Genomic DNA, 115,343 nt, shown 5'->3' with positions numbered 1-115,343 from the left:
GCCAGCCCCACTGCACCATGCCGTCGTCGCCGAGGACGGCCGTCAGGACGGTGACGATGCCGGAGCCGAGCGAGTAGCCGACAAAGGTGCCGAAGTCGAGCCAGCTGCCGAGGAACCCACGGCGTTTGTCGGGGGCGTACTCGGCGATGTAGGTGGTGGCGCCCGCGTACTCACCGCCGGTGGAGAAGCCCTGGACCAGGCGGCAGGCGAGCAGCAGGAGGGGCGCGGCCAGGCCGAGCGTGGCGTATCCGGGCAGCAGCCCCACGGCGAAGGTACTGATCGCCATTATGATCATGGTGGCGGCGAGCACCCGTTTGCGGCCGATGCGGTCGCCGAGCGGGCCGAACACCAGCCCGCCCAGTGGGCGCACGAGGAAGGCCGCGGCGAAGGTGGCGAAGGTGGAGACCACCTGGGTGGCGGGCGAACTCGACGGGAAGAAGACCTTGCCGAGCGTGCCCGCCAGGTAGGCGTACACACCGAAGTCGAACCACTCCATGGTGTTGCCGAGTGCCGCCGCGGACACGGCCCTGCGCACTTCGGGACGGTCGGTGACCGTCACGTCCTCGGCGCTCAGCGGCTGTTTGCCCCGGCGCAGCAGGATACGGAGCAGTCGGTCGGTGGCGGCGCTACCGGCCCCGCCCGGCCGCCCGCCCCGCCGGGGCCGCGGCGTCTTGCGGTGTCCAGTCCTCATTCCATCCCGTCCGCAGGGCACGTTCGTGGTGACGCATTATTCCCCCGCCGGTCCCTGCCTGCGGAAACGACGGCGGGGACCGCGTGTCCCACGCGGTCCGTCCCGCGTCTACCCGAAGGGAAATCCCCTATGCCCCGGGGCACCGGGCTGCGGGGCCGGACGGGCGGTGTGCGGGGTCAGGACGTGGAACGGGGCCACAGTCCGGCGACCCTCTCCCCGAGCCGTACGCCGTCCCGGGCGGTCCAGTGGCGGCGCAGGACGCGTACGCCGACACAGGTGTTGACCGTGGTGACGGCGGGGAAGGCGCCGAGGTCGGTGGTGATGAAACGGGCCAGGTCCTCCTCGTCGCGGAAGACGCCGTAGTGGATGACCGACGAGGACCCCGCCACCATCGACACCTGGCGGGCGGAGGGGTGGGCGCCGAGGGCGTCGAGCAGGCCGGGAATGGCCTGCGGCAGCACGGTGAGGGAGAGCAGGGCGTTGAGGGGGAAGCCCAGCAGGGTGGGCTCGATCTCCACCCGGGGTACCAGGGCGCCGCATTCGAGGAGCGACTGCGCGGTGCGGTAGGCGGTCGAGCGGCTGACGCCCAGTTCGCGGGCGATGTCGGCGGCAGGGATCCGGCCGTTGGCGACCATCAGTTCCAGGGTGCGGCGCTCCAGCTCCGAGAGCCGGTCAGGGGAGGTCAGCCGCTCGCGGGTGACCTGGACCGCGTGCTCGCGCAGCTGTGCCGTCCGGTCCTCGGAGAGCCGGTGCAGCCGCCAGGTCTGGCCGAGCGTGTGGGCGCGCAGCACGAGCTGGGACTCGGTGGAGACGATGCCCTCGGTCGCGGGCAGGCGGTGGGTGAGCAGGTCGAAGATGTCGGTGCCGAGCAGGGGATAGACACTGCAGTAGATGTCGGCACTGCCCGTCGTCAGCAACAGGGTCTGTACCTCGGCGAGTTCGAGGAGCCGGCGGGCCACCTCCTCGGAGCGGCCGGGGGCGCAGGTGATCCAGACCTGGCGCGGGTTCTCCGTGGTGATCAGCGGCCAGTCCAGTCGGCCGACCACCCGCAGCAACCGGTCCGCACGCAGTCGGGAGAGCCGGCGGGCGATGGTGCTCGGGGAGCTGTCCAGCACGTCGGCGAGGGCGTTGACCGGGGTCCGGGGCGCTATCTGGAGCGCGGCGACCAGGTCGAGGTCGACGTCATCGAGCAGCCGTTCTTCCGGGCGCGCCGATGTCCGCCGGGTGGTGACGGTGGGCGAGGGCATGGACCGATCCTAGACCCTCCCATCACCAAGAAGTTACACGGATGAAATAGGCGCACATCACTTCTCCATTGACACAATCAACCACGCTGGCGTCTCATTGCCGATCAATACGCCGCGCTGGCGGCCACCCGGCTGGTGAGGAAGGGAAACGATGTGGTGACCAAGACGACGGTGGAGACGACGGTGGAGAAGCCCACCGCGTCCGTGGCGCTGACCCTGCGGGTACTCGGGGTCGTCGAGCGCGTGGGCAACCGGCTGCCGCACCCGTTCTGGCTCTTCGTGATCCTCAGCGGCGTGCTGCTGGTGCTCAGTTGGGCGCTGCACGCCCTGGGCGTCTCCGCGGCCTCTCCCGCGGACGGCGGACGAGTCGTGGTCCGGAGCCTGGTCTCCGACGCGGGTGTGACGATGATGCTCGACGGCCTCATCGACAACTACGCGACCTTCCCACCGCTCGGTGTGGTGCTGGTCGTGATGCTCGGCGTGTCGGTCGCGGACCGGGCGGGACTGCTGACCGCGATGCTGCGGGCCGCGCTGGCGAAGGTCCCGGTCCGGGCGGTGACGTTCGTCGTCGCGTTCACCGGGATGGTGGCGCACATCGCGTCCGACGCCGCTTTCGTGGTGATGATCCCGCTGGGCGCCATCGCCTACCGCTCCGTCGGCCGCAACCCGGTACTGGGCGCGGTGGTCGCCTTCGTGTCCGTCTCGAGCGGCCACGCGGCCAGCCCGCTGGTCACACCGTCGGACGCCACGCTGGCCGCGCTGACGACGGCGGCCGCACACACCATCGATCCCGCCTACACGGTCACCCCGGTGGCCAACTACTTCTTCTCGCTGGTCTCCTCGGTGGTCCTGGCCCTGGTGGTCACCGTGGTCGCCGAGACCCTGCTGACCCGGCGCGTGGCGATGACCGCGGGCCCCGAGGAGTTGGCGGCGGCCGGCTCCGGCCCGGCCACGCCCGCCGGGGGCGGGGACCGGGCCACGGGGCGGGCCGACGGCGCGGACCTGCCCGACCTCTCGCTCACGGGGGACGAGCGGCGCGGGCTGCGGAGCGCCGCCGCCACCGCGCTCGTGCTGCTCGCGGTCATCGCCGCCGCCGCGCTGCCCGCCGCTTCCCCGCTGCGCGGCGAGCACGGCGCCGTCATCGACTCACCCCTCGTCCACAACGTCGCCGTGTTCCTCGCGCTGCTCTTCTTCGCCACGGGCGTCGTCTACGGCCGGGCGGTGGGAGCGGTACGGCGCGCCCGGGACATCCCCGACATGATGGCCCGCGGGCTGCACGACCTCACCCCGGTTCTGGTGCTGTTCTTCGCGATCTCGCAGTTCCTCGCCTACTTCAAGTGGACGAAGATCGGTGAGGTCATGGCGATCAGCGGCGCGCGGCTGCTGGACTCCTCCGGGGTGCCGCTCACCTTGGTCTTCGTCGGTGTGATCGTCGTCGTCAGCGTGATGAACCTGTGTCTGACCAGCGGGTCCGCGATGTGGGCGCTGATCGGGCCCGTCTTCGTGCCCATGCTGATGCTGCTGCATGTCGCGCCCGAGACCACGTGGGCGCTCTACCGCATCGCGGACTCCTGTACCAACGCCATCACACCGATGAGCCCGTACTTCGTCCTCTGTCTCGGCTTCGTCCGCCGCTACCGGCCCACCGCCGGCATCGGCACCCTGATGTCGCTGACGCTGCCCGTGTCCCTGGCCATGCTCCTCGTGTGGACCCTGCTCTTCCTGGCCTGGTACACGGCCGGGCTGCCCTTCGGGCCGGGGGCGCCCGTGCACTGACCCCCGCGCGTCGCACGGCGCCCGCCCCGCCCGGCGGCCCCGGGAGCCCTCGATCCGGCTCCCGGGCCCGTCGCCCCATGTCCCCCGCACCCGTCACCGCGAGAAGTCACCGCGAGAACCGGAGAGTCACCGCGTCATGTCCGTACCCGCATCCGCCTTCCCTTCCCCGTCCGACGCCTCCGACGGCGTGTCCCGCATCGCCGACCGGTGCCGTACGGCGGAGTACCGCCAGGGCTTCCTGACGGATCTGCGCCGGCTCGTCGAACAGGAGTCGCCGAGCGACGACAAGGCCCTGCTCGACGCGACCGCCGGCCTCCTGGTGAACCTGCTCACCGAGCGGCTGGGAGAGCCGGACCGCCTCGTGCGCCACCGCGACGCGGCGTGCGGTGATGTCGTCGAGGCCGAGTACACCGGCTCGGTGAGCGGCGGTCCGACGGTCACGGTCGTCGGCCACTACGACACGGTGTGGCCCGCCGGTACCCTCGCCGGATGGCCGTTCACGGTGACGGAGGAGACCGTCACCGGACCCGGCGTCTTCGACATGAAGGCGGGCCTGGCGCAAGGGGTGTGGGCCCTGCGCGCCCTGCGGGAGCTCGGCCTGGCCCGGCCGACCGTACGCTTCGTCCTCAACGGGGACGAGGAGACGGGGAGCGTCATGTCGCGCCCGGTCATCGAGCGGGCCACCGAGGACGCGGTGGCGACCCTCGTCCTGGAGCCCGGCGGCTCCTGGGGTGTCAAGGCCGGCCGCAAGGGGGTGGGCATCTTCACCCTGAGCACGACGGGCATCGAGGCCCATGCCGGGCTGGACCCGGCCAAGGGCGCCAGCGCCGTGCACGCCCTCGCCGACGCCGTGCGGCAACTGGCCGACGCGGCGGACCTGGAGCGGGGCACCAGTGTCAACGTCGGGCGGATCAGCGGCGGTACAGCCCGCAACGTGATCGCGGGCGAGGCACACGGGCTGGTGGACATCCGGGTCGTCGGCCAGGAGGAGATCCGGCGCATGGACGAGGTCCTGGCGAGCCTGGCCCCCACCGATCCGCGGGTCACCCTGACCGTCGGCGGCGGCTGGAACCGGCCTCCCATGGAGCCCGGTCCGGCCGGCCGCGAACTCTTCGCCGTGGCGGACTCCGTGGCCGCCCAGCTGCGCGCCCCGCTCGCGGAGCTGTTCGTGGGCGGCGGCAGCGACGCCAACTTCGTCGCCGCCCTCGGCCGCCCCGTACTGTGCGGCATGGGCGCGACCGGCGACGGCGCGCACGCACGCCACGAGCACGTTCTCACCGCCGACCTGCCCGACCGTACGGCACTCACCGCGGGGACCCTGCACGCGCTCGCCCTGGGCAGCGGCGGCGCCGCGGAGTGAGACCGCGCCGGTGGGCGTCCGGCGACGGGCGCCCACCGGCCGGGGACGGCATGGGCGGCGGCCGGCCCGTCGTCGCCGGGCGCCGGATGCCGACGCGGGCGCGGGCGCGGCGGTGCCCCGGTACGGATCGGGACGCGGGGGTGCCGGTACGTGGCTCAGCGGGCGCCGGCCGAGGTGAAGTCCCCGGTGACCTCGGCCGCTCCTCCCACGGCCGAGGCCCGCGCCGTGTACCGGTCGCCGGTGGCGTCCCGGCCGCCCTCGGCGTGGTCGTACTGGGCGGCGAACATGTGCGTACCGGCCGGCACCGTCGCGCCGTCCCTGAGTGTCCAGCGGAAGACCAGCGCACCGCCCCCCGCGTGGACCGAGACGGAGAAGTCCGCCATGGGCAGCGACCGCCAGGAGCCGGTGTCCCGCACCCCGCCGGTCTGCGCGATCCGCAGTTCCACCGTCAGCGCGGTGAGCGGCCGTTCGGTCGTGAGAGTGAGATTGTTCTGGGCCCAGTAGGCGTTGCTGCGCGGATCGACCGCGCCGGCCGACCGGAGATAGCGGGAGCGGGTGCCCGCCCGAGCGGACGCGTCGCTCCCGCCCGCGGACGGTCGCCCGGCGGCCGGCGACCGCTCGGCGTCGGCGGACGCGGCGGAGTCGGATCCGTCGGTGCCGGACGCGGCGGAGCCGGCACCGCCGGTCGTGGCCCGCGGGCTCCGCGAGGCCGTCCCGGAGTGCTCTGGGGCGTCCGCCGGGCCGCTCGGCCCCGCGACGGCCGGCCGCTCCGTGGCGGCCACGGTCCGGGAGGGTTCGTGGGCACCGTCGACGACGGGGCCGAGGGCGAACAGGCTCAGGCCCAGGACACCGACGGCCCCGCCCGCCACGGCGGCCACCCGCGGCCAGGGCGCGGGCCGGTGACCGGGTCCGGCCGCGGGCGCCGGGTCCGGCCCCGCCATGCCCCGCTCCATCCTCGCGAGCATCCGTTCCCGGTCCGGGCGGTGGGCGCGCGCCTCCCGCCGAAGCCGCCTGCCGAGGTCGTCCATCAGCACCTCTTCTCCATGCGTCCCACGGCCACCTTCGCATGGATGCCGGCTTCCGCGGCACCGGTGCCCAACAGGCGTTGCAGCTCCGCCATCCCGCGTGACGACTGGCTCTTGACCGTGCCCACCGAGATGCCGAGGGCGAGAGCGGTGTCACGCTCGGAGAGGTCCATCGCGTACCGCAGGACGACACACGCGCGCCTGCGGAACGGCAGCCGGCCCAGCGCGGCCCGGACGTCCAGCACCACCGGCACGTCCGGGCCGTCGAACCCCTCGGGGCGCTGGGACCAGAACAGCGAGATCCTGCGGCGCTCGCGCACGGCGCTCCGGATCCGTGAACGGACCAGGTTGGCGACCACTCCCCGGGCGTACGCGACGGGGTGGTCGGCTGCCCTGACCCGGTCCCAGTGCCGCCACATGGCGAGCAGCGCGTCGGAGGCCAGATCGTCCGCCGTGTCCGCCTCGCCCGTCAACAGGTAGGCGAGAGTGGACAGTTCCGCGTAATGCCGCTCGAAGAACGCGTGGAATTCGGCGGCTGCGGTGTCGTCCAGGACAGTGCTCACGACAAAACCGCCCCTTCTCTGCGGTGGTGTCCCCGCGGTCGACCGGCCCCCGTCGTACGCGTGTCCGGCCCGCCCTCGCCGGACCGGGCACGGTACGACGGCTCGGTCCGGCGGGCGCGGGCGCCCTGGCTCAGCCGTGGAAGGAGTGCTCCGTGGCCGAGCGGTAGGTCTGCCCGGGGCGCAGGACGGTCGAGGGGAACGACGGCTGGTTCGGGGAGTCGGGGAAGTGCTGGGTCTCCAGGCACAGCCCGTCGCCCTGCCGGTAGACCCGGCCCGAGGTGCCGGCCAGGGTGCCGACGAGGAAGTTGCCCGAGTAGAACTGCACGCCGGGCTCCGTGGTGGCGATCCGCAGGATGCGGCCCGAGCCCGGGTCGCGGAGGGTGATGGCGTGCCGGGGCTCGGCCGTGATGCCCTTGTCGAGTACGAAGTTGTGGTCGAATCCCTGGCCGCGCAGCAGCTGCGGGTGGCCGGTGCGGATGTCGCGGCCGATGGGCTTCCCGGCCCGGAAGTCGAACGGTGTGCCCACCACCTTCGCCAGTTCGCCGGTGGGTATGAGGGTCGTGTCCACCGGTGTGTAGCGGGTGGCCGCGAGCGTCAGCTCGTGCCCGTACACATCGCCGCTGCCCTCCCCCGCCAGGTTGAAGTAGGTGTGGTTGGTCAGGTTGACGACCGTCGGGCGGTCGGTTGTCGCCGCGTAGTCGATGCGCCAGCTGCCGCGCGGGGTCAGGGTGTAGGTGACCGCCGCCCGGAGGGTGCCGGGGTAGCCCATCTCGCCGTCGGGGCTGGTCCGGCGCAGGACGATCCCGACGTCCGAGCCCCGGGTGAACGGCTCCACGTCCCAGACGCGTTTGTCGAAGCCTTCCGTGCCGCCGTGCAGGGTGTTCTCCCCGTCGTTCAGCGGGAGCTGGTAGGTGCGGCCGTCCAGGGTGAAGCGGCCCTTGGCGATCCGGTTGCCGTACCGGCCGATGAGCGCGCCGAAGAAGGTGCCGGCCCCGAGGTAGTCGTCGAGATTGTCGAATCCGAGGGAGACGTTGGCGTACCGGCCGCGACGGTCGGGGATCTCCAGCGACTGGACGATGCCGCCGTAGCTGAGCACGCGCAGCCGGGTGCCGCCGTTCTCCAGGGTCCAGCGGTGGACCCTGGAGCCGTCCGGGAGCCGGCCGAACGGCTCGCGGACCGGTGCTCTGCCGCCGGCCTGTCCGGTCGGTTCTGACTCCGCTCGCGCGGTGGTCGCCGTGGCGGCCGCCAGGCCCGCGGCGGCGGCTCCCGCCAGGACGGTACGCCGGGTGGCGGGGCCCGTGGTGGTACGCGGGCGGGATGTTTCGTTGGTCATCAGCGCGGCTCCTGCCGGGGGTGTGTCGGGGTGTGCTCGTCCCGGCCCCGGTCCGCGCGAGGCGGCGGGCCGGGGGCCGGTGGTGTGTCACGGTGGTCCGGGCGGTCACGGACGGCGCCCGGTGGTGCCGGGGAGACGGGGTCAGCCGGCCTTGAGCCGCAGAAACGTGACCGAGTGCGGCGGAAAGGTGTGGGTGAAGGTGGCGCCGACACCGTCCCGTGTCGAGGTCACCGGCCTGATGGGCTGGTCGTCGGCGGTGTTCACGGCCTCGGGGGAGCCGCTGAGTGTGGTCAGCCGGGCCGTCGGGGCGACGTTGCGCACCCCGGCCAGGCGGACGGTCGTACGGGCCGCGTCGCCCTGCGCGTTGACGACCTTGACGATGAGGTCGTCCCCGTCACGGGTGACGACCTGGCGGAAGGGTTCGGCCGCCTTGTCGTCGGTGAAGCGCCCCCATTCCGCGCCGTCGAGGTAGAGGGTGACCTGACGGCCCCGGACCGCGACGCGTACGTCGTAGGTCCGGCCGGTCTCGATCTTCGTGTCCGTGGAGACGAGCGTCTGCTTGGCCCCGCCGACGGCCTTCTCCACGGCGGACTGCGTGTTGTTCCAGCCGCCCAGGTTCCACCAGTAGTAGTTCCCGGTGTCCCGGACGCCGAAGGCGATCAGGAAGCCCTCCTTGCCGGCCTGTTTGGTCGCCTTGACCCGCAGGTCGTAGTTCTGCCAGGCGGGGTCACCCGCGGTGACGAGGGTGTTCTCGGCCGCCGTGTCCGTCTGGACGTAGGCGCCGTCCCGCACCGCCCAGCTTCCGGTGCCCGCCGCCTTCGTCCAGCGGCCGTCACCCGCCGAGAAGTCGTCGGCGAACAGCGTCTTCCCGTCGGCGCCGGTGACCGTGACGTCGTCGTAGGCGGCGCTCGTCGCCCAGGTGGACAGGCCGACGGCGCCCGTGATGGGAGCGGTCCCGGCCGGGGTGGCGCTCGCCGTGCTGGGAACGACCCGGTCCCCGGTGTTCGTCATGAACAGCTTCTGCGTCTCGTAGTTCGCCGAGCCCCAGGAGCGGGTGGTGTCGAACCAGATCATGTCGGGCCGCCACTGCACGGAGTCGGTGTTGGCGAGCAGCGGGGCGTACGAGGCGAGCTTGACGACGTCCGCGTTGCGTTCGAGGCCCGTCATGAAGGCCGCCTCGGCGAGGGCGTTGCCGAAGGTGTTGCCCTGGGAGGCGTACTCACCGAGGAACACCTTCGGTCCGGAGCGGTCGTAGGTGTCGTAGCGGTCGTTGTTCTCCAGGAACCACCGCGGGCTGTTGTAGTAGTGCTCGTCGACCATCGCCACCTTGGCGTCGCGGTTGAGCTGCCAGGCCCGGTCGAAGGTGGCACCGGCGTCGTCGGGGCCGGAGTTGGAGATCACCGTGATGTCCGGGTGCGCGGCCTCGACGGCCTTGCGGAACTCGGTGAAGCGGGCGAAGAACGCGTCCGGGAGGTTCTCCTCGTTGCCCACCTCGATGTGGGTGAGGCCGAAGGGCGCGGGATGGCCCATCGCGGCGCGCTTGGCACCCCAGACGGAGGTGGCGGGGCCGTTCGCGAACTCGATGAGGTCGAGCGTGTCCTGGATGTGGCGGCGCAGCAGGGCCGGGTCGTCAGTCGCCGTGTTCTGACCGCAACCGGTGACGAGGGCGGGGACGACCGGCAGGGCGGTCGCGCCGATGTCCTCGGCGAACTGGAAGTACTCGAAGTAGCCGAGTCCGTAACTCTGGTTGTATCCCCAGAAGTTGGCGTTGGTGGCGCGCTGCTCGACCGGGCCGACGGTGTCCTTCCACTGGTAGGAGCGCTTGCGCTGCCAGCCGGAGGCCGCGTCGTACCCCTCGTGGCTGCCGGTGTTGACCAGGCAGCCGCCGGGGAACCGGACGAACCCGGGGCGCAGCGCGGCGATCTTCTCGGCGAGGTCCTTGCGCAGTCCGCCGGGGCGGCCCTTGTAGGTGTCCCGGGGGAAGAGGGAGACCATGTCGAGCCGGACGGTGCCGCGGCCGGTCGCGGTCACGGCGAGGCGGCCCGCGGTGTGCGTGGCCGTGGCGGTCAGGGTCGCGGTGTACTTGGTCCAGCGGTCGCCGCGGGCGGTGAGCCGCAGCGGCCGGGAGAGCGCGGTGCCGTCGGCCGCGCGTAACTCCACGGTCAGGGGGGTGCCTGCGGCCTGGTCGGTGCGCGCCCACAGGGAGACGTCGTAGGTCTTGCCCCGCCCCACCGCGATGCCCGTGGTGAAGCCGGAGTTGACGACACCGGTGCCGGCCTCGCTCCCGTCGAGCCCGAGCCGCAGGTAGGTGCGGTTGCGTTCGTTCAGCCGGGCGGAGTCGTTCACCGCGGTCGCCGTGCCCGTCCCGGTGGGGGTCCACGCGGTCATCGGGGTGTACGAGGCGTTGTCCGCGGTGCTGTACTCGAACGACCGGTTCTGGACGAGTTCGGCGTAGAGCCCGCCGTCCGCCGCGCGGTTGATGTCCTCGTAGAAGACGCCGTACATCGTGTCGTCGATCGCCGGTCCCGGGCGGCTCGCGTCGATGTCGATCGTGTAGTCGGTGGTGTCCTCGGCCGCCTGCGCGGGCGCCTGGAGCACGCCTGCCGTCACCAGGAGCGCGGCGGCCGCGAGAGCTGGTCTCCAGCGTGTGCGTGGCGTGGGCATCCCGTCGCTCCTCGTTCGATATCCCGGACAATGGCCAGAACTTCGAACGCACCATAGGAAGAGGCGCCGTGAGCGTCAATGGTCCGCGCAGCATGTCCTTGATCCGGGCCGGTCAGGCCGGTGCGGGGGGCTCGCCGCCCCCGTACCGCCGCGACCCGGACCGCTCCCGTGGGACAGGCCCGCTCCCGTGGGACAGGTCCGGGCCGCTTCCGTACGGGGGCGCGGTCAGATCTCCAGCAGGTCCCCGGCGCGCACCGGGCGGCCCGTGGCGAAGGACTCGTTGGCGGCCAGTCCGGTGACCAGGGAGCGCGCTCCGTCGGCCGCGTCCGCCGCGCGTCCGAGCGCGTCCGGCGCGGCGGGGTCACGGTCCCCGAAGAGGTCGGCGAGCATCCGGACGTCCCCGCCGCCGTGCCCGCCCTCGCCGGTCGCCGGCGTCAGCGCCCGCGGCTCCTCCCAGAACCGGCGCAGCAGCAGTTCGGTCCGGCCGGCCTCGTCGCCGGCCGCGGCACCGTGCATCACCGCGCTCACGCCGTCGGTCCGGGGCCGGGGGCGGGCCCAGGTGGACTCCTCGACGAGCAGTTCCAGGCGGCCCTCGCTGCCGTTGAAGGCGATCCGGTAGCCCTCCCAGGGGGCGTACGCGGTGAGGTGGTAGGTGAGCGTCGCGCCGGTGGCGTAACGCACCAGGACCGCCATGTCGTCCTCGATGCTCACGCCGGGGCCGAACACGTTCCGGTCGCGGTGGTAGCCGTCCTCCGCTTCGGCGTCCAGGTAGAGGGAGCGCAGGACGGAGGAGTCGGCGAGGTGGACGGCGAAGGGGTCGTCGTCGGCGGCGGGCGAGCCGTGCGCGCGGGTGTAGTCACGGGCCAGGCCCCGGCGCCGGCCGGCCTCGTCGCCGTAGAAGAACAGCCCGCCGTGCGCGTACACCGTCTCCGGCCGCGTGCCCAGCCACCAGTTGACCAGGTCGAAGTGGTGGGTGGCCTTGTGCACCATCAGGCCGCCGGAGTTGGCCTTGTCGCGGTGCCAGCGGCGGAAGTAGTCGGCGCCGTGGCGCACGTCCAGCAGCCACTCGAAGTGCACCGAGCCGACCTCGCCGATCCGGCCGGCGGCGAGGGTCTCGCGGACGGCCGCGTGCACGGGGTTGTACCGGTAGTTGAAGGCCACCCGTACCTCGCGGCCCGAGCGCCGCCGGGCGTCCAGGATGCGCCGGGCCCGCTCGGCGTCCGTGGTCATGGGCTTCTCGGTGACCACGTCACAGCCCGCGTCGAGGGCGCGAACGATGTAGTCGTCATGGGTGCGGTCCACACTGCACACGACGACGAGGTCGACCCGCTCGCGGCGGAGCATCTCCTCGAAGTCGTCGGGGCCGTACGCGGGTACCGGAGGCCGACCGGGATGCGCGGCCGCGATCCAGTCGTTGTGGACCGCCATGCGGTGGGCGTTGACGTCGACGAAGCCGACCAGGTCGATCCGGTCCGCGTACGGTCCGGTGAGCGCCTCGGTGAAGAGCTGGGCTCGGGCGCCCAGGCCCACCACGGCGCAGCGGCGGCGTGCGGTGTCGGGGGACATCGGGATCTCCGTTCGACGGGTCCGTGGGGAGGGTGGTGGAGGCGGCGGCAACGATTGCACGCCGCTTCGCCGTGGGACAAGGGGGGCCGAAGAGCCATGCGTTCACGGCTGATTCGGGAGTTTTCATTGACTGCCCGGTTGTCACAGGCGTAACTTCCCGGCCAGTTGGAAACCGGTTGGCAACGTTTGCAGCAGCACCCTCCCTCACCGCTCCCTCCCGCGTCGTTCCTCCGCCGCCCCCGCGTTTGTCTCCCCGTCGCCGCCCGCCCGCACCCCCGTAAAGCCCGCATCCGTCGAAGGGCCCGATGTGCACAGGTCAGCCGCGTTCGTAAGCGGCCGTCGACCCCCGTACCACCAGATGGGTCGGCAGCACCCGCCGCAGGGGTTCCGCTCCGTCGACGGCGGGTGTGACCAGCATGCGGAACATCAGGTCGACGGCTGCTCGCGCCCCGTGTGCCTTGGGTACGGAGACGGTGGTCAGTGGTGGGGCGGCCATGCCGGAGAGGGCGATGTCGTCACAGCCCACCACGCTCATGTCGTCGGGGACCCGGACGCCGCGCGCGGTGAACCGGCTGATCAGCCCGAAGGCGACGATGTCGTTGAAGGCCACCACCGCGCTGGCGCCGCTGGCGAGCACCACATCGGCGGCGCCGGTGATCCCGCCGTCGAAGTGGGGGGCCACACTGCCGACGCGGACGATCTCCACCGTGCCGGTCCTGGCCATCTCCTCGATCCCCGCCGCCCGTTCACCGGCCGCCCAGGTGGAGCGCGGGCCGCCGACATAGGCGATCCTGCGGTGGCCGAGTGCGTGCAGATGCGTCAGCGCGTCCGTCATCCCCTCCAGCAGATCAGCCGTCACACTCGCGAATCCCGGCTCCGATCTATGGAGCAGCACGATGGGCTTGTCGGTGAGGTCGCGCAAGCCCCGCAACTCCTCCCCACTGAGCTGGGGCGAGCACAGAAGGACGCCATCCACCTGCGGTGCGAGAGTGCGCACCGCATCCAGCTCCAGCCCCTCGTCGCGCTCGGAGTCGCTCACGAACACGGCGTGCCCCAGGCCTCTGGCGCGGGCCTGCACCCCTTTGCAGATGTCGGCGAAGAAGGGGTTCAGCAAATCCGGGACGATCAGCCCGAGATGGCCCGTGCGGCCGGTGATCAGGCCCCGCGCCGACGGGTTCGGCCGGTAGCCCAGCCGCTCGGCCGCGGCCCGTACCCGCTCGCGCGTCCGCTGGCTCGCCGTTCCCCCGGGCGCGAGCGCGCGGGACACCGTGGACGGGGAGACCCCCGCCGCCTTCGCGACCTCTCGAATCGTCACCTGCACGCCCCGAGGTTGGCACCACCACCGACGGGCGTCAATGAAGATCGGTGGCCGCCGTCCGCCCGCCGGCCGGCCGGAGCATCGCGCGTCGTACGACCGAATCCTGGAGAAGAGAGGTGAGTTCATCCATGCCCGCAGACAGGACGACGAGGCCCTGGGCACTCCTCGTGACCCTCGCGCTCACTGCCCTGCTCACCGCCTGCGGCGGTCCCGACGACAGCGGTGGCGGGGGCCGGGTCACCCTGCGCTACACCTGGTGGGGCAACCCGGACCGGGCGGCCAGGACCGAGCGGGCCGTCGCGCTGTTCGAGAAGCGGCACCCCGGGGTCGAGGTGCAGACGTCCTTCGCCGGCTACGACGCGTACAAGCAGAAGCTCGCCACCCAGGCTGCGGGCGGCGACGCACCGGACGTGATGCAGCTCGACTACCGGATGATCGACCAGTACGCGACCGGCGGGGTCCTGCTCGATCTCCGCGAGCAGTCCGCGGTGCTGCGCACCGACGACATCGACCCGGGGCTGCTGGCCACCGGGGAGGTGGACGGCGCGCTGGCGGGGCTCGTGCAGGCGCGGGGCACCGAGACCTTCGTGTACGACGCGGCGCAGTGGAAGGCCACCGGGGTGGCCCCGCCACGCGCGGGCTGGACCTGGCAGGAGTGGGCGGACACCATGCGCGAGCTGACGCGGAAGTCCGGCAAGCCCGGCGCCACCGATCCCGGCCAGAGCGAGGACTGCTTCGAGGTGTGGCTGCGCGGTCTGGGCAAGTCCCTCTACCGCGAGGGCGGCGGGCTCGGTTTCACCGTCGACGACCTCACCCGGTGGTGGACCTTCACCGACGGGCTGCGGCGCGAGGGCGTGGTCTCCACCGCCCGGCAGACGACCCAGCTGGACGGCACGGTGGAGAACACCGCGCTCGGGCGCGGGACGGCCATCGGGGACTTCAACTGGGACGCGCCCGCCAGCGGGTATCTGGGAATCGTCGGGGACGGACTGACGCTCGCGCCGATGCCGTCGGGTGAGGACGGCAGGCCCGGCCAGTACTTCAAGCCCTCGATGTTCGTCGGCGCGGCGGCCAACACCGCGCACCCGAGGGAGGCGGCGCAGCTGATCGACTTCCTGATCAACGACCCGGAGGCGGCCGGTGTGCTCGGGGCGAGCCGCGGCATACCGGTCAACGAGTCGATCCGTGCGGACCTCGTGCCGAAGCTCGAAGGCTTCGACCGGACCGTGGCGGACTACCAGGACTCCGTCGACGGCAGCCTCGAGGCGCCACCGCAGGCACCGCCCTCGGGTGACAGCGCCTTGCAGACCACCTTCAGCCGCGACTACGACCAGGTGTCGTTCGAGCGGATGTCGCCCCGCGAGGCGGCCGAGAACTACGTCACCGAGGCGAAGGCGGAGCTGAGGTAAATGACCACCACCGACATACCCGCGGCCACCGCGCGCCGCACGCCGCCACCGGCCGCGGGCAAGGGCGCCGGCCGCCGGCGCGAGGGCGCGGCCTGGGTGTTCCTCTCCCCCTGGGTGCTCGGCGCGAGCGTGCTGACCCTGCTGCCGATGGCGGTGTCCCTGTACCTGTCGTTCACCGACTACGACATGTTCAACCCGCCGCGCTGGGTGGGGCTGCGGAACTACACGCAGATGTTCACCGAGGACCCCCGCTACTGGCGGTCGGTCGGCACGACCCTGCTCTACGTGGTGCTCGCCGTGCCCCTCCAGCTGGCGGTGGCGCTGGCGGTCGCGCTCGCGCTGAAGTCCGTGCGGCGTGCCAAGGGCTTCTACCGTTCGGCGTTCTACGCTCCCTCACTGCTGGGCGCGTCCATGTCCATCGCCCTGGTCTGGCGGGCGATCTTCAACGACGGCGGCACGGTCGACAACCTGCTGGGCACCGGGGGCTGGGTGACGCAGCCCGGCTGGGCGCTGCTCGCCGTGGCCCTGCTGACGGTGTGGCAGTTCGGCGCGCCGATGGTGATCTTCCTGGCCGGTCTCCAGCAGATCCCCGCCGAGCTGTACGAGGCCGCGGCGGTGGACGGGGCGAGCAGGGCCCGGCAGTTCGTGTCGATCACGCTGCCGATGCTGTCGCCGGTCCTCTTCTTCAATCTGGTGCTCCAGACCATCCAGGCGTTCCAGGTCTTCACCCCCGCCTTCGCGGTGAGCGCGGGCAAGGGCGGACCCGCCGACTCCACCCTCTTCTACACGCTCTACCTCTACGACCGCGGCTTCGTCGCCTCGCACATGGGTTACGCGTCCGCCATGGCCTGGGTGCTGCTGATCGCGATCGGCGCGGTCACCGCGGTGCTGTTCCGCACCTCGCGCGCCTGGGTCTTCTACGCCGGTGAGGAGACCCGATGACCACGAACGTGCCGACCGCCGCGCCCGGCTCCCAGGCCGCGCCGCGCCGGCCGCTGCCCTGGCGGCGGGTCGCCCTGCACACCGGCCTGCTGGCCGCGCTGCTGGTGATGCTGTACCCGCTCGGCTGGCTGCTGGCGACCTCGCTCAAGCCCGCCGACGAGGTGATCGCCAGCCTGAACCTGCTGCCCAGCCGGCTGGAGTGGGGCAACTTCACGACCGCCCTGGACGGTGTGAACGACGTCTCGATCCCGCGGCTGCTGACCAACTCGCTGCTGATCGCGGGCGGCGCGGTCCTCGGCAATGTGCTGAGCTGCTCGCTGGCCGCCTACGCCTTCGCGCGGCTGCGGTTCCGGATGCGCGGCCCGCTCTTCGCGTTCATGATCGCCACCATCATGCTGCCGCACCACGCCGTGCTGATCCCGCAGTACGTCATCTTCAACCAACTGGGCATGGTGAACACCTACTGGCCGTTGATCCTGCCCAAGTTCCTGGCCACCGAGGCGTTCTTCGTCTTCCTGATCGTGCAGTTCATGCGCGGTCTGCCGCGCGAGCTGGAGGAGGCCGCGCGGATCGACGGCTGCGGTCCCTTCCGCAGCTTCGCGCTGGTGATCCTGCCGCTGATCCGGCCCGCGCTGATCACCACGGCGATCTTCACCTTCATCTGGACCTGGAACGACTTCTTCACCCAGCTGATCTATCTCTTCTCGCCCGAGAAGTTCACCCTGACGCTGGCACTGCGCTCGTTCGTGGACGCCTCCAGCCAGTCGGCGTTCGGGCCGATGTTCGCGATGTCGGTGATCGCCCTGCTGCCGATCGTGCTGTTCTTCCTGGCCTTCCAGCGGTTCCTGGTGGAGGGCATGGCCAGTTCCGGGGTGAAGGGATGAGCGCGGCGCGGGCCCGGGAGCCGGGCGAGCTGTTCGGGCCGCGCACGGCCCTGTTCGCGGACATGCTGAGCGTCGGCCTCGCGACGGCCGTGACATGCCTGCCACTGGTGACCGTGCCGGCGGCGCTGTCCACCGCGTGCGCGGTGCTGCGCGGATCCGTCCGGGACCGGCCCGTGACGGCGGGGCGGTACGTGGCGCTGCTCCGGCGGCGTGCCTGGGCCGCGGATCTCGCCGCGGGTGCGCTCCTCCTGGCCGGGGCGCTGCTGTTCGCGGCGGATCTCGCCCTGGCCGAAGCGGGGCTGCCGGGCGCGCGGCTCTTCGCGGTGACGGCCGCCGTGATCGGCGCGTGTGCCGCGGTGGTGGGGCTGCGGGCGTGCGCGCGCCCGGAGTCGGGGGCCGCGGGCTGGCGGGCCGCGCTGCGCGGCGCGGCCCGTGACGCGGTGTCGGACGTGGGCGGAAGCCTGCTGGTGCTGCTCGCCCTGGCCACGGCCGCGCTGTGCGCGTGGATGATGCCGCCGCTGGCCTTCCTCGCGCCGGGGCCGCTGGCGTTGGCGCTGACCGCCGTCGACGTACGGCGGGGCGGGCCCGCCGCCTCGCGCGCCCGTGTGAAGACCTCCACTACCTGTGAGACCTCCGATTCCTCCCGGGAGCGTGTGTGATTGCCCGCCGAACCCTCCTCGCCACGACCGCCGGCACCGTCACGGCGGCCGGTCTGGCCGGCGCGGGCGCGGGCCCGGCCGCGGCCGCTTCCCCCTCGGGGACCGCCGGGCAGGTGGACGAGGACTTCGTCGCCTTCGTCACCACGGCCGCCGGCCACCGGGCGGCTGCGGGCCACGGTCGGGCGCATGCTGCGCGGAGCGGGGCCCGGTCTCGCGCACGACGGGGGCGCGGAATGCGGGTCGGGGCCGTCCGGCTCGCGGGAACCCGGTACGGCGATGCCGCCGTACCGGGTCCGTCCCCCTCGCGCGCCCGCCCTCAGCCGCAGAAGTCCAGGCGCGCCAGCCGGATCCGGCCGCGCAGCGTGACCCGCAGGTCATGGACGCCGGTCAGCGACACCTCGGCGTGCACCGAGGTGTGGTCGTACGGTCCGCCGGTGGCCGGAACGGCCAGGGACGCCACCGCCTCGCCCCCGGGCAGGGACAGTTCGACCGAGCCGGGGCCGCCCGAGACCTCGGCGGCGACCCGGGCCACGCCGCCGCCGAAGTCGCAGTCCCGGAAGAGGAGTTCGCCGTCCTCCCCCACCGGTGCCACCGCGTCGCCCCGGGTCTTGGCGCGGTCCACGATCTCGGTACCGCGCTGCTCGTCGTAGTCCGCCGCGGACAGACCGTTCGCCCGTACGGCGCGGGCGCGCGGGGCCTCGCCCGGCAGCGTGACGCGGGCGGTGGCGCGGATGTCCGCGCTGGAGGCGCCGGCCTCGATCACGTACACCCCGCCCGGTACGGTCCAGCGGCCGTGCGCGACGTCGTGGTGGCCGAGTTCGGTGAGGCGTACGGCCGTCTCGACGGTACGGGACTCCCCCGGACCGAGCGGCACGCGCGCGTAGCCGACGAGCTGGCGGTGCGGGCGCGGGACGCGCGGTGCCTCCTCGCGCGCGTAGAACTGCACCACCTCGTCGGCCGCGCGCGCTCCGGTGTTGGTGACGGTGACCCGGACCGGCAGGGTGTCCTCGCCGTCGGCGGGCGCGGCCGCCTCCAGGCCGTCGTAGCCGAAGGTGCTGTAGGACAGCCCGTGGCCGAAGGGGAACAGCGGTGTGCCGTCGAAGTAGAGGTAGGTCTGGCGCGAGCCGATGATGTCGTAGTCGAACAGGCCGGGCAGGTCGGTGTCGTCCGCGTACCAGGTCTGGGGCAGCCGCCCGGCCGGTGAGACGTCGCCGGCCAGGATCCGGGCCAGCGCGGCGCCCGCCGCCTGGCCGCCGTGCGCCGTCCACAGCAGCGCCGGGAGCGCGGCGCGCGCGTCCGGTACGGCGTAGGGGTAGGCGGAGACCAGTACCAGCACCGTGTCCGTGCCCGTGGCGTGGGCCGCGCGCCAGAGCCGGTCCATCCGCGCGGGCAGCGCGAGGGTGGTCCGGTCCTCGGTCTCCCGGCCGTTGATGTGCGGGTCGTTGCCCGCCACGACGATCACCACGTCGGCGTCCGACGCCACGCGGGTCACGGCCTCCTCGCCGCGTTCGACGGTCTCGATCTCGAACCGGTCGCCCTGGTCGGCAACCTTCACGCCGTCGGCGGCGACCGCCACGTGACGGCCGGTCCCGAGGTGGGCGAGGAGGTGTCCCCCGTCGTCATGTGGCACCAGCCGGAAGGTCTCCTGGACGACCCAGCCGCCGGGCTGGTCGGCGGAGGCGCGCACGTACCCGTCCTCGGCGACCGAGAGATAGCGGCCGTCGGGCGCGCGCAGCGTGATCACCCCGTCGCCCCAGTCGGTCAGGGCGAAGGTGGTGGGCTCTTCGCCGCAGGTCAGCGGCGGCAGGTCGGTGCGGCCCGCGAGCAGCGCCGGGTCGAGCGCGCCGTCGGCGCCGCGCTGCTCGTCGGCGGCCTCGGAGGCGGGCACCTGGAGTCCGCCGCCGGCCGCCGCCCTGAACCTGACCCGGTCGGCGCCCTCGGCGAAGGTGACCCGGTCCGCGCCGAACCGGCTCCGCAGTCCGTCGAGCGGGGTGGAGCGGTGGATGAGGGTGCCGCTGTACCAGTCGAGTTTGCACTCGTCGGCCAGCGGGCCGACCACGGCGATCCGGCGGCCGGGCGTCAGGGGCAGCGATCCGTCGTTCTTCAGCAGGACGACGGCCTCCTCGGCGGCCCGGCGGGCCAGCTCGCGGTGGCGGGGCGAGTCGATGTCCTTGACGTCCCGGTACGGGTCGAGTTCCGGGTCGAACTCGCCGAGCGTGAACCGCACGGTCAGCTGGCGCCGTACGGCCGTGTCGATGTCGTCCTCGCCGATCAGCCCCCGCGCCAGGGCGCCCCGGATACGTCCGATGACGACCGAGGGGTCGGTGCCGTGGTCGGTGAAGCTGTCGACGCCGGCGCGCAGGGCCGCCGCGGTCGCCTCCTCGTGCGTGTCGAAGTAGTGCTCGGAGTCCACCAGGTTGGAGGGCGCGCCCGCGTCGGAACAGACCAGCAGTTCCCGCTCGGTCCAGGTGCGCAGTTCCTCGCGCAGGTACGGGGAGAGGTGGTTGGGCCGGCCGTTGACCAGGTTGTAGGCGGGCATCACGCCGGCCACCGCGCCGGCCTCGACGGGCTCTCGGAAGGCCCGCAGGTCGTACTCGTGCAGGACGCGGGGGCGGACGGAGGAGGAGCGGGTGGCCCGGTCGGTCTCGTTGTTGTGCGCGAGCCAGTGCTTGAGCACGGGCGCGGTGCGCCAGTAGGCGGGGTGGTCGCCGCGCAGGCCACGGGTGTAGGCGACGGCGGTGGCGGCGGTGAGCTTGGGGTCCTCCGCGTACCCCTCCTCGTTCCGGCCCCACCAGGGGTGGCGCAGCAGGTTGACGGTGGGGGCCCAGACGTTGAGTCCGACCCGGTCGTCGTCGGCGCGCATGGCCCGGACCTCGGTGGAGACAGCAGCGCCGATCCGGCGCACCAGCTCCGCGTTCCAGGTGGCTCCGAGCCCCACCGCCTGGGGGAAGACCGTGGCGGGTCCCATCCAGGCCACGCCGTGCAACGCCTCCTGACCGGTACGGAACGGCCCGACGCCCAGGCGTGCCACCCCGGGCGTGAACTGGTGCAGCAGAGCGGTCTTCTCCTCGAGCGTCAGCCGCCCGAGCAGATCGTCGACGCGCCTTTCGAGGGAGAGCCGAGGGTCGCGGAAGGGCGGCTGCTGGTCTGCGGTCACGGGCGATTCCCCCTGAACAGGTACGGGACGGAGCGGGTGGACCAGTATCGAAGCGCTTCGATGCTCTGGGTCCTATCGACAGGTGTCAAGACGTGCCGTCGTCAACGGCGTGCCGTGGCCGCACCCGTAACGCGACGTGTATTTACCGCCGTTGAGGGTTCCGACTCGCGGTTGAGGAATCTTGGAACCGGCCCTTGTGCCTCTGGAGACGTTCACTTAACCTCGCAGCAACATCGAAGCGCTTCGACGCAGCATGGGCGAATCGCGGCTCTGTGGCCGCTGACGCCCGGTCCGGACGGGACAGGACGGCCGTCGGTCACCGCCTGTCTCACCGCTTGTCGCACCTCCTGCCCTCACCTTCCGTCTTCACCTCCTGACACCGCCCCCGGTCGACGGTCCCCGCCAGGTGTCCTGGCGCCCACGAAGGGTTGACGCAATGACGCAGAACGCCTCTTCCGCCCCGAGCCGGAGAAGTTTTCTGGCTTCCACGGCGGTCGCCGCCGTCGCGGTGGCGGGCGGTGCTCCGCTGCTGGCCGCCTGCGGCGGCGGTGGGCAGAGCGGCAGGAAGGAGGGCACCACCTCCGGGAAGGACGCGCGGAAGATCCTCCCGGCCTTCGTGGCACAGACCGTCGTCTCCCCCGACATCCCCGCGAAGAACGGCTCGTCCGCCGGGTTCCTCAAGGCGATTCCCGAGGCGCGGCTCAAGGCGTCGGTGCCCGAGAAGCTGGGCAGGGGCAGCACGATCAGGATCATGTCGCCGTTCTGGGGCACGCCTCCCGACGGTGCCAACCCGTACTACCGGGCCGTGAACGAGGCGATCGGTGTGCGAACCGTCTGGCAGAACCAGGACGGGAACACCTACGACGAGAAGCTGGGCGCCGTGCTCGCCTCCAGTGAGATCCCCGATGTGGTGGTCGTACCCGGCTGGAACCTGGGCGGCAAGATCCCGGGGGCCATCAACGCCAAGTTCGCCGACCTCGGGCCGTACCTCTCCGGCGACAAGGTGAAGGACTTTCCCAATCTGGCCGCCGTGCCCACCGACGCGTGGCAGCGGTCGATCTTCGGAGGCGCGCTGCGCGGCATCCCGATGCCCGCGTCGTACGTCGTCAACATCGCGCCCTTCTACCGCGCGGACGTCTTCGACGCGAAGGGGTACGAAGTCCCCACGTCGGCGGACGAGTTCCTCGCTTTGGCCAAGGAGGCCACCAGCGCCAGGGCGAAGGTATGGGCCTGTGACGACCTGAAGTGGACCGCCTTCAACATGTTCGGGGTACTGCCGGGCGACGACAAGGCGCTGGCCTGGGACCTGGTGGACGGCAAGCTGGTGCACCGTATCGAGACGCAGGAATATCTCGAGGCCCTGGAGTGGACGCGCAAGCTGTTCGCCTCCGGCGCGGTCCACCCCGACGCGCGCGCCGGTACGGCCACGGACGCCGGCATCCGCTTCACCGCCGGCCAGGTCCTCGTCTACAACCAGGACCTCTCCAGCTGGTACGCCAAGACCGCCGAGCAGGGCGGCAGGAAAGGCTTCCGCATGGGGGCCATGGACATTCCGGGACACGCGGGCGGCGACCCGGTGCTGCACGCCGTCCAGCCGGCGAACATCTGGGCCTTCGTCAGGAAGGACGCACCGGAGAAGCTCGTCCGGGACGTCCTGGCCGTCTCCAACTTCACCGCCGCGCCGTACGGCACGAAGGAGCGCATGCTCACCGACTACGGCGTCACGGGCACCCACTACACCTGGAAGGGCGGCCTGCCGGTCAAGAACGACCGCGGCAACTCGGAGATCATCGGGGCGTTCGACTACACCGGCGACCCGGCCGCGTACATCGCCCACCCCGACCTGCCGGATATCACCAGGTCGCAGGTGGAGTGGCAGCAGCGGATGGGCGCGTTCACCGTCAAGACCCCGTTCTACGGGCTGACCATCACCGAGCCCACGCGCTGGACCAACCTCGCCAACGACTTCGAACAGTTGGAGGACGACATCGTCCGCGGCCGGAAGAGGATCGGCGACATGCGGCAGGCGGTGGCGGACTGGAAGAGCAAGGGCGGCGACGGGCTGCGCGACTGGTACAAGAAGATCCTCGACGACTCCGGCCCGGCCGCGAACTGACCGGGCGAGGCGAGGAGTCGACGTGTCGCACAGTGCGGTACCGGTACCGGAGGCGCACCCCGCGCGGGAGAGCGGCGGGAGCGGCGGGAGCGGTTCGGGCGGCGAGGCCGGTTCGAGTGGCGGAAGCGGTTCGGCCGTCGGGGGTGGTACGGGCGCAGAGGGGGGACCGGGCGGGGCACTCCCGCCGAAGACCGTCCGCGGCGGCAGGCGCCGTGGCCGGCGGAAGGCGACACCCCGGGCGGACGGTGGCGGCGCGCGGAGGAGGAGGCCGGGCCTGCGCGACCGGCTGCGCCGGGACCGGACGCTTCTCCTGCTGACCCTGCCGGCGCTCGCGCTGGTCCTGGTCTTCAACTACGTGCCGATCCTGGGCAACGTGGTGGCCTTCCAGGACTACGACCCGTATCTCGGCGAGAACGGTTTCGTGGCGATGCTGCGGAGCCCGTGGACCGGGTTCGAGCAGTTCGAGCGGATCTTCGCGGACTCCGCGTTCTGGGACGCCGTACGGAACACCCTGGTCCTGTTCGTCCTGCAACTGGCGCTGTACTTCCCCGTCCCGATCCTGCTGGCCCTGCTGATCAACAGTGTGATCCGGCCCCGGGTGCGGGCGGTGGCCCAGGCCGTGATGTATCTGCCGCACTTCTTCTCCTGGGTACTGGTCGTCACGGTCTTCCAGCAGATCTTCGGCGGCGCGGGCATCATCGCGCAGGAACTGCGCCGGCACGGCGTCGAGGGCTTCGACCTGATGACCGACCCGGGGATCTTCAAGTTCCTGGTGACGGCGGAGGGCGTCTGGAAGGACGCGGGCTGGGGCATCATCGTCTTCCTCGCCGCGCTCGCCTCCGTCGACCACCAGCTGTACGAGGCCGCCGCCATGGACGGCGCGGGCCGCTGGCGCCGGATGTGGCACGTCACACTGCCCGCGCTGCGCCCGGTGATCGCCCTGCTGCTGGTGCTGCGGGTGGGCGACGCGCTCACCGTCGGTTTCGAGCAGATCCTGCTCCAGCGCGACGCGGTGGGGCCGGGGGCCGCGGAAGTGCTGGACACGTTCGTGTGGTGGAACGGCATCCGGAACCAGGACTTCAGCTATGCGGCCGCCGCCGGACTGATCAAGGGCGTCTTCGGGCTGGCCCTGGTGCTCACGGCCAACAAGGTCGCCCATCTCATGGGCGAGCAGGGGGTGTACAAGAAGTGAGTGCCACCGGCACGGCCACGAAGGACACGGCGCGGAGCGGGACCCGACGGGCGGCGGCGAAGCGCTCGCGCTGGTCGGCCCCGCCCCGCCCGGTGTGGGAGGAGGCGCCCACCCGTCCGGGCCTGGCGGGCAAGGGCATCGTGCTGGCCGCCGCCTGTCTGGCGATCCTCTTCCCGCTGTGGATCGTCGTCGTCACTTCCGTGTCCTCACGGGAGACCATCGAGGCGGCCGGCGGACTGGTGATCGTCCCGAAGGACCTCACCCTCGTGGCGTACCGGGAACTGCTCAGCGGTGGCCAGGTGCAGCGCGCCGCCCTGGTGAGCCTGGGGGTGACGCTGGTGGGCACGGTGTTCAGCATGGTGGTGTCCATCGGCTGCGCGTACGGGCTGTCCCGGCCGGGCTCGGTCGGTCACCGCTGGATCCTGATGACGCTGCTGGCCACGATGTTCTTCGGGGCCGGCCTGATCCCCACCTATCTGCTGGTGCAGGCGCTGGGGCTGACCGACACCTATCTGGCGCTGATCCTGCCGAGCGCGGTGAGTGTCTTCAACATCCTGGTCCTGCGCTCCTTCTTCATGAACATCTCGCCCGAACTCCTCGACAGCGCGCGGATCGACGGCGCGGGCGACCTGCGCGTCCTGTGGCGGATCGTCATGCCGCTGTCCCGGGCGGTGATCGCGGTCATCGCGCTGTTCTACGCGGTCGGTTACTGGAGCGCCTGGTTCAACGCGTCGATCTACCTGACCGACCAGAGCATGATGCCGCTGCAGAACGTCATGATCCAGCTGGTGCAGAAGCAGGAGCCGCCGACCGGCCTCGGCCAGCAGATCAAGACCGGGGCGCTCTCCCCGCTCGCGGTGCAGATGGCGGTGATGGTGATGGCGCTGCTGCCCGTCGCCGTCGCCTCGCCGTTCGTCCAGAAGCACTTCAGGAAAGGCATGCTCACCGGCGCGGTCAAGGGCTGATGGGGCCCCGGCCGCGCGTGTCACCCGCTCGCACCCCCACCGACGGAAGGTGACGTCATGGCAGACGACGACCGGAACCACAGCAGACGTACGCTGCTCGCCACGGCCTCGGGGGCGGCGGCCGCCCTCGCCCTGACCGGCCCGGCCGCCGCCGCGACCGGCTCGCCCGCCGGCGCCGGTATCTCGGCCGGGGCCCGGCCCGCCACCGGGCGCGGGGCCGCGGCACAGGCGTACACCTGGCGCACCGCCGCCATCGGCGGTACCGGCTTCGTCACCGGAGTGCTCTTCCACTCGAAGGTCAAGGGGCTCGCCTACGCCCGTACCGACATCGGCGGCGCCTACCGCTGGGACGAGGCTGCCCAGCGCTGGACGCCGCTGACCGATCACATCGGCTGGGACGACTACCACCTGCTCGGGGTCGAGGCCATCGCCGTGGACCCGGCGAACCCGGACCGGGTGTACCTCGCGCTCGGCGCGTACACCCAGTCCTGGGCGGGCAACGGCGCGGTGCTACGGTCCACGGACCGGGGCGCCACGTTCAGCCGGACGGACCTGACGGTGAAGCTCGGCGGCAACGAGGACGGGCGGGGCACGGGCGAACGCCTGCTCGTGGACCCCCGCGACAGCGACGTGCTGTACCTGGGGACCCGGCACGACGGGCTGCTCCGCTCCGCCGACCGGGGCGCCACCTGGGCCGCCGCGTCCTTCCCCGCCGCGCCGAGCGGGAGCGGCCAGGGCATCACCTTCCTGGTGGCCGCCGAGCGGACCGTGTACGCGGGGTGGGGCGACGGTGGCGGCGCCCTGTACCGCACGAGCGACGGGGTGACCTGGCAGGCCGTGCCGGGCCGGCCGGCCACCGCGGCCACCCGGGTGCCGGTCCGGGCGGCGTACGACGCGGGCGCGCGCGGTCTGTACGTCACCTACGCCAACACTCCCGGCCCCAACAACCAGACCGACGGGGCCGTGTTCCGGCTGGACACCGCCACCGGGGCGTGGACCGAGGTGACCCCCCTCAAGCCGTCGGGCGGCGACGCCTTCGGCTACGGCGGCGTGGCGGTCGACGCCCGGGTCCCCGGCACGGTCGTGGTCTCCACCAACAACCGCTGGGGACCGGTCGACACGCTGTACCGCTCCACCGACGGCGGCAGGACCTGGACGTCCCTGAAGGAGACCGCGGTCCTCGACGTCCGCGAGACGCCCTACCTCACCTGGGGCGGCTCCGCGCCGAAGTTCGGCTGGTGGATCCAGGCGGTCGCGATCGACCCGTTCGATTCGCGGCACCTCGTGTACGGCACGGGCGCCACGCTCTACGCGACGCGCGACCTGGTGCGCTGGGCACCGTGGGTCAGGGGCCTGGAGGAATCGGCCGTACGCCAGCTCGTCGCACCGCCCGCCGGGGGCGCGGCGCTGCTGAGCGGGCTCGGTGATGTCGGTGTGATGTACCACGACACACTGACGGCCTCACCCTCGCGCGGCATGGCCACGAATCCGGTCTTCGGCACGGCCACGGGTCTGGCGCTGGCGCCGCTGAAGCCCGCGTACGTCGTCCGGGCCGGCTGGGGGGACCAGGGCAACGGGGCATACTCCACGGACGGCGGCAGGAGCTGGCGGCCCTTCGCCGCGCAGCCCGCCATCGCGTCCACGGCCCCCGGACCGATCGCGGTGAGCGCCGACGGCACCACCCTGCTCTGGTCGTTCGTCCACTGGGACGGCACGAAACACCCCGGCTTCCGCTCCACCGACAACGGGGCGTCCTGGGCCGAGGTGACCACGTTCCCCAGGGGCGCGGTGCCGGTCGCGGACCCGGTGGACCGCACCCGTTTCTACGTGTACGACACGGACGCGGGCGCGGTGTACCGCTCCACGGACTCGGGTGCCACGTTCACGCGCGGCGCGAGCGGACTGCCGTCGGGGGACGTCCAGTTCCGTATCGCCGCGGCCCCCGGCCGGTCGGGCGACCTGTGGCTCTCGGCGAAGTGGAACGGCCTGTACCGGTCCACCGACGGCGGTGCGTCCTTCACCAAGGTGACCAGTTGCTGGGGCAGTTACGCGCTGGGCTTCGGCAAGGCCGCGCCGGGCGCCGCCTACCCGGCGATCTTCCAGACCGGCGCGACGGAGAACTTCGTCGGTGTGTACCGCTCCGACGACACGGGCGCCAGCTGGATCCGCGTCAACGACGACACCCACCAGTGGGGGTGGACCGGCGAGACCATCACCGGCGATCCCCGCGTCCACGGCCGGGTGTACCTCGGCACCAACGGCCGTGGCATCCAGTACGGAGACCCCGCCTGATGCCCTCCCTCTCCGACGCCACCCGTGGCCGCGTGCTGTTCGGCGGTGACTACAACCCCGAGCAGTGGCCGGAGGAGATCTGGCCGGAGGACGCGCGGCTGATGAAGGAGGCCGGTGTCACCTCCGTCACCGTCGGGGTCTTCTCCTGGGCCAGGATCGAACCCCGGCCCGGGGTGCGGGACTTCGGCTGGCTGGACCGGCTGATGGACCTGCTGCACGGATCCGGCATCGGGGTCGTGCTGGCCACGCCGACGGCGTCCCCGCCGCCCTGGATGGGATCCCTCCATCCCGAGACGCTGCCACGCGACGAGGACGGCAGGACGGTGTGGTGGGGCTCGCGGCAGCACTTCTGCCCCAGCTCCCCGGTCTACCGCCGGTACGCCGCCGCCCTCGCCGAAGACCTCGCCGGACGCTACGGCGGCCATCCGGCCCTGGCCATGTGGCACATCAACAACGAGTACTGCACGCACTGCTGGTGCGACGAGACGGCCCGGCACTTCCGGCGCTGGCTGCGCGCGCGGCACGGCACACTCGACGCGCTCAACGAGTCCTGGGGCACCTCGTTCTGGAGCCAGCGCTACGACTCCTGGGAGGAGATCATCCCCCCGCGCCGGGCCCAGTACACGAAGAACCCGGGGCAGGTGCTGGACTTCAAGCGCTTCACGTCCGACGCTCTGCTGGAGTGTTACGAGGCCGAACGCGACATCGTCGCCCGGCACAGCCCCCGGGTCCCGGTCACGACGAACTTCATGCCGCTGTGGTCCGGGCAGGACGCCTGGAAGTGGGCCGAGCGGGAGGACGTCGTCTCGGTCGACGTCTACCCGGACCCGAAGGACCCGTACCGCGGGCAGTACAACGCGATGCTCGGGGACATGACCCGCTCCCAGGCGCGCGGGCCGTGGGCCCTGATGGAGCAGGCCGCGGGCGCGGTGAACTGGCGGGGCGTCAACCACCCCAAGCCCCGCGGTCTGAACCGGCTGCTGTCGCTGCAGTCCGTGGCCCACGGGGCGGACGTGATCTGCTACTTCCAGTGGCGCCAGTCCCGGCAGGGCGCGGAGAAGTTCCACTCGGGGATGCTCTCCCACGCGGGCGAGCGGGGGCGCGCCTTCCAGGAGGTCAAGCGGATCGGCGCCGAGCTGGCCGCGCTGGGACCCCACGTGGCGGGGACCGCGCTCACGGCCGAGGTCGTCGTCCTGCACGACTGGGACTCCTGGTGGGCGGACCAGCAGGACGGCAGGCCGTCGGAACTGGTGGAGTACACCGAGCTCGTACGCGCCTGGCACCGCGCGCTGTGGGAGTCGAACATCCCCGTCGACTTCGCCCGGCCCGATCACGACCTGAGCGGTTACCGGCTGATCCTCGTACCACACCTGTATCTCCTGGGTGACCGGGCGATCGAGAACCTGGTGCGGTACGTACGCGACGGGTCCACCCTCGTCTGCGGTTTCCTGACCGGGGTGGCGGACGAGGACGACCGGGTGCGGCCGGGCGGCATGGACGCGCGCCTGCGGGAGTTGTTCGGCATCGGAACCGTCCACGAATGGTGGCCGCGGGCCGCCGGGGAGCAGGTACGGTGCGACGGCTTCCTGGCCGGCCTGTGGTCCGAGGAGCTGGAGCTCTCGACCGGCGAGCCCGTCGCCCGCTACCGCGACGGCGAACTCGCCGGGCTGCCCGCGGTCGTACGCAACGGGCGCGCGTGGTACGTCTCGACCCTGCCCGAGCCGGCCGCGCTACGGGCGCTGCTGGCCGAGGCGGCGGACGGCGCCGGGGTACGGCCGGTGCTGGCCGGGCTGCCGGCGGGCGTGGAGGCGGTACGCCGCGGGGAGCTCCTGTTCCTGCTCAACCACGCCCCGACGGCGGTCACCGCCCCGGTGGCGGGCCGCCACCGGGAGTTGCTGGGCGGCCGGACGGTGGACGGGGCGGTGGAGCTGGAGCGGTACGGCGTGGCGGTGCTGCGCGAACTGCCGTCCGATCCGGCGGCGCCCCGCGCGGGCGGCGGGTGAGCCGCGCGCTCGTGAACCACCGGCACGGGGCCGCCGCACGGCCCGCCTCCGATCTCCGCCGGCTCCCCCACGGTCCGTGTGGCCCCGGCCGGCGGGCCCGGTCTCTCCCGAGGCCGTGGCACCACCCCCACCCATGGAAGGACACCATGGCGCATCGCATCCTGAACACGAGCCTGCTCGCCCCCGCCGCCGCGTTCGCCGCACTGGTCGGGTTCGCCGCCGCCCCCGCCCAGGCGGCCGTCTGGTCCTCCTCGGAGCAGTGGGGCAACTACACCACCTCCGACGGCTACATCCTGTACAACAACATCTGGGGCTCCGGCGCCGGTGCCCAGACGATCTGGGCCAACTCCTCCTCGGACTGGGGCGTGTGGGCCAACCACCCGAACACCGGCGGCATCAAGTCCTACCCCAACGCGAAGAAGGTGATCGGGAAGGCGATCAACTCCCTCTCCTCGCTCAGGAGCGGCTACAACGTCACGGTACCGGCGGCGGGCGCGTACAACTCGTCGTACGACATCTGGGACAAGGACTACAAGTACGAGGTCATGCTCTGGGTGAACTACAACGGAGCCGTCGGCCCGCTGGGCAGCTCTCAGGGCACGGCGACCCTCGGCGGTCACACCTGGAACGTGTACAAGGGGAACAACGGCAACAACGAGGTCTTCTCGTTCCTGCGCACCTCGGACTCCACCGCCGGTACGGTCGACATCCTGCCCATCCTGAAGTGGATCAAGGACACCAAGGGCTGGTGGGGAAACGTGACCATCGGTGACGTCCAGTTCGGCTACGAGATCACCTCGTCCGCCGGCGGCCTGGACTTCCGCACCAACAGCTTCTCGGTGAACGGAAGCTGACAGACCGTCAAGACGTCAAGACCTCATGGACCGGCTGTCACGGGAGCGGGTCTCCGGCCACGGCCCGGGGGCCCGCGCTCTCCCGTACGGTCAGCTCCGGCTTCAGCAGGACGACCTCGTCGCCGCCCCGTCCGGCGAGTTTCGCGACGACCTGCTCGACCGCGTGCCGGCCCATCTCCTGGGCCGGCAGGGCGACCGAGGTCAGCGGCACCGACGCCTGTACGGCCACCTGGTCCGGGCAGATGGCGACGACCGAGACGTCTTCGGGCACCGCCCGGCGCTGCTGGCGCAGCAGGGCCAGCAGCGGGTCGGTGGCGGCCTCGTTCTGGACGACGAAGGCGGTGGTGCCGGGCCGTTCGTCGAAGATCCGTCCCACGGTGGCGGAGACCGAGGCGTAACTGCCCTCGCACGGGCGGTGGAGCAGCCGCAGGCCGAGTTCGCCACAGCGTTCCCGCAGTCCGCTCAGGGTGCGTTCGGCGAAGCCGGTGAGCCGTTCGTAGACGCCCGGGGCCTCACCGATCACGGCGATCTCCCGGTGTCCGAGCCCGGCCAGGTGCTCGGCGCACAGGGCGCCGGCCGCGGCGAAGTCGAGGTCGACGCAGCTGAGGCCGTCGGTTTCGGCGGGCAGGCCGATCAGCACCCCCGGCCGCCGCGCGGCACGCAGCGGCGGCAGCCGGTCGTCGTGCAGCTCCACGTCCATCAGGATCATCGCGTCCGCCAGGGCGCTGCCCTCGATGCGCCGGACGGCGTCCGCGCCCTCCTCGCCGGTGAGCAGCAGGACGTCGTAGCCGTAGGTGCGGGCGGTGGTGGCGACGGCGATGGCGATCTCCATCATCACCGGCACGTACATGTCGGTGCGCAGCGGCACCATGAGGGCGATGATGTTCGACCGGTTGCTGGCCAGCGCGCGGGCACCGGCGTTGGGGTGGTAGCCGAGCTGCTCGATGCTGCGCTCGACCCGGGCGCGGGTGGAGGCGGAGATGGACCGCTTGCCGCTGAGGACATAGCTCACGGTGCTGGCGGAGACTCCGGCGTGCTGAGCGACATCGGCGAGGGTGACCATTCAGCTCTCCAAGGCAGACCGGGGTGAAGCGCTTCGACGCGATTGTCTACGACATTAGGTCGCACCCCTATGACCTGTCCATAGAAGGGTCGAAGCGCTTCGACTACGGCCTGAAAACCAGTCATATACACAGCCGGGTACGGACGTTGCCCGACGGTGCTGTGTCCGGGGGCAACGGTACGCGCTCGGTGTGCCGGGCCGGCTCGTCGCGGGTGGGCGGGCCGGCCCGGGCGGCGCCGTCAGGAGCCGGCCAGCGCCGTGAGGATCACGGCCGCGAGCGCGGCACGGTCGACCAGGCCGGTGGCCGTGGTGTGTTCGGAGCGGGCGTGGGCGCCGGCGCCCAGGGCGCCGAGGCCGTCCAGGACCGGAATCCCCGCGGCGACGACGAAGTTGCCGTCGCTCGCGCCGCCCACCGCCGCCTCGCGGAGGTCCTCGCCCAGCAGGGCAGCGCAGTCGCGCGCCAGGCCGGCCAATCGCGCGACGCCTTCGGTCCGTTCGAACACGGGCCGGTTCCAGCCACCGGTGACCTCGAGGGACGTACGGGGGTCGACCGGCCGCAGGGCGGCCAGCGCCGCGCCGATCCGCTCCTGCTCGGCGGCGGTGGCGACGCGTACGTCCAGGTGGGCGACCGCCCGGCCCGCCGTGACATTGGAGCGGGTGCCGCCCCCGATCACACCGACGTTCAGGGAGGTGCCCGCCGCGCTGTCGCGCAGCGCGCCCAGCCGCAGGATCTGGTGGGCGAGTTCCTCCACCGCGCTGGCGCCGGCCGTGGGGTCGAGGCCGGCGTGCGCCTCCCGCCCGGTGACGGTGAGGGTGAACAGCCCGACACCCTTGCGCGCCGTCTTGAGGGCCCCGTCGGCGGCGGCTTCGAAGACCAGCGCGGCACGGCTCGCGCGCGCCTCCGCGACGATGGTTTCGCTGGAGTGGAGGCTGCCGGTCTCCTCGTCGCCGTTGAGCAGCAGCGTGCACGCCGGACGGGGCAGCCCGGCCGCCTCCAGGGCGCGCAGCGCCCACACCGCCTGCACCAGCCCCGCCTTCATGTCGAACACGCCGGGACCGGTGATCCGGTCGCCCTCGCGGTGGAAGGGCCAGGTCGCCAGGGTGCCGGTGGGCCACACCGTGTCGTAGTGGGCGAGCAGCAGCACCGGCCGCTCGCCCGTACCGGGGTAGCGGCGGATCACGACGTCGGCCGCGCCCGGGCTCCGGCGCACCTCTTCGGTGTATTCGGTGCCGAGGGCCGTGTCGAGCCAGTGGCGCAGCCAGGCCAGGCACTCCGCCAGCGCCTCCGGGTCGTCGCTCGCGCTCTCCCGGGAGGTGTACGCGGCGAGATCGGCGACCATCTCGTCCTGGTGGGCGGCGAGGTGGGCCCGGATCTTCTCGGCCGCCCTCGCGTCGGGGCCCGCGAGCGCGGGTCCGGACGCGGCGACGGGCGTGGCCGCGGTGGCCAGCCGGTCCAGCGCGTCCAGCCGTGACTCGGCCATCAGGCCGGGGTCCCGTTCCAGTTCGCGCAGGCCCGCGATGACGGCGCGCAGCACCGGTGTCGCCATGCCGTGCCGCTCGGCCTGCTCGAAGACGTCCGCGTAGTGCGTGGTCACCTCGACCGGCCGACGGCGTACGGCGAGGTCGCGCCAGATGCCGCTGCGGTCCTTGGGCTGGGTGCGCAGCCACGCGGTCAGCCGGCCGGTGGCCGCGCGCCGCAGGGCCGGGTCGGAGCCGCGCCGGAACGCCTCGGGCTCGAAGGCGTCGAACGCCTCCAGTGTGACGCCGAGCGCGTCGGCCACCTGGAAGACCTCGGCGGCGAGCGCGTGCATGGCGGGTGCGTGGCGGTCGATCAGTTCGGCCATCGGCGCGTCGGCCAGCGCCGTCGCGGCCAGCATGGCGCCGAAGCCCGCCTTGGCCCAGAGATAGCCCTCGACGTTGTCGCCGGCCTCGGCCGGGCCCCAGCTGGTGAGGTCGGCGACGAGGCCGCGTACCCGGGCGGAGACCGGGGCGCCGCCGGGTTCGCCGATGACCAGCGCGCCGGCCCCGCCGTCGCGGATCACCCCGGGTTCGATCACATCGGCGAAGATGTTGACGAAGGCCGCGACGGTGCGCTCCGCGCCGATCCGCCGGGCTATCAGGTCCTCGTTGAAACCGTTCTGCAGGGAGACGACCCAGCCGTCCGGGGCGAGCCGGGGCTCGATCCAGTCCAGCGCGGCGTTTGTGGCCTGGGCCTTGACCGCGAGCAGCACCCGGTGGAGGGGGCCGTCGAACGCGTCGGGGGTGGCCGCCTCGACGGCGACGCTGCTGCGTTCCCCGCCCCGGTCGAGCGTCAGCCCGTGCGCCTGGACGGCGGCCACGTGCGCGGTGTCGGTGTCGATGACACGGACCGGGTGTCCGGCCCTGGCCAGGCTGTGGGCGAGGGTGCCGCCGATGGCTCCCGCCCCCACCACCGTGTAGGCGTCGCGGGTGCTCTGGCGCGTAGCGGAACTCATCCGTGGTGTCCTTCCCCGGCCTCGGCCGGTGGGTGGGCGGTGGCGGCGGTGCCGCCCGTCTCGTCGTGGTCGTCCGGCGGCCAGATCCGGGGCAGGTGGAGCGCCCCGGTGCTCGATCCCCCGTCCACCCGCAGGATCTCGCCGGTGATCCAGGAGGCGTCGGGGCCCGCGATCCAGCGGACGGCGCGGGCGATGTCCCGCGGGGTGCCGGGCCGGCCGAGGGGGTTGGCCCCGATCGCCGCGGCGTACCGCGCGGAGACCGGATTGCGGTCGCTGGCGACCGGGACGAAGCCGGGGCTGACGGCGTTGACCCGGATGCCCCGGGCACCCAGTTCCAGCGCGGCGGCGCGGGTGGCCATCTCGAGCGCGGCCTTGGAGGAGGCGTAGGGGCCGCCGCCGGGCCGGGCTCGCAGTGCGGAGCCGGAGGAGATGTTGACGACCGCCCCGCCCGTGCCGTGCTCGGCGGCCAGCCGGGCGAAAGCGGCGGTGGCCAGCACGGGTGCGCGCACGTTGACGGCGAAGAGGCGGTCCCATGCCTCGGCCCGCACCTCGTCCATGTCCAGCGACGGGTACACGCCCGCCGCGTTGACCAACACGTCAACACCACAGACACCACCGGCGGCACCGACGGCGCCGGTCGCCTGCCAGGCGCGTTCGACCAGCCGCGCGGGGGCGTCGGGGTCCGTCAGGTCCACGGTGACCGCCACGGCCGGGGTGGTGGCCGCGAGCCGGTCCGCGGTCCGCTCCAGTTCGTCCCGGTCCTGGTCGGCGAGGGTGAGCGCGTAGCCGTCGGCGGCGAACTCCTCGGCGACGGCCCGGCCGATGCCCCGGGCGGCTCCCGTGATCAGGACGTGCCGCGGTGGCGTCGTCCCGCCGGGCGCCCGGAGCTCGCGGAACTCGTTCTCCGTCACCGGAACTCCTTGTCCTTGGTCTCGGGCATGGTCACGTACACGAGGAAGGAGATCAGCGACGCGGCACTGACGTACACCCACAGCAGGTCGCTGTGCCCGTTCTCGTGCAGCCAGGTGGTCAGGTACGGCGCGGTGCCGCCGAAGAGGGCGACGGCCAGCGCGTACGGCAGCGCGATCCCGGTGGCGCGGACCTCGGGCGGGAACTGCTCGGCCATGATCACCGCACAGTTGGCGGAGTAGCCGAGCACCAGCAGCATGCCGGCCAGCTGCACGAGGAACACGCTCAGGAAGCTGTTGTCCAGCAGCCGCAGCAGCGGCCAGGAGAACACCACGAATCCGCCGGCGAACGCCGCCATCGTCGGTTTGCGTCCGAGCCGGTCGGACAGCAGCCCGGCGAACGGCAGCGACACGACGAAGACGATCAGGCAGAGCGTCTGCGAGAGCAGCGCGGTCTTCAGGGGGATACCGGTGGTGAGGTTGGCGTACGTGGGCAGGTAGTTGACCCAGATGTAGTACGTCAGTGTGCCCGCGATGGTGATGCCCGCGACGCGCAGCGCGGCGCCCGGGTGCTCCACGAACATCGCCTTGAGCGGGTTGGCCCGGGTACGGCCCGTGCCCCGCGCCTCGGTGAAGGAGGCGGTGTCCTCCACCGAGACCCGCAGCCACAGGCCGACCAGGCCGAGGAGCCCGCCGAGGACGAAGGCGGCCCGCCAGCCCCAGGAGTGCAGGGCGGCGTCGCTGAGCAGGGAGGTGGCGACGGTGCCCAGCAACGAGGCGATCAGCACGCCGCCCGCCACCGACACCTGTTGCCAGGACCCGGCGAAGGCGCGCCGGCCGCGGGCGGCCGACTCCACCAGGAAGGCCGAGGAGGAGCCGAACTCGCCGCCGGCGGAGAAGCCCTGCACCAGCCGGGCCACCAGCAGCACGAGGGGGGAGAGCACACCGATGCTGTCGTAGCCGGGGGTGAGCGCGATGACGAAGGCCGCGCCCGCCATCAGGCCGACGGTCAGTGTCATGCCCTTCTTGCGGCCGTGCCGGTCGGCGTAGACACCGAGCACGGCGGCGCCGACGGGCCGCATGACGAAGCCGACGGCGAAGACGGCCAGGGTGGACAGCAGGGCGACGGCTCCGTCCCCGGCCGGGAAGAACTCATCGGCGATGATCTTGACGAAGATCGAGTACAGGGCCCAGTCGACCCATTCGACGGTGTTGCCGATGGTGCCGGCCACGATGGCCTTGCGCTGGGCGGGGGGCATCCGGTGGGACGTGACCGGGGCCGCGGCGGCGGCCTCGGCGGGCTCGGTGCTCATGGCGTGTGCTCCGGGGATTCGGGGCGAAGCGCGGTGCGGGCGGCCTCGGCCAGTTCGGCGTGGGTGGCGTACCAGACGCCCGGGTGGGCGGCGATGTGGTCCAGCAGTTCGCGCAGCACGGCCATGCGCGAGCGGTGCCCGATGACATGCGGGTGCAGGGTGAGCTGGAAGACCCCGCCCTCGCGGTAGGCGGCGTCGAACTCGTCGGTCCAGATCTCCAGCACGTCGCGCGGGCGGCTGTGCGGGCGGACCGAGCCGTAGCGGTCCATGGTGAAGTACGGCGCGTCGTCGCGGATCCAGTCGACGGGGATCTCGACCAGTCCGGTGGGCCGCCCCTCGGCGAGGATCTCGTACGGCTCGTCGTCGGCCATGAGCGAGGAGTCGTAGGCGAAGCCGAGTTCGAGGATGGTGTGCAGGGTGGAGTCGGAGAAGTCCCAGGAGGGCGTGCGGATGCCGACCGGGCGTCGGCCCGTGAGGTCGGTGAGTGTCCGCAGCGCGCGGCTCACCAGTTCCTTCTCGTCCCGGCGGCCGAGCAGGGTGTTGCGTTCGTGGATCCAGCCGTGGACGGCGAGTTCATGGCCGTCGCGGGTGTAGGCGCGGGCCTCCTCGGGGTGCAGGAGCGCGGAGACGGCCGGCATGAAGAAGGTCGCGGGCACGCCGTGCCGGGCGAGGAGTTCCAGGATCCGGGGGGCGCCGGCCCTGGCTCCGTACTCGCCCTGCGCGAGCCGGCCCGGGCTGGTCTCACCGTCGCGCAGGGGGATGGTCTCGTGGTCGGGGTCGAAGGACAGCGCGACCGCGACCCGGGCCCCGCCGGGCCACCGGTCGGGCAGCAGCCGCCGCCCGGCGCGGACCGCGTCGACGTGGCGGCGCCACTCGCTCTCGGGCCAGCGCCAGCTCTCGGCGGACGGGTTCGGGTCGGTGCGGGACATGCCGGTTCGGGACATGGGTGCTCCCTGGGAGGTTCGAGTGTGCCGTGCCGCACGGCATGGGCGGGGCCGGGCGCGGGCGGTCGGGTACGGCGTGGGCGGCCGCCCGGTGCTCCGAGGAGGACGTGCGGCAGGCGGGCGAGGAGGTGGTGCGGGCAGGGGTGAGAAGGGCGGGCCGAGTGCCGGACGGTCAGCCGAACTGGTCCATCCGGGTCCAGCCGTACTTGACGGTGGACAGGTGCAGGGTGACGTCGGAGGCGTTCAGCCCGGGCAGGGCACCGACGACCTCGCCCGTGTAACGGAAGAGATCGGTGCGGCGGGGCAGGACCACATGGCCGACCAGGTTGAACCGGCCGGTGGCCGCCGCCAGGAACTTGGTGCCCGGATGGCGGGCGAGCTGCCTGCCCGCCGCGTCGAGCCGGTCCGGCTCGATGGACAGCCACACCATGAACTCGGCGTCGTAGCCCAGCAGCGCCGGCTCCACGAGGGTGCGGAAGTGCAGGACGCCCCGGCCGACCAGCCGGTCGAGGGCGCGCGCGACGCTGGACTCGCTGCGGCCCAGCCGGCGCGCGAGGGTGCTCACGGGGAGCCGGCCGTCCGGGGCGAGTGCGTCGGCGACGGCGTGTTCGAGGTCGGAGAGCGCTTGTGGCGCCTGGTCCCAGTCCTCCCGGTCGCACGGTGTGGCCAGCGCGGCGGGGCGCAGATCGGCGGCGGCCTCGGCCGGCAGCAGACCGGTGTCCCACAGTGCCGCGGAGGTGAAGGTACGGATGACGGCCACGCATTCGGTGCCCGCGATGAGGTGGGCGCCGGGCAGGTCGGTGAACAGCAGCCGCATCAGCTGCTCGTTGTCCTGGGCGACGAAGTCGACGATCAGGTCGGCGGTGCCGGTGACCACGGCCAGGAACCGCACCTCGCGGCAGTCCGCGAGCACTTCCGCCAGCTCCAGGCCCTTGCCCGGCAGGGCCTGGACGCGTACCAGCATGGAGGAGCCGGCCGTGGTGCGGTCCAGCTCCAGCGCGGCGACGACATGCAGCAGCCGGCGCTCGCGCAGCGCCTGGTAGCGGCGCTGCGCGGTGGTCTCGCTGGCGCCCGCCCAGCGGGCGACCGCGCTCCACGGGGCACGGCCGTTGAGCTGGAGCGCGGCGATGACGCGGCGGTCCAGCTCATCGATCATGTCGGCGCGAGCGCGGGTGGTCATGGGGCGGGACGCTAATCACCACTCCGGCACCCGTCAACGAAGGAATCCTGCGTCCGCCCGGGCCCGGGACGCGCTCTCCGGCCGCGCGAGTGTTACGGGCGAGGAAAATCCGCAGATCGACGGGGTGGACGGGCGGGGTGCCGGTTCGCGCCGGATCACACCACCCGCCCGCCGAATTTTTCCGTCGCGCACCGGCCCGGACAGGCGCCGTGCGCCACGTGCGGCGCCTGCCGTACGCCGCGTGTGCGCGAAGAGGGACACACCGCACGCCGGGAGCGCGACATCCCCGGACACCCGAGGCGACGGGCAAGGGGCCGGGCCGTTGGCCCCGTGACCGTCACGGGGCCAACGGCCCCGTCGGACCCCGTGTCAGGGGCGCGGGCCGATCTCCCGGGCCCCGTCGAAGACCGCGATCGCCATCGCCGGGCAGGAGTCGGCGGCGTCGAGCACCAGCTCGTCGGGGGCGGTGCTGCCGGCGACCGGGCGGGAGGTGTCGTCGTCGAGCACGAAGTGGTCGGGTGCCACGCCCGCGCAGATCCCCGACCCCATGCAGCGCTGTGCGTCCACGGCCAGCCGCCAGCTCATCGGCTCACCACCCCACCGGCATGGTGCGCGGGCCCCGGACGAGCATCTGGTCCTTCCAGACGACGTCGCCGGCCAGACGCAGCCCCGGCAGCCGGGTGAGCAGCGCGCGCAGCGCCTCCTGGAGCTCGACCCGGGCCAGGGGCGCGCCGAGACAGTGGTGCACACCGTGGCCGAAACCGAGGTGCTGGACCTGCCGGCGCTCGACGTCCAGGACGCCCGGCGCGCTGAAGCGGATCGCGTCCCGGTTGGCCGCGCCGGTCGCGACCAGCACCGGCTCCCCCGCCCTGACGAGCGTGCCGCCGACCTCGATGTCCTCCGTGGCGTACCGGGGGAAGGCGGCTCCGGCGCCGAGCGGTACGAACCGCATCAGCTCCTCCACCGCGCCCGCGATCAGCTCGGGCCGTTCGCCGAGCAGCCGCATCTGGTCCGGGTGGTCCAGCAGGACGTGGACGAAGTTGGGGATCTGGCTCGCCGTGGTCTCGTGACCGGCCACCAGCAGGCCGACGCACATGTCGATCAGCTCGGTCTCGGAGAGCCGGTCACCGACGTCGCGCGCCTCGATGAGGGCGGACATCAGGTCGTCGGCGGGCTTCGCGCGGTGCTGGGCCACCAGTCCCGCCATGTAGTCGGTCAGCTCCTGCCGTTTGGCCAGGAACTCCTCGGCGGTCAGCCGGCTGGTGGACAGCGCGGCGTCGCTCCACTCCCGGAACAGCGGCCGGTCCGCCACCGGGACACCGAGCATCTGACAGATCACGGCGACCGGGATCGGCAGCGCGTAGTCCTCGACCAGGTCGGCCGGCGGGCCGGTCTCGATCAGTCCGTCGACGAGGTCGTCGGCGAGCCGGGCGATGTCGGGCCGCATCTTCTCCATGCGGTGCACCGTGAACGCCTTGGTCACGAGCGTGCGCAGCCGCGTGTGGTCGGGCGGGTCCATGGAGAGGATCCCGCCGGTGCGCTTCGCGGGCATCGGCCGGGGCGGGTCGTCGTGGTCCCGCTCCGCGGCCCGGCTGAAGCGGCGGTCGCCCAGCACGAAACGGGCGTCGGCGTAGCGGGTGGCCAGCCAGGCCGGCTCGCCGTAGGGGAGCTGGACCCTGAGCAGTCCGGGCTGCTCACGGGCCCGTTCGTACGCGTCCGACAGGCCGATCCCCTCGGAGGTGTTGAACGGATAGCTGACGGGTTCGGCGGGTGCGTGCTGTACCTCGGTCATCGATGGGCCCCGATCGCGAGTCGTGTGGGCACTGGACAGGGACGTACGTGCACGCGCCATGGCCACCGCACGCCGCACAAACGCGTGCAGCCACCATGTAAGCGCACGATTACAAACGTAGGAGGGCCCTACTCCCGCGTCAACGGGGCCCCGTCCGCCCGCTCCTGGGCCGTTCGGCGGAGTCGCTGAACAGCCCCTGCGGAGCGATCGCCCGGACGCGTTGGGCCCGGCGCGGTACTACGGTGTCCGCAGTCCGGTGTACGGGAGGTACGGCATGGCCCAGCGGGGGGCGGGAGCGCGGCGCGACGCCGCCGCGACCAGGCAGGCACTGCTCGACGCCGCGGCGGCGCTGTTCGCCGAGCGCGGTTTCGAGGGCACGACGGTCCGGGACATCGCGCGCCGCGCCGAGGTGAACCAGGCCCTGGTCTTCCGCTACTTCGGCTCCAAGGAGGGGCTGTTCGAGCAGGTGATGGCCGGGGTGGGCCGGGAGTTGCTGGCCGGTACGCCCGCCGGGGGGATCCTGGCGGCGGTCCTGGAGGGCCTGCTCGCGCCCGCGGCCGAGCGTGACGCGTCCCTGGAGGCGTTCCTCCGGTCGAGCGGGGACACCGGGGCGGTGTCGTCCGTGCGCCGCGAGCTCGGCGAGGAGTACGCACGGGCTCTGATCACACTGACCGACGCACCGAACGCGGCGCTGCGCGCCGATCTGGTGCTTGCCTGGGTGGTGGGCATCGGGCTGCTGCGGGTGGTGGCGCCCAAGGAGCCACTGTCCACGGCGGACCCGGCCGAGGTGAGTTCCCTGGTCCTGGAGGCCGTGGGAACGCTGTTGGAACGGGTGGACCGCCGCCCGGCGCCCGACCGGGCACGCGGGGAGCGGCCCGTCGGGGAGCTGCCTCGCGGCGGGCCGGAGGACCGGCGGGCACGCGGCGCGCACCAGGCGGACGGTGACGCGCCGCGGGCCCCCCGGACGCCGCGGGCACGTCCCGAGGCGGTGCCCCAGCCGCAGGACGGCTGAGTGGTCAGATGCGCCAGCCGCGCAGGTGCTCGGCCACCTGGTAGACGGAGACCTTGCCGCCCTGGACGGACCGCACGAGTTCGACCAGCGCGCCGTAGGGCGGGTCGATGCCCTCCCCCGAGGCGTGCATGTACGCGGCGGCCACCTGGCAGGCGTACAGGCTGTTGCGGTACGGCAGGGGTTCCAGCCGTACGAGGGTGTGCAGGAGGGCCGCCGCCCGCCAGGCCACGTCCGGGTCGCTGGTGGCCGGGCGCGGGATCCGGGTCCTGTGCCGGGCGACGGCAGCGACCAGTGCCGAGTAGTCGGCCACCGAGACGTCTTCCGGCACGGCCTGTTCCTGGACGTCCAGGAGCCAGGCCACGTCGATGAACAGGTCTGCCATCAGGCGGCTTCCACCCGCCCGTCCGCCCGGGCGGGTGGCACCTCGTTGGCGAACGCCTCGTCGAACTCGCCCCTGTGCCGCTCGCCCCAGCCCACGGCGTAGCGGACGAACTGCAGCCGCTGCTGCTCCCGCAGCGGCAGGTCGTGGACGTACTGCTTGAGCGACTTGCCCTCGGCGGCCGCCGCCGCGCGGACCGCGTCCAGCTCGTCCTCGGTGAAGCTGATGTTGAGTGATGGCATGCATCCACGGTACCTAACAGGTACCGGAAAGGAAAAGCGGGCCTTGGGGACCGTTCGGTACCCGGTGTCCGGTTTCGCCCCCGGACACCGGGATCACGGTGGCCGGGGCGCGTGCCCGGTCCCCGCGCTCTCAGCCGGACGACGTTCCCAGCCGGATCACGTTCCAGGACAGCGGCTCCAGGGTGGCGCGCAGGACACCGCCTTCCAGGGCCGTGCCCCGGGCCGGGTGCGGGACGACCCGCTCCGGTTCGGCCAGGGTGTTGCGGGCTTCCGGGTCGGCGTCGGCCAGCACGGAGTGCTCCACGAGGGCGGTGACGCCGGCCGCGCGCAGGTCGATCTCCAGGGGCAGCCCCTCGCGCTGGTGGCGGTTGACGGCGAAGACCGTGACCGCGCCCGTGGTCTCGTCCTGGACGGCGGTGGTGTGCAGGAGCGGTACCTCGCCGTACGCCGCCGTCTCGTGCGCCGGGGACTCGACCGCGGTCCGCAGCACCCGGCCCCGGCCGTACGCGGAGGCCTGGGCGAACGGGTAGAACGTCGTCTGCCGCCAGGCGGGGCCGCCGGGCTCGGTCATGATGGGGGCGATCACATTGACCAACTGCGCGAGGCAGGCGACGGTGACCCGGTCGGCGTGGCGCAGGAGGGCGATGAGCAGCGACCCGAAGACGACCGCGTCTGTGACGGAGTAGACGTCCTCCAGCAGCCGCGGGGCCTCCTGCCAGTCCGTGACCGGATGCGGGTTGGGCCGGTTCATGTACCAGACGTTCCACTCGTCGAACGACAGGTTGATCTTCTTCTTGGACTTCAGCCGCGCGCCGATGTGGTCGCAGGTGGCCACGACGTTCTCGATGAAGGACTCCATGTCGACGGCGGAGGCCAGGAAGGAGTCACGGTCGCCGTCGCGCTCCTCGTAGTACGAGTGCAGGGAGATGTAGTCGACGAGGTCGTAGGTCTCCTCCAGGACCTTGGCCTCCCACGCCGCGAACGTGGGCATGCCCTGGTTGGAACTGCCGCAGGCGACGAGTTCGACGCCCGGGTCGAACTGCCGCATGGCGCGCGCGGTCTCGGCGGCGAGCCGGCCGTACTCCTCCGCGGTCTTGTGACCGGTCTGCCAGGGTCCGTCCATCTCGTTGCCCAGGCACCACAGCTTGATGCCGTACGGGTCCTTGTCGCCGTGGGCGATCCGCCGGTCGGACAGGGCGGTGCCCCCCGGGTGGTTGGCGTACTCCTGGAGTTCGAGGGCCTCGGCGACGCCGCGGGTGCCGAGGTTCACCGCCATCATGGGCTCGGCCTGGGGGCCCACCTCGCGCAGGAACGCGATGTACTCCCCGAGCCCGAACCGGTTGGTCTCGGTGGACCGCCAGGCGAGGTCCAGCCGGCGGGGGCGCTCCTCGACCGGGCCGGTGCCGTCCTCCCACCGGTAGCCGGAGACGAAGTTGCCGCCGGGGTAGCGGATCGTGGTGACGCCGAGTTCCCGGACCAGGGCCAGAACGTCCGTCCGCAGGCCCGACTCGTCCGCGCGGGGGTGGTCCGGTTCGAAGATGCCGGTGTAGACGCAGCGGCCGAGGTGTTCGACGAAGGAGCCGAAGAGGCGGGGATCGACGGTGCCCACGGTGAAGGCGGGGTCGAGGACGAGCTTCGCGGACTGGTTCATGAGGCCCTTCTCGGGGTCGGTTCATCGGCGCCACGGCAGGGAGAAAGCGTTTTCTCCGCCGGCCCACCGCATTTCATCCCGGGCGTCGTCCACGGTCAAGCCCACCTGCGCGGCCTCGCGCCCGCCGCGGCCGGGCGGAAACCGCCGGGGCGGTGAGGGGCTCGTCCCCCCACCGCCCCGGCGGTGGTCGTGGCGCCGCTCGCCGAAGGCCGGCGGGCGCGGGGCGCGGCCCCGGCGCGGTGTCGCGCGATGCGGCGCGATGCGGTCAGCGCCTGATCTCCTTGATCCGCAGCATGCGCGTGATGACCTTGTCGAGCTCCTCGTCGTCGAAGACCTTCTTCCAGTCGTCCTTGACGATCGACTCGCGGCCGTAGTCCATGGCGATCAGGCACGCGTCCGAGAAGGGGTTGTCGCCCTTGAGCGTGTTGGCGAGGGCGACCTGGGTGTGGCCGAGGAGCATGGCGCGGGCCGCCGCCTCCGGCACACCCACCGTGTGGACCGTCTCGTGCAGCGCCTCGGTGAGCAGCGCGCCCACCATGCAGGCGATGGTCTCCACCAGCGTCGGCTCCAGGACGGCGAGCTGCTTGACCGTCACCCAGTGCACGTCCACGACCGGCGCGTACATCGTGCGGACCACGGACTCGGTCAGCTCCTGGGCCGCCGGGTCCGCCCCTTCGAAGGCCGCGACGACCTCCTGGGGCGCGGCGATCCCGCCGAAGGTGTCCGCGTACTCCTCCTTGGTGGTGCGCTCCAGGAAGACGGAGGGGTGACAGGGGTGGGCGCAGGCGTTGTGCACGTCGTCGCGGCGGGCGAGCAGGCCCGCGTAGGCGGCGGCCGGGTCGAGGGTGAGCAGCACCGCGCCCGGCTTCATCAGCGGGACGAGCTGCTCGGAGACCGTGCCGAGGACGACGTCCGGCACGGCCAGGATCACCACGTCGGCGCGGGCCGCGGCCTCGGCGGAGTCCGTCAGCTGCCGGCCGAGACCGGTGATGAGCTCCTGGCCCTTGGCCGAGTTCTCGGCGAACAGGACCGTGAAGTCGCTCTTGACGAGATTGTTGGAGACGCGCTGGCCCATCTTGCCTGCGGCGCCGATGACGGCGACGGTCTTGTTCTCGGTGGCCATTACTTGCTCCTCAGAAGTGTGTTGATGCTGTGCCGGGTCCACTGGTCCTCGATCCGGGCGGTCGTCTCGAAACCCTCGTCCTGCCAGGGAAGCCAGTGCTCGGCGATCTGGTTGATCCCGCGCTGCTCGGGCCGCACGGTGTGCACCATGTGGGCGTAGTCGAGCAGTCCTTCGCCGAGCGGGCAGCCGGCATAGGTGAAACCGACCCAGCCGTCCCGCCGGCTGAAGGCGAAGTCCTTGACGTGGATGTTCACCACGTACGGTGCCGTGGCCTCGACGACGGCCCTCGGGTGCTCCAGGCGGGCGACGCAGTTGCCCGGGTCCAGGACGACGCCCAGGTGCGGGTCGTCGACGGCCCGGACGACCGCCAGGAGGTCGTCGGTGGAGACCTGTTCGTAGGTCTCCAGGCCGAGGGTGACCCCGCGCTCCGCGTACCGGGGGACGCTCTCGCGCAGGAGGCCGGTCGCCTCGGCGGTGCCCGGCCGGTGCCCGGCGGTGTTCAGCATCGAACGGACGAAGCGGGCGCCCAGCTTCTCCGCCAGTCCGAGGTACGTGGAGAGATGGCCGGGGCGGATGCCCCGGGTGCCCAGTTCCAGCGCGATGCCCAGGTCCTCGGCGGTGGCCCGGATGGCCGCGAGCCGGGTGTCGTCGTGGGTCTCGATGGGCGCGTAGTCGCAGATCTGGAAGACCTCCGCCCCCAGTTCCCGGGCGTCGCGGAGCATCTCCTCGACGGTCAGCGGCCGCGGGGCCCGCGCGGAGATCCGCCAGAAGTAGCAGTAGGTGCTCAGTCCGTACGCCATCACGCGCCCGCCTTCACGGCGCCCCGGGCACTGATCTCGTCCAGGATCAGCCCCACGGCGGCCGGGTCATGGGCGAAGCGGCCCAGGAAGAGACCGTCCACGCCGTCGCCGAGCCTACCGAGCAGGCCGGGGCCCGCGCTGCCGCCGTAGATGACCCGGCTCTCCGCGTAACGGGGGCGCGCGGCCAGCCAGTCGGTGAGCGCGGCGCACACGGTGGTGATGTGTTCGGCGGAGGCGGGTTCGGGGGCTCCGATGGCCCACTGCGGTTCGTAGGCGACGACCACGCGCCCGGCGTCCGCGCCGTGCCGCGCGGCGGTGTCGAGGATCCGGGCCAGTTCGGTGGCGGTGCGCTCGGCGGCCTCGGCGGGCTCGGCCCGGTCGGGTTCACCGACGCAGAGCACGGGGGTCAGTCCGCTGCGCAGCGCCGCGGCCGTCTTGGCCGCGACCACGGTGTCCCCCTCGCCGAAGAGGCGGCGCCGCTCGGCGTGGCCGACCTCGGCGTAGGAGCAGCCGATCTCCTTCAGATACGGCCCCGAGACCTCGCCGGTGTAGGGGCCGCGGTCCTCGGTGGCCAGGTCCTGCGCGCCGACGGTCACACCGGTGCCGGCGAGGACGCTGTGCACGGGGACGAGGCCGGGGAAGGCCGGCAGGACGAACACCTCGGTCAGGCCGCCCGTGACGGCGGGGTGCCGGGCGGCGAGGTCGCCGACGCGACGGGCCCAGTTGAGGGTCTCGTGATGTCCGAAGTACATCTTGAGACTCACCCCGAGCAGGGTGGGTGCGGACATCAGGCGGCGTCTTCCTGCTCGGTCTCGTAGTCGTTCATCAGCTGGACCTTGGCCGCGGAGGCGGAGGTCTCGTCGAAACGGTAGGAGAGCCATTCGGCGGCGAGCCGGCGGGCCAGCTCCAGGCCGACGACGCGCTGGCCGAAGGTGAGCACCTGGGCGTTGTTGGAGAGGATCGCGCGCTCGACGGAGAAGGAGTCGTGGGCGGTGACCGCCCTGATGCCCCTGACCTTGTTGGCGGCGATGGCCACGCCGAGGCCGGTGCCGCACACCAGGAGCGCCCGGTCGGCCTCGCCGCGCGCGACCATCTCGGCCGCCGCGATGGCGATGGTCGGGTAGGCCGTGTGGCCGTCGGCGTCCACCCCGACGTCGGTGACGGCCGCGACCAGGTCGCTGTTCTCGAGGTCCCTCTTCAGTACTTCCTTGTAGTCGTAACCGGCGTCATCCGAGCCGACGACGATGCGCAGCTTGTTGTCGCTCATGGGGGTGGTGCTCCTCAGTGGGTGGTGAGTACGCCGTGGACGGCGCGGACGATCAGGGCGAGCGAGTGGGCGCCGGCGTCCGGGGTGCCGAGGGACCGTTCGGCGTGCGGGCGGGCGCGTCCCATCCGTGGCACGAGGTCGGCGGTGGCCTTGGCGGCCTGTTCGGCGGCGGTGGCCGCGCGGTCCCAGGCGGTGGCCAGGTCCTCACCGGCGGCGGCGGCCCCGGCCAGGGTGTCGGCGAAGGGGACGAGGACGTCGACCATCGTCTTGTCGCCGACCTCGGCCTTGCCGAGCCTGCGGACGGCGGCGGACGCCTCGGTGACACCGTCGGCCACGGCGCGGGCGGTGGGCCGCTCGGTGTCGCCGAGCGCGGTGCCGACCGCGTGCAGCAGGACGCCCCACAGGGCGCCGGAGGTGCCGCCGGCCCGGTCCGCCCAGGCATCGGCGGCGGCGGCGACGGCCGTGCCCGCGCCGGCGCCCGCCCCGGCGGCCTCGGCCGCGGCGCGGTGCGCGGCCTCGGAGCCCCGTCGCATGCCGATGCCGTGGTCGCCGTCACCGGCGACGGCGTCGATGCGGCCGAGTTCCTCGGCGTGCTCGTCGACGGTGTCGCGGACGGCTTTCAGCGCGGCGACCGCGGTCGCGGCGACGGCCCGTGAGGCGTCGGTGGCCGCCGCGGGCCCGGCGGTACGGGCCGTCCCGGCGGCGGCCCCGGACGCGTCCGTGTGCGCCGGCGCGTCCGGGGCGGTGTCCAGGCGGCCCTTGCGGTAGGCGGGGGTGTCGGCCCCGGCGGTCCACAGGGCTTCGAGGTCCTCGTCCAGCCAGCACAGGGTGAGCGAGACGCCGGCCATGTCGAAGCTGGTCACCAGCTCGCCGACGTCCGGCTCGACGGCCTCCACACCGGCCTCGGCCAGCAGCTGGGCCACCCGTCGGTAGACGACGAAGAGCTCCTCGTACTTGACGGATCCGAGCCCGTTGAGGATGACCGCGGCGCGGCTGCCGCGCGCCCGCTCGACATCCTCGGGGAGTTCCGCCAGCAGGGTGGCGACCAGGAGTCCGGCCGCCTCGTCGGCGCTCGGCACGTCCCGCTCGCCGATGCCCGGCTCGCCGTGGATGCCGAGGCCGACCGCCATCCGCCCCTCGTCCACGGTGAACAGCGGGTGGTCGGCACCGGGCAGCGTGCAGCCGCTGAACGCGATGCCGAAGGAGCGGGTACGGGCGTTGGCGCGCCGGGCGGTGGCGACGACCTCGGCCAGCGGCCGGCCCGCCTCGGCCGCCGCGGCGGCCGCCTTGAACACCGGCAGGTCACCGGCGATGCCGCGGCGCTTGTCCGCCTCGGCGGCGTCCGCGCTGGAGACATCGTCGGTGACGGCCACGCACGCCGTCTCGACGCCCTCGGCGGTCAGCTGCTCGGCGGCCTGCCCGAAGTGCAGGACGTCGCCCGCGTAGTTGCCGTACATCAGGACGACACCGCCGCCGGCCTGCGCGTTCTGCGCGACGGTACGGATCTGCCGCGCCGACGGGGAGGCGAACACGTTGCCGACCGCGGCGCCGTGCGCGAGCCCGGGGCCCACCAGCCCGGAGAAGGCCGGGTAGTGGCCGGAGCCGCCGCCGATCACGACGGCGACCTGGCCGGGGGGCGTCGGCGCGGCGCGTACGACACCGCCGGCCACGGGCCGCACCCAGCGCCGGTGGGCCGCCACGAAGCCCTCCAGTGCCTCGTCGGCGAAGGCGGCGGGGTCGTTGAACAGACGGGTCATGTCAGTGCACCTCGAGAAGCGGCTTGTCCGCCGAGTCGTTGGGGCCGGTGTGTCCGCGGGTGGCGAGGACGGTCATCAGGGCCGCGGAGAGCAGCATGAATCCGCCCACGACGAACATGGGGAGGGTGTAACCGCCGCTGAAGTCCTTGAGCCAGCCCGTGACGTAGCCGGCGGCGAAGCCCGCGATGTTGCCGGCCGTGTTGATCAGGGCGATGCCCGCCGCGGCGGCGGCGCCGGTGAGGAACCGGGAGGGCAGCGACCAGAACACCGGCAGCGCCGCGAAGATCGCGCAGGCCGTCACGGTGATCACGGCGATGGTCGCGGAGGGGGAGCTCATGTACAGCGCGACGGGGATGGAGACACCGCCGACGACGGCCGGTCCCGCCACGTGCCAGGCCTTCGCGCCGTGCCGGGTGGCGTGCCTGGACCAGAAGAACAGCACGATGGCGGCGGGCAGGTACGGGATGGCGGTGATCAGCGCCTTCTCCATCACGCTGAACGACGTCCCGAAGCTCTCCTGGAAGCCCTCGATGATGGTCGGCAGGAAGAAGGCGAGCGCGTACAGGCCGTAGATGAAGCCGAAGTAGACCATCGAGAGGACCCAGACCCGGCCGCTGCGGAAGGCCTCCTTGAGGGCTTCGCGGCCATGGCTGTTCTCCGAGTGGCCCGTCTTGGTGGCGTTCTCGGCGGCCAGCTCCCCGGTCAGCCAGTCCTTCTCCGCCGGGGACAGCCACTTCGCGTCGGCGGGCCGGTCGATCAGGTAGAACCAGGCGACGACGCCGAGCAGGATCGCGGGGAGCGAGACGAACAGGAACATCACGCGCCAGCCCTCGAGCCCGAACAGGCCGTGGTGGCCGATCAGCCAGCCCGCGAGCGGGGCGCCGAGCACCGTGGTCAGCGGCTGCGCGAGGTAGAACAGGGCGAGCACCTTCGTGCGGTGCCGGGTGGGCACCCACTGGCTGAGGAAGAGGATCGCGCCGGGGAAGAATCCGGCCTCGGCGACGCCCAGCAGGAACCGCAGGACGTACAGCTGCTCGCTGTTCTGCACCCAGGTGAACAACAGGGACACGATGCCCCAGGTCACCATGATCCTGGCCAGCCAGCGGCGGGCGCCGAACCGGTGGAGCGCCATGTTGCTCGGCACTTCGAGCACGATGTAACCGATGAAGAAGACGCCGGAGGCGAAGCCGAACTGCGCCGCGGTGAGCGCGAGGTCCTCCCCCATCCCGTTCGGCTCGGCGAAGGACACGGCCGTGCGATCCAGGTAGTTCACGAAGAACATCAGGGCCACGAACGGGACGAGCCGCAGCGAGACCTTTCTGATCGCTGATCTCTCCACGGCGGACGGCGCGGACGACAACGCGGTGGCACCCATTGGTGACTCCCTTTGCTGCGCCGGACAGCTCTGTCCGGACTCGGGTCATAGTCGGCAGCGATCGTGGCTGAGACGGAGCGCAGCACCCGCGCGACCGGCTGATGTGTCCTCAACGTAACCCCCGGAAGAAAATTGGTCACCAATTAACCAATGTGGCCAGGGTCACTCTTGAAATGGCTCGACCTTCTCTTGACAAGGAGTGGCGCGCATGCGTCGCGATCTCTTCCCGGAGGACCCGTGAACAGCGCAAACGAACGTCTGGTGTACTGGTGACCGTGACCAGTCAGCCCGTTCAGCCGCCGTCCGCCTCGCCGGACCTCGCCCAGCTCCTGCGCCCGGTGGTGCGCGAGTCCTCGGTCAGCGAGGTGGCCAAGCGGCTCCTCGACCACCTCTCCGCGGGTGACATCAGGCCGGGCACCCGGCTGCCCGCGGAACGCCAGCTCGCCGAGGCGCTCGGCGTGGCGCGCTCCAGCGTGCGGGGCGCCCTGTCGGCCCTCGACGTGCTGGGCATCATCGAGATCCGCCCCGGCTCCGGATCGTACGTGCGGGCGGGCACCTCGGAGTTCCTGCCGCGCGCCATCAACTGGGGCCTGATGCTCGGTCAGCGGCGCACGCAGGACCTGGTCGAGGTGCGGACGCACCTGGAGGGCGTCTCGGCGCGGCTGGCGGCGGAGCGCGCGACGGAGGGGGACGTGGCGCGACTGGAGGAGCACCTGACGCGGATGCGGGAGGCGGGGACGGACGCGGCGGCGTTCATCGACGCGGACATCGCATTCCATCTGGAGACGGCGAACATCGCGCGGAACTCGGTGCTCAGCGACATCCTGCACAGCATCCGCGCACTGTTGCAGGTGTGGATGGAACGGGTCAGCGACCTGGAGGGCACGGTCAGCGGCACGCTGTGCGAGCACGACGCGGTGCTGGCGGCGATCCGCGCCCAGGACGCGGACGCGGCGAGCGAGGCGATGGCGGAGCACATGCGGATGGCGAACGCGCGGCTGCGTTCGACCATCGACGCGACGGAGGAAGCGGCGGACTGATCCGCGGCGCCGGAGGCTCGGCGGAGCCGGCCGGGCCGGACGCGACGCGTCGTCCGGTCGCCCTGCCGCGGGACCGCGCCGGCCGACCGGACAGGTCCGGTCAGCGGCCGCCGAACTCCCGGCCGCCGGGCCGCGGTCCGGCCCGGTGCCGGCCGGCCCGGAGCGCGGTGGACTCCTCCTCCGGCAGGCTCGGCCAGACGGGCCGCCGCGGCGGCTCCTCGCGCGGGCTCTTCGCGTCCTCCGGCCGGTTCCACTCCCCCTCACCCAGCACGAGCAGCGGATCGAACATCACCACGACGCCCGCGACCACCATGAAGACCACCGGGCCGATCAGCATCGGGAACAGCAGCGAGGTGGGCGAGCCGCCCTCCGGGGCCACCCCCGCGATCCCCTCCAGCCGCACACTGACCGAGGCCATGGCCGTGTAGTGCATGCCGGACACCGCCAGGCCCATCACCCCGCTGGCGCCCAGGCTGGGCAGGAACCCCTGGATGGACACGGCGGCCCACAGGGCGGCGGTGGCGGCGACGACCGCGATCACGACGGACGCGACAACTCCCGGCAGGGCGTACTCCACGTGCCCGTGCATGCGCATCCCGGACATCCCGATGTAGTGCATGGCGGCGATCCCGGCTCCCATGAACACACCGGCGCAGATCAGCACCGCTCGCCGGCCACCCCCGTATCCGGCCATGAAGACACCGACACCCGCCACGGCCACCGCCACGACGAGACTGAGGACCGTCGTCGGGACGTCATAGCTGATGGGCGCCTCCATCACCCGGAATCCGACCATGGCGATGAAGTGCATCGTCCAGATGCCGGAGCCGATGCAGGCGGCCCCGAGCCCGAGCCAGCCGGGTTTGAAGGAGCGCTCGGTGAACAGCGACCTGGTCACACAGCGAAGCCCCAGGACGCTGCCCAGGCACGCCATCAAGAAGGCCGCCACCGGAGTGACGAGGCCGTAGGAGAACCCGTCGATCGTGCCGTACATGTACGGTATGCCCTTCCCCCGAGAACGTGGTGTGCACGAGTGTTCGCACGGTGCGACGATAGGGGCCCCGATCTCACAGCGCGCGCTCTTCGTATCACTAATTGGTAAAGGTGTTGGCTCGTGTCACGCGAGAGGGGCCAAGCAGCCCGAAATCCCCTCAGAGCACCGCGAGTTCGGCCTCCAGGTCGGCCAGCCCCAGGGAGCCCTGGGACAGCGCGGCCATGTGCCACCGCTTCAGGTCGAAGGCGGAGCCCCGCCGCCGGCGGGCCGCTTCCCGGCCGCGCAGCCAGGCGCGTTCGCCCAGTTTGTAGCCGATGGCCTGGCCGGGGGTGCTCAGATAGCGGGTCATCTCACTGCGGACGAAGGCGTCCGGGCGACCGCAGTGGGCACGCAGGAAAGCGATCGCGGACGCGGGGGTCCAGCGCTCGCCTGGATGGTGCGGGGAGTGGGCTGGGGCGGCCAGGGACAGGTGCGTGCCCAGGTCGATCACGACCCGTACGGCACGGGTCAGTTGGAGGTCGAGGTGGCCGAGCCGGTGTTCGGGATCGGCGAGGAAGCCGAGTTCGTCCATCAGCCGTTCCGCGTACAGGGCCCAGCCCTCCGAGCCGGCGCTCACGGTCCCCACGGCCGTCTGGTAGCGCGTGAGCCGGTCCGCCCGGTGGGCCCACTGCGCCAGTTGCAGATGGTGACCGGGCACCCCCTCGTGGTACCAGGTGGAGACCAGTTCGTACGTCGGGAAACGCCTGCGGCCCAGCGTCGGCAGCCAGGTGCGGCCCGGGCGCGTGAAGTCCTGGGAAGGGGCGGTGTAGTAGGGCGCGGCGGCGCCGCCCGGCGGGGCGATCCGGGACTCGACGCGCCTGATCCGGTCGGCGATTTCGAAGTGTGTGCCGTCCAGGCGGTCGATCGCCTGGTCCATCAGGTCCTGGAGCCAGGCACGCACCCGCTCCTCGCCCTCGACGGCGTGCCCGTACGTGTCGAGGTGGGTGAGCACGTCCCGGGGTGAGGCCGCGTCGGGCAGGATCTTCGCGGCCTCGACGCGTATCTCCTCGCGCAGGCGGTGGAACTCGGACCAGCCGTACGCGTACGCCTCGGCCGGGTCGAGGTCGATCCCGGTGTAGTAGCGCGCGGTGACGGCGTAGCGGTCGGGGCCCGCCACGTCCGGGGCGCCGTCGACCGCCGGGGCGTACACCTCCCGCAGCCAGTTCCGCAGGCGGAGGACGCCGTCGGCCGCCGCCCGGGCCGCGCCCTCCACCTCGCCGCGCAGTGGCTCGGGCGCGCCCGCGGCGAAGCGGCCGAACCAGCCGCCGTTGCCGCCCCGTTCCCCCGCCCACTCGCCCAACTGGTCGATCATCGGGGCCACATGCGCGGGCCCGCCCGGCAGGTTCCGCCGCAGGCCCTCGGCGAGGGAGGCGCGGTAGGAGTCCAGCGAGGCCGGGACGGAGCGCAGTCGGCGCGCGGCCACGCGCCACTCCTCCTCGTTCCCGGTCGGAGTCAGGGTCAGGGCGGTGCGGACGCGGTACACGGGCGAGTAGATCGGGGACAGCGACCTCAGCGTCTCGCCCGTTTCGTGCATCGCCAGTTCGGCGGTCAGCCGCTCGCGGAGCAGCCGGGCGCAGTTCCGCTCGGCCGCGTCGGCTTCACCTGGCGGGACCGGGCCGCCACCGCCGTGCGCGCGGTACGCGCCGTCCAGCCGGCGCAGTGTGTGTCTCGCGAGGTCCGCGGCGGCGTCGAGCCCGTCGGGGGAGAAGTCGGGCAGCCCGCGGTGGCTCTCCCGGTGGCCGAGCATCGTGCCGAGTACGGGGTCCAGGGCGATCAGGGCGTCGGTGTGGTCGTCCGCGATCCGGCGGGGTGCCGTCGGTCGCCGCGCCGGGATGTTGGCTGCGTCCGTCATGCCGTCCATCCTCGCGCCGTACGGCGACCGCCGCGCGGAAACGGGGCACGCGAGGGGGCCTCCGCCCGGATCTCGGCCGGCTCGCGCGCGGATCCGTCGGGGCGCGCCATGGCCGGCGCGAACACCCCGCCGGGAAGGCGTTTTGGGCGTCGTGGGCCGTCTGGAGGGCCAGGGCCGTCTTCCCGATGCCCGGTGCGCCGGAGACGATCACCAGGACGCCCGCGGCCCCGGAGGTGAGGCGGTCCCCGAGCGCGGCCCGCTCCCGCGAGCGACCGGCGAAGCACGGAACCGCGGGCGCGGGTGGCCGATCGGCCGGCAGAGCTGCCGGCGGCGGGGCGACGGGGCGGACCGCCGGGGTCGGTGTGCCCCCGGGCACCCCGTCAGGGCCCGGCGACGGGGCCGGCGTCCGGCTCGGGACGGCCGGTGCGGGTGGCTCGACGGGGCCGTCCGCCGGAGTGCGTGGAGCGAGAGCGGTGGTGCTGGTCTCGTCGGCCGGCCCACGGGACGTGGGGGACGCGGTCCCCGGGGCCGGGCGGGCGGGAGCCGGGCCGTCGGTACCCACCCGGGCAGAGCGCCGGGCCGGGGCGGGCGGGCCTGCGGTGAGCGCCTTCGGCACGGAGTGCGGCGCGGCGCCCGGGCTCAGTTGCCTCGCGCCGCGCCCGGGCGGGGCGAGTCGCGCCGTGGGGGCGCCCGGCAGGGGTGTCGCACGGTCGACGGCCGGCGGGCCGAGGCCGTCGCCGCGCAGGATGCGAGTTCCAGCCGCTGGAGGTCGGGGCCGGGATCGATCCCCAGTTCCTCCTTCAGCCGTTCCTTCACGGAGCGGTACTCCGCGAGGGCCTCGGACTGACGGCCGGTGCGGTACAGAGCTTCAATGAGCTGTTCGGAGAACCGTTCCCGCCCGGGATGTCTTCGCGCCGTCTCCCACAGGTCCACCAGTACCTGTCGGCACAGACCGAGGGCGAGTTCGATGTCGCAGGCGCGTTCGAGCGCGCGCAGCCGCTCCTCCGTCAGGCCGGGCACCTCGTCGCGGTGCAGCAGGACGGACGGTACGGTACGTTCGCCAGCAACGGCCCCTGCCACAGCGTCAGCGCCTCCTTGAGCCGGTAGAGCTCGCCCTCGACGTCCCCCGTACCGTCCGCGCCGCGCACCAGCGCGCGGAAGCGCACGAGATCGAGCGTGTCGGCGTCGGCGTTCATCCGGTACCCGCCGGGCACCGCCTCGATGAGGTCACCACCGGCACCGTATGTGCCGAAGAGGCGTCGGAGCCGGAGCACACAGCTCTGCGGCGCCGCCCTGGCCGTGGCCGGCGGGTCCTCGTCCCACAGCACCCGCAGCAGCTGGCCGGTCGGTACGACCGTTCCGGGATGCAGCAGCAGTGCCGCCAGCAGGCTGGTCGGTTTGGACGGTTTGAGGACGACCGTTTCGCGGCCCTCCGCAAGAGTCAGGGGGCCGAGCAACTGGAAACGCACGCGAATCCGCTCCCTTGATTCAGAGCCTGGATCCGCGGCTCATGAAAGCGCCGAACCGCAGGCACATCATGGCTCCGGAGCCTCGAAAAACAGAAAGGACGGATTTATTTCTCTGGTACCAGACCTCTGCCAGGCCGCACTGGATTCCTTCTCCCTTGTATGCGCAACCCGCAAGGCACCACGCACACTTGGCCGGATTGACGCACACGACCCGACCGGATGCCCACGAATCGACCGCAAATTACCAGCACATGAATGGACGACAAATATCACGTGACGCGCTTTTCCAATAGCAGCGCCGAGCGCTCGTCAGGAAGGCTAGTAACTCAGCTCAGGAAAGTCGACCCCAAGGTCACGGAATATTCAAGCCGATGGCATCCGGCCGGAAATGTCCCGTCGGGGGCGCCCGGCGCGGGCACGGATTTCAGTGGCGCGGCACGGACGTCAGTGGCACGGGGCCGCCACGGACACCGGTGGCGTGACATCGCCATGGAAAGAGGGCCCGGCGGAGACCGCGCTCCGCCGGGCCCTGCCCGGTCGATCCCCTCCGCCCCCGTCGCGACCCGCCCACCGAGGGGGGAGGCGGCGGTCAGTCTCCCGTGTGGCGCTCCGGCTTCACCTGGACCACCGTCAGGCCGCGGGAGCGCAGCCCCTCCACGATGCGCGGGTCCGCCTCGTCGTCGGTCACCAGCGTCCAGTCGGGCCGCAGCGGTGTCCAGGTGTGGAACGGGTGCCGGCCCAGCTTCGCCGCGTGCGCCAGGACGTACACCCGGTCGGCGCGGCGCGCCATGAGTTCCTTGAGCCGCGTCTGGCGCAGGTCGGCCTCGCAGATGCCGAGTTCGGGCGAGACCCCGTCGGTCCCGAGGAACAGCCGGTCGAACGTGAGCCGTTCCAGGGCCGCTTCGGTCAGTGGCCCCACGAACCCTTGACTGAGGGGGCGCAGGGTCCCGCCGAGACATTCGACGTGCACGGACTCGATGTCGGACAGTTCCTGAAGGGCGGTCAGGCCCGTGGTGGCCACCGTGATGTCCTTCGCCGAGCGCAGTTCGTGCGCCAGCGCCCCCACCGTGGAACCGGCGTCCAGCAGCAGCGTCTCCCCCGGCCGGACCTCTGCCGCCGCCCAGCGCGCGATGGCCTGTTTGGCCTCGAACGCCTCGCCCGTCCGCTGCCGCAGCGACGCCTCGGGGTGGGCGGCCAGCGCCATGGCACCGCCGTAGGTGCGGGCGAGCCGCCCGTCGCTGGTCAGCTTCGCTAGGTCGCGGCGGATCGTGGACGCCGTCACCCCGAAGAGCTGGGACAGCTCCTCGACGCTGGCGAGACCGGTGGTCGTCGCGAGATGGACGATACGGTCGCGCCGGGCCTTCGAGCCGATCGCAGGCATCTGTCCTGTGTCCTCAGTCGTGATCTTCTCGTCCTTCGTGCTGACGGCCCGGCGGTCAACGGGCCGGAGCGGTCGACATCTCGGCGGCCTGGCGCAACGCCTCGACCATGCTACCGGGCTCGGCCCGGCCGGTCCCCGCGATGTCGAAGGCCGTGCCGTGGTCGACGGAGGTACGGATGACCGGCAGCCCGACGGTGAGGTTGACGCCGGCCTCGATCCCCATCACCTTGACCGGTCCGTGGCCCTGGTCGTGGTACATCGCGACGATCAGGTCGTAGTCGCCGCGCGCGGCGAGGAAGAAGGCGGTGTCGGCGGGGAGCGGTCCGACGGCGTCGATGCCGTCGGCGCGCAGGGCCGCCACGGCCGGGACGATCTTCTCCTCCTCTTCGCCGTAGCCGAACAGGCCGTTCTCCCCGGCGTGCGGGTTGATCCCGCACACCCCGATCACCGGGCGCTCGACACCGGCGCGCACCATGGCCTCGTGGCCGCGGCGCACGGTCCGCTCGACCAGTCCCGGCTCGATGCGGCGCACGGCGTCGATCAGGCCGATGTGGGTGGTGACGTGAATGACCTTCACCTTGGGGGTGGAGAGCATCATCGAGACCTCCTCGACGCCGGTGAGGTGGGCGAGGAGTTCGGTGTGTCCGGGGTAGAGGTGGCCCCCGGCGTGCAGGGCCTCCTTGTTGAGGGGGGCGGTGCAGATGCCGTGCACCTCCCCGCGTACGGCGAGGTCGGCGGCGACGCGTACGTACTGGTACGCCGCGTCGCCCGCGACGGCGGACAGTTCGCCCCAGGGCAGCTCCGCGGGGAGCAGTCCGAGGTCGACGACGTTGATGCGGCCGGGGGTGAACTCGGCGTCCGCGGGGCCGTCCACGGGCACGATCGAGCAGCTGACGCCGAGGATGCGGGCGGCCTGGCGCAGGCGTTCGGCGTCACCGATGACGACGGGGCGGCAGCGGCCGACGGTGTCGGGGTGGAGCAGCGCCGGGACGATCACCTCGGGGCCGATGCCGGCGCCGTCGCCCATGGTGACCGCGATGATCGGGAGCGGCCGTGCGGCGGCGCCGCTCGCGTGCGCCGGGGCGGTCGACGGGGCTGCGTTCACAGGACTTCTCCTTGCGGTGCGGGATGAGGTGCGAAAGGGGCGGGTGCGGGGTTCGTCGTGGTCCCGGCCGGATCCGCCGCGGGGCTCACCGCCGGGTCCGCCGCGGGAGTCGCGGCCGGGTCCGCCGGGGTGGTCGTGGCCGGGCCCGCCGTGACGGTCGCGGTCCGCTCCGCCGTGGCCGTCCCGGCCACCGGGTCGGCCGGCACTCGCGATGCCATGAGGGGGCCGTGCCCGGGCCTGAGCGCCCGGGCGATCCGCAGCAGCGACCAGGTGTCGCCATAGCTGCCGGGGCGGGTGACGACGGAGCGCCCGTCAGGGGTGCGGCTGTGCACGGCGCCGTGGTGGATCTGCCCGACGGGCCGGAGCTCACCGATGCCGAGCGCGTCCAGGACCCGGCGGGCGGTCTCGCCGCCGGTCAGGACGAGGTCGGTGGGGTGCGCCAGGGCTGCGACGGCCCGGCCGAGCCCGGCCGCCGTCCGGCGGACCGCGCCGTGCCGGATGCCCTCGGCTCCGTCGATGCTGACGACGGTGACGCCCGCCCGCTCCGTGGCGAGCGGCGGCGTCTCGCCGGGCCGGGCGAGGAGTTCGGGGGACAGCACGGTGTGCCGGGCTCCTGCGGCCGTGAGTTGCGCGATCTGCGCAACGGCGCCGGGCTCCGCGGTACCGACCACGACGAGCAGTGGACGGTCCGGCGCGTCCCTCCGTCGGTCCGTGCCGACGCGCTCGGACACGGTCCGGCCCGCGTCCGGTGACGCCGCGTCAGCGCCGTACGGTGACGTCTCGTCCGGGCGGGGGCCCGGCACGTCGTCCGGTCGGCCCTCGGCCCGGCCGACCAGCCGTCCCAGCGCGGCGGCGAGGCCGCCCGTACCAAGGAGTCGTACGCCGGGCCCCAGGCGCAGCGCGGCGGCGGCGATCGCGTCCAGGTCGGCGTCCGTCTCCGCGTCGCACACGGGATGCGTGCCCGCCGCCAGGAGCCGGCGGAGCCGCTCGGTGAGGTCGTCGCCGCTCCCCCGCACCAGCGCGAGCGGCACGGGCGCCGTGGCCAGCGGGCCGAGCGCCTCGGCCACCGAGCGCGGTGCGGGCCGGGGTTCCGCCCGCCAGGCGTCGGTCGTGTGCAGGGGCGCGCCGTGGAGGTGGACGACGCCGTCGCGGACGGTGCGGCCGGCCGCCGGCAGGGCGGGGGCGATCACCAGCCCCTCGGCGCCCTCGGCGTAGGCGAGGGCCTCGGCGGCGAGGTTGCCGCGCAGCAGGGAGTCCGTCTTCTTGATCAGTACGGTCCCGGCGGGGACGTCGCGCAGGGCCGTGCGGACGACCCGGGCGGCCTCGTCACCCGGCAGTTGACGCGTGTCGAGGTCCAGGACGAGCGCTTCGCCCGCCGGGGGCGGCGCGGCGTCGCCGGGGCCGAGGACGATCCGGCCGGGGAGGAGCAGCGCCACCGCGGTCTCGGCCGCGCCGGACAGATCGTCCGCGAGGGCGAGAACGGCGGTCGGATCATGCCCGCCAGGGGGATCGAGGAGCACGGGCACCTCCCTTGGGACGGCCCGGGGCGGGCCGCTTCGGTGCCTGATGATGACACATGTTGCGCGAAGTGCGCGAGACCTCTTGCGCGGAACACGCAATCATGCCACCTTGTGCGGCGCGACACCTGCTGATGCCGGACATCCGGGACGCCCCTCGTCGGACCGACAGAACGACGGACCGGCGGACCGGCCGGCCGGAGGACCCGAAGGACCGGAAGGACCCGAAGGACCGGAAGGACCCGACGGACCGGAAGGCCCCGGCATCAGCGGCCCGAGCCGGTCGCCTCCCAGAACTCGAGAAGGTCGACGATGACCCCTATCCCCCGGAGCGCGCCCCTCGACGCCTCCCCCGCCCCACCCGCGTCACTCAGCCGCCGCTCCCTGCTGCGCGCCACCGTCGCCGGCGGCGCGGGCCTGGCCCTCACCCCGCTGGCCGCCTGCGCCGGCCCCACCGGGGCACCCGGCCCGGGCACGCTCACCCTCGGCCTGAACCGGTCCCTGGTGAGCCTGGACAACAAGCTCAACCAGTTCGACGCCGCCGTCACCGTGCAGCGCGCGGTCCGGCAGGCCCTCACCCGGATCGGGCCCGGCATGAAGCCGCGGCTCGTCCTCGCCGACCGGTTCGAGATGACCGCGCCCACCGCCTGGAGCGTGCGGCTGCGCGACGGCGTGCGCTACTCCGACGGCAGCCCCGTCACCGTGGCGGACGTCGCGACGGCACTCAGGATGTACGGCGAGGTCAGCGGGTCCTTTCTGCTCGGCCTCTTCCCGGAGCTGCCCACGGTCGAGCAGACGGGTCCCCGCACTTTCCTGCTGCACACCGACAAACCGGTACCGGTGCTCGACCGGCTGATGGCCAACATCCACATCACCCCGGCCGCCGCGAACAGGCCGGAGGAACTGCAGAGCGGCGTGGGTTCGGGCCCGTACCGGGTGCTCAAGGCGAACGGCGGCGCGGGCGAGTACACGCTCGGCCGCAACCCCCGTTACTGGGGCACACGGGCGCGGGCCGAGACCGTACGGGTGCGGTTCGTCCCCGAGGAGGCCGGCCGCGTCGTCGCGCTGCGCAGCGGCGAGCTGGACGTGGTGGACACCCTCACCCCCGACTCCGCGGAGCAGCTCACGGGCCTGCCGGGCGTCGAGGTCGAGGAGGCCCCCGGGGTGCGCATGTGCCAGCTCTTCTACAACTTCCGCAAGCCGAAGGACCATCCGCTCGCGGACGTCCGGGTCCGGCAGGCGCTCAGTCACGCGATCGACGGCGACGCCCTCGTACGGGACGTGCTGAACGGATCGGCGGAGGAGGCGGGCGGCGTGGTGCCGCTCGCGCTCGAAGGAGCCGTGCGGACCGGCCGCTACAGCTACGACCCCGGCAGAGCCCGCGGCCTGCTGAAGTCCCTGGGCGCCGAGCGCCTGCGGATCAAGGTCATCTGGGAGAGCGGGGAGTTCGCCGCCGACGCCTCCGTGATGGAGGCCGTGCTGGACATGTTCAAGGACATCGGCGTGAGGGCCTCGCTCCAGCAGTTCGAGCCCGGCGGGGACATCCTCGCCTGGCGGCAGGGCAAGGCGGGCGACTGGGACGTCATCGGCAACGGCTACGGCAGCCCCACCGGCCAGGCGCTCACCACCCTCCAGGGCATGTACGGCGGGACCCCGGCCAAGGAGCGCACCCGGGACGCCTTCATGGGCTATGTCGTGCCCCGCATCGAACGGCAGTTGTCGGCCGCCGCGACCGAGGTGGACGACGCCGAGCGCGCCCGGCGGCTGGCGGCCGTCCAGCGGGCGATCTGGGACACCTGGCCCAGCCTGTGGGCCTTCGCCCCCAAGACGCTGCTCGCCCGCAGGCAGCGGGTGCGGGACCTGGCGCTGCTGCCGCTGAACTCCTACGACCTGTCCGCCGTGCGGCTGGAGGGCTGACGCCATGCCGATGTATCTCGCCCGGCGGCTCGGCCAGAGCCTGCTCACGGTCTTCCTCACCCTGACCACCGTCTTCCTGCTGGTGCGGCTCGCGCCCGGCGATCCGGCCTCGGCGTACGCGGGCCCTACCGCGACGAGCGCCGATCTGGCGCGGATCCGGGCGCAGTTCGGCCTGGACGAGCCGCTGCTGACGCAGTACGGGATCTACCTGCGCGATCTGGTGAGCGGGAATCTCGGCGCCAGCTACTCGTTCCACGCGCCGGCGCTCGACGTCGTGATGGACCGGCTGCCCTACACCGTCACCCTCGCCGTCTCGGCGATCGCCGTCACCGCCGTGGTGGCCGTGCCGCTCGGTGTGTGGATGGCGCGCCGCGCCGACTCCAAGCGGGAGCTGGGCGCCAATGTGCTCACCGTCGCCGGGCAGTCCGTGCCGGACTTCTGGACCGGGGTGATGCTGCTGACCGTCTTCGCCGTACTGCTGCCGGTGCTGCCCGCGTCCGGGTTCACCTCGTGGAGCGGTCTGATCCTGCCGACGGTCACGGTCGCGATCCTCCAACTGGCCCTGATCTCCCGGCTGGTGCGCCGCGAGATGACCGCCGCGCTCAACTCCCCGTACATCACGGTCGCCCGCTCGCGCGGCTTCTCCGAGTCCACCCTCACCTGGCGCTACGCCCTGGCCAACTCGGGGGTCCCGCTGCTCACCGCGATCGGCACCCGGTTCGCCGCCCTGCTCAACGGTGTCGTCGTGGTGGAGGTGGTCTTCGGCTGGCCCGGGGTCGGCTCGCTCGTCGTCCGCGCCCTGGAGACCCGTGACTACCCGCTCATCCAGGCCACCGTCCTGGTGACCGCGACGCTCGCGATCCTCGTCCAACTCCTCGTCGACCTCGCCTACCCGCTGCTCGATCCGCGGGTACGCCTGGGAAAGGCGGCCTGAACCATGACCACCGCCCTGTCCGGAGCCGATCCGGACGTCTCCGCCACCTCCCCCGGCGGCCGGCCCAGCGCCGTCACCGCCCGCGACCTCGCCCGTGCCACGGCCACCCGGCAGCGCCGCGGCGCCCGGTTCCGGCTGTGGGCCGGCACGGTCTGCACCGCGCTCGTCGTCCTGCCCGTCGCGCTGGCGGGGCTGCTGCCCCTGCCGGACGCCGACGCACAGGACCTGTCCCGGCGCCGGCTGCCACCGCTCAGTGAGGGCCACCTGTTCGGCACCGACCAGCTCGGCCGCGACCTGCTCTCGCGGATCCTGCACGGCGGCCAGGTCTCCCTGACGGTCGGTGTGCTCGCGGTCCTCGTCTCCGGCCTGATCGGCATCGCGGCGGGCGCGGCGGCCGGGTTCTTCGGCGGCTGGGTCGACTCGGTCGTCTCCCGGCTGCTGGAGGCGCAGCTCGCGCTGCCCCTGCTGATGATGCTGCTGCTCGTGGTCGCCCTGTTCGGGCCGTCGGTCACCGTCATCACCTGTGTGATCGCCGTCGCGCAGTGGCCGGAGGTCGCGCGGCTCACCCGCTCGCTCGTCCTCGTGGAACGCGAGAAACCGTATGTCGCCGCCGCCCGGGTGCTCGGGCTGCGCGGCGTCTCCGTCCTCGGCCGGCATGTCGTCCCCAACATCATCCGCCCGGCGAGCCTGGTCGTCCTGCTGCTGCTCGCCCAGGCCGTGCTGCTGGAGAGCGCGCTGAGCTTCCTCGGCGCCGGTCCCCAACGGCCGTTCGCGACCTGGGGCCGGATCATCTCCGACGGCCAGGACTACATCACCACCTCGTGGTGGCTGGTCACCCTGCCGGGCCTGGTCATCGCCCTGCTGGTGGTGGGCGTCAACCTCGTCGGCGACGGACTGCGCGACCGTACCCGTACGGCGCGGGCGCCGCGCGGGGCCCGGGTGCCGCGTGGAACCCTCGCCTCGCGTGTCACGAAGGGAGCCTCCAGGTCATGACCACGGACACCGGCCGCGCCCCGCGGCCCACCGGCGCCCCGGCGGCCTCCGAGCGTGACACCGCCCCGCTGCTGGCCGTCGAGGACCTGCAGATCGAACTCGTCACCGCACACGGCGTGGTCCGTGCCGTGGACGGCGTGAGCTTCACCGTGGACCGGGGCGAGACCGTGACGCTCATCGGCGAGTCCGGATCCGGCAAGTCCACCACCGCCATGGGCGTCCTGCGGCTGCTGCCGGAGGGCCTCGCGGTGCTGTCCGGCGCGGTCCGCGTACAGGGTGTGGACCTCGTGGCCGACCCCGGCGCGGCGCGCCGGGTGCGCGGCCGCACCGTGTCGCTGATCCCGCAGGACCCGATGACGGCCCTCAGCCCCGTGCACACGATCGGCCGTCAGCTCGGGGACGCGCTGCGACTGCGCCACCCCGGCCTGTCCCGCGCGGAGGTCAGGGACCGGGGCGTCGAACTCCTCGCCCAGGTCCGCATCCCGAAGCCCGAGACCCGCTGGAAGGCGTATCCGCACCAGTTCTCCGGCGGCATGCTGCAACGCATGCTGATCGCCGTCGCGCTCGCCGCGCGGCCCCGGCTGCTGGTCGCCGACGAACCGACCTCCGCGCTGGACGCCACCGTGCAGGCGAGCGTCCTGGACCTGCTGATGGAACTCCAGGAGAAGGAGGGCGTGGGGATGCTGATGATCACCCATGACCTGGGCGTGGCCCGGGTCGTCTCCGACCGCATCCATGTGATGAAGGAGGGCCGGTTCGTGGAGTCGGGATCCGCCGAACGGATCGTGGACCGGCCGCGCGAGCCGTACACGCGTCAGCTGCTCGCGGCCGTGCCGCGGCTCGGCCCCTGGGACGAGAACGACACCACCGGCGCGGTCGGCGCCCGGGACACCACCGCCCCGAGGGGAGCCGCCACATGACCGGCACGACACCCGCGGACGGCGCGGGTACGACGACGGCGGAGCGGCCCTTCCTCAGCGTCGAGGACCTGGTGGTCGAGTACCCGACGGCGCGCGGCCCCTTCCGCGCCCTGGACCGGGTGAGCCTCACGGTGCCGCGCGGCGGCTCGGTCGCGGTCGTCGGCGAGTCGGGCTGCGGGAAGTCCACCCTCGCCCGGGCGCTCGTACGGCTGCTGAAACCCACCTCGGGCCGGATCGTCGTGGACGGCACGGACATCGCCGCCCTGCCCGAGCGACGGCTGCGGCCGCTGCGCCGGCGGGTACAGATGGTCTTCCAGGACCCGTACGGTTCGCTCGACCCGCATCTGACCGCCGAGGAGATCGTGGCCGAGCCGCTGCGCCACGCGGGCGTCCGCGAGCGGGCCGAGCGCGCCCGGCGCGCGGCGGAGCTGCTCGACCGGGTCGGCCTGCCCTCCGGCGCGCTGCACCGCAGGCCGCCCGAGTTCTCCGGCGGCCAGCGGCAGCGCATCGGCATCGCCCGGGCGCTCGCCTCCCGGCCCGAGCTGCTGGTCTGCGACGAGGCGACGTCCGCCCTCGACGTCTCCGTCCAGGCCCAGGTGCTGACGCTGCTGCGCGAGCTCCAGGCGGAGACCGGCATCGCCTATCTCGTCATCGCCCATCACCTCGGCGTCGTCCGGGAGATCAGCACCGACGTCGTGGTGATGCACGCCGGCCGGGTCGTCGAGCGCGGCCCGACCGAGGCCGTGCTCGCCTCACCGGCCGAGGAGTACACCCGGGCGCTGCGCCGGGCCGCCCTCGACCCCACCACCGTCCGGGGCGTGAAGCCCCGGCACCTGCTCACCACCGCAACCGCACCGGAAGGCACTCGCTCGTGAACACCGGCTTCGACCTGCCCCACGTCCCCCTCCCGCTGTCGCGTCTGGTCCTCGGGACGATGACCTTCGGCGACACCGTCGACCGGGCGGGCGCCGCCGCCATGCTCGACACGGCGCTGGAGGCGGGGCTGACCGGCGTCGACACGGCCAACGGTTACGCGGGCGGCGAGAGCGAACGCATCCTCGCCACGCTGCTGCCCGGCCGCCGCGACCGGCTCGTGCTGGCCACCAAGGCCGGTATCCCCCACCCCGACCAGGGTGATCACGCCCCGCTGTCCGCCGCCGGGATGCGGGCCGCGCTGGAGGGCAGCCTGCGGCGCCTGGGCACCGACCATGTCGACCTGTTCTACCTGCACCAGCCGGACCGGACCACGCCGGTCGCCGAAACCCTCGCCACCGTCGCCGAGTTCGTGGCGGAGGGCAAGGTCCGGGCGCTCGGCGTCTCCAACTACGCGGCCTGGCAGATCGCCGACCTGTGCCGGACGGCCGACGAGGTGGGGGCGCCCCGCCCCGTCGTCGCCCAGCAGCTGCACAACCTCCTCGCGCGCCGGATCGAGGAGGAGTACGTGGAGTACGCGGCGGTCACCGGGCTGCGGACGATGGTCTACAACCCGCTCGGCGGAGGGCTCCTGACGGGCCGTCACCATTTCGGGGAGGCGCCAGGCAGCGGCCGGTTCGGCGACTCCCGGCTGGCCGCGATGTACCGGGAGCGCTACTGGGACGAGCGTCTCTTCGACGCTGTCGGCCGGCTCACCCGGATCGCCGCCGAGGCGGGGATGCCGCTCACCGAACTGGCGCTGCGCTGGCTGCTGGACCGTCCCTCGACCGACGCGCTGCTCCTCGGCGGCTCGCGAACGGAGCACCTGCGGGCCAATGTCGAGGCGGCGCACGCCGGTCCGCTGCCGGCCGAGGTGACGGCGGCCTGTGACGAGGTCGGCGCGGCGCTGCGCGGCCCGATGCCCGCGTACAACCGCTGAGCCGTCCCGCCCTCGCCCCCGCCCCGCTGCCGTCCGGCCTCGCGCGACATCTCGTGACATCTCTCCGACCATCTCCCGAAGGGACGACGCCGATGCCCCACCCCCTGTCCGAGCCCGGTCCGCCCGACCCGGACGCCGCCGACGGTGTCGTCCGGCCGCGCCCCGACGAGCCGGGCCGGGCCGAGGCCCGGCTGACCGCGCCGGGCGCGGCGCAGAACCACGCCGCGAACCTGACCGTGCTGCCCGGCGGTGACCTCGGCTGTGTCTGGTTCGGCGGTACGCAGGAGGGCGTCGCGGACATCTCCGTGTGGTTCTCCCGGCTGCCCCCGGGCGGCGACACGTGGTCCGCCCCCGTCCGGCTGTCCGACGATCCCGGGTGCTCCGAACAGAACCCCGTCCTCTTCCCCACCCCGTCCGGGGAGCTGTGGCTGCTGCACACCGCGCAGCGCGCCGGTCACCAGGACACGGCCGAGGTACGGCGCCGGATCAGCCTGGACAACGGCGCGACCTGGGGGCCCGCCACGGTGCTGTTCCCGGCCACGGCCGAGGGCGGCGTCTTCGTCCGCCAGCCGGTCACCGTGCTGGAGTCGGGGCGCTGGCTGCTGCCGGTCTTCCGCTGTGTCCGGGTGCCGGGGCAGCCGTGGGACGGCGGTCATGACATCAGCGCGGTGCTGGTCAGTGACGACGCGGGGCGCGGCTGGCGGGAGCGGCCGGTGCCGGGCTCCACCGGCCTGGTGCACATGAACGTCCACGCGGGGGCGGACGGGGCGCTGCTGGCGCTGTTCCGCAGCCGCCGGGCGGACGCCGTGCACAGGAGCACGTCGCCCGACGGCGGGGAGACCTGGACGGTGCCGCGGGCCCTGCCGGTGCCGAACAACAACTCCTCGTTGCAGTTCGTACCGCTGGGCGACGGCCGGCTCGCGCTGGCGCACAACCCGAGCAGTGCCGCCGACGCCACCGCGCGTCGTGTCTCGCTGTACGACGAGATCGACGACGAGGGTCTGGCCGACGCGGCTCCGGCGCGGACGGCGGAGGCGGTCGACTCCACGGAGGCAGGCGGCTCCACGCCGACGTCGGGCTCCACGGCGACCGCGCCGGAGCCGGTGGCCCCCGCCGTGCCCAGTGCCGCGTTCTGGGGTGCGCCGCGCGCACCGCTCAGCCTGTCGGTGTCGGCGGACGGCGGGCTGACCTGGCCGGTGCGCCGGGACCTGGCGACAGGAGACGGCTACTGCCTCACCAACAACTCACGGGACGGCCTGAACCGCGAGCTGTCCTACCCGACCGTCACCCGCGCGACCGACGGAACACTGCACGTCGCGTACACGCACCACCGGAACTCCATCGCGTACGTGCGCCTGGCACCGGAGTGGGTGGCCCGGCACCTCTCCCGCTGAACGGGCCCGTGGACGGGGCCGCCCCCCGGGCCCGCCCACGGGAACCGCTGACGCGGGGCTTGCGGCGGGAATACCCGCCCGGGCCCGGTGGCTGGCACCGGTATGAGCACTCTCGGACTGATCGGCAGTGGACACATCGGCAGCACGCTCGCGCGGCTCGGCGTCGCCGCGGGCCTCGACGTCGTACTGAGCAACTCACGCGGCCCCGAGACCCTCGCCTCCCTGGTGGCGGAGCTGGGGCCGCGTGCGCGGGCGGCGACGCCGGCGGAGGCCGCGGCCGCCGGCGACCTGGTCGTGGTGACCGTCCCGCTCAAGAACTACCGCCAGGTGCCGGTGGCGCCGCTGGCGGGCAAGGTGGTGCTGGACACGAACAACTACTATCCCGAGCGCGACGGCCGGATCGCCGAGCTGGACGCGGAGGCCGTCACCACGAGCGAGCTCCTCCAGCGGCACCTGCCGGACGCCTCGGTCGTCAAGGCGTTCAACAACATCTTCTTCAAGCATCTGGCCGCGCTGGCCCGGCCCTCGGGGGCGCCCGACCGCTCGGCTCTCCCGATCGCCGGCGACTCCCCCGAGGCCAAGACCTCGGCCACCGAGTTGCTGGACGTGCTGGGCTTCGACGCCGTCGACGCGGGCAGCCTCGCCGAGAGCTGGCGTTTCCAGCGCGACACGCCGGCCTATGTCGTGCCGTACGCGAAGAACCCACAGGGTCTCGGGATCTCGGCGGACGATCCGGGAACGCGCGCGGACGCCGCGGCCCTGCGCACGGCCCTGGCCGCCGCCACCCGTCCCGCTGGCCACTGACACGGCCGGCTGACGCCGCGTACGAGACGAGGCTCCGGCGACGTCCTTCCGGGGGGCCGCCGGGGCCTCGTTCGCGTACGCGCGCACGGCACGCGCCACGGCCGCCCGGCAACCGGGCCGGCAGCGGGCCCGGCGCCTTGCGGGGCCGGCGGATCCGGCGGCGGGCCCGGGCGGCTGCCGGCCGGACCTCAGCCCGCCCTGACCGCCGTCACGGTGAAGGTGTCCCCGCAGACGACCGGCTCCGACGTGCTGAGCGTCATGGCGTCCCGCGAACCGGGCGGATAGATCTTCAGCAGGCTGGGCCGGGCCCAGCAGGAGTCGCCCTTGATGCCCTTGTTGAGCGTGTGCAGCGTGACCACGGCGGTCGCGCCGGGCGCCAGCCGTACGGCGCCGGTCCGGCCGCCCTCGCGGGTCGCGGGCTCGCCGATCATGGCGCCGTCGCCCGCCAGCAGGGAGACGCCCGGGTAACCGTTCAGCGTGCAGGCGGCCGGCCCCTTGTTGACGAGGACCAGGTCGTAGCGGATGTTGCCCGCGCCCACGTCGGGGCGGCCCAGCCGCAGGCCCATGTTCTCCGCCGTGCAGCGGGCCGCCGCCGCGGACTTCTCGCCGACGGCGCCCGGCCGGTCGGTGGCGGTGGTGGCGCCGGCGGTGGCCGTCTCGGACGGCGCGGGGGCGGGCGGCGCGGCACTCGGCCTTCCGGATGGTGCCCCGTTGCCGCTCGTCGTGGCGGTGGCGGCGGGAGCAGTGGTCGTGGCGTCGGTGGCGGCCGGTGGGGCCTCGCCGGATCCGCCGCTCCCGCCCCCGCTGCCGCCACTGCCGCATGCGGCCAGGGCGACCGTCAGCAGCGTCGCCGCCACCGTGACGCGGCCCGTGCGCCGTGCCGGGCCGCGCCGGCCTGTCCCGGCCGAGCCCGGGGACCGCGTCTTGGAGGTCTGGTCACGATCGGACATTCGTTCCACCTGCCCATCGGTGTCGCCGGGAAGACCTGTCCCGTGTTTCCGACGTACGTATACCCCCGATCACGGGTGGTGCTGCCACGGACGGTGGCGCCCGGAAGGGGTCGGGCCCGACCACGCGTTCCTCCTGGGCGGAACTCCCGTGGTGGTGTGAGACTGCTGGGTAGGAGGTGACCACCGATGACGCGTGGAAGCCCCGGCCCCGGCTCGGGAGCCGCACCCGGCGTCGGTCCCGGCTCCCCCGCCGGTCCAGGTCCCGTCCCCACGCCGGCGACCGCCCCCGGCCTCGGGGAACAGATGCTCGGAGAGCTGCTCAGCAAGGTGCACACCGCCGCTCCAATGGAGCTGCCCGCGCTGGTGGACCGGTGCGCGGCCATGATCGGGGTCCAGCGGGTCGTCATCTACCTGGTCGACCTCCAGCAGCGGCATCTGATGCCGCTGACGCCCGGGCTGCCTCCCGTGCTCGTCAGCTCCCCCGGGGCGGGGCTGACGTACCGGACGCTCGACCTGCGGATCGAGGAGGCGCCCGGCGGCGGGCTCGTCGCCTGGCTGCCCCTCGTGGACGGGGCGGAGCGCCTCGGCATCCTGGAGGCGGCCATGGAGTCGGTCGATCCGGCGCGGCTGCGGCGCTGCCGCATGATGGCGTCCGCGCTCTCCATGGCGATCACCTCCAAGCGCGCGTACAGCGACAGTTTCGCCCGCCGCACCCGTACCGAGTCCATGGACCTGCCCGCGGAGCTGCTGCGCTCGCTGCTGCCGCCCCGCACCATCGGCAGCGACCGGGCCGTCTCGACCGCGGTGCTCGAACCGGCGTACCACATCGGCGGTGACGCCTTCGACCACGCCCTGACCCGGTCCACCCTGCATGCCGCGCTCTTCGACGCGATGGGGCACAACCTGGCCTCCGGCCTGACCACCACGGTGGCCGTGGCCGGCTGCCGCAACGCCCGGCGCTCGGGCGCGGACCTGCCACACCTCGTCGGCATCATCGACGAGGCGCTCGGAGCGTGGCTGCCGGACCAGTACTGCACCGGCGTCGTCGCGCAGCTCGACCTGGCGAGCGGTGCCTTCCGCTGGTGCAACTGCGGCCACCCGGCTCCGCTGCTGATCCGGCGCCGGCAGGTGCTGCACGGCGCGCTGGAGCGGCCCGCGCAGCCGCCGATGGGCATGCCCGCCCAGCTCGTCCACGCGCCCCGGACGGCGTACGAGACCACGCTGCAACCTGGTGACCGGGTGCTGTTCTACACGGACGGGGTGACCGAGGCCCGGCTGGAGGGCGGTGAGGAGTTCGGGGTCGAACGGTTCACGGACTCCATCATCCGGGCGGCGGCCGCGGGCGAACTGGCACCCGAGGCGCTGCGCCGGATCATCCACGCGGTCCTGGACCGGCAGCGCGACCGGCTGCGTGACGATGCCACGCTCCTGTTCATCGAGTGGCGCCCGCCCCGTCCGTGACGCCCGCCCCGCCCGTGACGTCGTCCCCGGTCGGCGCGGTCCGTGGCCGGCCGGACGGCGACCACGGTACGAGCAGCAGCCCGAGGGTGATCCAGACATAGGCGTTGGCGCCGAGGAAGGCGACCGCGTCCGTGGTCGGCCGGTGCCAGAGCCAGACGACGCTGCTGCACAGCAGGACGTACAGCCCGGCGCAGATCATCAGCGGCGCGCGGCTGACGGCCCGGGCGCGCAGCGCCGTGTCCGCGAGCACCAGCAGGGCGGGCAGCACCCAGACCAGGTGATGGACCCAGGTCACCGGGGAGACCAGGCAGGCGGCGAGGCCGGTCAGCGCGAAGCCGGTGCGGTCGTCACCGTCACGGACGGCCGCGCGGGCCCGGTAGGCCCACAGTCCGAGGACGGCGACGGCGCAGACCAGCCACACCGCCCGGCTCGGCTGGTCCGGCTGGAGCCGGGCGAGAACGCCTTGCAGCGACTGGTTGGAGACATAGCCGAGCGCACCGATCCGGTCCGTGTGCCACAGCGCGTCGGTCCAGAACACCCGGGAGGCGCCGAGGTCGACCACGGCGGCGAGCAGGGTGGCCGCCACGGCCGTGGCCCCGGCCCGTCCCGCCTGACGGGTGCGGCCGGTGACGAGCAGATAACCGATGAAGAGCGCGGGCGTGAGCTTGACGGCGGTCGCCAGGCCGATGCCGATGCCCGCGTACCGGCCGCGGCCGGTGGCCAGCAGCCGGGCGTCCGCGAAGACGAGCGCGACCAGCAGGAGATTGACCTGTCCGAAGCTGAAGGTGTCACGGACCGGTTCGAAGAGGGCGAACAGGCAGCCGGCCACCGTGAACCCGAACCAGCGCCGTCCGCCCGCACGGCGCACGACCGGACCGGCCAGCCAGCGCAGGAGCAGTACGGAGGCCGCGATGCTCAGGCCGAGGCTGATCGCGACGGCGACGGGCCAGGAGACCAGGGCCATCGGCAGCATGGCCACCGCGGCGAACGGCGGGTAGGTGAAGCCGTAGTGGGTGCCGGGTTTGAGGTAGTCGTAGATCCGCCCTCCGTGGTGGACCCAGTCGTCGACGGTGCCGTAGTAGACGGCGACGTCGAAGAAGTCGCGGTGCAGGGGGACGGTGGCGAGGAAGACGGCACTCGCCACGACAAGAGCGCACGCGACGGCGACCCGGCCGGCGGGGGCCGCGAGGATACGGGCAGCGGCGCGGCGCGGGCCGCTCGTACCGCGGTCCGCGCGCGGACGGCTCGTGCGCCCGTCCGGGTGCGGGCGACTCGTGCGCCGGCCCGGGCGCGGACGGCTCGTACCGTGGTCCGGGTGCGGGCGGCTCATGCGCCCGTCCCGGCACGGGCGACTCGTGCGCCGGCCCGGGCGCGGGCCGAGAGAGCACCCTGGCCCGACATCTGGAACATCCACCACAGCGCCAACAGCGCGAGCGCGCCACCGCCCGCCGCGAGGGTCAGTTGCGCCGCGTCGGGCGGGGATCCGCTCGGCAGCAGGCCCAGGGCGAGGACGCCGCTGCCCACCGCCGCCCAGCGCCGGACCCGGCCCTCGGGCGCGGCGGCGGCGATCAGGAACAGGCCCCACAGCGCGTACCACGGTCGGAAGGCCGGTCCCAGCACGAAGAGCGCGAGCAGGCCGAGGGCCAGTGCGTACACCGGGCCGATACGCGCCCGGCGCCGCCAGAGCACCACCACGATCACGGCCGTGGCCGCGAGGCCGAGCCGGCGCCAGGCGGGCAGGGCCAGATCGCTCAGCCCCTCGCCGCCGACGGCGGCCAGCACGGTCCCGGTCAGCCGGCCGAGTCCGCTGGTGAGGGACCAGTTGCCGTCGGAGACGGGGGTGGTGAGCGTGGTGAGCCAGCCGTAGCCGGTCCCGGTCATGGCGGTCACCACGGCGGTGGTCGCCAGCGCGACAAGGCCGGTCAGCGCGATGGCCCGCGGCGTACGGGCGGCTCCCGCCAGGCGGAGCGCCCACAGCGCGGCGACCACCGGCAGGGCGAGCGCGGCCGGCGCCTTCACCAGCGCGGCGCACGTGACGAGCACGGCCGCGGCCACCGGCAGGCCGCCGTACGCCGTGACCAGCCCGGCGCCGAGCAGGCCCAGCATGAGGGCGTCGTTGTGGGCGCCCGCCACCAGGTGCAGCAGCACCAGGGGGTTGAGCGCGCCGAGCCAGAGCGCGGCCGGACGGGCGACGCCGCACCGGTCGGCGAGCGGCGGCAGAAAGGCGATCATCAGTCCCACGCCGAGCAGCGCGACCAGCCGCATGCCCAGCAGCGCGACGGTCAGATCGGTGTGGGCGAGGCCCGCCGCCCTCGCCGCGAGGGCGACGAACAGCGGACCGTACGGCGCCGGGGTGTGCTGCCAGACGGGTGCCACCTCGGTGGCGAGCGGGCCGCCGAGGCGCGCGGGCCCGTGGGCGTAGACGTCGATCCGCGCGTCGGCCATCGCCCCTTGCGCCAGATAGCTGTAGACGTCCCGGCTGAACAGGGGCGGCCCGAGCACCAGCGGCGCGGCCCACAACGCGAGCGTCACCAGCAGCTCGCGCGGGACCGGCGGACGCGGGCCGCGCACCGACCGGCCGAGCCACCACCAGGCGGCGACCAGCAGCACCAGCCCGAAGTAGGCCCCCAGCACCCCGAGCGCGGCCCGGCCCGACGAGGGCAGCAGGGCGTCCCGTACCGGCAGCGCGCCCGCGGTGAGCCCTCCCGCCGTGAGCGCGACGGAGCCCACGAGGCCCAGCACCCGGCACCGACGGGGCGTCACCTCGGCGTTCAAGGCCAGGGCCAGGGCCCGTCGCCCTGACCGCCCCGGGCTCGCGGAACCCGCCACGGTGTCCCGCCGCGTCGTCGCCGGGCGCGGACGGTCCGCGTGGGCTCCCTGCACCGTGCGCTGCTCCCTCGGCCCCGCGAGCCGGGAGGCGTCGTCCCGCCCTCGGCCCCGCTCCCTGATCCGGCCTGATCCCGGCGGGCAGGCCCTTGCACCCGGAGAGGCTTCCAGCGAGGGATGACCAGGAGGCGACACCGACATCACGGCCCGGTGGCCACCGCTCTGCCATCGGCCGACGCCACCACGGACGCATACGCCCCCTCCCGCGCGTCCATAGGGACGTTCCGCACGTACCGGACGCGTCCGCGCCGGGTATGCAAGCGGGGGACGGCGGCCGCCGCGCGCGGGGCTGTGGTCACCCGTTCACGCGCACCCGGCCCCCGGCGAGGAGGAGACGATGGCCCCGGCGACCCCGGTGTCCGAAGGTGGCGTCCCGATCGGGCGAGGGACCTGAGATGCCGTCGGAGGGTACGGACCGGACGGACGGTACGGGGAAAACGCTCGTCGCGGGCATCGGCAACGTCTTCCTCGGCGACGACGGGTTCGGGGTGGAGACGGTCCGCCTGCTGGCCGGCCGGGCGCTGCCGCCGGACGTCGAGCTGATGGACGCGGGCATCCGCGGGGTCCACCTCGCCTACCGGCTGCTCGACGGCTGGCGCCGACTCGTACTGGTGGACACGGTCGACCGCGGCGCGGCCCCGGGCACCGTCCATCTGATCGAGGCCGGTCTGGACGGTACGGAGCCGACGGCGGCCGGTGAACCGGCCCGGGTGGACGGGCACGGCATGGATCCGGCGGCCGTGCTGCGGCTGCTCCGCGACCTGCACGCGGGCGTGGGCGGGACCCTTCCCGAGCAGATTCTGGTGGTGGGCTGCCAGCCGCTCACCTTCGCGGAGGGCATCGGGCTGAGCCCGCCGGTGGCCGCTGCCGTGGGCCCCGCCGCCGACCTGGTCCTCGACCTCGTGACCCGGCCGCCGGGAACGGCCGGCGGCCCTCGGCCGCGCACCGGGGTGGCGCCCACCACGGGGTGAGTCCGGCCCGGGGCGGTGAGCCCGGGGCGGTGAGCCCGGGGCCGCGGGGGCCCGGGGCCCGTCCGGCCGCGGGCCCGCGCCGCCCGTTCCGCCGTCAGGCGGGTCCGGCGGCCGACGGCCCCTCGGGCAGCGACCGTACGGCGGGGACGACACCGCGCCCGGACCCGCCGTTCGCGTTCAGCTGGATGTAGCGCTCCAGGAACTGGTGCAGCGTGGTGTGCAGTTCGCCCAGCCGGACGAACCACAGAGCCAGGCTCGTCACCCCGGCCGGGGTGATCTCGTACACCCGGCGGGCGGGCCCGGAGGCCGAGGCCCGCCACCGGGAGGAGATCCGGCCGTCCTTCTCCAGGCCGCGCAGCAGCCGGTATACGTGGGCCGACTCGGCCTCGGCCCAGCCGAAGGCGCCCAGTCGCTGGGTCAGCTCGTACCCGTGCCCCGGCCGTTCGGCGAGGAGGAGCAGGATGACCGGGTGCATGAGCGCCCGTCGTTCGGTGTCGTGCGTCGGCATGGCGGCGATCTCCTGACAGGGACCGGGGGTACCGGGCGACGGTGCGGCCCCCGCCCGGCTCACGCTAACCAGCCGGTACGGACGGCGCCCGCCGGACACGTCGGCGCCCGTGCCGCGCGGGCTGGTGCCCCTCCCGACAAGGTTCGCCCCGTCGCGGCACTGGACCTCGGCGGCCGACGAGGCGGGCGGCGCGCACGGGCACGGCCGTGGCCGCCCGGGCGGCGGAGCCCGTCGACGGGGTGGCCATGGGCGAGGCGCGCGGCCGTACTCACCATGACGGCCGCCGCCGGGTGAGTGATCTCGCGGCGCCGCGCCCCGCCACGACGCATGGCCGCCGACAGCGGGCTGGCCTACCGCGAACCCGGCCGTCGCCGGGGCGGTCGCCGTTGCCGGAGCCTCGGGATCGCGCCGTCCGGGCCGACGGACGGCCGGACCGCTCGGATGCGGCGGGCCCGGCGGGCGGTGACGATCGGGACATTCCCGAGGAGGCCTCCCATGTGCCGAGTGGTCGATCTGCGTCAGGCCGTCCTGGCCACGAACGACAGCAGTGCCCGACAACTGCGCGAACACCTCGCCGCCCGCGGCACGGTGGAGGTGAACCTGCTCTCCAGTCCCGGCAGCGGCAAGACCGCGCTGCTGGAGCTGCTGCTCGCGCGCGCCGTCGCCGCCGGCACGGCCGTCGCCGCGGTGACCGCCGATCTGGCCACCGAGAACGACGCGCGGCGCCTGGCGCGCGCCGGGGCGCCCGTGAAACAGGTGCTCACCGACGGGCTGTGCCATCTGGAGGCCGGGATGCTGCGCGGACACCTGGACGGCTGGCTCCCGCCCGGCACCCGCGTGCTGTTCGTGGAGAACGTCGGCAACCTGGTGTGCCCCGCCTCGTACGACCTCGGCGAGAGTCTGCGGATCGTGCTGGGGTCGGTGACCGAGGGCGAGGACAAGCCGCTGAAGTACCCCACGGCGTTCGGACTCGCCCATCTCGTCGTCGTCACCAAGACCGATATCGCCGACGCGGTCGAGTTCGACGCGCCGGCCTTCCACCGCAACGTCCAGCGGGTGAATCCGGGCGTGCCGGTGCTGTCGGTATCGGCCAGGACCGGCGCGGGCGTGGACGAGCTGCTGGACTACGTCCTGGCCCGCGCGGAGGGCGCGCCGGTGCACCGCCCGGTGCTGGCCCACCGCTACCGGAACGCACCGCACTCCCACCAGGACACCGGCGACGAGCACCCGCACACCCACGACGGTCCCGGGCACCACCCCTCCGAAGGAGGGCCGGGTCCCTCCGCCCGCCCGGCGCCCGCCGGGCGCGACGGCGCGGCTCGCACGTCATGAGCGCGCCCGTCACCGGCACCTCCGCCCCGGCCGCGCCCGCCGCCGGCCAGGTGCGCCGCCGGGCCGTCGTGCGCGGCGTGGTGCAGGGCGTCGGCTTCCGCCCGTTCGTCCATGCGCTCGCCGGGGAGCTGGGACTGGCCGGCTGGGTCACCAACACCGCCGACGGCGTCGAGACGGAGGTGGAGGGAGGGGAGGCGGCCGTGGCGGAGTTCTGCGCCCGGCTGGCCGCCGACGCGCCCCCGCTCGCCGTGGTGGAGTCCGTACGTCACCAGGCCGTGCCCGCCACCGGGGGCGGCGGATTCGCCATCCGGCCCTCCTCCGGCGGCGCGGGGCACACGCTCGTCTCTCCCGACACGGCGACCTGCGACGCGTGCCTGGCGGAGCTGGCGGACCCGGCCGACCGCCGCCACCGGCACCCCTTCATCAGCTGTACACACTGCGGCCCCCGGTTCACGGTGGTCACCGGACTCCCCTACGACCGGGCACGCACGACCATGGCGGGCTTCCCGCTCTGCGCGGACTGCGCCCGCGAGTACGAGGACCCCGCCGACCGGCGCTTCCACGCCCAGCCGGTGGCGTGTCACGCCTGCGGCCCGGTCCTGGCCCTGGTAACCGACGCGGCGGCGGCCGGGGACCGGCTGTCGGGCGAGGAGGCGCTGGCCGGGGCCCGGCGGCTGCTGGCGGAGGGCGCCGTCGTCGCCGTGAAGGGGCTCGGCGGCTACCACCTCGCCTGTGACGCCTCGAACGCCGCCGTCGTGACCGCGCTGCGCCGGCGCAAGGACCGGGGCGGGAAGCCCTTCGCGGTGATGGCCGGTTCGATGGCGACGGTGGAGCGGCTCGCACGGGTGGGCGCCGAGGAGCGCGCGCTGCTGCTGGGCCGGCGCCGACCCGTCGTCCTGCTGCGGCGGCGGCCGGGAGCCGCTTCGCTCGTGGCCGACGAGGTCGCGCCCGGCAGCCCCGATCTCGGGGTGCTGATGCCGTACACACCCCTGCACCACCTGCTGTTGGGCCTGCCCGGGGACCCGCCGGGCCCGGCCGTGCTCGTCATGACGAGCGGAAATCGCTCGGGTGAGCCGATCGTCACCGACGACGCGGAGGCGCTCGTCCGGCTGGCCGGGCTCGCGGACGCCTGGCTGACCCACGACCGGCCGGTGCGGGTGCCGTGCGACGACTCCGTGGTGCGGATCTCGGCGGGCCGGGAGCTGCCCGTACGCCGCTCGCGCGGGTACGCGCCGCTGCCGCTCCCCCTGCCGCTGTCCGTGGCCCCGGTACTCGCGGTGGGCGGGGACCTGAAGAACGTCTTCTGCCTGGCGGAGGGCCGCCGCGCGTGGCTGTCCGCGCACGTCGGGGACATGGACGACCTCGCCACGCGCACGGCCTTCGAGTCCGCCGTCGGTCATCTCTCGGCGCTGACGTCGGTCACGCCCGAGGTGCTCGTCGCCGACCGGCATCCCGGCTACCGCTCGGCTCGCTGGGCGCGGGAGCGGGCCGGGGGCCGTCCCGTACGGCGGGTGCAGCACCACCACGCGCATGTTGCCGCCGCCATGGCCGAGCACGGGCTGGACGGTTCGGCCCCGGTGATCGGCGTGGCCTTCGACGGCACGGGGTACGGCGACGACGGCGCGGTGTGGGGCGGCGAGGTGCTGCTCGCGGACTATGACGGCTTCCGGCGGTTCGCGCACCTGGCCTACGTCCCGCTGCCGGGCGGTGACGCGGCCGTACGCCGGCCGTACCGGATGGCGCTGTCCCAGCTGTGGGCGGCGGGCCTGCCCTGGGCCGGGGAGCTGCCGTGCGTCGCCGTGTGCCGGCCGGGCGAACTGCGGCTGCTGGAGCGTCAGCTCGAACGGAACGTGGCGTGCGTGCCCACCTCCAGCATGGGGCGGCTGTTCGACGCCGTGGCCTCGCTCGTGGGGATCCGCCACCACGTGGAGTACGAGGCTGAGGCGGCGATGGAGCTGGAGAACGCGGCGCTGGCCGCCGGGGGGCTGCCCGGCCGCGGTGCCTACCGGTTCGGCCTGCCGACGGGTCCGCCGGGCGAGGGCCGTCCGCTGCCGGTGAGTCCGGGGCCGGTGCTGGCCGCGGCGGTCGCCGATCTGCGGTCGGGCGTGGACGCGGGGACGGTGGCGGCGCGCTTCCACGGCGCCGTGGTCTCCCTGGTGCGCGAGGTGTGCCTGAGGGCCCGGGACCGTACGGGACTCGGGACGGTCGCGCTGAGCGGCGGGGTGTTCCTCAACACCCTGCTGGCCGAGGGCTGTACGCGGTTCCTGGAGGAGGACGGGTTCACCGTGCTGCGCCACCGCGAGGTGCCACCGGGCGACGGCGGGCTGGCGCTCGGCCAGGTGATGGTGGCGGCGCGCACCACGTCCGTCCGGCCGGCCGGCCAGGACCGGGAGAGCCGATAGAACCGACGGAACCCATCAGACCCGCCGGATCGACCGGACCGACCGGACCGAACCGTGGCGGGACCGGGTGGCGGCCGGCCGGACCGGCCGAGACGAGGAGGAACAGGAGCGATGTGCCTTGCTGTGCCCGGCAGAGTGCTGGACATCGGGGAGCGGGACGGGACCCGGATGGCGCGGGTCGACTTCGGCGGCGTCGTCAAGGACGTCTGCCTGGAGTACGTGCCGGACATGGAGGTGGGTGACTACGCGATCGTGCATGTCGGCTTCGCCCTGCAACGGCTGGACGAGGCGTCCGCGCGCCGGACGCTGGAGCTGTTCCGGAGCCTGGGCGTGCTGGAGGAGGAATTCGGGGACGCGTGGGGGCGCGCGGCGCGCGAGGCGGGCACCGGCCGCCCGACGACCGCCCCCTTCCCCGACCCTCCGCTCCACGGCGCGGCGACAGCCGCGGTCGAGGTGACGGAGCCGGAGCCGGTCGCCGTGAGCGAGGAGAACGGACGATGAGGTATCTCGAAGAGTTCAGCGACCCGGAACTGGCCGACCGCCTTTTCGCGGACATCCGGGCCACCGTCACCCGTCCCTGGGCGCTGATGGAGGTGTGCGGGGGCCAGACCCACTCGATCATCCGCCACGGCATCGACCAGTTGCTCCCCGACGGTGTCGAGCTGATCCACGGCCCCGGCTGCCCGGTCTGCGTCACCCCTCTCGAGACCATCGACAAGGCACTGGAGATCGCGTCCCGCCCGGATGTGATCTTCTGTTCCTTCGGCGACATGCTGCGGGTGCCGGGCAGCGGCAAGGACCTCTTCACGGTCAAGAGCGAGGGGGCCGATGTCCGGGTGGTGTACTCCCCCCTCGACGCCCTCGGCATCGCCCGCCAGCACCCGGACCGCCAGGTGGTGTTCTTCGGGGTGGGTTTCGAGACCACCGCCCCGCCCAACGCGATGACGGTGTACCAGGCCAGAACGCTCGGCATCGAGAACTTCAGCCTGCTGGTGTCCCACGTACGGGTGCCGCCCGCGATCGACGCCATCATGAACTCCCCGGTGTGCCGGGTGCAGGCGTTCCTGGCCGCCGGTCACGTCTGTACGGTCATGGGGCTCGACGAGTACCCTGAACTCGCCGCCCGGCACCGGGTGCCCATCGTGGTCACCGGCTTCGAGCCGCTGGACATCCTGGAGGGCATCCGGCGTACCGTACGGCAGTTGGAGGCCGGCGAGCACCGGGTGGAGAACGCCTACCCGAGGGCCGTGCGGCAGGACGGAAGTCCGGCCGCGAAGGCGATGCTCAGCGATGTCTTCGAGGTCACGGACCGCACCTGGCGCGGGATCGGCACGATTCCGGCGAGCGGCTGGCGGCTCTCGGCGAAGTACCGCGCGTACGACGCGGAACACCGCTTCGCCGTCACGGACATCCGGACCGAGGAGCCGGCGGAGTGCCGGAGCGGCGAGGTCCTCCAGGGGCTGATCAAGCCGAACGAGTGCGAGGCGTTCGGTACCCGGTGCACCCCGCGCAACCCGCTCGGCGCGACGATGGTCTCCAGTGAGGGCGCGTGCGCCGCGTACTTCCTGTACCGCTGGCTCGCCGAACCGGGTCCGGCCACGGCGAGAGGCGCCACCGGCACGGCGACCGGGACCGCCGGATCCGCGACCGGGGCCGCGAACGAGAGGGCCGAGGAGGTGACCTCCGTTGGCTGAGACGACCGCGATCCGTACGGTGGACGGCGCCGCGGCGCGGGTTCGGGCGCCGGCCGCCACCGTCACCGACGCCGCCTCCTGGACCTGTCCCGTCCCGCTGCGGGACCACCGGACGGTCGTCATGGGGCACGGCGGCGGCGGTCAGCTCTCCGCCGAGCTGGTGCGTCATCTCTTCGCCCCCGCCTACGGCAACGACGTGCTGGCGCAGCTCGGCGACTCGGCGACCGTCACCCTGGGCGGAACGCGGCTGGCGTTCTCCACCGACTCCTACGTCGTGCGCCCGCTGTTCTTCCCCGGCGGCTCCATCGGCGACCTCGCGGTCAACGGAACGGTGAACGATCTGGCCATGGCGGGCGCCACCGCCGCGTTCCTGTCGTGCGCCTTCATCCTGGAGGAGGGCGTGGAACTGGCCACGGTAGGGCGGGTGGCCGCCTCCCTCGGCGCCGCCGCCAGGGCGGCGGGCGTGGTGGTCGCCACCGGTGACACCAAGGTGGTGGACACCGGTCACGGGGACGGCGTCTTCATCAACACGGCGGGCATCGGGCTGGTCCGGGACGGGGTGGACATCCGCCCGGAGCGGGCGGCCCCCGGCGACGTCGTCATCGTGAGCGGTCCTCTCGGGGAGCACGGTGTCGCCGTCCTGAGCGTGCGCGAGGGTCTGGAGTTCGGCGGGGAGGTGCGGAGCGACACCGCGCCGCTCGGCTCCCTCGTCCAGGCGATGCTGGACGCCTGCCCGGACGTGCACGCGCTGCGCGACCCGACCCGGGGCGGCCTGGCGACCTCTCTGAACGAGATCGCGTCGGCAGCCGGGGTGGGCATCAGTCTCCGGGAACGGTCGCTGCCGGTGCCGGACGCGGTCGCGGGCGCCTGCGCGTTCCTCGGCCTCGATCCGCTCTACGTCGCCAACGAGGGCAAGCTGGTGGCGTTCGTACCGGCGGCGCGAGCCGACGCGGTGCTCGCGGCGATGCGCGCGCACCCCCTGGGCGCGGGGGCCGTGGCGATCGGTACGTGCGTGGCCGAGCACCCCGGAACGGTGGTGGCGCGGACGGGCCTGGGCGGCACGCGGGTGGTGGACGTGCCGGTCGGCGAGCAGTTGCCGCGCATCTGCTGAGAGCCCTGGCCGGTGGTCCGCCGGACGGGCTGTACCGACCGGTGCGCGGGCGGCCTCCGAACCGGGGCCGCCCCGCCACCGCTCCGGTTCGCCGACGCTCGGGTGCTCGGCGCTCAGGTGCTCAGGTGCTCAGTGCTCGGGTGCTCACGTCAGAACTCCTCGTGCGTCTCCGGAGCGCCCCCGATCCGGCCCCGCGCCACCCCGGCGACCCGGGCCATCTCCTCCTCGGTCAGCACGAAGCCGAAGATGTCCAGGTTCTCCCGCTGCCGGCCGGGGTGTCCCGACTTCGGGATGGGCACGCAGCCGAGCTGGGTGTGCCAGCGCAGAACGGCCTGGGCCGGGGTGACGCCGTGGGCCTCGGCGACCGCCCCGATCTCCGGGGCCTTCAGCAGTTCGGTCCCGCGGCCGAGCGGGCTCCAGCTCTCCGTGCGGACGCCCTTCGCGGCGTGGGAGACCCGCGCCTCCTCCTGGGGGAAGGCCGGGTGCAGCTCGATCTGGTTGACCGAGGGCAGCACTCCGGTCTCCGCCTCGAGGCGGTCGATGTGCTCCGCGGTGAAGTTGGAGACGCCGATGGAACGGACCAGTCCCTCGTCCCGGAGCTTGATCATCGCCCTCCAGGAGTCGACGTACTTGTCCACCCGCGGCAGCGGCCAGTGGATCAGGTAGAGATCCACGTAGTCCAGCCCGAGCCGCGACCGTGACTCCTCGAAGGACGCCAGCGTCTCCTCGTACCCGTGGTGACGGCCCGGCAGCTTGGTGGTGACGACGATCTCCTCGCGCGGCACACCGCTGCGGGCGACACCGCGTCCGGTGCCGGTCTCGTTGCGGTAGTTCGCCGCCGAGTCGATCAGCCGGTAGCCGAGCTCCAGGGCGCCCGCGACGGCCTCCTCGGCCTGCGAGTCGTCGAGCGGGTAGGTGCCGAGCCCGATCGCGGGCAAGGTGCTGCCGTCGTTGAGCGTGTGCAGCGGGATGCTGGTCACGGTGTCTCCCTCTCTTCGTCGGCTGTCCGGTCCGACCAGCCTAGTGCCGCGCCCCGGCCCCGGAGGGAGGCGGACCGTCGCCGGGGAGGCTCCGGTCCGCCGAGCCTCACCGCGGTGGCAGGACGCCGGTGCGGGCCACGTCCGCGTACCAGCGGGCGCTGGACTTGAGGACGCGGTCCTGGGTCGGGTAGTCCACGTAGACCGCGCCGAAGCGGCGGCTGTAGCCGTAACCCCACTCGAAGTTGTCCAGCAGCGACCACAGGAAGTAGCCGCGGACGTCCACGCCCGCCGCGACGGCGCGGTGCACGGCGGCGAGGTGGTCCCGGAGGTAGGCGATCCGCCGCGGGTCGTGGACCTCGCCCTCGGAGTTCACCGTGTCGTCGAAGGCCGCGCCGTTCTCGGTGATCACCAAGGGCAGGTCGGGGTGGTCGTCCCGGACCCGCGTCAGCAGTTCGTACAGACCGTCGGCGTCGATGCTCCAGCCCATCGCGGTGCGTTCGCCGGGCGTCTGGTGGAAGGCGACGTGGTCCGCCCCGGGCCAGGGGCTGTGGTCGCTGGCGCCGTGGCCGTCGGAGCCGTGCTGCGCCGGGCCGTCATGGTGGGCGACCAGCGTGGGCGAGTAGTAGTTGATGCCGAGGAAGTCCAGTGGCTGGTGGATCAGCTCGAGGTCACCGTCCCGTACGAGCGAGGACCAGTCGACGATCCGCGCGGTGTCCTCGAGGACGTCGGCGGGGTACGCGCCGCCGAGCATGGGTCCGGTGAAGACGCGGTTCGCCAGGCCGTCGATGGCACGGACGGCGTCCCGGTCCGCCGCGCCGGCGGTCAACGGCCGTACGTGGTGCAGATTGAGCGTCACCGACACCTGGGTCCCGGTCGGCAGCGCGGCGCGCAGCGCCTGTACGGCGAGCCCATGGCCGAGGTTGAGGTGGTGGACGGCGCGCAGCGCGTCGGCGGGATCGGTGCGGCCGGGGGCGTGCACTCCAGAGCCGTACCCGAGGAAGGCGCTGCACCACGGCTCGTTGAGGGTCGTCCAGGTCCGCACGCGGTCGCCGAGGGCTTCGGCGACGAGGGCCGCGTACTCGGCGAACCGGTACGCGGTCTCGCGCGCGGGCCAGCCCCCGGCGTCCTCCAGATGCTGGGGCAGGTCCCAGTGGTAGAGGGTGGCGACCGGCTGGATGCCCTTCTCCAGCAGCCCGTCGGCCAGCCGCCGGTAGAAGTCGAGCCCGCTCTGCGAGACCTGCCCGCTGCCGGTGGGCCGGACCCGGGGCCAGGACACCGAGAAACGGTAGGCGCCGACCCCCAGCGAGGACATGATGTCGATGTCCTCGCGCCAGCGGTGGTAGTGGTCGGTGGCGACGTCACCGGTGTCACCGCCCAGCACCTTGCCCGGCGTACGGGAGTAGACGTCCCAGATGGAGGGGGTACGGCCGTCCTCGTGCACGGCTCCCTCGATCTGGTACGCGGCGGTCGCCGTGCCCCAGAGGAAGTCCGGCGGAAAGCGGAGGGAGGTCGCGGGCGAGTCGTCCAGGGCGGGGCCGGTGCTGGTCTCTGAGATGGCCACGGAGGTCCTTCCGGAGTGGGCGGTCGGTACGAGGGGAACGGTCGGTGCGAGAGGGCACGGTGGGTGCCGGGGCGGGGGGACGGTGGCTGGGAGTCGGTGGACGGTGTCCGGGAGCCGAGGGAAGGGGGAAGACAGTCTGGGAGCGCTCCCAATAGGCTGTCCACGACTTTCCGCAAGAGGCACGGCCCGTGTCAAGAGCAGAGGCCGGATCGAGCGGTGTCCGCCGGCCCGGCCGCCTCGGCACCCGGGCCCGACGTGCCCGTACCCCGCCGGCCACGCACAATCTCCTGGTGGACGCGGTGCGGACCCCAGGAACGACAGGCAGGAGACGTCATGAGCAGCCGCAACCGGCCGGGCCGGCCACCGACTCTGGAAGCCGTCGCCCAGCGCGCGGGCGTGGGCAGGGGGACGGTCTCACGGGTCGTCAACGGCGCGCCGGGCGTCAGCGCGAAGGCCAGGGCCGCGGTGGAGGCGGCGGTCGCCGAACTCAACTACGTACCGAATCCGGCCGCCCGGTCCCTGGTCACCAGCCGGACCGACAGCATCGCGCTGGTCATCCCCGAGTCGGAGAGCCGGCTGGCCTCGGAACCGTACTTCTCCGCCGTGATCCGCGGGGTGAGCACGGAACTGGCCGAGACCGACATGCAGTTGCTGCTGATCCTCGTGCGCGACGAGCGCGAGCTGCGCCGGCTGACCCGTTTCGTTGGGGCGCACCGGGTCGACGGTGTGCTGCTGGTGTCGGTGCGCCAGGACGATCCGCTGCCCGCGCTCCTGGAGGAGCTGCGGATACCGACCGTCCTGGCGGGCCGGCGCACCCCGGTCGAGCCGCTGAGCCATGTCCACGCCGACAACCTGGGCGGCGCGGCCGGTGCCGTACGGCATCTGCTCGCCCGGGGGCGCACCGCCATCGCGACCATCACCGGGCCGCTCGACATGGACGTCGGCCACAGCCGGCTCCAGGGATGGCGCGACGCCCACGTCGAGCGACTGGTCCGGCCGGACGAGTCGCTGGTCGCCACGGCCGACTTCACCGAGGAGGGCGGCCGGGCCGCCATGCGTGACCTGCTCGGACGCCGCCCGGACCTCGACGCGGTGTTCGCCGCGTCCGACGTGATGGCCGCGGGCGCGCTGACGGAACTGCGCGAGCACGGGCGGCGGGTGCCCGAGGACGTGGCGGTCATCGGCTTCGACGACTCGATCGTCGCGCGGCACACGGTGCCGCCCCTGACGAGTGTCGGCCAGCCCAGCGAGGACATCGGGCGCACCATCACCCGGCTGCTGCTGGACGAGATCAAGGACCCCGCCCTGCCGCGCCGCCATCTGACGCTGCCGACCACGCTCACCTGCCGGGAGACCACCTGAGCGGCGGCCCCCGGCGCGCGCGGTCGGGTCACGCGGGTGTCGGCGTCCAGAAGCAGAAGGGGTGACCGGCCGGGTCGAGGCAGACCCGCACGTCGTCCTGGGGCTGGACGTCGTGGAGGACCGCGCCCAGTTCCACCGCGTACGCGACGGCCGTGTCCAGCTCCGCCACCTCGATGTCGAGGTGGATCATCATCTGCTGGGTGTCCGGCCCCGACGGCCAGACGGGCCGTGCGTACGCGGGTTCCGACTGGAACGCGAGCCCGGCACCGCCGTCCGGCGGGGTGAGCTTCACCCAGTCCGGCTCTTCCTGGGTCACCGTCCAGCCGAGGAGCCGACGGTAGAAGCGGGCCAACTCGGCCGCGTCCGGGGCGTCGAGCACCGCGCCGGTCAGCGTCATCCTCGGTCGGTCGGTCATCCGTCCCTCACCTCTCCGGCCGTCGCCCGGTCTTCCGGCGCTCCACGTGGCCGTCCCTCTGGCATGCCGTCCACTCTCATGGGTCGGGTGCGAACGTGTCCACCCCCGTCGGTTCGACGGACTCTGTCGAGAACGCGGAGGTGGGGATCGCCGGCCTGGCCCCCTCGACACCGGCCGGAGCTTCCTCGGCCGCCGCGCGCCGCCGGCGGGGACGACGGCCCGGGCACCCGCGCCGGCCCGCGCCCGGGTCGTCTCCAGGCCCGGACCCGAGCGGCCGCCGAGGACGCGGACGAGCCGACCGATGAGGTCGGTCCCCGCCCATTGCCCCCGTTGAACGAGTGTCGAATGCCCCGACGGAACGCCCGGCACGACGCGCCCACGATCGGGTGAGCGATACGGACCGAATGGGGACCAAGTGCTAGGCAGGAGAGCTCATGCCCGTTCCGCAGCTCTGGAGTCCCCATGTTCCTCGACGCCGTCCTCACCCAGGACCAGACATCACGTCGTTCCCGCCCTGTGGTCCCGGAGATTCCCGAACAGTCGGCCGAGGACGGCGGAAGCGAGCGGGGCGGCCGGGTGGAGGAGCGCGACCTCACCTTCGACGGCTTTCGCTACACGTGCCGCGTCGCGGACGCGGGCTGCCCGGTGACCGAACCGGTTCTGCTGCTGGGCGGCTCCTCCCAGGATCGCCATTCGTGGGTACGGCACGAGAAGTGGCTGAGGCCGAAGGCCCAGGTGATCACGGTGGACCTGCCCGGTTACGGGACCGCCGACTTCCTGCCCGCCCACTACGGGGTCGACTTCCTCGCCGCGGTCGTCGCGCACCTCCTCCGGGAGCTCGCTGTGGAGCGGGTCAATCTGGTCGCCGCCTGCTACGGCGGCGCCGTGGGGATGCGCTTCGCCCAGCACTACCCGGCGTCGCTCGCGCGGCTGATGCTGGTCGGCATGACCACGCGGATCCCCGCGGACTACGCGGCGGCCATGGAACGCTGGGCCGTCATGATCGAGCGCGGTGAGACCGAGACCATCGCCCGCGAGCTGGCGGACCGCTTCATGTCGCCGCCCGGCACCGGACCGGTGCGCAAGCACGCGGCGGTCTCCCGCCTCGTCTACCGGCAGATCGCCGGGCAGAACCCCGACCAGCTGCGGAAGTCGGCGGAGCACAACACCCGGCTGATGCGCCACGAGTGGTACCGGCCCGAGCCCGTGCCCGCCGTACCGAGCCTGGTGGTCACCGGCGAGTACGACACGCTGTGTACGCCCGAGATGGGCCGCGAGGTGGCCTCGGCGCTGCCGGAGGCCCGCTTCACGACCATCGCGGAGACCGACCATCTGGCGCCGGTGGAACGCGTGGAGGACTTCGCCGACCTCATGGCGCGCTTCTGCACCGACGGGTCGCTGGACGAACTGCCCTACTGCGCGAGGCCGGAGTCCCTGGGGACGGCCGTCACCGCCGTTGCGGGCGAGGGCGGGCGCAGGGCGCGCTGAGCGAGCGGGCCGGCCCTCGCGCGGGATAGGGGGCCGGGCCGGCGCCTCGTCCCGCGCTGCCGCGCACCACCGGGCGCGGCCGGCACGGCGGCCGCACGCTCCGGGGCCACCGAGCCCGGGACGACCGTCAGTGACGGGGCGGGGCGTCGGCTCGGGCGGGGACGCCGAAGCGCACGGGCACGCCGGGTGAGTACAGCACGCTCATGGGCTCCCCGGCCGGCGCCCGCGGCCCCGGGCAGGTGCCGGCGCTCAACGCGGGCTGCGCCGGCTCCGGTAGGCCGCGACGCTGGCCCGGTGTGCGCAGGTTCGGGTGCAGTACTGCTTCGAGCCGTTGCGCGAGAGGTCCACGAAAGTGGCCCGGCAGGTCGGCCCGGCACATACGCCGAGACGAGCGGGACCGAGCGTGGCGATCACGGATGCCAGTGCGCTGAGCGTAGTCGCGGCAAGGTGCGCCGAGCAGCGGTCGGTGTCGGAGGTCACCTCTGTCCACCAGCGGTCGTCCTCGTGGCGCAGTACCGGGGTGGCGCGGCTGCGACGCAGACCGTCGTTGATCAGAGCCGCTGCTTCGACCGCGTCCGCGTTCGCCCGTTCTAGCACCGCACGCACCGTCTCGCGCAACGCGCGGACTTCCGCCAGGTCGGCGCGGGTGAGATGCCGCGGACCGGCCCCTTGGTTCGCGGCCGGACTCGGAGGCTCAGCCGCGGGATGGTCGTCAAGGAAGTCCCGGAGCTGCTCCACGGTCTCGAGCGCGTCCTCTCCCTTGATCGGCCTCAAGGTGTTGGCCAGGTCGACGGCCGTCTGGACCGCCCATGGGCTGTAATACGCGTCCTGCATTTGACGTATCTCCTCACTGCTCCATAATGTTACACGCAAAGGAGCTTTCGCATGTCACAACGTACCCGGCAGGGGACGACGCCGCAGACGATCCCGTCTGGAGGGGCCCCGGCACCGGAGCGAACCAACGCCCCGGGCGGGCGTCGGCTGGGGCTGACTTTGGGGATGCTGGTGCTGCCGATGTACGTGGCACTGGGAGCGCCGTCGGTGGCCCTGCCGGCCATCGGCCGCGCACTCGCGGTGCCGTTCGGGGCCACCGCATGGATTCTCGCCGCGTGGTCGCTGACCTCCGCGCTCGCGATGCCGGTCGCGGGTCGGCTGCTGGTCCGCTGGAGCCCCTTCCAGGTCCTCGTCGCCGGGGTCGTGGCGCTCGCCGCGGGCTCCGCGCTCGCCGGAGCCGGGCCGACACTGTCCGTCGTGATCGTCGGCCGACTGATCGGCGGCGCCGGGGCGGGCGCGACCGTGATCGCCGTCTTTGCCGCGGCCACCGCCCTTCCCGGGCGGCAACGGATCCGCGCCCTGGGAATCATCGCGGCCGCCAGCGCGACGGCGTCGGGGTGCGGGACACTGTTGGGCGGGGCGGTGACCGCATGGCTCGGGTGGCGTGCCGTGCTCGCGATCCCGGTCCTCGCGCTGCCCCTCCTGCCGGCCGCGTTGCCGAGCAGGCGCGCGCTGACGCGGAGCGGTAGCGGCGAGCGAAACGGCTCGACCGGGCGACTCGATATCGTCGGCGCGGCCGTGCTGTCGGTACTCGCCGGCTCCTTGATCACGTTGCTGCAGGCACACTCGGTCGGCCTGCCCGCTCCGGTCACGCTCGTCGTGGCTGCCGCCGGGGCGCTCGCCGCCGTGGGACTGTGGTGGCGCGTGCGAAGCACGCCCGACGGGTTCGTGCCTCGGCGGGTGATCGCGTCCCGCGGCTTCCTGGCGGCCGGGCTCATCGGCGGGACCGTCTTCGCCGGCTACTACGGGGTGCTGTTCCGCGCCCCGTCCCTGATCGAGCGGGCCACGGGCGGTGGCCCCCTGGAAGCCGGCGTGCTCTTGGTCCCGGCCGCCGCCTGCTCGGTGCTGGCCGGGCGGCTGGTCGGCACCTTGACCGACCGGTTCGCCGGCTGGCAGGTGTCGGCCGGGCTTGCGGCACTCACCGTCGTCGGCGTGCTCGTGGTCGCGGTCTTCACCGGGCCGATCCCGATCGTCGTCGGCACGGCGTTGACCGTGTGCGGGTTCGCCGGCGCCCAAGCCGTACTGGTGAGCCTCGCGCCGGACCTGGTCGCCGCGGACGACCGCGACACCGCACAGGGCCTGCTCAACTTCATGAACGCCCTGGGTGGCGGGATCGGTCCGGCCGCTGTCGCGGGTCTGTCCGGCATCGTGCCGGTGCCGGTGGCTCTCGCCGTGCTCGCGGCACTGCCCCTGGCCGGACTCGTCCTCAGCCTGACCCGGCGCCCTGCCGCCGACCGCCGCCCCGAACCCGACACCACCCGAGGGAGCCCGCGATGACGGTCCACTGCATCTGATCCGATAACGCCTTGACCAGTAAGGAGCCTTGCCATGTCCGCCGAGCCATTCGAGATCAGCGTCACCGAAGCCGAGATCGCGGACCTGCGTGAACGATTGCGACGGACACGGTGGCCCGAGCGCGAGCCGGTGGACGACTGGTCACAGGGTTTGCCGCTGGCGTATGCGCAGGAGCTTTGCCGCAGCTGGGCCGAGGACTACGACTTCGGGTTCGCCGAGCGGCTGAACGTGTTCCCGCAGTACCGCGACACGATCGACGGGCTGGGCATCCACTTCCTGCACGTCCGCTCGCCGGAGCCGGACGCGTTCCCGCTCGTGCTCACGCACGGGTGGCCGGGTTCGGTGCTCGAATTCCTGGAGGTCCTCGGCCCGCTGACCGACCCGCGCGCACACGGTGGTGACCGGGCGGACGCCTTCCACGTGGTCGCGCCGTCATTGCCCGGGTACGGCTGGAGTGACAAGCCGTCGACGACCGGGTGGGGCATCACTCGCACCGCGCGCGCCTGGGACACGTTGATGGTCTCGCTGGGTTACGAACGGTACGGCGCGCAGGGCGGTGACTGGGGTTCGGCGGTGTCCGCGGTGCTGGGCGAGGTGGCGCCCGAGCGGGTCGCCGGCGTGCACCTGAACCTGGGATCGGTGGCGGCGGGCACGTTCGACGACCCGACGCCCGCGGAGCTGGCGAATCTCGAGGCCGAGAAGGAGATGCAGCGCACCGGCCGGGGGTACTCGGCGATCCAGGCGACCCGGCCGCAGACGCTCGGCTACGGTCTCACCGACTCCCCGGCGGGACAGGCCGCCTGGATCGCCGAGAAGTTCTGGGCGTGGACGGACAACGACGGCCATCCCGAGGACGCGTTGTCGCGGCAGACGATCCTCGACGAGATCTCGGTCTATTGGTTCACCGCGTCGGCCACGTCGTCGGCGCGCCTGTACTGGGAGAGCTTCGCCAACTTCCGGGACAAGGTGACCGCGCCATCCGGGCTGTCGGTCTACCCGCGCGACATATCCCGCCCGTCGAGGCGGGAGGCCGAGCTGCGGTTCACCGACCTGCGCTGGTTCGAGGAGCTGCCGCATGGTGGCCACTTCGCCGCGCTGGAGCAGCCGGAGTCGCTGGTCAAGCAGGTGCGCGGATTCTTCCGCCTGTTCCGCTGACTGTCCGTGCCACCCCCTGGGAAGCCCGCGCCCAGGGGATGGTCCTGGCGAACAGCCACTGGTTCGGCCAGATGGAACAGATCCAACGGCCCGGCACTCACGGCGCTGACGGAGGTACGAGGCCGGGCAGGCCGCGGCGCAACTCCCCGTCGTCCACGCGCACGGCCTGTACGACATCGAGTGCGACACCTCGTCGCTCACCCCGCGCGCGTGTGCCGAGCGAATCGCGCGGCACCTCGCGCGGAGGACCGGAAGCAGTGCCTTCGACCGTCTGCGCGCCGCTCACGGACCGGACCTGCCTCGCCCCGGTGCGGGCTCCGCCTGATGGCCCCGCCGGGGAGCGGCGTCACCGGCCGGGATCGTAGCTCAGGTCCCGCGCCATGAGCGACGCGGGCACCAGCCGCAACCACGTCGTTCCTCGCCGCCGAGGGTCGTCGTACAGGTAGCGGACGAACCGCGGGTCCCAGCGGGATTCGTCGGGCCCCAGGTAGCGAGCCAACTTGCGCCTTCCTCGTGGTATGTCGAAGGGGACGAGTTCGGCTGACCCGCGAGCGATGACCTGCCGGACATGGCCGGCAGGGACGTCGCACACGTCGACCACGAGGGACACCCGCGGGTCGGCCCGGACGCGGTCGTGCAGCCCTGCCCATGGCCCGGTCAGGATCCAGAAGGCCCCCTCTTCCCACAGGAACCAGACCGGGCGCACGGTCGGGCCGTTCGTCGCGATGCGCGCGGTGAGCGGAGCGCTGAGGAAGGAGTCGATGTCGAAGTCCGGATTCGGCACACGCTCATGGTCCTCCCCTCGACGACCGCTGCCCACCGCCTTTGGTCCTACGACGCCCGGTTCCGGCGCGACGCGTCAGCCGCTCTCGTGGAGTGGCAGGGGCACCGCCGTGGCAAAGGCGCCGTCGTGGTGCACCAGCGCGTGGCCGTCGCCGTGGCCACCGCCCGTGTCGACCTCGCCGACCACCAGGAAGTGGTCGCCGACGCGCTGGCGCAGTGTCACCCGGGCGGTCAGCCAGGCCGGTACCCCGTTCAGGACGGGCAGTCCGTCGTGGCTCTCCGTCCACGCGACCCCGTCGAAGCGGTCGATGCCGCTGCGCGCGAACTGCCGTGCGATCGTGGCGTGTTCCGCCCCCAGAACATGGACGGCGAACCGGTCCGCGGCGCTCACGGCGCGCGCCGTGGAGGCCGTCGCGGCGAGGTAGAAGGAGACCAGCGCGGGTTCGAGGGAGACGGAGGTGAACGAGGTCGCGGTGAAACCGGCCGGGCCCGGGACTGTGATCACGGTGACTCCGGCCGCGTGCCGTCGCAGGGTGCGGCGCAGTATGTCTGCTCCGCCGGGGGTGACGGTGCTGGGGCGTTCGGTGGACACGGTCATGCCGCTTCCCTTCGTTCGAGTGGTCATGTCTGTTCCGCCGAGATCGGTGGGCCGTGGCCGCCGGGGACCGGGCCCGACCGGGAACCTGCCCGGCGCGTCACAGCTCCTCCCCTCGTTCGACGGTCAGGATGGGCCGCAGCCCGGGGTCGGCGCGCAGCCGCTCCAGCCAGAGCACGATCACCGCCGCCGTGGTCCGGTGCGAGGCGTCGTTGAGGACGTCGTGCAGTCCGTCGCGCACGACACCGAGCGTGCCGTGGGGCAGCCGGGCGGCCAGATCGCGGGCCCGTGCCGGCGGGGTGACGGGATCGGCCGCGCCGTGCAGCACCAGGGCGGGCAGGGTCGGCAGCGCCTCGCCGCGCAGGTGTGCCGGTACGGGCCGGGTCAGCCCGCCCCGTACGAACTCCGCGTCGCGCGTGAGCCGTTCGCGGTGGGTCGGGCAGGCCGTACGGGCGGCCAGTTCGGCGTCCCAGGACCAGTCGTCCTCCGCGCCGCCGCCGGTTCCTCCGGTGCCCTCCGCGCCGGCAGCCGACGGCGCGCCCGAGCCGGTCAGGGCCGCGCCCGCCACGACGACGCCCGCGACCGGGAGTCGCCGGTCGGCGGTCGCGGCGGCGTGCAGGGCCTGGAGCGCGCCCGTGTCGCTGCCGACGAGTACGACGGGCGCGGTGGGCTCGGGGCCGGCTGCCTCGCCCGCGCGGCTCAGAACGTCCGCCGTTTCGTCCTCCGGGGCGGAGTCGAGTACGTGCACGGCATACCCGTCGGCGGAGAGCCGTCGGCCGAAACGCTCGTAGACGCCCGGGTGTTCCCCGCGGCCGGGCAGCAGGAGCAGGGTGCCGCGCGGCGCGACACCGGTGGGCGGCAGCCAGGCCGGGACGGCGTGCGACACGGACAGTCCGGTCATCGGGGACTGCCGGCGGGAAGGAGGGCGGACGGAGTGGGGGTCCCAGCGGCGGTTCCGGCGTCGGTTCCGGGAGCGGCCGCTGATCCGGCGGAGGCTGATCCGGCCGGCTCGCCGTCCCGGGCGCCGGCGGTCGCCGCGCGGTGGGCGAGTTCCTGGCGCACCAGCGGCAGCAGGTGACGCCCGTAGTCGATGGCGTCGTCCAGCGGGTCGTACCCACGGATCAACAGCGTCGTCACGCCGATGTCCACATAGTCGAGCAGGGCCCGGGCGACGGTTTCCGGCGTGCCGACGAGCGCGGTGGTGTTGCCGCCCGCGCCGCTGGCGGTGGCGGTCGGGGTCCACAGCGCACGGTCGTGGAGGTCCCCCTTGGCCGCCGCGGCGAGCAGCCGTCGCGAGCCCTCGTTCTGCGGTCCGTTCTCGGCCCGGCTGCCCCGCGTCTGGTCGAAGAAGGGCCGGCCCGCGCCCCGCTTGATGGTGTCCAGGACGCGGTGCGCGCGTTCCCAGGCGAGTTCGTCGGTGGCTCCGAGGATCGGGCGGAAGGAGACACTGATGCCGGGCGGGGCGGTGCGGCCCGCGGCGGCGGCCGCCGCACGGACGGACGCGATCTGTTCCGCGGTCTCGGCCAGCGGTTCGCCCCACAGCGCGAAGGTGTCGGCGTGCTTGCCGCCCACGCGGTAGGCGGCCTCGGAGGAACCGCCGAAGTAGAGCGGGATGCCGGATTCGCGTACGGGCAGGACGTGGGAGGCGTAGTCCTCGAACCGGTAGTGCCGGCCCTCGTGCGTGAACGGTTCGGACGAGGACCAGGCCCGGCGCAGGATGCCCAGGTACTCGTCGGTACGGTCGTACCTCTCCTCCTTGTCCAGGTAGTCGCCGTCCCTGCGCTGTTCGACGTCGTGTCCGCCGGTGATGGTGTGGACGGCGACCCGGCCGTCGGTGAACTGGTCGAGCGTGGCGAAGGTACGGGCCGCGAGCGTCGGCGCGATGAAGCCGGGGCGGTGCGCGACCAGCAGCCCGAGGCGTTCGGTGTGGGCCGCGACGTACGAGGCGACCTGGACGCCGTCGGGCCTGCCGCTGCTGTAGCCGATCAGGATCCGGTCGAAGCCGGCGTCCTCGTGGGCGCGGGCGAACCGGGCGGTGTAGGCGCGGTCGATCACCGGACCGCGGGCGGGCCTCGTCTCGGAGGCGTCCTGGGTGCCGATCATGCCGATGAACTCGACGGACGGCGGTCCGGCGGAGACCGGTGCGGTGGCCGCCGCACCGGTCACGGCGCCGGTGGCAGTGGAGGTGCGCGAAGCAGTGGGGTCCGTCATGGATCAGTCGCCTTTCCTGGTGGAGCCGTTCGCGGTGGAGCCGTTTTTGGTGGAATCGTTCGTGGTGGAGCGGTTCGCGAGCGCGCGGTCGAGGGCCGCGCGGCCGGTGGCGAGGAGGACGGAGTCGTCCTGCGGTGTGTGCACCCGGGCGCACAGCACGTCACGGAGGTGGCGTTGGAGCGGGTTGGCCCGGGTGAGGCCGTGGTTGCCCGTGAGGGAGACGGCCTGTTCGACGGCCGTGACGGCGGCACGGGTACCGAGGACCTTGATGGCACCGGCCGCCTCCGCCGCCTGTCGGTCCCCGCTGTCGACACGGGCGGCGAAGGTGTCGACCAGGGCGTCGGCGCCGAGCAGGGCGGCCTCGATCTCGCCGACGGCGCTCTGGAAGCGGGGCAGCGTGGCCAGCGGCGCGCCGAGCGCGGTGGGCACCCGCTCGTGCAGGAAGCCGGTCAGCCAGTCCCGGGCGGCGCCCGCGACGCCCAGGTACAGCGCGGTCAGCCCGAGGGCGTTCCAGGCGGCCGTCTCCGGGTCGGGGCGGGCCCCGGGGGTGTCGCCGGCCTCGGTGAGGGCGATGACGTCGTCGGCGGGTACCGGTACGGAGTCGAGCACGACGTCGTCGCTGCGGCTGGCGCGCAGACCCACGTGGTCCCAGGTCGGCTCGACGGTCAGACCGGGGCTGCCGGCGCGCACGACGAACGAGCCGACCCGCACGGGATCCTCGTCGGTCCGCGCGAACACGAGCATCCGGCTGAGCCCGACCGCCCCGGTGGAGTAGATCTTGCGTCCGGTGAGCAGCCACTGGTCTCCGCGGCGGCGGGCGGTGGTCGCGGGCAGGCCGCCGCGCACGGGACTGCCGAGTTCGGGTTCCACCCGCAGCGCGTTCACGAGGGCGGGGCCGGTGGCCGCCTCGCCGAGCAGTTCGGCATAGGCGGCGCGCGGCCAGAGCGAGGTGCGGGCCTCGGCGGCGTGGGTGAACAGGGTCATGGCGGTGACCAGCGCGACGGCCGGGTCCCCGGCGCCGAGAGCGCGCAGGATCCGGACGGCGTCGGCCAGCCCGGCACCGGGGCCGCCGTGCCGGGCGGCGACCGTGGCGGTGAGCAGACCGGCGTCCTGGACGGCTTCGACGCCCTCGTACGGGAAGGAACCGTCGCGGTCGTGTGCGGCCGCGCGGGCCGCGAGCGCCCGGGTGACGGCGGGCAGCCGCTCCCACGCGGGGGGCGGCAGTGCCGCGGCACCGGCGCGGCGTGCGGCGGAGCGGTCGGCGTCCGACGCGGCCCGCTGATCGGTGGCGGATCCCACGGCCCGTTCGGTGGGCCGACCGGACGACGAATCGTCGGAGGCCGATGAGTCCGGGGAGGACGAGTATGGGGGCACGGTACGGGTCACGGTGTCTCCGGCCGGTCGATGCGGTCTTCGGGTCGAGGGTCGGCGGTGGGGCCGGCGAGCCGGTCGCGCCAGCTGGACCAGTGGTGACAGGCGACCGAGTGCCCCCGCTCGAGGGCGAGTTGGTCCAGAGGGAGGTCGTCCGGGGCGAAGTGGTCCGGGGCGGGGCGCTCGGTGCCCACGCGCGGAGGGTCGTTGTGCTCGGGGTCGCACTCCTCCCGATCGTTGCGCTCGGGCTCCTTGCGCTCGGGGTCCTTGCGCACCGGGGCGTCGTGCTCGGCGACAGCGCGCGGGGACGGCTCGTCGTGGCACTCGGGCCCGGCGAAACGGCAGCGCGGCGCGAAGACGCACCCGTCGTAGTCGGGCCAGGGCTCCCGGTCCGCCGCCGGGCGCAACTGTGCGGGCAGCGGGCGGTCTTCGCGGCGTACGCTCGGCGCGGAGGCCGTGAGCAGCGCCGTGTACGGATGGCGTGGCCGGGTGAGGACCTCACCGATGGGCCCTTGTTCGACCAGTCGGCCACGGTAGAGGACGGCGACCCGGTCGGCGATTCCGGCGAGCGAGCTGAGGTCGTGGGAGATCACCACGACGGCCAGGTCCATCTCGCGGCGGAGCCGGTCCAGCAGGCCGAGAACGAGGTTGCGGTTGGAGGCGTCCAGGGCGCTGACGGGCTCGTCGGTGAACAGGAGCCGGGGCCGGGTGACGATGGCCCGGGCCAGGGAGACACGCTGACGCTGGCCGCCGGAGAGCTGTCCGGGGGTGCGCGACCCGAGGACGTCGGCCTCCAGCCCCGCCAGGGCCAGCGCCTCGTCGACGCGTACGGCCCGCTCCCGCCGGGTCGACACGCCGACGGCGGCCAGCGGTTCAGCCACCACCTGGCGCACCGTCAGGTCCGGGTCCTGGGAGCGCAGCGGGTCCTGGAACATGAACTGCACCCGCCCGGAGCGCCGGAACTCCCGAAGCTCGCCACCGCGCAGCCCGGTCAGGTCCCGCCCCTCGAAGGCGACACCACCGGAGTCGGGCGGCACCAGACCGACCGCCGCGCGGGCGAGGGTGGTCTTGCCCGAGCCGGTCTCCCCGATGATCCCGATGATCTCCCCCGGCCGTACGGTGAGGTCGACGCCGGAGAGCACACGGGTGGCTCCGGCCCGACTCGACGAGGTGGCCCGGCGGCCGTAGGAGACGGACAGTGCGCTGATCCGCAGCAGGGTGTCCGGGCCGTCGGCCGGCGGGGGCGGCTCACCGGGTGCCGTGGCCGGCCCGCTCCGCCGGAACCGACGGGCGAGTCCGACGAGTCCGACCGGTCCGCCGTGCCGGGCCGACGGGGCCGGCCGGGGCGCGCCGGAGGTGGGCGCGGTGGTCATGCGGGGACTCCTTCCGGTACGGACGCGGGTGCGGTGCCTGGCTGTGCGGGTACGCGCAGGCAGCGGGCGCGGCGGCCGGGGGCCGGTGTGCGCAACGGGACGGGCTCCTCGGCGCACTCCGCCACGGCGTGGGCGCAGCGGTCTGCGAACCGGCATCCGGGCAGCTCCGCGCCGGTCTCCGGCGGCCGGCCGGGGATGACGCCCAGTTCCCGGCGACCCCAGTCCCCGATCGACGCGACCCGCAGCAGCGCCTCGGTGTAGGGGTGCGCGGGCGCGGCCAGCACCTCGGCGGTGGGACCGTCCTCGACGATCTCGCCCGCGTACATCACGAGGATCCGGTCGCAGCTCTCGGCGACCACGGCGAGGTCATGGGTGACCAGGAGCAGGGCCAGCCCCTGTTCCGCCCGCAGTCGCTGGAGGAGTTCGAGGATCTCGGCCTGGACGACGACATCGAGGGCGGTGGTGGCCTCGTCCGCGATGAGCAGTTCCGGGGAGCAGGAGACGGCGATGGCGATGAGGACGCGTTGGAGCATCCCGCCGGAGAGTTCGTAGGGGTACTGGTGGTAGACCTCTCCGGGCCGGTGCAGCCCGACGTCCGCGAACAGTTCGACGGCGCGGGCGTGTGCCTCGGCCCTGGACAGTCCCCGTGCCACGCGGAGTTGTTCCGCGAGCTGACGGCCCACGGTCAGGGAGGGGTTGAGGTAGGAGGCGGGGTCCTGGAAGACGGCGCCGACGCGGCGGCCCCGTACGGTGTTCCATTGCCTGCGGGTGAGGGCGGTGAGTTCGGCGTCCGGGCCGTCGGCGGAGGCACCGAGGGTGATCCGGCCGCCGGTCACCCGGCAGCCGGCCGGCAGCACACCGAGCGCGGACCGGCAGGTCAGGCTCTTGCCGCTGCCGGACTCACCGACCAGGCCGACCGCTTCGCCCCGGCCGACGGTGAAGGACACACCGCGTACCGCGTGGGCGCCGCCGGAGACGGTGACGTCGAGGCCGTCGAGGGTGAGGACGGGGCCGTGGCCCACGTCCTCGGCGCGGCCGTCCGGATGGTTCGGCTGCCGGGCGCGGGACGCGGGCGTCGCGTCGGGGGCGGTACGGGGCGCGGACGCCGCCCCGGGGGCAGTAGGGGGCGCGGACGCCGGCCGGACGGACTCAGCCCGTGGTGACACGGTGCTCGACCTCCTCGGGGTCGGTGGTGGACGGACGGTGGGCGGAGGGGGCGTCGGGTCCGTGCGTGTGATCGGGATGGGCGCCGGAGGCCGTATCCGTGGTTCGGGTACCGGAGTCCGTATCCGTGGTTCGGTGACCGGGAACCGCCTCGTCGGTACGGCCGGCCGGCCCGTCGGGCGCAGCCGTGGCCGCCGGGCCGTTCGCCCCCACGTCCGCGACGACGGCCGGCGTATCCGAACCGACGGTCGGCGCATGCCTGCCGACGGCGGGCACGTCCTCAGCCTCGGTGCCCACCCGCGCCCGAGGGTTCGGCCGGGGCTCCGGCCCGGGCGTTCCCGGCGGGGCCGTGCGGGACGTCCACCGGAGCGCCGTCCGCCAGGTCTTCCCGCCGCCCTTCGCCGGGCCCCGCGCCGCCGCGCCGTCCGGTGCGCCGGCGTCCCGGACCGCGTCCGCCAGGATGTTCAGCGCGCCGACCGTGAGCATGATGGCGGCGCCCGGGATCAGCGGCGCCCACGGCTGCTGCGCCAGATAGCCGAGATCCGAGGCCAGCATCCCGCCCCACGTCGGCGCGGGCGGCTGGACGCCCAGACCGAGGAAGGTCAGTGATGCCACGACCAGCAGGGCCTGCCCGACGGCCTGGGCCGTGGTGACCGCGACCGTGGGAAGAATCTTGCCCCAGACATGGGTGCGCAGGATCCACCACGGGGACGCGCCCATCAGCTCGGCCGCCTCCACGTACTGCGCCTTCCGCAGTCCCAGCGCCGCCGCCCGGGTGACCCGGAAGTACAGCGGCGCGAAGAGCACGCCGAGCGCCAGCATCGCCTGGTGCATGCCGTTGCCGAGCGCGCCGACCACGGCGATGGCGAAGACCGTGAAGGGCATGATCATCAACGTGTCGGCGACCCTCTGGACGGTCCATTCGACGCTCCGGCCCAGCCATACGGAGGCGATGCCGGGGACGATGCCGAGCAGCATCGCCGCCCCGACCGCCTCCAGGGCGCCCACCACCGATCGGCCGGTGCCCGCGAGGAGCCGGCTGAGGACGTCGCGTCCCAGATAGTCGGTGCCGAGCGGATGCGCGGCACTCGGCCCGCGCAGCATGTCCACCGGGCTCTGCGCCAGCGGATCGTGCGGGGCGAGGGCACCGCCGAACACCGCCACCACGGCTACCAGGGCGAGCACGGTCAGCGCGATCCTGGCCGACGGCAGCCGCCAGGTGCGGCGCAGGGTCCTCATCGGTCGCCCCCCTCGGTGGCGGGCCCACCACGCCGCCGGCCGCGGGACGGTCGGCGGGCGGCCGGATCGAGCGCGGCGAGCGCGGCGTTGACCCCGATGTTGGCGACGAGGACCACCCCGACGGTCACCAGCAGCGTGCCCTGGATGACCGGGATGTCGTGCTGCTCCGCGGACTGGAGGGCCAGCTGGGCGATTCCCGGCAGGTTGAAGATCTTCTCGGTGACCACCGCGCCCCCCAGGATCACCGGCACGCTCACCCCGAGGACGGAGAGGGCGGGCCCGGCCGCGTTGCGCAGCACGTGCCCGAACAGCACACGCCGGGTGGAGAAGCCACGCAACTGTGCCCCCGTCACATAGTTCTCGCGCAACGCGCCGACGAGCGAGGTGCGCAGTTGCCGGGCGAGGGAGGCCGCGGCGTCCAGGCTGAGGGCGAACGCGGGCAGGGCCGCGTGGCGCAGCCACTGGCCCGGGCTCTGGTCGAGCGGGACGTACCCGCCGGTGGGCAGCACACGGAGTTGCACCGCGAAGACGACGATCAGCACGATGCCGATCAGGAACGGCGGCAGCGTGGCCGGCACCGAGCTGACGAGCGTGATGGCCCGGTCGAGCCGTCCGCCCGCGTTGAGGGCGGCGGCGATGCCGGCCGCGCCGCCGATCACCACGGCGAGCAGCAGTGCGAGCCCGGCGATGGACAGGTCCACGGGCAGTGCCAGGGCGATGCTGTCGGCGACCGGGACGCCGGTGAACCAGGAGACGCCGAGGTCCCCGGTGAGCGCGTCGCCGAGCCAGCCGAGGTACTGCGCGTACAGCGGCCGGTCGAGCCCGAACAGCGCCTCCATCCGCGCGATGTCGGCGGGCGTGGCCATGTCGCCGAGGACGGCCGCGGCCGGATTGGCGTCGGAGAGCGCGCCGAGCGCGAAGGTGAGGAGGGAGGCCAGGACGAAGACGGTCGCGGTGACGAGGAGTACCCGGCCGAGCGGCGCGGGCGCGGCGGCGAGCCGTCGCCGCACGGCGGACCGGCGCGTTGCGCGGGCCTGGTCCCCGTCGGAGCGGGCCTCGTCCCCGGCGGGGCGACGGGGCTTCGTCAGTACGGGCGCGCTCATGAGACGGTGACCCCCTCGAAGCGCTGCACGACCGTGTAGGCGGGGATCTCGGAGACCCTCGGGTGCCGGGCCAGGATCCGCGGGACCGTGTAGAGGAAGACGTTGGGCATGGTCCGGACGGCGATGCCGGTGGCCCGCCGGAGCACGGCCGGGTAGTCGGGCGAGTCGAGCGGGGTCCGGCGGACCTCGCCCAACGCCTTCTCCAGCTCGGGCGAGGTGGTGCGGCCGGGGTTCATCAGCCCCTCCTTGCCGAAGAGGACCTGGAAGCCCTGGGTGGCGGATTCGCGTCCGGCGAACTGGTCGACGTAGAACGCCTTGGCGCGCTGGACGTAGATGAGCTGGGTGGCACGGGCGGAGGGAATGGTCTCGAGGGTGGCGGTGATGCCGACCTTCTTGAGCTGGGCCTGGATCAGTTCCGGTACGCCCTCGGCGTTCTGGGCCGTGAGGGTGACGTGCAGGCCGTCGGCGTGCCCGGCCTTCGCCAGCAGCCGCCTCGCCTCGTCGGGGTCGTACGGGAAGAGCCTGTCGAGGGCGTCGTCGTGGCCCGCGTATCCCCGGGGGAAGGGCTGGCGGGTGACCTCGCCGTGTCCGAAAGAAGCGGTCTTCAGCAGTTCCTCGCGGTCGACGGCGTACTTGAGGGCGAGTGCCACGTTCGGGTCGGTGAAGGGTTCCTTGCCGGTGTGGACGTCGAGGACGGCCACCACCATGGACGGGATGACCTGGACCTCCAGGCCGGCGGCGCGGGCGGCCTGGACCTGGCTGCCGGGTATCTGGGCGACGTCGTACTGCCCGGAGGAGAGGGAGGCGACGACGGTGGAGGGCTCCGGGAGAGGGTGGAGCTCGAAGTTCTCGATCTTGATCCGGTCGGCGTCCCAGTAGGCCGGGTTGCGGCGCAGGACGGCCTTGTCGTTCTGGACGTACGACACGAGGGTGAACGGCCCGGCGCCCGCGGGCCGGGTGGCGAGGCTCGCGGCATCGGTCTCGAAGACCCTCGGGTTGACGATCATGCCGGTCTTGCCGGCGAGGAGCAGCGGTATCTGGAAGTCGGGCTCGCTTAGCCGCAGTCGCACCGTGTGCGCGTCGACCGCGATGACGTCCTTGACGCCGACGAGTTGGGAGGCGACCAGCGATTTCGCGTCGTCGCGCCCCCGTTCCAGACTCTTCTTCACGGCGGTCGCGTCGACCGGGGTTCCGTCGGTGAACTTCTGCCCCTGGCGGAGGGTGAAGGTGACGACCGTGCCCGCGTCGTTGTACGTCCACGAACTCGCCAGGGCCGGCCTGGCGTCGCCCGCCTCGTCGAGCGTGGTGAGTCCCGCGTAGACGAGGGAGAGCGAGTGCACGTCCCAGCCCGCGGTGGAGGTGATGGGGTCCCAGGAGGTGGTCAGGTTCCAGCCCCATTTGAGGGTGCCGCCCTTGCCGCCGGCCCCGGTGGTGGCCTGTCCGCCGCAGGCGGCCAGGCCGAGCGCGGCACCCACGCCGAGTGAGAGTCCGAGGAAGGAACGCCGGCCCGGACCGGGGCCGGCGGACGGCGCCGGAGCGGCCGGCGGCCCGGCGCCCCGGCGGGCCGCCCCGCCGGCGGTGGTGGGGGTCGGGAGGATCGGCATGGGTACGCCACCTTTCTGGGCCGAGCCGACGCGTTCGGGTACACGGGCGGGCCATGGGCGCCCGGTCGGGCGGCTCGGGCGAGAGGAACGAAGAAGAACGGGGGGAACGGGGAGGAACGACGACGCACGAAGCGGATGAGGGAAAAGAACGCCGGTGCCGCACGGCAGTCGTGCGGTGTGCCCCCGGACGGTCGGCGGAGTCGCGGGGCGAATCGTCGCCGCGGCGGCGAGGCGGACGAAACCACTGCCCGGCCTTTTGATCGGGGCAGGCCGAGCGAAGCGGCGGCAGGCGAACGTACCGCTGCCGGGCAGGCGGGGAGGGACGGGGAGGAACCGACGTGCGCGGGTGCGGCCTCGGAGGACGGGGCGGTCGGGCACGACGGATGCCGAGCGGCCGCCGACGACGTGACAGCGGGAGCGGGAGCGCCGTCGTCAGGCGGACCGGCCGGTCACCAAGGGCTCCGGGGCCCGGCGGCCGACGACTCGTGGGACCGGCTGCCCCGGCATCCGGGGCGACGGGAAAGGCCACTGGCCGGCCGTGACCGGAAGGCACATTCCCGCCGCGCGACGGTGAGACGCGCGGGGCCGCGCGCCCACGCCCTCAACAGGGCCGCGTCGGCGGTCGGATCAGCGACAGAGGGCGCTGGAGGTGCGCCGGTAATCCACGTAGCGGCAGACCACGCCTGGGTGCATCGAATGCATGACTCGTATCCTCTGCGTCCGGCGGAACGCTGTCAATGGACACCTACAGGTGTCTCATTGTCCGAGATCCATCGCCGAGTCCGCCAATACCGCCGACGACCTGCACGTTCATCTCCCGTCCCGGGTAAGGACGGTGGCGTCGCACCGTATGGCGCGGCCGCTCGGGCCCCGTCGGCGGACGGACCGGCGAGGGCCGGCGTCGACCGGTGCCGGTCGCGACGCGCAGCGGTGGCCGCTCCGAGAACGGCGTCGTTCGTCGTGCCCGTCGTCCGGGTCAGCGGCGCGGGCGGTAGGGCGCGGGGTAGTCACGCGCTTCCTCGGGCCCGAGCCACAACGGGCCGTTCGCCGTTTCGATCCGCCGCGCACCGGTCGGCGGCCCGGCCGTACCGGTGAGCAGGGCCAGATCCGGGCCGGTGAGGCTGTGCCAGCGCGCCAGCGCGGCCGGTGCGGACAGCCGTACGGGAACAACCGCCCGCGAACCGCCCGCCGCCCTTCCGGCCGCTTCCAGGTACTCGGCGACCGGGCGCCGGCCCGGGACGCACACCCGGCCACCCGGTCCGTCGAACAGCAGCGTGGGCAGGGCGTAGCGGTACCGCCGCTCCCCCAACTCCTTGGCCCGCCCCGGGTGCGGACCGGGACCGGTGAGGCCCAGCACCTCCGGCACGGGACTCCGGGTCTCGGCCCGGTCGGCGCGCACCGCCCGTGCCGTCTCGGGCGCGGCGGCCTCGCGCAGCAGCCGGTCGACGTCCAGGCCGGGGATCCCCCGCACGACGTGGCGGACGCCGTCCATGGTGTCGGCCGGCGTACCGAGGACGAAGGTGCTCTCGCGCAGCCGCCGCAGGACGCGCTCGGCGGTCACCGGCCCCTGTGAACGGGCGGCCGTGGCGGCGAGGGAGGCGGGCAGGCTGGTACGGGTCAGCCAGTGCAGCCTGGGGGCGTACGGGGCTCCGGTGTGCGCGGTGACCTCACGGATGAAGCCTTCGTACCACCGGGCCTCGGCGTCGGGGTCGGGGGCCGGATCGTCGTCCTCGTCGAAGAGGATGCCGAAGACGGTCCGCCAGCGGGTGCGCGGGCCGAGGGACTGCCGGAGCAGCCGGAAGACGGGTTCGGATCCCCAGGCCCAGGGGCACGCCGGGTCGGTGAACTCGGTGACGCGGACGAGGCCGTGGGCCGAGTCCGCTGCGCTGTCCTTGCTTGCCACGACCGGGCTCGGCCCTCCAGGACCGGGGGGCGGACCCGATTGCGGTCGCGGCCGAGGACCTGGTCCCGGTCGCGGCAAGGGGTCCGAATCCGGTCGCGGCAGGGGGTTCGATTCCGGAGCCCGGTCAAGGGCCCGCCCCGGCGTCCGAGCCGGCACCGGCTCTCCGCCACCGTCCACCCCGTCCCGCCGCCCGCTCATGCCGGCACCGCCGGGAGGACACCGCGCGCGGCGGCCCCGGCCGCCGGGGCGGCCTCCCGCACGTCCGCTTCCGCCTGCGCCGCCCCCGGCGCCCCTGCCGTCCCCATCGCGGCCGTCGGCCCCGTCGACCCTGCCGTCCCCGGCGCCGCGGACGCCTCCGCCGCGAGGGCGGCGATGGTCGTCCCGTCGAGCACCGACCGCGCCGCCGCCCCGGCCGCGTGCCACAGGTCCGGCAGTCCGCGGGCCGCGCCCGGGTACCGCAGCGTCTCCGGTGACGCGCCGCGCAGCGTGAGGAACTCCCCGTCGACCGCGGTCATCACCTCGGCCACACTGATCGCGGCCGGGTCCCGGCCGATCCAGTAACCGCCCTCACAGCCCCGCTGGCTGCGGACGAGCCCGGCGCGCCGCAGGTCCCGGAAGACCGACTTGAGGAAGCGGAACGGGATGTCCTGCGCGGACGCGATGCCCTCACAGGTCAGCGGCCGGCCGCTGTCGGCGGCGAGCTCGACCAGCGCCCGTACCGCGTAGTCCGCCTTCGCCGAGATCTGCATGTGCGCACCGTCTCCTCGAGTTCGTCGTTCAAGAAGTACCGTCCGGACGCCCGACCGGGTTTCCCCGTGCCGGGCCCGCCCGGACTCGTATCGGTCCCGCGCGAATCCGTGCGGACCCGCGGGGGCAGCACCGCTGTCAGTGCCCCCGGGCACACCGCCGGAAAGCCGGAAACTCCCAGCTCGGCGGTAATGGACACATCTTGACATCCATTCGCCGCACTCTCTACGGTCGGGGCCGCGATCCCGCGCCCGCGGCGCCCCGACGAGCAGGAGTCCCATGGCTTCGCACAGCACGCCTCCGCACCGGCCCGACACCACGCCCGCCGCCGCGCCCTGTTCCCCCGCCGACGCCGGGAAGGACGCCTTCCACCCGGATCTGCCGGACCACGACCACGGCCACGACGGTACGCCGCACAGCGCGCTGCCCCTGCGGGCCCGGCTGCACCACGTCCGCGCGGACGCCCTCGACGGGGACACCGCCCAGACCGGCGGGATGCGCCGCTTCGCGGCGATCAGCGGGAACAGCGTGGGCTCCGAGCGCATCTGGATGGGACAGACGCATGTCGCCCCTGACACCGCGTCGGCCAACCACCACCACGGCGCCTCGGAAACGGCGATCCACGTGGTCAAGGGGCACCCGGAGTTCGTCTTCCTGGACGACTCCGGTGGTACGGCGGAGGAGATCCGGATCCGCACCTCACCCGGTGACTACATCTTCGTACCGCCCTACGTGCCCCACCGCGAGGAGAACCCGAGCCCCCAGGACGAGGCCGTGGTGGTGATCGCCCGTAGTACGCAGGAGGCGGTCGTCGTCAATCTGCCCGAACTGTATGTCCTGAAGGGGGAACAGGGGTAGGAGCGAGCGCCGGTCCGGAGGAATCAGCCGAAGCCGGACACCTGTTCCCGCCCGGACGGCCACCGGCGTCGAAGACCGCCGGCCACGATCCGCACAGATGAGCGAGGCGATCACTCGATGGTGATTTCCTCCCCTGCCGCGCCCGGTGTGCCGTAACGCTGGGAGAAGCGGCGCGTGGCGTGCCGCGTGGATGTGCTGCGGTGGGGAGAGGGCATGACCCAAGAGGCGGGGCGGCGCGGAAGTCCGGACCAGCGGGCTGTGCTGCTGGCGGCGGGGCTGGCCGATCTGGCGGTGAGCACGCTCGGTTCGGCCCTGGGCGGTGTACGGCAGCTGCTGCGCCGCTCGGACGCCGCGGAACTGGCGGCGGAGGCCGAGCGCGAACTGACGGCCCGGGGGCGGCTCGTGCTGGACCGGCACGCCGCCGTACCCCCGGCGCACCTGGAGGTCCTCGCCCGGCACGCCCTGGCTCGGCGGGCCTCCGATGGCGCCTGAACGGTGGGAGCCGGCCGCGTTCAAGGCGCGCGTCGACGAGGTGCTGCACCCGTTCGTCGCCCGCGAGGCGGAGCAGTTCGCCGCGATCGACCCGGTGCTGGACCCGGTGGCGGAACAGCTTCGGGCCGCGGTCGCGGACGGCAAGCGGCTGCGCGCGGCGTTCTGCTACTGGGGCTGGCGCGCGGTGGGGCAGCCGGACAACGACGCGCTGGTACGGGCGGCGGCCTCGCTCGAGCTGGTGCACGCCGCCGCGGTGGTGCACGACGATCTCATCGACGACAGCCCGTTGCGGCACGGGCGGCCCACCGCGCACGTCGCGCTGCGCGATGCCGTACGCCGTCGTCCGCGTGGTGCCACCGCCGCCAGGTCGCTGGCGATGCTGGTGGGGGATCTGCTGACGGCGCTGGCCGGGCAGCTGTTCGTCACCAGCGGTCTGCCCACCGCGTACCTGGCGCGGGCTCGTCCCTTGTGGTCGGTACTGGCCCGGGAGCTGATCGCGGGTGAGTGCCTGGAGATCCTGCGCACGGGGGCCGATCCGGACACCACGGACTCGCTGAAGGTGATCCGGTACAAGACGGCCAAGTACACCGTCGAACAGCCTCTGCTGATCGGCGGGGCCCTGGCGGGGGCCGACGATCGGCTACGCGAGGGCTACTCCGCGTACGGGCTGCCGCTCGGCGAGGCGTTCCAGTTGCGGGACGACCTGCTCGGCCTGTTCGGAAACCCGGAACGGACGGGCAAGGCCAACACCGACGACATACGCGGCCACCGGCCCACGGCCCTGCTGGCCGAGGCCTGGCGGGTCGCCGGTGCCGATGAGCGGGCGCGACTGCGCGCTCTCCTGGGCCGCCGCGATCCGGACGGAGAGGACCTGCACGCGGTGCGCGAGGTGATGCGACGGCTGAAGGCGCCCGACCGCGTCGAGGACATGATCGCGGCACGGGTCGAGGAAGCACTCGACGCTCTGCACGAGCTGGCCGTACCCACGCACGCCGCCATCGCCCTGACCTCGCTGGCACACGCGGCGACGGTCCGTCCGTCCTGACCCGCGCGCCAGCCTGGCGCGGGTCCGCGCCGTCCCCTCCCGCCGTCTCACCCGCCCCGCCGTCTCACCCGCCCTTCGTGGACAACAACTCCCGTGGATGACAACTCCCTTGGATGACAAGGAACCCCGCATGAACCGCACCGACACATCGATGGACGCCCTCCGGCAGGCCGGTGACGAGCTCGCCGATGCCACGGTCGCCGCACTCTTCGAACGCGGGGAGGTGGGCACGTTCAACACCCTGATGCGCTACGTCTCCACCTCCGGCGCTCCCCTGCCGGAGGGGCTGCCCGATGTCGCCCGGGAGTACCTCGAGGTCACGAGCGCCCCGCCGGCCTGGGTCGACTGGGGCGAGATGGAGAAGGCACGGCTGTTCTTCCTCGACAACAACGTCCACATCACCACCGCCCTGTCCTTCGCCTCCATGCCCGCCTGCTACCTCGTCCCGCACGTGGCGAAGCTGCTCTCCACCACCCACGGGCTGGAGTATCCGTCCAAACGGATGGCGGAGACGGGTCAGTTCACCGTCTACCTGATGCGGCCCGACGCGTTCGAGGCAGGCGGCCGGTTCGTGCCCGCCGCCCAGAAGGTCCGTCTTCTGCATGCCTCCATCCGCCACCACCTCACGGCTGAGAACCGGTGGGACACCGCGACACTCGGCACGCCGATCTGTCAGGAGGACATGATCGGCGGACAGATGTTCTTCTCCTTGCTCGTGCTGGACAGCCTGCACCGCCTGGGTGTCCACATGTCGACGGAGGGGGCGGAATCCTATTACTACGCCTGGCGTGTGGTCGGTGCCATGCTGGGCATCGACCAGGACACCGTCCCCAGGACTCTCGAGGATGCCCGCCGGTTCCTGGACGACTACATGCTGCGGTACATGGGGCCCTCCGAGGAGGGCACGCGCCTGACCCGGCAGCTCATCGACCTCTACGAGGAGGTCGTGCCCGGGACCTTCTTCGACCCGGTCGTATCCGCTCTCGTTCGCCACCTCGTCGGAGACACCTGCGCCGACTGGCTCCAGGTGCCCCGCACGGCGTGGGACACCCTTGTCAGGGCCGTGCCCCACCTTCTCGGCGTACTGGAGAGCGTCGAGGACCGCTCGCCCCTCGGCGCCTGGGCGTTGGACCGCCTCGGTCACCTCACCACCGTCTTCGAGCTGTCCTCGCTCACCCGCGGACGTGTCATGCACTACGCCATCCCCGAACAGCTCAGGAAGGACTACGGCGTGTCCGGCGCGGTGCCCCGCACCCGCCGGTGGACGCCGCCGGCCGCCACGGTCTCCGAGTGACGCGCGCGCTCCGCCCCGCCCGTCCCGTGGCGGGCGGGAATCACACGTCCCGGCCGCTTCCGCCGCCGCCCGCGGCGGCCTTGATGCCCCGGGTGATCTCGTCCATCACCGACAGCTCGGGCGCCTTGTCGTTCACGTCGAATCCGGACCGCACGACGACCATCAGCCGGGGTGTGGCGGGCGAGGGGAAGGCGAGCGACTGGACATAGCCGTCGTCCCCCTTGGCCGTGACGACCTTCCACCGCACGAGGTAGCCCTTCTGCCCGGCGACGGTGACTTCCTCGGCCTTCAACTCCTCGTGCGAGGAGATCTCTCCGTAGGTGTCGCCGCCGTAGGACTCCTCGGCGTTGGCCTCGATGTCCTGCTCGGCGGCCGCCTTCGCCGTGGCTCCCTTGATCTTCAGCGCGGCGGCCGGCGCGCTGAACACCCCGCCGCGCACGCACTGCTGGGACGTCTCACCGGGGCAGGCGTAGGTCCCGGTGGTCACGCCGGCGCCGACGGGGCCGGATTCGCCCTTCCAGCCGTCCGGCACGGGGATGGCTATGCCGCTGGCCGCGTCGGTGGCGTAGCCCTCCTCGGTCCGCGGCTGTCCGGGCGAGTCGCCCTCACCGTCCGGGCCGCCCGGTTCCCGCTGTCCGCCGTCGGGGGCCTGGCCTTCCTGCCCCGGCCGCGACGGGGCCGCTGAGGCGCCCGAACGGGCCTCGGCCGCCGGGCCGTTGCCGTCCGTGCCCTGCCCGAGCAGATAGAACCCGCCCGCGACGGCCAGCACCACCACGGAGGCGATGACGCCGACGGCGACCCGGCGCCCGCGCCCGCCCGGAGACCCCGGCGGGGACGGCGGGTAGGGCGGCGGGGCGGGCGGTCCCCACGCGGCGGAGGCGGCGGGGGCGGAAGCGCGCAGTTCGTCGGTCCAGACCGATCCGTCCCACCACCGTTCCTGGCGGGGACCGTCACCTGAGTGACCCGGGTCGGGATACCAGCCGGGCGGAGTCGTATGCGTCACGGCCTCAGCCTAAACACACTCTCTTAACAAGCGATAAGAGGCCCATGAGAATCCTTGCCGGCATGGACCGGCGCGGCGGCTCCAACCGGCCCTCAGATCGCCGGTGTCGGAGTGTCCGGGGTCGCGGGCAGGGCCCGCAGCCAGTCCACCAGGATGCGGTTGACCTCCTCGGCCCGCTCCTGCTGGACCCAGTGTCCACACCCCTCGAGGAGGTGGGAGGACACCAGCCCGGGCAGGGTGGTCGGATAGGCCGCGATCGCGTCCCCCATCCATGTGGTGGAGGCGTCCCGCGTGCCGCCGATGAACAGCGACGGCTGGGTGATCGGCGCACCGTGCCAGGCTGCCAGGTCCTCCCAGTCCCGGTCGACGTTGCGGTAACGGGCCAGGGCCCCGGTGAGACCGGTACGCTCGAACTCACCGGCGTAGACGTCGAGATCGGCCTCGGAGAGCCAGGACGGCAACGCGGTGCCCCGGGCCGGGAAGCGGTCGGCCATCTTCCCGCCCCTCGGCACGAAGAACAGCGCCCCCTCGCCGCCCTCCGGCATGGTGTCGCCCGAGATCCCGGTGTAGAAACCGGCCAGCCACGCGCGCACATCGGGCTCGATCTCCGCCTCCGCCCGGCCCGGCTCCTGGAAGTAGCTCACGTAGAACTCGTCGTCACCGCCGGCCCTCGCGAAAGCGTCGCTCGGCCGGGCCCCGGCGCGCGGCGCGTACGGCACGCTCAGGAGCCCGACGGCGGTGAAGACGTCCGGCCGCAGCAGCGCCGAGTTGGCGGCGATGGGCGAACCCCAGTCGTGTCCCACGACCGTCGCGGTCGTGGCTCCGAGCGCGCTCACGACACCGACGTTGTCGGCGACATGGGCCAGCATCCGGTACGCGTCCACCGCACGGGGCTTGGCCGAACGCCCGTACCCGCGCACGTCGACGGCCACCGCGCGAAAGCCCGCGGCGGCGAGGGCCGGGAGCTGGTGGCGCCAGGAGTACCACGACTCGGGGAACCCGTGCACCAGGAGCACCAGCGGCCCGGTGCCCTGCTCCACCAGATGGATGCGGCCTCCGGGGACGTCCACCAGCCGGTGCCGGGCTTCCGGGACAGTCGGCTCGGTGGGCGCGGTCGGCGCGGTCGGCGCGGTCGGCGCGGGGGTGACGGCGGGCTGCTGCATCGGTTGCTCCTTGCGCGAGGTCGTCGGCGCTTTGGAACAGCGGCGCGCGACGTGTTCGGGCCCCAGCATGCGAACGCCGCTCACGCCCCGGCGACTTTTGTTGCCGAATCGGCAAGAGGTGCCGGAGCCGCGCCGTGGCACGCGGCGAACGCGGTATCGCCGCGTGGAGGGACGACGGCGCGTTCCGGAGCGTGAGCGGAGCAGGCGGGCCCACGGTCAGCCGGGCTCCGGTTCCTCCCTGACCACCTGTTCGGGCCGCTTGTCGTCGCGCGGACCGAGGAACCGGGGATGCCGCAGCATGCCGTCCCGCGTCCACTCCGTGAAGGCGACCTGGACGACGAGTTCCGGCCGGACCCAGTGCGGGCGCGGCTCGCGCACCCGGTCGGCGAACGGGGAACGGGGGGCGGCCAGACCGTCGAGGGTGCCGCGCAGTCCCACCAGCGCCGCCCGGTCGAAGCCGGTGCCGACCTTGCCCGCGTACCGCAGCCGACCCTCCTCGTACGTGCCGACGAGCAGCGCGCCGAAGCCGATCCGGCCGCCGGCCCCCGCCGGTTCGGTGAAGCCTCCGACGACGAACTCCTGTCCTCGGGCGCACTTGAGCTTCAGCCAGTCCGGGGAACGCCGGCGGACGTAGCGGCCCCCTGCCCGCTTGGCGATCAGCCCCTCCCAGCCGCGCGCGCAGGCCGCGTCCAGTTGCTCCTGTCCGCCCTCGTTGCGGTGCGGCGTGAAGCGGAGGGGAGCACGGAAGGCCACGGCGCGGCGGAGCAGCGACTTGCGTGTGCGCAGCGGCAGCCGGGTGAGGTCGTAACCGTCCAGGCGCAGCAGGTCGAAGAGGTAGTACGTCACCGCGACCCCGCTGGCGCGCGCCCGCGCCGCGTCGGTGATCTGCATGCGCCGCTGGAGCAGGGCGAAGTCGGTCCGCCCGCGCGCGTACGCGACGATCTCACCGTCGACGGTGAAGTCCCGGCACTCCTGGGCGCTCAGCGCGTCGATGATCTCTGGATAGGTGGTCTGCATGGCACGTCCGGTGCGGGACAGCAACCGCGTGCGGTCCTCGTGGCGCGCGCCCAGCGCCCGGACGCCGTCGAGCTTCCGCTCGAAGAGCCAGTCCGCCCCGAAGACCCGCCGGTCGCTGAGGACGGCGAGCATGGGCGGCGTGGCGAGTTCGTCGCCGGGCGCGGCGGGTCTGAGCAGGCCGCGCTGGGCGGCCGGCAGCGTGTCCAGGAGCCCGCTCACCATGGTTTTCCCGCCGGGGCGCGTCGCAAGGGTCCCGGCTCGCCCCGTACGCACACGTGCACGCCGCTCCCCTTCCCGCTCCCAAGCCGTAGGCGCTGCGCCCGACGCGACCAATCTCGCAGCGGCGCCCGGCCCTCGCGACCCGAGGGGGTCCGACGGCGCACGCGGCGCGGGTGTGACGCGGCAGGACACAAGCAGTACGGGAAGGGGCGGGAAACGGCGGCCAAGGGCGGGAAGGCAGGGAGCGGAGAGGATGGGCGGGCGGGGGTTACGAGCGGGCCCCGGCCGTCGGCACGATCCCGCGCACCACCCCGAGGTCCACGAGGTCCTGCGGGCGCAGCCGGAGCCGGCCGGCCACCTCCCGGGTCTCCTCGACGGGGCGTTTGAGGATCGCCGTGGCGGGTTCCGGGGCGATGACGGAGAAGTAGCTGTCGGCGGTGACCCAGGTGTTGCCCGGGGCGGACAGGGCGAGGGCGCCACCCGAACCGCCCTCGCCGATCACGAGGGTGGTCAGCGGCACCCGGGCGGTGGCCACGGCCTGGAAGAGATCCGCGATCGCCGCGCCCGCGCCCGAGCGCTCCGCCTCCGCGTCATTGGCCGCGCCCGGCGTGTCGACCAGGGTGAGGACCGGGATGCCCAGCCGGTCGGCGAGCCGGACCAGCCGGGCGGCGGTGCGGTACCCCGCCGGGAGGGTGGCGGTGCCGGCCTGGGCCGCGTACGCGACGGGCCGTCCCCCGCGCAGTCCGAAGCCGCACAGCATGCCGGGATCCCTGCCGCCGCAGCGGTCCCCGGTGATCTCCGCGCGCTGTTCGAGGTAGGCGTCGAGGTAGGCGGGGGCCCGGGGCCGATCGGGTGACCGGGCGCGGAGCACCGCCTGCCAGCCGGTGGCGGGCGTACCGCCGAGGCCGAGCCCGGCGGGTGGTGGCAGGGGCAGGGGCTCTCCGGCCGGGCCGCTCAGGGGCGTCGCGTACGAAGCAGCACGGTCCCCTCCTCCGCCCGCCGTCAGGAGCGTCAGCCAGCGCCCCACGGTCGTACCCAGTTCGTCCGGGTCCACCAGCGCGTCGACCTGTCCGGCGGCGAACTGCGCCCGCGCGGTGTACGCGTACGGGTCCGCGTCCGCCGGCCGTACGCGCGAGCCCGCGAAGCCGATCTGGGCGTCGGGCAGCGCGAGCACGACATCGGCGCCCGCGCCCAGCGTGGCCCAGCCGCCCCCGGTCGTGGGATCGCGCACCACCGCCAGCTGGGGCAGCCCCCGCGCCCGGGTCAGCGCGGACTCCCCCGCCACGCGCTGGAGCTGGAGCAGCGCGCGCATGCCTTCCTGCATCCGGCTGCCGCCGGTGGCGATCAGTGAGACGACCGGCAGCCCCTGGGCGCGTGCGTGGCGGTGCGCGGCCACCAGGCGGTCCCCCGTCCGTTCTCCCAGCGAGCCGCCGAGAAAACCGAACTCGAAGGAGATCAGGACCGCCCGTGTCGTGCCCACGCGCGCGGTGCCGCAGACGACGGACTCCTCCTCGCCGGTGCGTGCCCGGGCCCGGGCGCGCACCGCGTCGTACCCCGGCCAGCCGAGCGGCCCGTCCGGCGCCTCGTCCGCCGCGCCGGCCGTCACTCCGTCAGGCGCGGGCAGTTCGGCGAAGGTGCCGGGTTCGGCGAGGGCCGCGACCGCCTCGCGCGCGCTCAGCCGCTCAGGCATGGAGGGCCCGCTTCATGATCTTGCCCATGTCGTTGCGCGGCAGGGCCTGGAGGTAGCGCACGGTGCGGGGCCGCTTGTGGGCGGCGAGCTGCGCGGCCACGTGGTCGGCCAACTCCTCGGCGGACGGCGGTTCCTCGGCACGCGCGGGAACGATCCAGGCGACGACGCGCTCCCCGAGATCCGGATCGGGCTCACCGGTCACGGCCGCCTCCCGTACGCCCGGGTGCTCCAGGAGGACGTTCTCGATCTCCCCGGCGCCGATCTTGTAGCCGCCGCTCTTGATCAGGTCGGTGGCCTTGCGGCCGACGATGCGGACCTGGCCGTCGGGGTCGCGTACGGCCATGTCCCCGGTGCGGAACCAACCGTCGACGAAGGCCGCCTCGGTCGCGTCGGGGCGGTTCAGGTACTCGGTGAAGAGGTTCGGGCCGCGCACCTGGATCTCGCCGACCGTCTCGCCGTCGTACGCCTCGACGGCCGCGTCCGACTCGTCCACCAGCCGCAGCTCGACGCCCTTGAGCGGTACGCCGACCGTGCCGGCGCGCGGTTCGCCGTCCACGCGCACGCTGGTGTTCATCAGGGTCTCCGTCATGCCGTACCGCTCGATGACCCGGCGCCCGGTCGCCTCGGCGATCCGCCGGTGGTCGTGGACCGGCAGGGCGGCGGATCCGGAGACGAGCAGCCGGGCGCCGGCCAGGGCCTTCGCCAGCGCCGGGTCGCCGGGAAGCGCCTCGGCGACCCGGTGGTACATGGTCGGCACACCGAAGAACATCGTGGCCCCCGCCGTCAGTTCCCGGGCGACGGCCTCGGTGTCGAACCGGCCCAGGTGACGTACCGAACCGCCCCGGCGCAGCGGGCCGAGGACGCCGAGGATCAGTCCGTGGACGTGGAAGAGGGGCAGGGCGTGCACCAGCACGTCGTCGGCGGTCCACTGCCAGGCGTCCTCCAGGGCGTCCAGCGTGGCGGCGACGGCGCGGCGCGGGAGGACGGCGCCCTTGGGCGGGCCGGTGGTGCCGGAGGTGTAGACGATCAGTGCGGGCGCCGACGGGGACGGCTCGGGCGGCAGGGGCACAGGAACGCCCCCGGGCCGCCCGGCCCCCTGCGCCGTCGCGGCCACCCGGGGCAGCGCGGCGAGTTCCGGCGGGAGCACCGCGTCCGGTTCCGCGACGACGAGGTCGGGGGCGCTGTCCGCGACGATATGGGCCAGCTCCCGTGTGCCGCTCTTGGGGTTGACCGGCACGACGGGCACTCCGGCCAGCAGCGCGGCCACCACTCCGACCGCCGTACCGAGCGTGGGCGTGGCCCAGACCGCGATCCGCCGCGCCCCGGCGACACGGGTGGCGAGCGCGCCGGCCGCGTCGGCCAGCTCCGCGTGGCTGAGCGTACGGTCGCCGAACCTGAGGGCGGGCCGGTCGGAGCGTGCGGCGAGAGCCGGGAAGAGAGGGGACACGCGTCGTTCTCCTTGCTGTGGACGCCGGGGGCGCGATGGACGAGTCCGAACGGTCGGCATCAGCCGTTACCCGAAGCCTGGCACGACCAGGACGAGCCAGACGGCGGCGGGCACCGCCGCCACCACGATCCCCCCGTACACCATCAACTGCCGGAAGAACCGCTCGCGGTCCACGTCCGGCGCGGCGGCCAGGACCAGGGCGCCGTTGGTGGAGAAGGGGCTCACGTCGACGACGGTCGCGGAGATGGCGAGTGCCGCGACCATCCCGACGGCGCCGATCTCCCCCTGGGCGAGGAACGGCACGGCCAGCGGGATGAGCGCGCCCATGATGCCGACGGAGGAGGCGAAGGCGGAGACGAGGGCGCCGATGTAGCAGAGCAGGACGGCGGCGAGGAGCGGGACACCGATGTCGCTGACGGCGTCGCCCGCGTAGTCGATGGTGCCCATCTCCTCCAGGACACCGACGTAGGTCAGGACACCGCAGATGAGCAGCACGGTCGGCCAGGCGATCTGGCTGACGGCCTTGCGGCTGGTGTCCGGCCAGAACGCGCTGAGCAGGACGGCGAGGGTGACGGACGACAGCCCCGCGTCGAGGTCGAAGCCGAGGACGGCGACGACGAGCGCCACCAGCGCGCCCAGGGTGGCGATCCGCGCGGGAGTGAGCCGTTCGGCCTCGGGTCGGTCGGTCTCCGGCCGGTCGGCCTCCGGCCGGCCTCCCTCACCCGCGGTGCCCACGGTCCGCCGCTTCGCCCCGTCCTGTCGGGAGGAGAGTTTGAGCCCGCCGCACAGGACGAAGACGACACCGGCTATCAGCACGTTGGCCACGAGGGAGGCGAGGAACAGGGTCAGCTCGCTGCCGGGCAGCTTCTCGCGGGCCACGATGCCGTTGA

94 protein-coding genes and 3 pseudogenes (2 of these 97 running past the window's edge) are annotated in these 115,343 nt (G+C 73.3%); 38 read left to right on the top strand and 59 right to left on the bottom strand.

Features of this window, described 5'->3' with window-relative positions; translation table 11 throughout:
* Together proP and IG02_RS0106575 are read right to left on the bottom strand one after the other, a co-directional pair.
* Positions 1-691, bottom strand: partial view of a glycine betaine/L-proline transporter ProP gene (gene proP / locus IG02_RS0106580; protein WP_037802421.1) — the start only. The gene continues 920 nt to the left of window position 1, outside the view; only the first 691 of its 1,611 coding nucleotides appear in the window; it begins with the start codon at positions 689-691; its stop codon lies off the left edge, out of view.
* Positions 692-867: 176 nt separating this feature from the next.
* Positions 868-1,938, bottom strand: a complete 1,071-nt coding sequence (locus tag IG02_RS0106575; RefSeq protein ID WP_051764588.1) for an Lrp/AsnC family transcriptional regulator — start codon at positions 1,936-1,938, stop codon at positions 868-870.
* Positions 1,939-2,094: 156 nt separating this feature from the next.
* On the opposite strand from IG02_RS0106575, the gene IG02_RS0106570 reads away from it, so the two are divergent.
* Positions 2,095-3,714, top strand: coding sequence for an AbgT family transporter (locus IG02_RS0106570; protein ID WP_037802491.1), 1,620 nt, complete (start codon positions 2,095-2,097; stop codon positions 3,712-3,714).
* A gap of 136 nt (positions 3,715-3,850) precedes the next feature.
* Entirely contained in the window at positions 3,851-5,074 is a 1,224-nt protein-coding gene (locus tag IG02_RS0106565; protein ID WP_078854252.1) for a M20 family metallopeptidase, read from the top strand.
* A 155-nt stretch (positions 5,075-5,229) separates the two neighbouring features.
* On the opposite strand, the gene IG02_RS0106560 is transcribed toward IG02_RS0106565, so the two are convergent.
* The 6 genes from IG02_RS0106560 to IG02_RS0106535 form a co-directional block, all read right to left on the bottom strand.
* Positions 5,230-6,102, bottom strand: coding sequence for a hypothetical protein (locus IG02_RS0106560; protein ID WP_234314635.1), 873 nt, complete (start codon positions 6,100-6,102; stop codon positions 5,230-5,232).
* Positions 6,102-6,662 (bottom strand): SigE family RNA polymerase sigma factor, encoded by a 561-nt coding sequence (locus tag IG02_RS0106555; protein WP_030742958.1) that lies wholly within the window; start codon positions 6,660-6,662, stop codon positions 6,102-6,104. The genes IG02_RS0106560 and IG02_RS0106555 overlap by 1 nt, the downstream gene beginning before the upstream one ends.
* 130 nt (positions 6,663-6,792) lie before the next feature.
* The gene (locus IG02_RS0106550) at positions 6,793-7,995 is read right to left on the bottom strand and encodes an aldose epimerase family protein (protein WP_051764577.1); all 1,203 of its coding nucleotides are present in this window, start codon (positions 7,993-7,995) and stop codon (positions 6,793-6,795) included.
* Positions 7,996-8,136: 141 nt separating this feature from the next.
* A complete protein-coding gene (locus IG02_RS0106545) occupies positions 8,137-10,659 on the bottom strand; it encodes an alpha-L-arabinofuranosidase C-terminal domain-containing protein (protein WP_030742953.1) in 2,523 nt (840 codons plus the stop codon).
* A gap of 225 nt (positions 10,660-10,884) precedes the next feature.
* Positions 10,885-12,225 (bottom strand): Gfo/Idh/MocA family protein, encoded by a 1,341-nt coding sequence (locus IG02_RS0106540; protein ID WP_030742951.1) that lies wholly within the window; start codon positions 12,223-12,225, stop codon positions 10,885-10,887.
* 316 nt (positions 12,226-12,541) lie between these two features.
* Entirely contained in the window at positions 12,542-13,546 is a 1,005-nt protein-coding gene (locus IG02_RS0106535) for a LacI family DNA-binding transcriptional regulator (RefSeq protein WP_030742948.1), read from the bottom strand.
* Between the two features lie 125 nt (positions 13,547-13,671).
* On the opposite strand from IG02_RS0106535, the gene IG02_RS0106530 reads away from it, so the two are divergent.
* The 4 genes from IG02_RS0106530 to IG02_RS0106515 are packed head-to-tail and all read left to right on the top strand — an operon-like array spanning position 13,672 to position 17,437.
* The gene (locus tag IG02_RS0106530; RefSeq protein ID WP_030742944.1) at positions 13,672-14,952 is read left to right on the top strand and encodes an ABC transporter substrate-binding protein; all 1,281 of its coding nucleotides are present in this window, start codon (positions 13,672-13,674) and stop codon (positions 14,950-14,952) included.
* Positions 14,953-15,894, top strand: coding sequence for a carbohydrate ABC transporter permease (locus IG02_RS0106525; protein WP_030742941.1), 942 nt, complete (start codon positions 14,953-14,955; stop codon positions 15,892-15,894).
* Positions 15,891-16,778 (top strand): carbohydrate ABC transporter permease, encoded by an 888-nt coding sequence (locus IG02_RS0106520; protein WP_030742938.1) that lies wholly within the window; start codon positions 15,891-15,893, stop codon positions 16,776-16,778. Before IG02_RS0106525 ends, IG02_RS0106520 begins: the two co-directional genes overlap by 4 nt.
* A complete protein-coding gene (locus tag IG02_RS0106515) occupies positions 16,775-17,437 on the top strand; it encodes a hypothetical protein (RefSeq protein WP_051764575.1) in 663 nt (220 codons plus the stop codon). Before IG02_RS0106520 ends, IG02_RS0106515 begins: the two co-directional genes overlap by 4 nt.
* Before the next feature lie 316 nt (positions 17,438-17,753).
* Here IG02_RS0106515 and IG02_RS0106510 read toward each other — a convergent pair whose 3' ends face one another.
* On the bottom strand, positions 17,754-20,594 hold the full coding sequence (locus IG02_RS0106510; protein WP_030742934.1) for a glycoside hydrolase family 3 C-terminal domain-containing protein: 2,841 nt from the start codon (positions 20,592-20,594) through the stop codon (positions 17,754-17,756).
* Positions 20,595-21,030: 436 nt separating this feature from the next.
* Between IG02_RS0106510 and IG02_RS0106505 the strand changes: the two genes are divergently transcribed.
* From IG02_RS0106505 to IG02_RS0106480, 6 genes are all read left to right on the top strand, one after another.
* Positions 21,031-22,710 (top strand): extracellular solute-binding protein, encoded by a 1,680-nt coding sequence (locus IG02_RS0106505; RefSeq protein ID WP_030742932.1) that lies wholly within the window; start codon positions 21,031-21,033, stop codon positions 22,708-22,710.
* A gap of 22 nt (positions 22,711-22,732) precedes the next feature.
* Positions 22,733-23,902 carry an ABC transporter permease gene (locus IG02_RS0106500; RefSeq protein ID WP_234314626.1) on the top strand — a complete coding sequence of 390 codons (1,170 nt, stop codon included), beginning with the start codon at positions 22,733-22,735 and terminating at the stop codon, positions 23,900-23,902.
* Positions 23,903-23,994: 92 nt separating this feature from the next.
* Positions 23,995-24,867 (top strand): carbohydrate ABC transporter permease, encoded by an 873-nt coding sequence (locus tag IG02_RS0106495; RefSeq protein WP_234314634.1) that lies wholly within the window; start codon positions 23,995-23,997, stop codon positions 24,865-24,867.
* A 57-nt stretch (positions 24,868-24,924) separates the two neighbouring features.
* Positions 24,925-27,159, top strand: a complete 2,235-nt coding sequence (locus tag IG02_RS0106490) for a sialidase family protein (RefSeq protein ID WP_030742923.1) — start codon at positions 24,925-24,927, stop codon at positions 27,157-27,159.
* Positions 27,159-29,162, top strand: coding sequence for a beta-galactosidase (locus IG02_RS0106485; RefSeq protein ID WP_030742920.1), 2,004 nt, complete (start codon positions 27,159-27,161; stop codon positions 29,160-29,162). The genes IG02_RS0106490 and IG02_RS0106485 overlap by 1 nt, the downstream gene beginning before the upstream one ends.
* A 146-nt stretch (positions 29,163-29,308) precedes the next feature.
* On the top strand, positions 29,309-30,016 hold the full coding sequence (locus IG02_RS0106480; protein WP_030742918.1) for a GH12 family glycosyl hydrolase domain-containing protein: 708 nt from the start codon (positions 29,309-29,311) through the stop codon (positions 30,014-30,016).
* A gap of 37 nt (positions 30,017-30,053) precedes the next feature.
* Here the strand turns inward: IG02_RS0106480 and IG02_RS0106475 are convergent, their stop codons facing one another.
* From IG02_RS0106475 to IG02_RS0106440, 8 genes are all read right to left on the bottom strand, one after another.
* The gene (locus IG02_RS0106475; protein WP_030742916.1) at positions 30,054-31,079 is read right to left on the bottom strand and encodes a LacI family DNA-binding transcriptional regulator; all 1,026 of its coding nucleotides are present in this window, start codon (positions 31,077-31,079) and stop codon (positions 30,054-30,056) included.
* A 239-nt stretch (positions 31,080-31,318) separates the two neighbouring features.
* Entirely contained in the window at positions 31,319-33,553 is a 2,235-nt protein-coding gene (locus IG02_RS0106470) for a 2-dehydropantoate 2-reductase (protein ID WP_030742914.1), read from the bottom strand.
* Positions 33,550-34,464, bottom strand: a complete 915-nt coding sequence (locus tag IG02_RS0106465) for an SDR family NAD(P)-dependent oxidoreductase (protein ID WP_078854251.1) — start codon at positions 34,462-34,464, stop codon at positions 33,550-33,552. Before IG02_RS0106465 ends, IG02_RS0106470 begins: the two co-directional genes overlap by 4 nt.
* Entirely contained in the window at positions 34,461-35,774 is a 1,314-nt protein-coding gene (locus tag IG02_RS0106460; protein WP_030742908.1) for an MFS transporter, read from the bottom strand. Before IG02_RS0106460 ends, IG02_RS0106465 begins: the two co-directional genes overlap by 4 nt.
* Positions 35,771-36,703: a polysaccharide deacetylase family protein gene (locus tag IG02_RS0106455; RefSeq protein ID WP_030742906.1), complete on the bottom strand. Its 933-nt coding sequence runs from the start codon at positions 36,701-36,703 to the stop codon at positions 35,771-35,773. Before IG02_RS0106455 ends, IG02_RS0106460 begins: the two co-directional genes overlap by 4 nt.
* 187 nt (positions 36,704-36,890) lie before the next feature.
* The gene (locus IG02_RS0106450; protein ID WP_030742904.1) at positions 36,891-37,874 is read right to left on the bottom strand and encodes an Lrp/AsnC family transcriptional regulator; all 984 of its coding nucleotides are present in this window, start codon (positions 37,872-37,874) and stop codon (positions 36,891-36,893) included.
* 393 nt (positions 37,875-38,267) lie between these two features.
* Positions 38,268-38,483: a ferredoxin gene (locus IG02_RS0106445; RefSeq protein WP_030742901.1), complete on the bottom strand. Its 216-nt coding sequence runs from the start codon at positions 38,481-38,483 to the stop codon at positions 38,268-38,270.
* A 4-nt stretch (positions 38,484-38,487) separates the two neighbouring features.
* The gene (locus IG02_RS0106440) at positions 38,488-39,690 is read right to left on the bottom strand and encodes a cytochrome P450 (RefSeq protein WP_030742898.1); all 1,203 of its coding nucleotides are present in this window, start codon (positions 39,688-39,690) and stop codon (positions 38,488-38,490) included.
* 274 nt (positions 39,691-39,964) lie between these two features.
* Between IG02_RS0106440 and IG02_RS0106435 the strand changes: the two genes are divergently transcribed.
* Positions 39,965-40,702: a TetR/AcrR family transcriptional regulator gene (locus IG02_RS0106435; protein ID WP_078854265.1), complete on the top strand. Its 738-nt coding sequence runs from the start codon at positions 39,965-39,967 to the stop codon at positions 40,700-40,702.
* Between the two features lie 4 nt (positions 40,703-40,706).
* Here IG02_RS0106435 and IG02_RS0106430 read toward each other — a convergent pair whose 3' ends face one another.
* The 9 genes from IG02_RS0106430 to IG02_RS0106390 form a co-directional block, all read right to left on the bottom strand.
* Positions 40,707-41,084 (bottom strand): hypothetical protein, encoded by a 378-nt coding sequence (locus IG02_RS0106430; protein ID WP_030742893.1) that lies wholly within the window; start codon positions 41,082-41,084, stop codon positions 40,707-40,709.
* Entirely contained in the window at positions 41,084-41,323 is a 240-nt protein-coding gene (locus IG02_RS0106425; RefSeq protein ID WP_030742891.1) for a hypothetical protein, read from the bottom strand. The genes IG02_RS0106430 and IG02_RS0106425 overlap by 1 nt, the downstream gene beginning before the upstream one ends.
* 130 nt (positions 41,324-41,453) lie before the next feature.
* Positions 41,454-42,974: an alpha-N-arabinofuranosidase gene (locus IG02_RS0106420; RefSeq protein ID WP_030742888.1), complete on the bottom strand. Its 1,521-nt coding sequence runs from the start codon at positions 42,972-42,974 to the stop codon at positions 41,454-41,456.
* Positions 42,975-43,239: 265 nt separating this feature from the next.
* A complete protein-coding gene (locus tag IG02_RS0106415) occupies positions 43,240-44,097 on the bottom strand; it encodes a phosphogluconate dehydrogenase C-terminal domain-containing protein (protein WP_030742885.1) in 858 nt (285 codons plus the stop codon).
* Positions 44,097-44,897 (bottom strand): sugar phosphate isomerase/epimerase family protein, encoded by an 801-nt coding sequence (locus IG02_RS0106410; protein WP_030742882.1) that lies wholly within the window; start codon positions 44,895-44,897, stop codon positions 44,097-44,099. The genes IG02_RS0106415 and IG02_RS0106410 overlap by 1 nt, the downstream gene beginning before the upstream one ends.
* Positions 44,897-45,685 carry a triose-phosphate isomerase family protein gene (locus tag IG02_RS0106405; RefSeq protein ID WP_030742880.1) on the bottom strand — a complete coding sequence of 263 codons (789 nt, stop codon included), beginning with the start codon at positions 45,683-45,685 and terminating at the stop codon, positions 44,897-44,899. The genes IG02_RS0106410 and IG02_RS0106405 overlap by 1 nt, the downstream gene beginning before the upstream one ends.
* A complete protein-coding gene (locus IG02_RS0106400; RefSeq protein ID WP_030742877.1) occupies positions 45,685-46,164 on the bottom strand; it encodes a ribose-5-phosphate isomerase in 480 nt (159 codons plus the stop codon). Before IG02_RS0106400 ends, IG02_RS0106405 begins: the two co-directional genes overlap by 1 nt.
* 14 nt (positions 46,165-46,178) lie before the next feature.
* On the bottom strand, positions 46,179-47,921 hold the full coding sequence (locus tag IG02_RS0106395) for a dihydroxyacetone kinase family protein (protein WP_030742875.1): 1,743 nt from the start codon (positions 47,919-47,921) through the stop codon (positions 46,179-46,181).
* Position 47,922: 1 nt separating this feature from the next.
* Positions 47,923-49,296, bottom strand: coding sequence for an MFS transporter (locus IG02_RS0106390; protein ID WP_030742872.1), 1,374 nt, complete (start codon positions 49,294-49,296; stop codon positions 47,923-47,925).
* Between the two features lie 269 nt (positions 49,297-49,565).
* Here IG02_RS0106390 and IG02_RS0106385 point away from each other — a divergent pair, with 269 nt between their 5' ends.
* Positions 49,566-50,336, top strand: a complete 771-nt coding sequence (locus tag IG02_RS0106385) for a FadR/GntR family transcriptional regulator (protein WP_030742869.1) — start codon at positions 49,566-49,568, stop codon at positions 50,334-50,336.
* A 100-nt stretch (positions 50,337-50,436) separates the two neighbouring features.
* Here IG02_RS0106385 and IG02_RS0106380 read toward each other — a convergent pair whose 3' ends face one another.
* From IG02_RS0106380 to IG02_RS0106355, 7 genes and pseudogenes are all read right to left on the bottom strand, one after another.
* Complete coding sequence (locus tag IG02_RS0106380) at positions 50,437-51,330, bottom strand: MHYT domain-containing protein (protein ID WP_030742866.1); 894 nt, start codon at positions 51,328-51,330, stop codon at positions 50,437-50,439.
* 157 nt (positions 51,331-51,487) lie between these two features.
* Entirely contained in the window at positions 51,488-53,221 is a 1,734-nt protein-coding gene (locus tag IG02_RS0106375; protein ID WP_030742863.1) for a DUF885 domain-containing protein, read from the bottom strand.
* A gap of 639 nt (positions 53,222-53,860) precedes the next feature.
* Positions 53,861-54,316: pseudogene (locus IG02_RS42575) on the bottom strand (AfsR/SARP family transcriptional regulator); the annotation flags it as partial.
* On the bottom strand, positions 54,229-54,690 hold the full coding sequence (locus IG02_RS42570) for an AfsR/SARP family transcriptional regulator (protein WP_051764573.1): 462 nt from the start codon (positions 54,688-54,690) through the stop codon (positions 54,229-54,231). The gene IG02_RS42570 and the pseudogene IG02_RS42575, both read right to left, overlap by 88 nt.
* Positions 54,691-55,279: 589 nt before the next feature.
* Positions 55,280-56,071, bottom strand: coding sequence for a DeoR/GlpR family DNA-binding transcription regulator (locus tag IG02_RS0106365; RefSeq protein ID WP_030742860.1), 792 nt, complete (start codon positions 56,069-56,071; stop codon positions 55,280-55,282).
* 55 nt (positions 56,072-56,126) lie between these two features.
* A complete protein-coding gene (gene pdxA / locus IG02_RS0106360; RefSeq protein WP_234314625.1) occupies positions 56,127-57,176 on the bottom strand; it encodes a 4-hydroxythreonine-4-phosphate dehydrogenase PdxA in 1,050 nt (349 codons plus the stop codon).
* A complete protein-coding gene (locus IG02_RS0106355) occupies positions 57,173-58,696 on the bottom strand; it encodes a four-carbon acid sugar kinase family protein (RefSeq protein ID WP_063756734.1) in 1,524 nt (507 codons plus the stop codon). Before IG02_RS0106355 ends, pdxA begins: the two co-directional genes overlap by 4 nt.
* 309 nt (positions 58,697-59,005) lie before the next feature.
* Between IG02_RS0106355 and IG02_RS0106350 the strand changes: the two genes are divergently transcribed.
* The 8 genes from IG02_RS0106350 (at position 59,006) to IG02_RS0106315 (ending at position 67,507) form a co-directional block, all read left to right on the top strand.
* Positions 59,006-60,610 carry an ABC transporter substrate-binding protein gene (locus tag IG02_RS0106350; protein WP_051764569.1) on the top strand — a complete coding sequence of 535 codons (1,605 nt, stop codon included), beginning with the start codon at positions 59,006-59,008 and terminating at the stop codon, positions 60,608-60,610.
* Positions 60,611-60,614: 4 nt separating this feature from the next.
* On the top strand, positions 60,615-61,544 hold the full coding sequence (locus IG02_RS0106345; RefSeq protein ID WP_030742850.1) for an ABC transporter permease: 930 nt from the start codon (positions 60,615-60,617) through the stop codon (positions 61,542-61,544).
* A 3-nt stretch (positions 61,545-61,547) separates the two neighbouring features.
* Positions 61,548-62,537: an ABC transporter permease gene (locus IG02_RS0106340; RefSeq protein ID WP_051764568.1), complete on the top strand. Its 990-nt coding sequence runs from the start codon at positions 61,548-61,550 to the stop codon at positions 62,535-62,537.
* Positions 62,534-63,457: an ABC transporter ATP-binding protein gene (locus tag IG02_RS0106335; RefSeq protein ID WP_051764567.1), complete on the top strand. Its 924-nt coding sequence runs from the start codon at positions 62,534-62,536 to the stop codon at positions 63,455-63,457. Before IG02_RS0106340 ends, IG02_RS0106335 begins: the two co-directional genes overlap by 4 nt.
* Positions 63,454-64,332, top strand: coding sequence for an ATP-binding cassette domain-containing protein (locus tag IG02_RS0106330; protein WP_051764556.1), 879 nt, complete (start codon positions 63,454-63,456; stop codon positions 64,330-64,332). The genes IG02_RS0106335 and IG02_RS0106330 overlap by 4 nt, the downstream gene beginning before the upstream one ends.
* Positions 64,329-65,309, top strand: a complete 981-nt coding sequence (locus IG02_RS0106325; RefSeq protein ID WP_030742840.1) for an aldo/keto reductase — start codon at positions 64,329-64,331, stop codon at positions 65,307-65,309. The genes IG02_RS0106330 and IG02_RS0106325 overlap by 4 nt, the downstream gene beginning before the upstream one ends.
* Positions 65,310-65,401: 92 nt before the next feature.
* Positions 65,402-66,703, top strand: coding sequence for a sialidase family protein (locus IG02_RS0106320; protein ID WP_051764554.1), 1,302 nt, complete (start codon positions 65,402-65,404; stop codon positions 66,701-66,703).
* A gap of 102 nt (positions 66,704-66,805) precedes the next feature.
* Positions 66,806-67,507 carry an NADPH-dependent F420 reductase gene (locus tag IG02_RS0106315; RefSeq protein WP_030742836.1) on the top strand — a complete coding sequence of 234 codons (702 nt, stop codon included), beginning with the start codon at positions 66,806-66,808 and terminating at the stop codon, positions 67,505-67,507.
* 188 nt (positions 67,508-67,695) lie between these two features.
* Here the strand turns inward: IG02_RS0106315 and IG02_RS0106310 are convergent, their stop codons facing one another.
* A complete protein-coding gene (locus IG02_RS0106310) occupies positions 67,696-68,457 on the bottom strand; it encodes a DUF4232 domain-containing protein (protein WP_078854250.1) in 762 nt (253 codons plus the stop codon).
* 303 nt (positions 68,458-68,760) lie between these two features.
* On the opposite strand from IG02_RS0106310, the gene IG02_RS0106305 reads away from it, so the two are divergent.
* Positions 68,761-69,918 (top strand): PP2C family protein-serine/threonine phosphatase, encoded by a 1,158-nt coding sequence (locus tag IG02_RS0106305; protein WP_030742831.1) that lies wholly within the window; start codon positions 68,761-68,763, stop codon positions 69,916-69,918.
* Here IG02_RS0106305 and IG02_RS0106300 read toward each other — a convergent pair.
* Together IG02_RS0106300 and mptB are read right to left on the bottom strand one after the other, a co-directional pair.
* On the bottom strand, positions 69,890-71,062 hold the full coding sequence (locus IG02_RS0106300) for a glycosyltransferase 87 family protein (protein WP_234314624.1): 1,173 nt from the start codon (positions 71,060-71,062) through the stop codon (positions 69,890-69,892). The two genes, IG02_RS0106305 and IG02_RS0106300, sit on opposite strands and share 29 nt — an antisense overlap.
* Before the next feature lie 182 nt (positions 71,063-71,244).
* Positions 71,245-72,681, bottom strand: a complete 1,437-nt coding sequence (gene mptB / locus IG02_RS0106295; protein ID WP_234314623.1) for a polyprenol phosphomannose-dependent alpha 1,6 mannosyltransferase MptB — start codon at positions 72,679-72,681, stop codon at positions 71,245-71,247.
* 518 nt (positions 72,682-73,199) lie between these two features.
* Between mptB and IG02_RS0106290 the strand changes: the two genes are divergently transcribed.
* Positions 73,200-73,775 (top strand): hydrogenase maturation protease, encoded by a 576-nt coding sequence (locus IG02_RS0106290; protein WP_051764552.1) that lies wholly within the window; start codon positions 73,200-73,202, stop codon positions 73,773-73,775.
* 94 nt (positions 73,776-73,869) lie between these two features.
* Here IG02_RS0106290 and IG02_RS0106285 read toward each other — a convergent pair whose 3' ends face one another.
* A complete protein-coding gene (locus IG02_RS0106285; RefSeq protein WP_051764550.1) occupies positions 73,870-74,283 on the bottom strand; it encodes a helix-turn-helix transcriptional regulator in 414 nt (137 codons plus the stop codon).
* 495 nt (positions 74,284-74,778) lie between these two features.
* Between IG02_RS0106285 and hypB the strand changes: the two genes are divergently transcribed.
* From hypB to hypE, 5 genes are all read left to right on the top strand, one after another.
* On the top strand, positions 74,779-75,615 hold the full coding sequence (gene hypB, locus IG02_RS0106280) for a hydrogenase nickel incorporation protein HypB (protein ID WP_078854248.1): 837 nt from the start codon (positions 74,779-74,781) through the stop codon (positions 75,613-75,615).
* A complete protein-coding gene (gene hypF, locus IG02_RS0106275; RefSeq protein WP_030742818.1) occupies positions 75,612-78,017 on the top strand; it encodes a carbamoyltransferase HypF in 2,406 nt (801 codons plus the stop codon). The genes hypB and hypF overlap by 4 nt, the downstream gene beginning before the upstream one ends.
* Before the next feature lie 111 nt (positions 78,018-78,128).
* Entirely contained in the window at positions 78,129-78,518 is a 390-nt protein-coding gene (locus tag IG02_RS38835) for a HypC/HybG/HupF family hydrogenase formation chaperone (protein WP_078854247.1), read from the top strand.
* Complete coding sequence (gene hypD / locus IG02_RS0106265; protein WP_030742814.1) at positions 78,515-79,711, top strand: hydrogenase formation protein HypD; 1,197 nt, start codon at positions 78,515-78,517, stop codon at positions 79,709-79,711. The genes IG02_RS38835 and hypD overlap by 4 nt, the downstream gene beginning before the upstream one ends.
* A gap of 121 nt (positions 79,712-79,832) precedes the next feature.
* Positions 79,833-80,822, top strand: a complete 990-nt coding sequence (gene hypE / locus IG02_RS0106260) for a hydrogenase expression/formation protein HypE (protein ID WP_078854264.1) — start codon at positions 79,833-79,835, stop codon at positions 80,820-80,822.
* 149 nt (positions 80,823-80,971) lie between these two features.
* Here hypE and IG02_RS0106255 read toward each other — a convergent pair whose 3' ends face one another.
* Together IG02_RS0106255 and IG02_RS0106250 are read right to left on the bottom strand one after the other, a co-directional pair.
* On the bottom strand, positions 80,972-81,802 hold the full coding sequence (locus IG02_RS0106255) for an aldo/keto reductase (RefSeq protein WP_030742807.1): 831 nt from the start codon (positions 81,800-81,802) through the stop codon (positions 80,972-80,974).
* 106 nt (positions 81,803-81,908) lie between these two features.
* Positions 81,909-83,357 carry a GH1 family beta-glucosidase gene (locus IG02_RS0106250; RefSeq protein WP_420707728.1) on the bottom strand — a complete coding sequence of 483 codons (1,449 nt, stop codon included), beginning with the start codon at positions 83,355-83,357 and terminating at the stop codon, positions 81,909-81,911.
* A gap of 339 nt (positions 83,358-83,696) precedes the next feature.
* On the opposite strand from IG02_RS0106250, the gene IG02_RS0106245 reads away from it, so the two are divergent.
* On the top strand, positions 83,697-84,725 hold the full coding sequence (locus tag IG02_RS0106245) for a LacI family DNA-binding transcriptional regulator (RefSeq protein WP_030742801.1): 1,029 nt from the start codon (positions 83,697-83,699) through the stop codon (positions 84,723-84,725).
* A gap of 28 nt (positions 84,726-84,753) precedes the next feature.
* Here the strand turns inward: IG02_RS0106245 and IG02_RS0106240 are convergent, their stop codons facing one another.
* The gene (locus IG02_RS0106240; protein ID WP_030742798.1) at positions 84,754-85,140 is read right to left on the bottom strand and encodes a VOC family protein; all 387 of its coding nucleotides are present in this window, start codon (positions 85,138-85,140) and stop codon (positions 84,754-84,756) included.
* 462 nt (positions 85,141-85,602) lie between these two features.
* Here IG02_RS0106240 and IG02_RS0106235 point away from each other — a divergent pair, with 462 nt between their 5' ends.
* Complete coding sequence (locus tag IG02_RS0106235) at positions 85,603-86,628, top strand: alpha/beta fold hydrolase (RefSeq protein WP_078854246.1); 1,026 nt, start codon at positions 85,603-85,605, stop codon at positions 86,626-86,628.
* 249 nt (positions 86,629-86,877) lie between these two features.
* Here the strand turns inward: IG02_RS0106235 and IG02_RS0106230 are convergent, their stop codons facing one another.
* Entirely contained in the window at positions 86,878-87,462 is a 585-nt protein-coding gene (locus IG02_RS0106230; protein ID WP_030742790.1) for a CGNR zinc finger domain-containing protein, read from the bottom strand.
* Between the two features lie 51 nt (positions 87,463-87,513).
* Between IG02_RS0106230 and IG02_RS0106225 the strand changes: the two genes are divergently transcribed.
* The 3 genes and pseudogenes from IG02_RS0106225 to IG02_RS38830 form a co-directional block, all read left to right on the top strand.
* Positions 87,514-88,959: an MFS transporter gene (locus tag IG02_RS0106225; protein WP_030742781.1), complete on the top strand. Its 1,446-nt coding sequence runs from the start codon at positions 87,514-87,516 to the stop codon at positions 88,957-88,959.
* A 51-nt stretch (positions 88,960-89,010) separates the two neighbouring features.
* Positions 89,011-90,132 (top strand): epoxide hydrolase family protein, encoded by a 1,122-nt coding sequence (locus tag IG02_RS0106220; protein ID WP_030742779.1) that lies wholly within the window; start codon positions 89,011-89,013, stop codon positions 90,130-90,132.
* A gap of 130 nt (positions 90,133-90,262) precedes the next feature.
* Positions 90,263-90,457: pseudogene (locus IG02_RS38830) on the top strand (phosphotransferase-like protein); the annotation flags it as partial.
* 21 nt (positions 90,458-90,478) lie between these two features.
* Here the strand turns inward: IG02_RS38830 and IG02_RS0106215 are convergent.
* The 12 genes and pseudogenes from IG02_RS0106215 to IG02_RS38825 form a co-directional block, all read right to left on the bottom strand.
* On the bottom strand, positions 90,479-90,916 hold the full coding sequence (locus tag IG02_RS0106215; RefSeq protein WP_030742777.1) for a pyridoxamine 5'-phosphate oxidase family protein: 438 nt from the start codon (positions 90,914-90,916) through the stop codon (positions 90,479-90,481).
* Positions 90,917-90,991: 75 nt separating this feature from the next.
* A complete protein-coding gene (locus tag IG02_RS0106210; RefSeq protein ID WP_030742772.1) occupies positions 90,992-91,540 on the bottom strand; it encodes a flavin reductase family protein in 549 nt (182 codons plus the stop codon).
* 70 nt (positions 91,541-91,610) lie between these two features.
* The gene (locus IG02_RS0106205; RefSeq protein ID WP_037802403.1) at positions 91,611-92,411 is read right to left on the bottom strand and encodes an alpha/beta hydrolase; all 801 of its coding nucleotides are present in this window, start codon (positions 92,409-92,411) and stop codon (positions 91,611-91,613) included.
* A complete protein-coding gene (locus IG02_RS0106200) occupies positions 92,408-93,613 on the bottom strand; it encodes an LLM class flavin-dependent oxidoreductase (RefSeq protein ID WP_037802466.1) in 1,206 nt (401 codons plus the stop codon). Before IG02_RS0106200 ends, IG02_RS0106205 begins: the two co-directional genes overlap by 4 nt.
* 111 nt (positions 93,614-93,724) lie before the next feature.
* A complete protein-coding gene (locus tag IG02_RS0106195) occupies positions 93,725-95,020 on the bottom strand; it encodes an acyl-CoA dehydrogenase family protein (protein ID WP_234314622.1) in 1,296 nt (431 codons plus the stop codon).
* A gap of 83 nt (positions 95,021-95,103) precedes the next feature.
* Entirely contained in the window at positions 95,104-96,465 is a 1,362-nt protein-coding gene (locus IG02_RS38185) for an ABC transporter ATP-binding protein (protein ID WP_063756733.1), read from the bottom strand.
* Positions 96,462-97,631 carry an ABC transporter ATP-binding protein gene (locus IG02_RS36000; RefSeq protein WP_420707726.1) on the bottom strand — a complete coding sequence of 390 codons (1,170 nt, stop codon included), beginning with the start codon at positions 97,629-97,631 and terminating at the stop codon, positions 96,462-96,464. The genes IG02_RS38185 and IG02_RS36000 overlap by 4 nt, the downstream gene beginning before the upstream one ends.
* Positions 97,615-98,868, bottom strand: coding sequence for an ABC transporter permease (locus tag IG02_RS0106180; RefSeq protein WP_107055547.1), 1,254 nt, complete (start codon positions 98,866-98,868; stop codon positions 97,615-97,617). Before IG02_RS0106180 ends, IG02_RS36000 begins: the two co-directional genes overlap by 17 nt.
* On the bottom strand, positions 98,865-99,971 hold the full coding sequence (locus IG02_RS0106175) for an ABC transporter permease (protein ID WP_051764545.1): 1,107 nt from the start codon (positions 99,969-99,971) through the stop codon (positions 98,865-98,867). The genes IG02_RS0106180 and IG02_RS0106175 overlap by 4 nt, the downstream gene beginning before the upstream one ends.
* Positions 99,968-101,575 (bottom strand): ABC transporter substrate-binding protein, encoded by a 1,608-nt coding sequence (locus IG02_RS0106170; protein WP_078854244.1) that lies wholly within the window; start codon positions 101,573-101,575, stop codon positions 99,968-99,970. The genes IG02_RS0106175 and IG02_RS0106170 overlap by 4 nt, the downstream gene beginning before the upstream one ends.
* A gap of 976 nt (positions 101,576-102,551) precedes the next feature.
* Entirely contained in the window at positions 102,552-103,478 is a 927-nt protein-coding gene (locus tag IG02_RS0106165; RefSeq protein WP_051764543.1) for a DsbA family oxidoreductase, read from the bottom strand.
* Positions 103,479-103,798: 320 nt separating this feature from the next.
* Positions 103,799-104,227 (bottom strand): annotated as a pseudogene (locus tag IG02_RS38825) (RrF2 family transcriptional regulator); the annotation flags it as partial.
* 277 nt (positions 104,228-104,504) lie between these two features.
* Between IG02_RS38825 and IG02_RS0106155 the strand changes: the two are divergent.
* From IG02_RS0106155 to IG02_RS0106140, 4 genes are all read left to right on the top strand, one after another.
* Positions 104,505-105,083: a cupin domain-containing protein gene (locus IG02_RS0106155; protein ID WP_234314621.1), complete on the top strand. Its 579-nt coding sequence runs from the start codon at positions 104,505-104,507 to the stop codon at positions 105,081-105,083.
* Positions 105,084-105,296: 213 nt separating this feature from the next.
* The gene (locus IG02_RS0106150) at positions 105,297-105,575 is read left to right on the top strand and encodes a hypothetical protein (protein ID WP_030742743.1); all 279 of its coding nucleotides are present in this window, start codon (positions 105,297-105,299) and stop codon (positions 105,573-105,575) included.
* On the top strand, positions 105,565-106,620 hold the full coding sequence (locus IG02_RS0106145; protein ID WP_030742741.1) for a polyprenyl synthetase family protein: 1,056 nt from the start codon (positions 105,565-105,567) through the stop codon (positions 106,618-106,620). The genes IG02_RS0106150 and IG02_RS0106145 overlap by 11 nt, the downstream gene beginning before the upstream one ends.
* Before the next feature lie 130 nt (positions 106,621-106,750).
* Positions 106,751-107,914 (top strand): oxygenase MpaB family protein, encoded by a 1,164-nt coding sequence (locus tag IG02_RS0106140; RefSeq protein ID WP_030742738.1) that lies wholly within the window; start codon positions 106,751-106,753, stop codon positions 107,912-107,914.
* A gap of 40 nt (positions 107,915-107,954) precedes the next feature.
* On the opposite strand, the gene IG02_RS0106135 is transcribed toward IG02_RS0106140, so the two are convergent.
* The 6 genes from IG02_RS0106135 to IG02_RS0106110 all read right to left on the bottom strand — a co-directional run.
* A complete protein-coding gene (locus IG02_RS0106135) occupies positions 107,955-108,917 on the bottom strand; it encodes a DUF2510 domain-containing protein (RefSeq protein ID WP_030742736.1) in 963 nt (320 codons plus the stop codon).
* 92 nt (positions 108,918-109,009) lie between these two features.
* Complete coding sequence (locus tag IG02_RS0106130; protein WP_030742729.1) at positions 109,010-110,080, bottom strand: alpha/beta fold hydrolase; 1,071 nt, start codon at positions 110,078-110,080, stop codon at positions 109,010-109,012.
* 216 nt (positions 110,081-110,296) lie between these two features.
* Entirely contained in the window at positions 110,297-111,316 is a 1,020-nt protein-coding gene (ligD, locus tag IG02_RS0106125; RefSeq protein WP_030742726.1) for a non-homologous end-joining DNA ligase, read from the bottom strand.
* A 268-nt stretch (positions 111,317-111,584) separates the two neighbouring features.
* A complete protein-coding gene (locus IG02_RS0106120) occupies positions 111,585-113,006 on the bottom strand; it encodes a carboxyl transferase domain-containing protein (protein WP_030742724.1) in 1,422 nt (473 codons plus the stop codon).
* Positions 112,999-114,453 (bottom strand): acyl-CoA synthetase, encoded by a 1,455-nt coding sequence (locus IG02_RS0106115; RefSeq protein ID WP_030742720.1) that lies wholly within the window; start codon positions 114,451-114,453, stop codon positions 112,999-113,001. Before IG02_RS0106115 ends, IG02_RS0106120 begins: the two co-directional genes overlap by 8 nt.
* 66 nt (positions 114,454-114,519) lie before the next feature.
* Positions 114,520-115,343, bottom strand: the 3' portion of a protein-coding gene (locus IG02_RS0106110) for an SLC13 family permease (RefSeq protein ID WP_030742717.1). 478 nt of this gene lie beyond the right edge of the window; 824 of the gene's 1,302 nt are visible here — the last part of the coding sequence; the start codon falls outside the window, past its right edge; it ends in the stop codon at positions 114,520-114,522.

It is taken from the genome of Streptomyces sp. NRRL F-5135 (genome assembly GCF_000719775.1).
GTDB classification, from domain to species: domain Bacteria; phylum Actinomycetota; class Actinomycetes; order Streptomycetales; family Streptomycetaceae; genus Streptomyces; species Streptomyces hebeiensis.
The sequence above is the reverse complement of the archived record's forward strand: the minus strand, read 5'-3'. Positions and strand labels throughout refer to the sequence as shown.

Coding starts and splice junctions, on each gene's coding strand:
- IG02_RS0106435 (WP_078854265.1), top strand. CDS start 39,965: ATGGCCCAGCGGGGGGCGGGAGCGCGGCGCGACGCCGCCGCGACCAGG.
- hypB (WP_078854248.1), top strand. CDS start 74,779: ATGTGCCGAGTGGTCGATCTGCGTCAGGCCGTCCTGGCCACGAACGAC.
- hypE (WP_078854264.1), top strand. CDS start 79,833: ATGGGGCACGGCGGCGGCGGTCAGCTCTCCGCCGAGCTGGTGCGTCAT.
- IG02_RS0106390 (WP_030742872.1), bottom strand. CDS start 49,296: ATGGGTGCCACCGCGTTGTCGTCCGCGCCGTCCGCCGTGGAGAGATCA.
- IG02_RS0106335 (WP_051764567.1), top strand. CDS start 62,534: ATGACCACGGACACCGGCCGCGCCCCGCGGCCCACCGGCGCCCCGGCG.
- IG02_RS0106575 (WP_051764588.1), bottom strand. CDS start 1,938: ATGCCCTCGCCCACCGTCACCACCCGGCGGACATCGGCGCGCCCGGAA.
- IG02_RS0106350 (WP_051764569.1), top strand. CDS start 59,006: ATGACCCCTATCCCCCGGAGCGCGCCCCTCGACGCCTCCCCCGCCCCA.
- IG02_RS0106175 (WP_051764545.1), bottom strand. CDS start 99,971: ATGAGCGCGCCCGTACTGACGAAGCCCCGTCGCCCCGCCGGGGACGAG.
- IG02_RS0106405 (WP_030742880.1), bottom strand. CDS start 45,685: ATGTCCGCACCCACCCTGCTCGGGGTGAGTCTCAAGATGTACTTCGGA.
- IG02_RS0106365 (WP_030742860.1), bottom strand. CDS start 56,071: ATGCCTGCGATCGGCTCGAAGGCCCGGCGCGACCGTATCGTCCATCTC.
- hypF (WP_030742818.1), top strand. CDS start 75,612: ATGAGCGCGCCCGTCACCGGCACCTCCGCCCCGGCCGCGCCCGCCGCC.
- IG02_RS0106375 (WP_030742863.1), bottom strand. CDS start 53,221: ATGACGGACGCAGCCAACATCCCGGCGCGGCGACCGACGGCACCCCGC.
- IG02_RS0106515 (WP_051764575.1), top strand. CDS start 16,775: ATGAGCGCGGCGCGGGCCCGGGAGCCGGGCGAGCTGTTCGGGCCGCGC.
- IG02_RS0106345 (WP_030742850.1), top strand. CDS start 60,615: ATGCCGATGTATCTCGCCCGGCGGCTCGGCCAGAGCCTGCTCACGGTC.
- IG02_RS0106205 (WP_037802403.1), bottom strand. CDS start 92,411: ATGACCGGACTGTCCGTGTCGCACGCCGTCCCGGCCTGGCTGCCGCCC.
- IG02_RS0106530 (WP_030742944.1), top strand. CDS start 13,672: ATGCCCGCAGACAGGACGACGAGGCCCTGGGCACTCCTCGTGACCCTC.
- IG02_RS0106470 (WP_030742914.1), bottom strand. CDS start 33,553: ATGAGTTCCGCTACGCGCCAGAGCACCCGCGACGCCTACACGGTGGTG.
- IG02_RS0106480 (WP_030742918.1), top strand. CDS start 29,309: ATGGCGCATCGCATCCTGAACACGAGCCTGCTCGCCCCCGCCGCCGCG.
- IG02_RS0106130 (WP_030742729.1), bottom strand. CDS start 110,080: ATGCAGCAGCCCGCCGTCACCCCCGCGCCGACCGCGCCGACCGCGCCG.
- IG02_RS0106460 (WP_030742908.1), bottom strand. CDS start 35,774: ATGAGCACCGAGCCCGCCGAGGCCGCCGCCGCGGCCCCGGTCACGTCC.
- IG02_RS0106420 (WP_030742888.1), bottom strand. CDS start 42,974: ATGAACCAGTCCGCGAAGCTCGTCCTCGACCCCGCCTTCACCGTGGGC.
- IG02_RS0106240 (WP_030742798.1), bottom strand. CDS start 85,140: ATGACCGACCGACCGAGGATGACGCTGACCGGCGCGGTGCTCGACGCC.
- IG02_RS38835 (WP_078854247.1), top strand. CDS start 78,129: ATGTGCCTTGCTGTGCCCGGCAGAGTGCTGGACATCGGGGAGCGGGAC.
- IG02_RS0106565 (WP_078854252.1), top strand. CDS start 3,851: ATGTCCGTACCCGCATCCGCCTTCCCTTCCCCGTCCGACGCCTCCGAC.
- IG02_RS0106505 (WP_030742932.1), top strand. CDS start 21,031: ATGACGCAGAACGCCTCTTCCGCCCCGAGCCGGAGAAGTTTTCTGGCT.
- IG02_RS0106200 (WP_037802466.1), bottom strand. CDS start 93,613: ATGATCGGCACCCAGGACGCCTCCGAGACGAGGCCCGCCCGCGGTCCG.
- IG02_RS0106410 (WP_030742882.1), bottom strand. CDS start 44,897: ATGGCGTACGGACTGAGCACCTACTGCTACTTCTGGCGGATCTCCGCG.
- IG02_RS0106400 (WP_030742877.1), bottom strand. CDS start 46,164: ATGAGCGACAACAAGCTGCGCATCGTCGTCGGCTCGGATGACGCCGGT.
- IG02_RS0106320 (WP_051764554.1), top strand. CDS start 65,402: ATGCCCCACCCCCTGTCCGAGCCCGGTCCGCCCGACCCGGACGCCGCC.
- IG02_RS0106180 (WP_107055547.1), bottom strand. CDS start 98,868: ATGAGGACCCTGCGCCGCACCTGGCGGCTGCCGTCGGCCAGGATCGCG.
- IG02_RS0106235 (WP_078854246.1), top strand. CDS start 85,603: ATGTTCCTCGACGCCGTCCTCACCCAGGACCAGACATCACGTCGTTCC.
- IG02_RS0106170 (WP_078854244.1), bottom strand. CDS start 101,575: ATGCCGATCCTCCCGACCCCCACCACCGCCGGCGGGGCGGCCCGCCGG.
- IG02_RS0106155 (WP_234314621.1), top strand. CDS start 104,505: ATGGCTTCGCACAGCACGCCTCCGCACCGGCCCGACACCACGCCCGCC.
- IG02_RS0106520 (WP_030742938.1), top strand. CDS start 15,891: ATGACCACGAACGTGCCGACCGCCGCGCCCGGCTCCCAGGCCGCGCCG.
- IG02_RS0106305 (WP_030742831.1), top strand. CDS start 68,761: ATGCTCGGAGAGCTGCTCAGCAAGGTGCACACCGCCGCTCCAATGGAG.
- IG02_RS0106245 (WP_030742801.1), top strand. CDS start 83,697: ATGAGCAGCCGCAACCGGCCGGGCCGGCCACCGACTCTGGAAGCCGTC.
- IG02_RS0106225 (WP_030742781.1), top strand. CDS start 87,514: ATGTCACAACGTACCCGGCAGGGGACGACGCCGCAGACGATCCCGTCT.
- IG02_RS0106485 (WP_030742920.1), top strand. CDS start 27,159: ATGCCCTCCCTCTCCGACGCCACCCGTGGCCGCGTGCTGTTCGGCGGT.
- IG02_RS0106220 (WP_030742779.1), top strand. CDS start 89,011: ATGTCCGCCGAGCCATTCGAGATCAGCGTCACCGAAGCCGAGATCGCG.
- IG02_RS0106525 (WP_030742941.1), top strand. CDS start 14,953: ATGACCACCACCGACATACCCGCGGCCACCGCGCGCCGCACGCCGCCA.
- IG02_RS0106490 (WP_030742923.1), top strand. CDS start 24,925: ATGGCAGACGACGACCGGAACCACAGCAGACGTACGCTGCTCGCCACG.
- IG02_RS0106415 (WP_030742885.1), bottom strand. CDS start 44,097: ATGGCCACCGAGAACAAGACCGTCGCCGTCATCGGCGCCGCAGGCAAG.
- IG02_RS0106450 (WP_030742904.1), bottom strand. CDS start 37,874: ATGATCGATGAGCTGGACCGCCGCGTCATCGCCGCGCTCCAGCTCAAC.
- IG02_RS0106145 (WP_030742741.1), top strand. CDS start 105,565: ATGGCGCCTGAACGGTGGGAGCCGGCCGCGTTCAAGGCGCGCGTCGAC.
- IG02_RS0106120 (WP_030742724.1), bottom strand. CDS start 113,006: ATGCCTGAGCGGCTGAGCGCGCGCGAGGCGGTCGCGGCCCTCGCCGAA.
- IG02_RS0106310 (WP_078854250.1), bottom strand. CDS start 68,457: ATGTCCGATCGTGACCAGACCTCCAAGACGCGGTCCCCGGGCTCGGCC.
- IG02_RS0106550 (WP_051764577.1), bottom strand. CDS start 7,995: ATGACCAACGAAACATCCCGCCCGCGTACCACCACGGGCCCCGCCACC.
- IG02_RS0106380 (WP_030742866.1), bottom strand. CDS start 51,330: ATGTACGGCACGATCGACGGGTTCTCCTACGGCCTCGTCACTCCGGTG.
- IG02_RS0106545 (WP_030742953.1), bottom strand. CDS start 10,659: ATGCCCACGCCACGCACACGCTGGAGACCAGCTCTCGCGGCCGCCGCG.
- IG02_RS0106230 (WP_030742790.1), bottom strand. CDS start 87,462: ATGCAGGACGCGTATTACAGCCCATGGGCGGTCCAGACGGCCGTCGAC.
- IG02_RS0106330 (WP_051764556.1), top strand. CDS start 63,454: ATGACCGGCACGACACCCGCGGACGGCGCGGGTACGACGACGGCGGAG.
- IG02_RS0106540 (WP_030742951.1), bottom strand. CDS start 12,225: ATGTCCCCCGACACCGCACGCCGCCGCTGCGCCGTGGTGGGCCTGGGC.
- IG02_RS0106285 (WP_051764550.1), bottom strand. CDS start 74,283: ATGCCGACGCACGACACCGAACGACGGGCGCTCATGCACCCGGTCATC.
- IG02_RS0106445 (WP_030742901.1), bottom strand. CDS start 38,483: ATGAGCTGGCGGCTGGCCGTGGACGCACAGCGCTGCATGGGGTCGGGG.
- IG02_RS0106210 (WP_030742772.1), bottom strand. CDS start 91,540: ATGACCACTCGAACGAAGGGAAGCGGCATGACCGTGTCCACCGAACGC.
- IG02_RS0106440 (WP_030742898.1), bottom strand. CDS start 39,690: ATGACCGAGGTACAGCACGCACCCGCCGAACCCGTCAGCTATCCGTTC.
- IG02_RS0106140 (WP_030742738.1), top strand. CDS start 106,751: ATGAACCGCACCGACACATCGATGGACGCCCTCCGGCAGGCCGGTGAC.
- IG02_RS0106430 (WP_030742893.1), bottom strand. CDS start 41,084: ATGGCAGACCTGTTCATCGACGTGGCCTGGCTCCTGGACGTCCAGGAA.
- IG02_RS0106425 (WP_030742891.1), bottom strand. CDS start 41,323: ATGCCATCACTCAACATCAGCTTCACCGAGGACGAGCTGGACGCGGTC.
- IG02_RS0106475 (WP_030742916.1), bottom strand. CDS start 31,079: ATGGTCACCCTCGCCGATGTCGCTCAGCACGCCGGAGTCTCCGCCAGC.
- IG02_RS0106290 (WP_051764552.1), top strand. CDS start 73,200: ATGCCGTCGGAGGGTACGGACCGGACGGACGGTACGGGGAAAACGCTC.
- IG02_RS0106150 (WP_030742743.1), top strand. CDS start 105,297: ATGACCCAAGAGGCGGGGCGGCGCGGAAGTCCGGACCAGCGGGCTGTG.
- hypD (WP_030742814.1), top strand. CDS start 78,515: ATGAGGTATCTCGAAGAGTTCAGCGACCCGGAACTGGCCGACCGCCTT.
- IG02_RS38185 (WP_063756733.1), bottom strand. CDS start 96,465: ATGACCACCGCGCCCACCTCCGGCGCGCCCCGGCCGGCCCCGTCGGCC.
- IG02_RS0106340 (WP_051764568.1), top strand. CDS start 61,548: ATGACCACCGCCCTGTCCGGAGCCGATCCGGACGTCTCCGCCACCTCC.
- IG02_RS0106560 (WP_234314635.1), bottom strand. CDS start 6,102: ATGGACGACCTCGGCAGGCGGCTTCGGCGGGAGGCGCGCGCCCACCGC.
- IG02_RS0106315 (WP_030742836.1), top strand. CDS start 66,806: ATGAGCACTCTCGGACTGATCGGCAGTGGACACATCGGCAGCACGCTC.
- IG02_RS0106455 (WP_030742906.1), bottom strand. CDS start 36,703: ATGTCCCGCACCGACCCGAACCCGTCCGCCGAGAGCTGGCGCTGGCCC.
- IG02_RS0106395 (WP_030742875.1), bottom strand. CDS start 47,921: ATGACCCGTCTGTTCAACGACCCCGCCGCCTTCGCCGACGAGGCACTG.